General features: G+C 69.5%; 100 protein-coding genes (2 of these 100 running past the window's edge). 64 read left to right on the top strand and 36 right to left on the bottom strand.

The window, feature by feature from the left end; translation table 11 throughout:
- The 17 genes from AB6807_RS16360 to AB6807_RS16280 form a co-directional block, all read left to right on the top strand.
- Positions 1-3,248, top strand: the 3' portion of a protein-coding gene (locus AB6807_RS16360; protein ID WP_371085394.1) for a molybdopterin cofactor-binding domain-containing protein. 550 nt of this gene lie to the left of the window's left edge; only the last 3,248 of its 3,798 coding nucleotides appear in the window; its start codon lies beyond the left edge, outside the window; its stop codon occupies positions 3,246-3,248.
- A 104-nt stretch (positions 3,249-3,352) separates the two neighbouring features.
- Entirely contained in the window at positions 3,353-4,543 is a 1,191-nt protein-coding gene (locus tag AB6807_RS16355; protein ID WP_116911592.1) for a fumarylacetoacetate hydrolase family protein, read from the top strand.
- 174 nt (positions 4,544-4,717) lie between these two features.
- Positions 4,718-5,794 (top strand): type VI secretion system protein TssA, encoded by a 1,077-nt coding sequence (gene tssA / locus AB6807_RS16350; protein WP_371085436.1) that lies wholly within the window; start codon positions 4,718-4,720, stop codon positions 5,792-5,794.
- Between the two features lie 81 nt (positions 5,795-5,875).
- Positions 5,876-6,445, top strand: a complete 570-nt coding sequence (tssB, locus tag AB6807_RS16345) for a type VI secretion system contractile sheath small subunit (RefSeq protein WP_116911590.1) — start codon at positions 5,876-5,878, stop codon at positions 6,443-6,445.
- A 26-nt stretch (positions 6,446-6,471) separates the two neighbouring features.
- Entirely contained in the window at positions 6,472-7,980 is a 1,509-nt protein-coding gene (gene tssC / locus AB6807_RS16340; RefSeq protein ID WP_116911589.1) for a type VI secretion system contractile sheath large subunit, read from the top strand.
- 49 nt (positions 7,981-8,029) lie between these two features.
- On the top strand, positions 8,030-8,512 hold the full coding sequence (locus AB6807_RS16335) for a type VI secretion system tube protein Hcp (RefSeq protein ID WP_116911588.1): 483 nt from the start codon (positions 8,030-8,032) through the stop codon (positions 8,510-8,512).
- A 149-nt stretch (positions 8,513-8,661) separates the two neighbouring features.
- Positions 8,662-9,546 (top strand): type VI secretion system accessory protein TagJ, encoded by an 885-nt coding sequence (locus AB6807_RS16330; protein ID WP_371085393.1) that lies wholly within the window; start codon positions 8,662-8,664, stop codon positions 9,544-9,546.
- Positions 9,543-10,082, top strand: a complete 540-nt coding sequence (gene tssE, locus AB6807_RS16325) for a type VI secretion system baseplate subunit TssE (RefSeq protein ID WP_371085392.1) — start codon at positions 9,543-9,545, stop codon at positions 10,080-10,082. Before AB6807_RS16330 ends, tssE begins: the two co-directional genes overlap by 4 nt.
- A 76-nt stretch (positions 10,083-10,158) precedes the next feature.
- Positions 10,159-12,048, top strand: a complete 1,890-nt coding sequence (gene tssF / locus AB6807_RS16320; RefSeq protein ID WP_371085391.1) for a type VI secretion system baseplate subunit TssF — start codon at positions 10,159-10,161, stop codon at positions 12,046-12,048.
- A gap of 125 nt (positions 12,049-12,173) precedes the next feature.
- Complete coding sequence (gene tssG / locus AB6807_RS16315) at positions 12,174-13,226, top strand: type VI secretion system baseplate subunit TssG (RefSeq protein ID WP_286516272.1); 1,053 nt, start codon at positions 12,174-12,176, stop codon at positions 13,224-13,226.
- Positions 13,223-15,955 carry a type VI secretion system ATPase TssH gene (tssH, locus tag AB6807_RS16310; RefSeq protein WP_371085390.1) on the top strand — a complete coding sequence of 911 codons (2,733 nt, stop codon included), beginning with the start codon at positions 13,223-13,225 and terminating at the stop codon, positions 15,953-15,955. Before tssG ends, tssH begins: the two co-directional genes overlap by 4 nt.
- Positions 15,956-15,999: 44 nt before the next feature.
- The gene (locus tag AB6807_RS16305; protein WP_371085389.1) at positions 16,000-18,378 is read left to right on the top strand and encodes a type VI secretion system Vgr family protein; all 2,379 of its coding nucleotides are present in this window, start codon (positions 16,000-16,002) and stop codon (positions 18,376-18,378) included.
- A 50-nt stretch (positions 18,379-18,428) separates the two neighbouring features.
- Entirely contained in the window at positions 18,429-18,812 is a 384-nt protein-coding gene (locus AB6807_RS16300) for a hypothetical protein (protein WP_132748921.1), read from the top strand.
- 7 nt (positions 18,813-18,819) lie between these two features.
- Positions 18,820-21,423 (top strand): DUF2169 domain-containing protein, encoded by a 2,604-nt coding sequence (locus AB6807_RS16295; protein ID WP_371085388.1) that lies wholly within the window; start codon positions 18,820-18,822, stop codon positions 21,421-21,423.
- Complete coding sequence (locus AB6807_RS16290) at positions 21,420-22,478, top strand: pentapeptide repeat-containing protein (protein WP_371085387.1); 1,059 nt, start codon at positions 21,420-21,422, stop codon at positions 22,476-22,478. Before AB6807_RS16295 ends, AB6807_RS16290 begins: the two co-directional genes overlap by 4 nt.
- A gap of 40 nt (positions 22,479-22,518) precedes the next feature.
- Positions 22,519-23,208: a DUF3540 domain-containing protein gene (locus AB6807_RS16285; protein WP_371085386.1), complete on the top strand. Its 690-nt coding sequence runs from the start codon at positions 22,519-22,521 to the stop codon at positions 23,206-23,208.
- Positions 23,209-23,279: 71 nt separating this feature from the next.
- On the top strand, positions 23,280-23,672 hold the full coding sequence (locus AB6807_RS16280; protein ID WP_116911580.1) for a DUF4150 domain-containing protein: 393 nt from the start codon (positions 23,280-23,282) through the stop codon (positions 23,670-23,672).
- Between the two features lie 3 nt (positions 23,673-23,675).
- On the opposite strand, the gene AB6807_RS16275 is transcribed toward AB6807_RS16280, so the two are convergent.
- The 3 genes from AB6807_RS16275 to AB6807_RS16265 all read right to left on the bottom strand — a co-directional run bounded on the left by AB6807_RS16275 (position 23,676) and on the right by AB6807_RS16265 (position 27,246).
- Positions 23,676-24,545 carry a PP2C family serine/threonine-protein phosphatase gene (locus tag AB6807_RS16275; protein ID WP_371085385.1) on the bottom strand — a complete coding sequence of 290 codons (870 nt, stop codon included), beginning with the start codon at positions 24,543-24,545 and terminating at the stop codon, positions 23,676-23,678.
- Positions 24,538-26,703: a type VI secretion system-associated FHA domain protein TagH gene (tagH, locus tag AB6807_RS16270; protein WP_371085384.1), complete on the bottom strand. Its 2,166-nt coding sequence runs from the start codon at positions 26,701-26,703 to the stop codon at positions 24,538-24,540. The genes AB6807_RS16275 and tagH overlap by 8 nt, the downstream gene beginning before the upstream one ends.
- Before the next feature lie 132 nt (positions 26,704-26,835).
- Positions 26,836-27,246, bottom strand: a complete 411-nt coding sequence (locus AB6807_RS16265) for a TssQ family T6SS-associated lipoprotein (protein WP_116911578.1) — start codon at positions 27,244-27,246, stop codon at positions 26,836-26,838.
- Between the two features lie 130 nt (positions 27,247-27,376).
- Here AB6807_RS16265 and tssJ point away from each other — a divergent pair, with 130 nt between their 5' ends.
- The 7 genes from tssJ (at position 27,377) to AB6807_RS16230 (ending at position 40,543) form a co-directional block, all read left to right on the top strand.
- Complete coding sequence (gene tssJ / locus AB6807_RS16260) at positions 27,377-27,895, top strand: type VI secretion system lipoprotein TssJ (protein WP_371085383.1); 519 nt, start codon at positions 27,377-27,379, stop codon at positions 27,893-27,895.
- A 183-nt stretch (positions 27,896-28,078) separates the two neighbouring features.
- Entirely contained in the window at positions 28,079-29,458 is a 1,380-nt protein-coding gene (tssK, locus tag AB6807_RS16255) for a type VI secretion system baseplate subunit TssK (protein ID WP_116911576.1), read from the top strand.
- Between the two features lie 8 nt (positions 29,459-29,466).
- Positions 29,467-30,894, top strand: a complete 1,428-nt coding sequence (locus AB6807_RS16250) for a DotU family type VI secretion system protein (RefSeq protein WP_371085382.1) — start codon at positions 29,467-29,469, stop codon at positions 30,892-30,894.
- A complete protein-coding gene (gene tssM / locus AB6807_RS16245) occupies positions 30,894-34,586 on the top strand; it encodes a type VI secretion system membrane subunit TssM (RefSeq protein ID WP_371085381.1) in 3,693 nt (1,230 codons plus the stop codon). The genes AB6807_RS16250 and tssM overlap by 1 nt, the downstream gene beginning before the upstream one ends.
- 154 nt (positions 34,587-34,740) lie before the next feature.
- Positions 34,741-35,454 carry a type VI secretion system-associated protein TagF gene (gene tagF / locus AB6807_RS16240; protein WP_371085380.1) on the top strand — a complete coding sequence of 238 codons (714 nt, stop codon included), beginning with the start codon at positions 34,741-34,743 and terminating at the stop codon, positions 35,452-35,454.
- A gap of 49 nt (positions 35,455-35,503) precedes the next feature.
- The gene (locus AB6807_RS16235) at positions 35,504-37,618 is read left to right on the top strand and encodes a serine/threonine protein kinase (protein WP_371085379.1); all 2,115 of its coding nucleotides are present in this window, start codon (positions 35,504-35,506) and stop codon (positions 37,616-37,618) included.
- Between the two features lie 330 nt (positions 37,619-37,948).
- On the top strand, positions 37,949-40,543 hold the full coding sequence (locus AB6807_RS16230; RefSeq protein ID WP_371085378.1) for a hypothetical protein: 2,595 nt from the start codon (positions 37,949-37,951) through the stop codon (positions 40,541-40,543).
- A gap of 31 nt (positions 40,544-40,574) precedes the next feature.
- Here the strand turns inward: AB6807_RS16230 and AB6807_RS16225 are convergent, their stop codons facing one another.
- Positions 40,575-42,131: a YifB family Mg chelatase-like AAA ATPase gene (locus AB6807_RS16225; protein ID WP_371085377.1), complete on the bottom strand. Its 1,557-nt coding sequence runs from the start codon at positions 42,129-42,131 to the stop codon at positions 40,575-40,577.
- A 216-nt stretch (positions 42,132-42,347) separates the two neighbouring features.
- Here AB6807_RS16225 and AB6807_RS16220 point away from each other — a divergent pair, with 216 nt between their 5' ends.
- From AB6807_RS16220 to AB6807_RS16180, 9 genes are all read left to right on the top strand, one after another.
- Positions 42,348-43,220 carry a TorF family putative porin gene (locus AB6807_RS16220; RefSeq protein ID WP_093127954.1) on the top strand — a complete coding sequence of 291 codons (873 nt, stop codon included), beginning with the start codon at positions 42,348-42,350 and terminating at the stop codon, positions 43,218-43,220.
- A gap of 67 nt (positions 43,221-43,287) precedes the next feature.
- Positions 43,288-43,626 carry a P-II family nitrogen regulator gene (glnK, locus tag AB6807_RS16215; RefSeq protein ID WP_007833403.1) on the top strand — a complete coding sequence of 113 codons (339 nt, stop codon included), beginning with the start codon at positions 43,288-43,290 and terminating at the stop codon, positions 43,624-43,626.
- Between the two features lie 29 nt (positions 43,627-43,655).
- Positions 43,656-45,089 (top strand): ammonium transporter, encoded by a 1,434-nt coding sequence (locus AB6807_RS16210; RefSeq protein ID WP_371085376.1) that lies wholly within the window; start codon positions 43,656-43,658, stop codon positions 45,087-45,089.
- Between the two features lie 205 nt (positions 45,090-45,294).
- On the top strand, positions 45,295-46,227 hold the full coding sequence (locus tag AB6807_RS16205) for an SMP-30/gluconolactonase/LRE family protein (RefSeq protein WP_371085375.1): 933 nt from the start codon (positions 45,295-45,297) through the stop codon (positions 46,225-46,227).
- Between the two features lie 64 nt (positions 46,228-46,291).
- A complete protein-coding gene (locus AB6807_RS16200) occupies positions 46,292-47,176 on the top strand; it encodes a LysR substrate-binding domain-containing protein (protein ID WP_371085374.1) in 885 nt (294 codons plus the stop codon).
- A 171-nt stretch (positions 47,177-47,347) separates the two neighbouring features.
- Positions 47,348-48,859, top strand: coding sequence for an FAD-linked oxidase C-terminal domain-containing protein (locus AB6807_RS16195; protein ID WP_371085373.1), 1,512 nt, complete (start codon positions 47,348-47,350; stop codon positions 48,857-48,859).
- A gap of 12 nt (positions 48,860-48,871) precedes the next feature.
- Complete coding sequence (gene glcE / locus AB6807_RS16190; protein WP_371085372.1) at positions 48,872-50,005, top strand: glycolate oxidase subunit GlcE; 1,134 nt, start codon at positions 48,872-48,874, stop codon at positions 50,003-50,005.
- A 40-nt stretch (positions 50,006-50,045) separates the two neighbouring features.
- The gene (gene glcF / locus AB6807_RS16185) at positions 50,046-51,275 is read left to right on the top strand and encodes a glycolate oxidase subunit GlcF (protein WP_371085371.1); all 1,230 of its coding nucleotides are present in this window, start codon (positions 50,046-50,048) and stop codon (positions 51,273-51,275) included.
- A gap of 133 nt (positions 51,276-51,408) precedes the next feature.
- Positions 51,409-51,846, top strand: coding sequence for a carboxypeptidase regulatory-like domain-containing protein (locus AB6807_RS16180; RefSeq protein WP_371085370.1), 438 nt, complete (start codon positions 51,409-51,411; stop codon positions 51,844-51,846).
- Between the two features lie 42 nt (positions 51,847-51,888).
- Here AB6807_RS16180 and AB6807_RS16175 read toward each other — a convergent pair whose 3' ends face one another.
- The 3 genes from AB6807_RS16175 to lplT all read right to left on the bottom strand — a co-directional run bounded on the left by AB6807_RS16175 (position 51,889) and on the right by lplT (position 54,715).
- Entirely contained in the window at positions 51,889-52,380 is a 492-nt protein-coding gene (locus AB6807_RS16175) for a glutathione peroxidase (protein WP_116911562.1), read from the bottom strand.
- Between the two features lie 10 nt (positions 52,381-52,390).
- Positions 52,391-53,308 carry a DMT family transporter gene (locus AB6807_RS16170; RefSeq protein ID WP_371085369.1) on the bottom strand — a complete coding sequence of 306 codons (918 nt, stop codon included), beginning with the start codon at positions 53,306-53,308 and terminating at the stop codon, positions 52,391-52,393.
- A 102-nt stretch (positions 53,309-53,410) separates the two neighbouring features.
- A complete protein-coding gene (gene lplT / locus AB6807_RS16165; protein ID WP_116911560.1) occupies positions 53,411-54,715 on the bottom strand; it encodes a lysophospholipid transporter LplT in 1,305 nt (434 codons plus the stop codon).
- A gap of 178 nt (positions 54,716-54,893) precedes the next feature.
- Between lplT and alr the strand changes: the two genes are divergently transcribed.
- Together alr and AB6807_RS16155 are read left to right on the top strand one after the other, a co-directional pair.
- On the top strand, positions 54,894-55,994 hold the full coding sequence (alr, locus tag AB6807_RS16160) for an alanine racemase (protein ID WP_116911559.1): 1,101 nt from the start codon (positions 54,894-54,896) through the stop codon (positions 55,992-55,994).
- A 67-nt stretch (positions 55,995-56,061) separates the two neighbouring features.
- Positions 56,062-56,835 (top strand): hypothetical protein, encoded by a 774-nt coding sequence (locus AB6807_RS16155; protein ID WP_371085368.1) that lies wholly within the window; start codon positions 56,062-56,064, stop codon positions 56,833-56,835.
- Between the two features lie 21 nt (positions 56,836-56,856).
- Here the strand turns inward: AB6807_RS16155 and AB6807_RS16150 are convergent, their stop codons facing one another.
- Positions 56,857-57,783, bottom strand: coding sequence for a LysR family transcriptional regulator (locus tag AB6807_RS16150; protein WP_371085367.1), 927 nt, complete (start codon positions 57,781-57,783; stop codon positions 56,857-56,859).
- 138 nt (positions 57,784-57,921) lie between these two features.
- Here AB6807_RS16150 and AB6807_RS16145 point away from each other — a divergent pair, with 138 nt between their 5' ends.
- From AB6807_RS16145 to AB6807_RS16135, 3 genes are read left to right on the top strand one after another with little or no spacing between them, the layout of a single operon-like run.
- On the top strand, positions 57,922-58,941 hold the full coding sequence (locus AB6807_RS16145; protein ID WP_371085366.1) for a DMT family transporter: 1,020 nt from the start codon (positions 57,922-57,924) through the stop codon (positions 58,939-58,941).
- 10 nt (positions 58,942-58,951) lie between these two features.
- Positions 58,952-60,088, top strand: a complete 1,137-nt coding sequence (locus AB6807_RS16140) for a serine hydrolase domain-containing protein (protein ID WP_371085365.1) — start codon at positions 58,952-58,954, stop codon at positions 60,086-60,088.
- Between the two features lie 33 nt (positions 60,089-60,121).
- Positions 60,122-60,436 (top strand): hypothetical protein, encoded by a 315-nt coding sequence (locus tag AB6807_RS16135; protein WP_371085364.1) that lies wholly within the window; start codon positions 60,122-60,124, stop codon positions 60,434-60,436.
- Here the strand turns inward: AB6807_RS16135 and AB6807_RS16130 are convergent.
- Genes AB6807_RS16130 through hpaR form a run of 15 tightly spaced genes read right to left on the bottom strand, consistent with a single transcriptional unit; the run spans position 60,378 to position 73,046 of the window.
- Complete coding sequence (locus AB6807_RS16130) at positions 60,378-61,367, bottom strand: 2-dehydropantoate 2-reductase (RefSeq protein ID WP_116911553.1); 990 nt, start codon at positions 61,365-61,367, stop codon at positions 60,378-60,380. The two genes, AB6807_RS16135 and AB6807_RS16130, sit on opposite strands and share 59 nt — an antisense overlap.
- 21 nt (positions 61,368-61,388) lie before the next feature.
- The gene (locus tag AB6807_RS16125; RefSeq protein ID WP_371085363.1) at positions 61,389-62,189 is read right to left on the bottom strand and encodes a class II aldolase/adducin family protein; all 801 of its coding nucleotides are present in this window, start codon (positions 62,187-62,189) and stop codon (positions 61,389-61,391) included.
- Between the two features lie 18 nt (positions 62,190-62,207).
- Positions 62,208-63,200: a Bug family tripartite tricarboxylate transporter substrate binding protein gene (locus AB6807_RS16120; protein ID WP_371085362.1), complete on the bottom strand. Its 993-nt coding sequence runs from the start codon at positions 63,198-63,200 to the stop codon at positions 62,208-62,210.
- Positions 63,201-63,236: 36 nt separating this feature from the next.
- Entirely contained in the window at positions 63,237-64,970 is a 1,734-nt protein-coding gene (gene ilvD / locus AB6807_RS16115; protein WP_371085361.1) for a dihydroxy-acid dehydratase, read from the bottom strand.
- A gap of 45 nt (positions 64,971-65,015) precedes the next feature.
- On the bottom strand, positions 65,016-65,489 hold the full coding sequence (locus AB6807_RS16110) for a nuclear transport factor 2 family protein (protein ID WP_371085360.1): 474 nt from the start codon (positions 65,487-65,489) through the stop codon (positions 65,016-65,018).
- A gap of 21 nt (positions 65,490-65,510) precedes the next feature.
- A complete protein-coding gene (gene hpaI / locus AB6807_RS16105; protein ID WP_116911548.1) occupies positions 65,511-66,332 on the bottom strand; it encodes a 4-hydroxy-2-oxoheptanedioate aldolase in 822 nt (273 codons plus the stop codon).
- 10 nt (positions 66,333-66,342) lie between these two features.
- Positions 66,343-67,146, bottom strand: a complete 804-nt coding sequence (gene hpaH / locus AB6807_RS16100; RefSeq protein ID WP_371085359.1) for a 2-oxo-hept-4-ene-1,7-dioate hydratase — start codon at positions 67,144-67,146, stop codon at positions 66,343-66,345.
- A gap of 12 nt (positions 67,147-67,158) precedes the next feature.
- The gene (locus tag AB6807_RS16095) at positions 67,159-67,566 is read right to left on the bottom strand and encodes a 5-carboxymethyl-2-hydroxymuconate Delta-isomerase (protein ID WP_371085358.1); all 408 of its coding nucleotides are present in this window, start codon (positions 67,564-67,566) and stop codon (positions 67,159-67,161) included.
- A gap of 16 nt (positions 67,567-67,582) precedes the next feature.
- Positions 67,583-68,410, bottom strand: a complete 828-nt coding sequence (locus tag AB6807_RS16090) for an extradiol ring-cleavage dioxygenase (protein WP_371085357.1) — start codon at positions 68,408-68,410, stop codon at positions 67,583-67,585.
- A complete protein-coding gene (locus AB6807_RS16085; protein ID WP_371085356.1) occupies positions 68,407-68,742 on the bottom strand; it encodes an aromatic ring-opening dioxygenase subunit LigA in 336 nt (111 codons plus the stop codon). Before AB6807_RS16085 ends, AB6807_RS16090 begins: the two co-directional genes overlap by 4 nt.
- Positions 68,743-68,745: 3 nt before the next feature.
- On the bottom strand, positions 68,746-69,714 hold the full coding sequence (locus AB6807_RS16080) for a tripartite tricarboxylate transporter substrate binding protein (protein WP_371085435.1): 969 nt from the start codon (positions 69,712-69,714) through the stop codon (positions 68,746-68,748).
- A 2-nt stretch (positions 69,715-69,716) separates the two neighbouring features.
- Positions 69,717-71,180 (bottom strand): 5-carboxymethyl-2-hydroxymuconate semialdehyde dehydrogenase, encoded by a 1,464-nt coding sequence (hpaE, locus tag AB6807_RS16075; protein WP_116911542.1) that lies wholly within the window; start codon positions 71,178-71,180, stop codon positions 69,717-69,719.
- On the bottom strand, positions 71,177-71,959 hold the full coding sequence (locus AB6807_RS16070) for a fumarylacetoacetate hydrolase family protein (RefSeq protein ID WP_371085355.1): 783 nt from the start codon (positions 71,957-71,959) through the stop codon (positions 71,177-71,179). Before AB6807_RS16070 ends, hpaE begins: the two co-directional genes overlap by 4 nt.
- Complete coding sequence (locus AB6807_RS16065; RefSeq protein WP_371085354.1) at positions 71,956-72,615, bottom strand: fumarylacetoacetate hydrolase family protein; 660 nt, start codon at positions 72,613-72,615, stop codon at positions 71,956-71,958. The genes AB6807_RS16070 and AB6807_RS16065 overlap by 4 nt, the downstream gene beginning before the upstream one ends.
- Positions 72,612-73,046, bottom strand: a complete 435-nt coding sequence (gene hpaR, locus AB6807_RS16060; protein ID WP_371085353.1) for a homoprotocatechuate degradation operon regulator HpaR — start codon at positions 73,044-73,046, stop codon at positions 72,612-72,614. The genes AB6807_RS16065 and hpaR overlap by 4 nt, the downstream gene beginning before the upstream one ends.
- A gap of 122 nt (positions 73,047-73,168) precedes the next feature.
- Between hpaR and radA the strand changes: the two genes are divergently transcribed.
- The gene (gene radA, locus AB6807_RS16055) at positions 73,169-74,566 is read left to right on the top strand and encodes a DNA repair protein RadA (protein WP_116911538.1); all 1,398 of its coding nucleotides are present in this window, start codon (positions 73,169-73,171) and stop codon (positions 74,564-74,566) included.
- A 72-nt stretch (positions 74,567-74,638) separates the two neighbouring features.
- Here the strand turns inward: radA and AB6807_RS16050 are convergent, their stop codons facing one another.
- Positions 74,639-75,094, bottom strand: coding sequence for a hypothetical protein (locus AB6807_RS16050; RefSeq protein ID WP_116911537.1), 456 nt, complete (start codon positions 75,092-75,094; stop codon positions 74,639-74,641).
- A gap of 147 nt (positions 75,095-75,241) precedes the next feature.
- On the opposite strand from AB6807_RS16050, the gene AB6807_RS16045 reads away from it, so the two are divergent.
- The gene (locus tag AB6807_RS16045; protein ID WP_371085352.1) at positions 75,242-75,688 is read left to right on the top strand and encodes a glycerate kinase; all 447 of its coding nucleotides are present in this window, start codon (positions 75,242-75,244) and stop codon (positions 75,686-75,688) included.
- A 44-nt stretch (positions 75,689-75,732) separates the two neighbouring features.
- Here AB6807_RS16045 and AB6807_RS16040 read toward each other — a convergent pair whose 3' ends face one another.
- Positions 75,733-76,677, bottom strand: a complete 945-nt coding sequence (locus AB6807_RS16040) for a LysR family transcriptional regulator (protein ID WP_371085351.1) — start codon at positions 76,675-76,677, stop codon at positions 75,733-75,735.
- Positions 76,678-76,880: 203 nt separating this feature from the next.
- On the opposite strand from AB6807_RS16040, the gene AB6807_RS16035 reads away from it, so the two are divergent.
- Positions 76,881-78,218, top strand: coding sequence for an MFS transporter (locus tag AB6807_RS16035; protein WP_371085350.1), 1,338 nt, complete (start codon positions 76,881-76,883; stop codon positions 78,216-78,218).
- Between the two features lie 58 nt (positions 78,219-78,276).
- Positions 78,277-79,488 (top strand): M20 aminoacylase family protein, encoded by a 1,212-nt coding sequence (locus AB6807_RS16030; protein ID WP_371085349.1) that lies wholly within the window; start codon positions 78,277-78,279, stop codon positions 79,486-79,488.
- Between the two features lie 33 nt (positions 79,489-79,521).
- Here AB6807_RS16030 and AB6807_RS16025 read toward each other — a convergent pair whose 3' ends face one another.
- On the bottom strand, positions 79,522-80,523 hold the full coding sequence (locus AB6807_RS16025) for a recombination-associated protein RdgC (protein WP_116911532.1): 1,002 nt from the start codon (positions 80,521-80,523) through the stop codon (positions 79,522-79,524).
- A gap of 140 nt (positions 80,524-80,663) precedes the next feature.
- Between AB6807_RS16025 and AB6807_RS16020 the strand changes: the two genes are divergently transcribed.
- Together AB6807_RS16020 and AB6807_RS16015 are read left to right on the top strand one after the other, a co-directional pair.
- Entirely contained in the window at positions 80,664-81,614 is a 951-nt protein-coding gene (locus AB6807_RS16020) for a branched-chain amino acid transaminase (RefSeq protein WP_371085348.1), read from the top strand.
- Between the two features lie 5 nt (positions 81,615-81,619).
- Positions 81,620-81,829: a zinc-finger domain-containing protein gene (locus AB6807_RS16015; RefSeq protein ID WP_093127844.1), complete on the top strand. Its 210-nt coding sequence runs from the start codon at positions 81,620-81,622 to the stop codon at positions 81,827-81,829.
- 117 nt (positions 81,830-81,946) lie between these two features.
- On the opposite strand, the gene AB6807_RS16010 is transcribed toward AB6807_RS16015, so the two are convergent.
- From AB6807_RS16010 to AB6807_RS15980, 7 genes are all read right to left on the bottom strand, one after another.
- Positions 81,947-83,194 (bottom strand): O-antigen ligase family protein, encoded by a 1,248-nt coding sequence (locus AB6807_RS16010; protein ID WP_371085347.1) that lies wholly within the window; start codon positions 83,192-83,194, stop codon positions 81,947-81,949.
- Positions 83,195-83,335: 141 nt separating this feature from the next.
- Positions 83,336-84,538 (bottom strand): ATP-binding protein, encoded by a 1,203-nt coding sequence (locus tag AB6807_RS16005; RefSeq protein ID WP_371085346.1) that lies wholly within the window; start codon positions 84,536-84,538, stop codon positions 83,336-83,338.
- Between the two features lie 111 nt (positions 84,539-84,649).
- On the bottom strand, positions 84,650-85,372 hold the full coding sequence (locus tag AB6807_RS16000; protein WP_116911528.1) for a response regulator transcription factor: 723 nt from the start codon (positions 85,370-85,372) through the stop codon (positions 84,650-84,652).
- Positions 85,373-85,425: 53 nt separating this feature from the next.
- Entirely contained in the window at positions 85,426-87,087 is a 1,662-nt protein-coding gene (locus AB6807_RS15995) for an NAD(P)/FAD-dependent oxidoreductase (protein WP_371085345.1), read from the bottom strand.
- A 3-nt stretch (positions 87,088-87,090) separates the two neighbouring features.
- Entirely contained in the window at positions 87,091-87,975 is an 885-nt protein-coding gene (locus AB6807_RS15990) for a beta-ketoacyl synthase chain length factor (protein WP_371085344.1), read from the bottom strand.
- Positions 87,976-87,980: 5 nt separating this feature from the next.
- Complete coding sequence (locus AB6807_RS15985; protein ID WP_207786761.1) at positions 87,981-89,183, bottom strand: beta-ketoacyl-[acyl-carrier-protein] synthase family protein; 1,203 nt, start codon at positions 89,181-89,183, stop codon at positions 87,981-87,983.
- A gap of 159 nt (positions 89,184-89,342) precedes the next feature.
- Positions 89,343-90,806 carry an MFS transporter gene (locus tag AB6807_RS15980; protein ID WP_371085343.1) on the bottom strand — a complete coding sequence of 488 codons (1,464 nt, stop codon included), beginning with the start codon at positions 90,804-90,806 and terminating at the stop codon, positions 89,343-89,345.
- A gap of 60 nt (positions 90,807-90,866) precedes the next feature.
- Here AB6807_RS15980 and AB6807_RS15975 point away from each other — a divergent pair, with 60 nt between their 5' ends.
- The 16 genes from AB6807_RS15975 (at position 90,867) to AB6807_RS15900 (ending at position 107,696) form a co-directional block, all read left to right on the top strand.
- The gene (locus tag AB6807_RS15975; RefSeq protein ID WP_371085342.1) at positions 90,867-91,733 is read left to right on the top strand and encodes a M48 family metallopeptidase; all 867 of its coding nucleotides are present in this window, start codon (positions 90,867-90,869) and stop codon (positions 91,731-91,733) included.
- A 1,190-nt stretch (positions 91,734-92,923) separates the two neighbouring features.
- A complete protein-coding gene (gene atzF / locus AB6807_RS15970; protein WP_371085341.1) occupies positions 92,924-94,735 on the top strand; it encodes an allophanate hydrolase in 1,812 nt (603 codons plus the stop codon).
- A gap of 20 nt (positions 94,736-94,755) precedes the next feature.
- Positions 94,756-95,760, top strand: a complete 1,005-nt coding sequence (locus tag AB6807_RS15965) for an ABC transporter substrate-binding protein (protein ID WP_371085340.1) — start codon at positions 94,756-94,758, stop codon at positions 95,758-95,760.
- A 5-nt stretch (positions 95,761-95,765) separates the two neighbouring features.
- A complete protein-coding gene (locus tag AB6807_RS15960; protein ID WP_116911522.1) occupies positions 95,766-96,593 on the top strand; it encodes an ABC transporter permease in 828 nt (275 codons plus the stop codon).
- Positions 96,590-97,423 carry an ABC transporter ATP-binding protein gene (locus AB6807_RS15955; RefSeq protein WP_371085339.1) on the top strand — a complete coding sequence of 278 codons (834 nt, stop codon included), beginning with the start codon at positions 96,590-96,592 and terminating at the stop codon, positions 97,421-97,423. Before AB6807_RS15960 ends, AB6807_RS15955 begins: the two co-directional genes overlap by 4 nt.
- A 35-nt stretch (positions 97,424-97,458) precedes the next feature.
- Positions 97,459-97,665, top strand: a complete 207-nt coding sequence (locus tag AB6807_RS15950; RefSeq protein ID WP_371085338.1) for an AtzG-like protein — start codon at positions 97,459-97,461, stop codon at positions 97,663-97,665.
- Entirely contained in the window at positions 97,662-99,119 is a 1,458-nt protein-coding gene (locus AB6807_RS15945) for an AtzE family amidohydrolase (protein WP_371085337.1), read from the top strand. Before AB6807_RS15950 ends, AB6807_RS15945 begins: the two co-directional genes overlap by 4 nt.
- Positions 99,116-99,499 (top strand): oxalurate catabolism protein HpxZ, encoded by a 384-nt coding sequence (gene hpxZ, locus AB6807_RS15940; RefSeq protein ID WP_116911518.1) that lies wholly within the window; start codon positions 99,116-99,118, stop codon positions 99,497-99,499. The genes AB6807_RS15945 and hpxZ overlap by 4 nt, the downstream gene beginning before the upstream one ends.
- A 94-nt stretch (positions 99,500-99,593) precedes the next feature.
- Positions 99,594-100,712, top strand: coding sequence for a BMP family ABC transporter substrate-binding protein (locus tag AB6807_RS15935; protein WP_371085336.1), 1,119 nt, complete (start codon positions 99,594-99,596; stop codon positions 100,710-100,712).
- 18 nt (positions 100,713-100,730) lie between these two features.
- On the top strand, positions 100,731-101,831 hold the full coding sequence (locus AB6807_RS15930; RefSeq protein ID WP_371085335.1) for an ABC transporter permease: 1,101 nt from the start codon (positions 100,731-100,733) through the stop codon (positions 101,829-101,831).
- A 61-nt stretch (positions 101,832-101,892) separates the two neighbouring features.
- Positions 101,893-102,816, top strand: coding sequence for an ABC transporter permease (locus tag AB6807_RS15925; protein ID WP_116911515.1), 924 nt, complete (start codon positions 101,893-101,895; stop codon positions 102,814-102,816).
- A gap of 5 nt (positions 102,817-102,821) precedes the next feature.
- The gene (locus AB6807_RS15920) at positions 102,822-103,814 is read left to right on the top strand and encodes a formamidase (RefSeq protein WP_371085334.1); all 993 of its coding nucleotides are present in this window, start codon (positions 102,822-102,824) and stop codon (positions 103,812-103,814) included.
- A 7-nt stretch (positions 103,815-103,821) separates the two neighbouring features.
- Positions 103,822-104,532 (top strand): cysteine hydrolase family protein, encoded by a 711-nt coding sequence (locus AB6807_RS15915; protein WP_116911513.1) that lies wholly within the window; start codon positions 103,822-103,824, stop codon positions 104,530-104,532.
- Between the two features lie 55 nt (positions 104,533-104,587).
- Complete coding sequence (locus AB6807_RS15910; RefSeq protein ID WP_371085333.1) at positions 104,588-106,195, top strand: ABC transporter ATP-binding protein; 1,608 nt, start codon at positions 104,588-104,590, stop codon at positions 106,193-106,195.
- A gap of 29 nt (positions 106,196-106,224) precedes the next feature.
- Positions 106,225-106,896, top strand: coding sequence for a cysteine hydrolase family protein (locus tag AB6807_RS15905; protein WP_371085332.1), 672 nt, complete (start codon positions 106,225-106,227; stop codon positions 106,894-106,896).
- A gap of 71 nt (positions 106,897-106,967) precedes the next feature.
- Positions 106,968-107,696 carry a GntR family transcriptional regulator gene (locus AB6807_RS15900; RefSeq protein WP_371085434.1) on the top strand — a complete coding sequence of 243 codons (729 nt, stop codon included), beginning with the start codon at positions 106,968-106,970 and terminating at the stop codon, positions 107,694-107,696.
- A gap of 227 nt (positions 107,697-107,923) precedes the next feature.
- Here the strand turns inward: AB6807_RS15900 and AB6807_RS15895 are convergent, their stop codons facing one another.
- Complete coding sequence (locus AB6807_RS15895) at positions 107,924-108,898, bottom strand: Bug family tripartite tricarboxylate transporter substrate binding protein (RefSeq protein ID WP_371085331.1); 975 nt, start codon at positions 108,896-108,898, stop codon at positions 107,924-107,926.
- A gap of 45 nt (positions 108,899-108,943) precedes the next feature.
- On the bottom strand, positions 108,944-110,218 hold the full coding sequence (locus AB6807_RS15890; protein WP_371085330.1) for a flavin-dependent oxidoreductase: 1,275 nt from the start codon (positions 110,216-110,218) through the stop codon (positions 108,944-108,946).
- Between the two features lie 108 nt (positions 110,219-110,326).
- Here AB6807_RS15890 and AB6807_RS15885 point away from each other — a divergent pair, with 108 nt between their 5' ends.
- Positions 110,327-111,253 (top strand): LysR family transcriptional regulator, encoded by a 927-nt coding sequence (locus AB6807_RS15885; RefSeq protein WP_371085329.1) that lies wholly within the window; start codon positions 110,327-110,329, stop codon positions 111,251-111,253.
- Positions 111,254-111,269: 16 nt separating this feature from the next.
- Here AB6807_RS15885 and AB6807_RS15880 read toward each other — a convergent pair whose 3' ends face one another.
- A complete protein-coding gene (locus tag AB6807_RS15880) occupies positions 111,270-112,160 on the bottom strand; it encodes a LysR family transcriptional regulator (protein ID WP_116911506.1) in 891 nt (296 codons plus the stop codon).
- Between the two features lie 138 nt (positions 112,161-112,298).
- Here AB6807_RS15880 and AB6807_RS15875 point away from each other — a divergent pair, with 138 nt between their 5' ends.
- The 3 genes in view from AB6807_RS15875 to AB6807_RS15865 are tightly spaced (at most 14 nt apart) and all read left to right on the top strand, a layout consistent with a single transcriptional unit that may run on beyond the window.
- The gene (locus AB6807_RS15875) at positions 112,299-113,129 is read left to right on the top strand and encodes a cysteine hydrolase family protein (protein WP_371085328.1); all 831 of its coding nucleotides are present in this window, start codon (positions 112,299-112,301) and stop codon (positions 113,127-113,129) included.
- A 10-nt stretch (positions 113,130-113,139) separates the two neighbouring features.
- Entirely contained in the window at positions 113,140-114,219 is a 1,080-nt protein-coding gene (locus tag AB6807_RS15870; protein WP_371085327.1) for an ABC transporter substrate-binding protein, read from the top strand.
- A gap of 14 nt (positions 114,220-114,233) precedes the next feature.
- Positions 114,234-114,780 carry the 5' portion of an SDR family NAD(P)-dependent oxidoreductase gene (locus AB6807_RS15865; protein WP_116911503.1) on the top strand. It continues 245 nt past the right edge of the window, so only the first 547 of its 792 coding nucleotides appear in the window; the start codon lies at positions 114,234-114,236; the stop codon falls past the right edge of the window.

Raw genomic sequence — 114,780 nt, 5'->3', positions numbered from 1 at the left:
CGCAGCCCAAGGACCCGAGCGACTACCGCGTGGTCGGCACACGCCAGGCGCGCGTCGACATTCCGGCCAAGCTCGCGGGCGAACTCGTCTTCGTGCACGACATGCGCGTGCCCGGCATGCTGCACGGCCGCGTGGTGCGCCCGCCGTACGCGGGCGCGGACCACGGCGAGTTCATCGGCAACACGCTGGAGTCGGTCGACGAGTCGTCCATCGCGCACATTCCCGGCATCCGCGCCGTGGTGGTCGTGCGCGATTTCGTCGGCATCGTCGCCGAGCGCGAGGAGCACGCCGAGCAGGCGCTGCGCGAGCTGCGCGTCACGTGGAAGCCCTGGCCCGGCATGCCCGACCTGAGCGACGTGGCACAGGCCCTGCGCGACAACCCGTCGACGCAGCGCCTGCTGGTCGACGAAGGCGATGTAGCCGGCGCCATCGCAGGTGCCGCGCAACCGATGCGGCGCACCTATGTGTGGCCGTACCAGATGCACGCGTCCATCGGGCCCTCGTGCGCGCTGGCCGAGTGGCTGCCTGACGACGGCAGCGGCAACGCGGCGCCCTCGGGTGGCATCGTCCTGCGTTGCTGGGCCGGCTCGCAGAACCCGCACGTGCTGCGCGTCGACCTGGCCAGGCTCATGGGCGTGGAAGACGTGCAGGTCGACGTGGTCCGCATGGAGGCCGCGGGCTGCTATGGCCGCAACGGCGCCGACGACGTGGCCGCCGATGCCGCGCTGCTCGCGCGCGCGGTCGGCGCGCCGGTGCGCGTGCAGCTCACGCGCGAGCAGGAGCACGCGTGGGAGCCCAAGGGCGCGGCGCAGCTCATGGAAATCGACGGCGGCCTCACCGCCGACGGCCGCGTGGCGGCCTACGACTTCGAGACCTCGTACCCGTCCAACGGCGCGCCCACGCTGGCGCTGCTGCTCACGCGCACCATCGAGCCGGTGGCGCAGGCCTACGAGATGGGCGACCGCACCGCGCGCCCGCCCTACGGCTACGACAACCTGCGCGTGAAGGTGAACGACATGGCGCCGATCGTGCGCGCCTCGTGGCTGCGCGGCGTGTCGGCGCTGCCGAGCTCGTTCGCGCACGAGTCGTACATCGACGAGCTGGCCACCGCCGCGGGCGTGGACCCGGTGCAGTTCCGCCTGCGCTACCTGCAGGACCCGCGCGCCATCGAGCTGGTGCAGGCAACCGCGCAGAAGGCCGGCTGGCGCATGCGCACGGGCCCGCAGGAAAACGCGAACGGCGGGCTCGGCGAGGGCGGCGACATCCTCTTCGGCCAGGGCTTCGCGTACGCGCGCTACATCCACAGCAAGTGGCCGGGCTTCGGCGCGGCGTGGGCCGCGTGGGTGGCCGACGTGGAGGTCAACCGCAAGACCGGCGAGGTGCATGTGCGCCGCGTGGTGGTGGGGCACGACGCGGGGCTGATGATCAACCCCGCCGGGGTCGAGCACCAGGTCCACGGCAACGTGATCCAGACCACGAGCCGGGCGCTGAAGGAGCGGGTGGAGTTCGCGCCGCAACGGAAGCAGCAGCAGCAGGCGGAAGGCGGCGCACAGCTGCCGGGCATATTGCCCTCGGGCGTGGTCGCGAGCCGCGAGTGGGGCAGCTACCCGATCATCAACTTCCGCGAAGTGCCGGTGATCGAGGTCATGCACATGCCGCGGCCCGGCGAGCCTTCGCTGGGGGCGGGGGAATCGTCTTCGGTGCCGGGAACCGCGGCCATCGCGAATGCGATCTTCGATGCGACGGGCGTGCGGTTCAGGTCGCCGCCGTTCACGCCGGAGACGGTGCTGGCCGAGTTGAACCGGGAGTTTCTTCCTCCGCCTGCGGGAACGGGCGGGGGCGGGGGTGGGGGCGAGCGGCGCCTGGAGGGCGACGCCGTCGTGCCGCCATCCCAGCCTTCCCCCAGGGGGGAAAGGAGCAACGCGGTCTGGCCCACGCGCAAGGGGCTGTGGGCCACGGGCGCGGCGCTGGTCGTCGGCGGCATCGGCGTCATCGCCGGCCTGCTCGGCTGGCGCTCGGCGATCGCGCCGGTGTCGCTCACCGCGCCGGTGTACAGCCAGGCCACCATCGAGCGCGGCCGCGTGCTCGCCGCGGCGGGCGACTGCGCCGTGTGCCACACCGCGCCCGGCGGCACGGCCAACGCCGGTGGCCGCGCCATGGACACGCCCTTCGGCACGCTCTACACCACCAACCTCACGCCCGATGCGGACACCGGCCTGGGCCGCTGGTCGTTCAGCGCCTTCCAGCGCGCGATGCGCGAAGGCGTCTCGCGCGACGGCCACTACCTGTACCCGGCCTTTCCCTACACTGCCTTCGCCAGGACCAGCGACGACGACCTGCAGGCGCTCTACGCGTACTTCATGTCGATGCCCGCGGTGCGCGCGGAAACGCCGGCCTCGCAGCTCAAGTTCCCGTTCAGCATCCGCCCGCTGATGGCCGGCTGGAACGCGCTCTTCCACGACCCCACGCCGATGCAGCCCGTGGCCACGCAAAGCGCGGAGTGGAACCGCGGCGCCTACCTGGTCAACGGCCTGGGCCATTGCGGCGCCTGCCACACGCCGCGCAACGCGCTGGGCGCGGAGCAGGGCGGCAGCGCCTTCCTGTCGGGCGCCATGGTCGACGGCTGGGAGGCGCCCGCGCTCACGCAGCTGTCGAAGTCGGCCGTGCCGTGGGACGCCGACGAGCTGTACCGCTACCTGCGCAACGGCCACACGCAACGCCACGGCATCGCCGGCGGCCCCATGGCCGAGGTGGTGCGCGAGCTGGCCCAGGTGCCCGACGAAGACGTGCGCGCCATGGCCACCTACCTCGGCTCGTTCAACCCCGCACCGGCCGAAGACCCGAAGGCTGTCGCGCAGCTGGCGCAAAAGGCGCGGCAGGTGGTGGACAACGCCGCGCGCACGCAGGGCCGGCTGCTCGGCCCCGCGCAACGCATGTTCGACAGCGCCTGCGCGTCGTGTCACCACGACGGCAACGGCCCCACGCTCTTGGGCGTGAACACGCCGCTGGCGCTCAACAGCAACCTCACCAGCGCGAAGCCCGACAACCTGCTGCGCACCATCCTCGACGGCGTGCGCGAACCCGCGGCGCGCGACATCGGCTTCATGCCCGCGTTCCGCGAAGCGCTCGACGACCGGCAGATCGCCGAGCTGGCCGGCTACATGCGCGCGCGTTTCGCGCCGCAGGAGCAGGCGTGGAAGAACCTGCAGTCCGAGGTCGCGCGCGTGCGGGCCGCGCCGGGCCACTGAAAGCCAGGAGCGGCTTCACAGGGCGACCGAGGCCCTGGCCTGGGCAGTCCGCCGGATGCGCCGCTACGATGCCACGTAGCGCACCCATCCACGGAGACAAACCCATGCCATTGAACCTCTCGACTTCTTCCAGCCTGCCCCGCGACGCCGAGCGCGCCACCCTCGTCGGGCGCCTGTGGCAACCCGGCGTGGGCCCCGTGCTGGTGGCCGTGCACGAAGGCGGCCTGCACGACCTGTCGAAGCTCGCGCCCACCATGAGCGACCTGCTGGAAGCCGACGAAGCGCCTGCACAAGCCGTTCGCCGCGCATTGAAGGACGCGCCGCGCATCGCCTCGCTCGACGAAGCCATCGCCAACAGCGACCAGGGCGAAGGCGGCACGCACGACACGAACAAGCCGTGGCTGCTCGCGCCCTGCGACCTGCAGGCCATCAAGGCCAGCGGCGTGACCTTCGTCGCGAGCCTGCTGGAGCGGGTCATCGAGGAACAGGCCCGCGGCGACGCGTCGAGGGCCGAGGCCACGCGCGCGGCCATCGGCGGCGTGCTGGGCGACAACCTCGCGGACATCGTGCCCGGCTCGCCCGAGGCCATGAAGGTGAAGGAGGTGCTGATCGCGCAGGGCGTGTGGTCGCAGTACCTCGAGGTCGGCATCGGCCCCGACGCCGAGATCTTCACCAAGGCCCCGGTGCTCGCGGCCGTGGGCACGGGTGCCGACGTGGGCATCCACGAAGGCTCGGTGTGGAACAACCCCGAGCCCGAGGTGGTGCTGGCCGTCAACAGCCGCGGAGAAACGCGGGGCGCCGCGCTGGGCAACGACGTCAACCTGCGCGACTTCGAAGGCCGCAGCGCGCTGCTGCTGGGCAAGGCGAAAGACAACAACGCCTCGTGCGCCATCGGCCCGTTCATTCGTTTGTTCGATGCGCACTTCGGCATCGACGACGTGCGCCGCATCACCGTGGCACTGGAGGTGACGGGCCCCGAGGGCTTCACGCTCGAGGGCTCCAGCTCGCTGTCGAAGATCAGCCGCGACCCGCTCGACCTCGTCGCGCAGACCATCGGCAAGCACCACGCGTACCCCGACGGCTTCATGTTGTTTCTGGGAACGATGTTCGCACCGACACAAGACCGTCACGGTCCTGGGCAAGGATTCACCCATGTCGTGGGAGACCGCGTGCGCATCGCCGCACCCGAGCTCGGCGCGCTGGTCAACCGCGTGGTGCATGCGGACCAGGCGCCGCGTTGGACTTTCGGGGTGGGCGCGCTGATGCGCAACTTGGGTGGACGCGGGCTGCTGTAAACGTTCCGTAGACGTTCCGTCGAGCGACCACAAGGAGTTGTACTCCTTTGTGATTCATGGCTCGTGCGTTGCATCCGTTGCTGTTGACCGCCTTGCGCGTTCCCCTCAAGATAACTGTTGTTGACGAATGGTTAACTAAGGGAGAAGAGGTTGTCGCAAAGCGATATCGAACTGATGCAGTCGGCTGTGGAAGGCGCGCGCCCGTGCGGCGAAGACCTCGAATACGACCCTGATTTTCTTGCCCTGCACCAGGCGACGACGGGCAAGCGCGAGCAACAGTTCGGCTCGACCATCATTCCCGCCGAACCCCCCGACTGGGCGCGCGTGGAGCGCCTTGCCAAGCAACTCTGCAGCCGCACGCGCGACCTGCGCGTGCTGGTTCCCCTCACCCTCGCATGGACCGAAAGCCGCGGCTTGCCAGGCTATGTGGGGGGCCTTCAGCTGGTGGACACGGTGTTGCGCACGTTCTGGAACGACGTGCATCCGCGCGTGGTCGAAGACGGCTTCGAAGACCCGCTGCCGCGCATGAACGCGCTGGCCGCGCTGGCCGAGGCCGAAGGCCTGGGCCGCAGCGTGCGCGACGCCAAGCTGCTCGACGACGCAGGCACGTCGATGAGCCTGCGCCAGGTCGAGGCGCTGCTCGATTCGAGCAAGACCGACCACCAGATCGACTACCCCGGCGGCATCGGCCGCCTGCGCGACGCGGCGCGCCGCGAGCACGACAGGTCGGCCGCGCCCGTGGTGGCCCTGCGTGCCGCGCTCGACCTGCTGCAGCGCATTCGCGAGACCTGCGAACGCGCGCTCGGCCAGAGCTGGGCGCCTGACTTCTCGCGCCTCGAACGCTCGCTGCGCACGGTGGTGCAACTGCTGCCCGAGCAGGCCAGCGCCGACATGACGAAAGTCATGGAAGGCCACTCTGGAGCCGATCCCCAAGGCATTGAACTTTCGACTGCACCTGCTGCGAACACCGCCGCGAGCCATGCAAATGGCGGCATCGGCCTACGCGCGCCACGAATTAAAGATATTGAAATATCCAATCGTGATGATGTGCAAGTGTTGTTGGAAAAAGCTTGCCTGTACCTGGAGCGCGCGGAGCCCAGTCATCCCGCGCCCATGTTGATACGCCGAGCGCAACGGCTTCTGGAGCTGAACTTCTTCCAGATCATCGAAGAGCTCGTGCCCGAGGGATTGCAAAAGATCGAAAGCCTTGCAGGGCGCCCGCTGAGCGGCGGCGCCGGCAGTGCGGATTAGCCGCGGCGCATTGGTACCCACCAGCGCGCCGGGGAGCGGGGCGCGAACCCCCTGTGCATTTCAGATTCAAGAGGAAGCTTTATGGCAGACAACCGTGTCAGGAACAGTGGTCAGAAGTTCATTGCGCGCAACCGTGCGCCGCGCGTGCAGATCGAGTACGACGTGGAGATCTACGGCAGCGAACGCAAGATCCAGCTGCCCTTCGTGATGGGCGTCATCGCCGACCTCGCGGGCAAGCAGGTGGACCCGATGCCCGACCTGGCGGAGCGCGAGTTCATGCCGGTGGACATCGACAACTTCGACGACCGCATGAAGTCCATCAAGCCGCGCGTGGCCTTCCAGGTGCCCAACACGCTCACGGGCGACGGGCAGATGAACGTCGACATCACCTTCGACAGCATGGACGACTTCTCGCCCGCGCGCATCGCGCGCCAGGTGGACGCGCTGCAGCAGCTGCTCGAGGCACGCACCGAGCTGTCGAACCTGCTGTCGTACATGGACGGCAAGAACGGCGCCGAACAACTCATCGCGCAGGCGCTGCAGAACCCGGCGCTGCTGAAGTCGCTGGCCTCCGCGCCGAACCCGGCGGTGGCCAAGGCGGTGGAAGCCGCGAACGAGAAGTCGGGCACCCCCGGCACTTCTCCCGAGTAAGCGCGAGCAGCAAGGACACAGCCACCATGAGCACCGCATCCCAGAAGACCGCCGCGCAGGCGCAGGCCACCACCGAGGCGCTTGCGCCCAACGAGTTCTCCGACCTGCTGCAGCGCGAGTTCAAGCCCAAGACCGACCAGGCCCGCGAGGCGGTGGAAAACGCCGTCAAGACGCTGGCCGTGCAGGCGCTGGAAAACACCGTCACCATCTCCAACGACGCCTACCGCTCGGTGCAGGCCATCATCACGGAGATCGACCGCAAGCTCTCCGAGCAGATTAACCAGATCTTGCACCACGAAGACTTCCAGCAGCTCGAAGGCGCATGGCGCGGGCTGCACTACCTGGTGAACAACACCGAGACCGACGAGCAGCTCAAGATCCGCGTGATGTGCGCGTCCAAGCGCGAAGTGGCGCGCTCGCTCAAGCGCCACAAGGGCATCGGCTGGGACCAGAGCCCACTGTTCAAGAAGGTCTACGAGGCCGAGTACGGGCAGTTCGGCGGCGAGCCGTTCGGCGCGCTGATCGGCGACTTCCACTTCGACCACAGCCCGCCCGACGTCGAGATGCTCGGTGAGATGGCCAAGATCGCCGCGGCCGCGCACTGCCCCTTCATCGCGGGCGCGTCGCCCACGGTGATGCAGATGGAGTCGTGGCAGGAGCTGTCGAACCCGCGCGACCTGACCAAGATCTTCCAGAACACCGAGCACACCGCCTGGCGCTCGCTGCGCGACTCGGAAGACGCGCGCTACATCGGCCTGGCCATGCCGCGCTTCCTGGCGCGCCTGCCCTACGGTGCGCGCACCAACCCGGTGGACGAGTTCGAGTTCGAGGAAGAAACCGACTCGGCCGCGCACAACCGCTACACCTGGGCCAACTCGGCCTACGCCATGGGCGTGAACATCAACCGCTCGTTCAAGCAGTACGGCTGGTGCACGTCCATCCGCGGCGTGGAGTCGGGCGGCGCGGTGGAAAACCTGCCCACCCACACCTTCCCCACCGACGACGGCGGCGTGGACATGAAGTGCCCCACCGAGATCGCCATCAGCGACCGGCGCGAGGCCGAGTTGGCCAAGAACGGCTTCATGCCGCTGGTGCACCGCAAGAACTCCGACTTCGCGGCCTTCATCGGCGCGCAGTCGCTGCAGCTGCCGGCGGAGTACTACGACGCCGACGCCACCGCCAACGCCAACCTGGCCGCGCGCCTGCCGTACCTGTTTGCCTGCTGCCGTTTCGCGCACTACCTGAAGTGCATCGTGCGCGACAAGATCGGCTCGTTCCGCGAGCGCGAGGACATGGAGCGCTGGCTGAACGACTGGATCATGAACTACGTCGACGGCAGCCCCGGCACCTCGTCGCAGGACACCAAGGCCATGAAGCCGCTCGCCGCGGCCGAGGTGCAGGTCGAGGCCATCGAGGACAACCCGGGCTACTACGCCGCGAAGTTTTTTCTCCGGCCGCACTACCAGCTCGAAGGGCTGACCGTGTCGTTGCGGCTGGTTTCGAAGCTGCCGTCCAACAAGAAGGACAGCAGCTAGTTCAAACGGCGACCCGGGCACGGGCGCACACAACTCTGGGGGTTAACTTATGGCAGTAGACATGTTCATGCGCGTCGAGGGCGCGAACGGCGAATCCAAGGACTCGAACCACAAGGACTGGACGGATATCAAGTCGTTTGCATGGGGAGCGACGCAGCCTGGAAACATGGTCAGCGGCGGTGGCGGCGGCGTGGGCAAGGCCAGCTTCAACGACCTGCAGGTGCTCGCGCGCATCGACAAGGCCGCGCCCGCGGTGCTGAAGAACTGCGCCAGCGGCAAGCACCTGGCCAAGGTCGAGGTGTCGGTGTGCAAGGCCGGCGGCGCGCAGATCGAATACACGCGCGTCACGCTCGAAGAGGTGCTGGTCACCTCGGTGCAGTACACCGCCGAGCAAGGCTCCGACGCCGTGTTCGTGCAGTACGCCTTCCAGGCCGCCAAGGTGAAGCAGCAGTACTGGGAACAGACCGACAAGGGCGGCAAGGGCGCCGAGACGGTGCTGGGCTGGAACCTGAAGGAAAACAAGGAGGCCTGATCGGCTTTTTGTTTCCTGGCTCGCGTGCGCGACCGGTCTTCCCGGCCGGTCGCGCCGGTTTCCCCGACGGCCTGCAGCCACTGCACGGTCGTCCTTCGCACAGTGGCCCGCAGCGGCGCCATGTGCCAGTCAGTCAGCGAGGTTGCTTCATGGGAGATGGGTTTGCAGTGCTGGGCGAACGTTCCGTGGCCGAGCACACCGAATGGGTGCAGCGGCAGATCCGCGCCAAACCCCAGGACGCCAGCCTGCGCCTTGCGTTGTGCCACTTTCTCGCGCTGCGCGGCGAGTGGCAACGCGCCGAAGACCAGCTCAGGCAGGCCACCCGGCTGGACCCGACCTTCACCCCCGCGAGCGTGACCTGCTCGATGGCGCTCGCGGCCGAACGCCATCGCACCGAATTCTGGAACGGCACGCGCGCGCCGGCCGTGCTGGGCGGCAACGCCGAATGGGTCGAGCAGCTGATCGCCGCCGCGGCGCTGCCGCCCGAGCGTGCCGACGAAGCCGCCGCCCTGCGCGACAGCGCGCGGCAGGCCGCACCCGGGTTGCAGGGCACGCTGACCGGCGTGGACCGCAGCGATTCACGCGCTGCACACTCGGCAAAGGCACTCGACGGCGAACCGGTGGCGCGCACCGGGTTCTCGTGGCTGTGCGACGGCGACGTGCGCATCGGCCCCGTGCTGGAGCTGCTCACGCCCTCGGGCTACGCATGGCTGCCGTTGACCGAGGTGCGACGCATCAAGTTCTCGCGTCCGCAGCACCTGGTCGACCTGCTGTGGGCGCCCGCCGAGATCGAGCGGCACGACGGCCCTGCGCTCAACGGCCTGGTGCCCGCGCGCTACCCCGGCGCGCTCGACGGGCTGGACGACGGCACCATGCTGGGCCGCCGCACCGACTGGCTGCCGCTGCCCGGCGACGAGCAGTACGCCGGCGTGGGCCAGCGCACGCTGATCAGCGAGGCCGGCGACCATTCGCTGCTCGACGTGCGGCTGATCGAGTTCAACCGCGATATCGACCGCGAGGGCGCCATTCCATGAGCGCCATGCTCGACGCCGACGGCGAGCTGCAGGAAAGCGTGGCGCGCGACCGCCTGCAACCGGTGCTGCTCGACCGCCTGACCGACACCACGCCGCAGACCCGCCAGGAGCGCGCGGGCGCCTTCCTGATGAGCGGCAAGCTGCTGCGCGACTCGGTGCTGCGCGACCTGCAGTGGCTGCTGAACACCACCAACTTCGGCGCCGGTCACGACATCAACGCCATGCCGCGCGCGCGCCGCTCGGTGGTGAACTACGGCGTGCGCGGCTGGGCCGGCGGGCGCATGTCGGAGGTCGACTTCGCCGACGTCGAAGCTGCCATTCGCGCCGCCATCATCGACTTCGAGCCGCGCATCATGAAAGACAGCATCGACGTGCGCTGCGTGACCGACGCCAACGACCTGGAGCACCACAACCTGCTCGCGCTGGAGATCCGCGGCACGCTGTGGTCGGTGCCGTACCCGATCGAGTTCATCCTGCGTTCGGAACTGGACCTGGAAAGCGGGCGCATGGTGCTGCGGCCGACAGGGGGGCTCTGATGCGCGTGATGCCGTCCCCGCATGACTCCTTCTCTCGCAAGCGGGAGAGGGAACAACACGGAGCGCGGCCGCACTGATGGACGCCAAGCTCCTCGACTACTACAACCGCGAGCTCACCTACATGCACGAGCTCGGGGCCGAGTTCGCGCAGCGCTACCCCAAGATCGCGGGCCGCCTGGGCATGCGCGGCATCGAGGTGAGCGACCCCTATGTCGAGCGGCTGCTCGAGGGCTTCAGCTTTCTCACCGCGCGCATCCAGCTCAAGATGGACGCGGAGTTTCCGCGCTTCTCGCAGCGCCTGCTCGAGGTGGTGTACCCCAACTTCCTCGCGCCGCTGCCGGCCATGGCGGTGGTGCAGATCGACGGCAACCTCAACGAAGGCTCGCTGAAGGCCGGCTACGAGCTGCCGCGCCACACCATCCTGCGCGGGCGAATGATCAAGGGCGAGCAGACGGCCTGCGAGTTCCGCACGGGCCATGCCGTCACGCTGTGGCCCATTCGCATCGCGGAGGCCGGCATCGGCCCGGTGCCGGCCGAGATCGCGCATGCGATGCCGATGGTCGCGCGGCAGGCGAAGAGCGCCATCACCATCAAGCTCGAAGCGGTGGGCGGCGCGCGCTTCGCCGACATGCCGCTGGACCGGCTGGAGTTCTTTCTCTCGGGCGCCGAGCTGCATGCGCTGCGCGTGCTGGAGCTTGCGACGCACCACGGCATCGGCGTGGTGTGCCGCAGCGGGCCGGGTGGCGCAGGCGGCGCAGGCGCTGCATCGCGCATCGTGCCGCTTGGCGATGACGCCATCAAGCACGAAGGCTTCGACCCCGAGCAGGCGCTGCTGCCCTACGACGCGCGCTCGTTCCAGGGCTACCGGCTGCTGCACGAGTACTTCGCGTTTCCCGAACGCTACCTGTTCTTCAGCGTGAACAAGTTGCGCGCGGCGGTGCAGGCCATGCCGGGCAACACGATGGAAATCGTGATCCTGCTCGACCGCGCCGACGCCGACCTCGAGCGACTGGTCGACGCCAAGCACTTCTCGCTGTTCTGCACGCCCATCATCAACCTGGTGCCGCGCCGCAGCGACCGCATTCCGGTGGGGCCGGGCCAGCACGAGCACCACGCCGTCATCGACCGCACGCGCCCGCGCGACTTCGAGATCTTCACGGTGGAGCGCGTCACCGGCCACATGGCCAACGGCTCGGAAGAGCGGGAGTTCAGGCCCTTTCTCGGCTCCTTCGCGGCGGACGACGGCGACTTCGGCGCCTACTTCTCGCTGCGCCGCGAGCCGCGCCTGGTGTCCGACCGCGCACGCGCGCAGGGCACGCGCACCAGCTACACCGGCAGCGAGGTGTACGTGTCGCTGGTCGACCAGCACGACGCGCCGTTTCCGCACAGCCTGCGCCACATCACGCTGGACGCGCTGTGCACCAACCGCGACCTGCCGCTGCTGCTGCCCACGGGGCTGGAGTCGGACTTCACGCTGCGCGTGTCGGCGCCGGTGCGCGCCATCCGCATCCTGCGCGGGCCGTCGCGTCCGTACCCGGCGCTGGCCGAAGGCGCGCTCACCTGGCGCCTCATCAGTCACCTGGGCCTGAACTACCTGAGCCTGACCGACGTCGACGCGGCGCAGGGCGCCTCGGCCTTGCGCGAGATGCTCGACCTGTACGGCAACCTGGCCGACCCGGCGGTGCGCCGGCAGATTTCGGGCGTGCGCTCGATGGCGCTCGCGCCCGTGTTCCGCCGCCTGCCCGAGCCGGGCCCCATCGTGTTCGGCCGCGGCGTGGAGATTGCGCTGAAGATCGACGAGGTCGCCTTCTCGGGCGCGAGCCCGTACCTGTTCGGCGCCGTGCTGGAGCAGTTCTTCAGCCGCCACGTGTCGCTCAATTCGTTCACCGAGTTCGCGCTGTCCAGCCTGCAGCGCGGCGAAATCGCGCGCTGGACGCCGCGCGTGGGACGCCGCCCCGCCGTATGAACGAGACCGGCATCAAGGAAACCAACGAAGCCACCGAGGCGACCAAGGCGGCCGACGCCGTGGCGTTGGGCGCGGACGCGTACGGCATCGCACACGCCCTGCAGGCCACCCCCGTGCCTCGCGGCATGCCCGAGCTGGACCCCGAACTGTGGGCGCGCCTGGTCGAGCAGCCCTTCGAGCACGACCTGTTCATGCTGCTGCGCCGCCTCGACGCGCAGGGCGGCCACCCGCTGCTGGGCCGCGCGCCGCGCCCGGTCGACGAGCCGCTGCGGCTGGGCCAGGAGCCGTCGATGGCCTTCGCGCCGTCGAACGTGTCGGGTGTCGACGTGGACGGCGACGGCCCGCCGCGCATCTCCATCTACGGCTTCGGCCTGTTCGGCCCCAACGGCCCGCTGCCGCTGCACCTCACCGAGTACGCGCGCGAGCGCAAGCGCCACCACGGCGACGACACGCTGAGCGCCTTTGCCGACCTGTTCCACCACCGGCTCATCCTGCTGTTCTACCGGGCCTGGGCCGACGCGCAGTCGGTCAACAGCCTGGACCGCCCCGACGGCCACCGCTTCGTCGACTACGTGGCCAGCCTCATGAACATGGGGCAGCCCGGCCTGCAGGAACGCGACCGCATCGCCGACCATGCGCGCACCTTCATGGCGGGGCACCTGGTGCGCCAGACGCGCAACCCCGAAGGGCTCATCCAGATCCTCAAGCTCTACTTCGACGTGCCCGTGCGCGTGGAGGAGTTCGTGAGCGACTGGGTGATGCTCGAGGAGCGCGAGCTGAGCCGCCTGGGCCTGTTCGGGCGCAACCACCAGCTCGGTGGCGGCGCCACGATCGGGCTCGCGGTGCGCGACGCGCAAAGCAAGTTCCGCCTGGAACTGGGGCCGCTGTCGCAGCACGAGTTCCGCGAGTTCCTGCCCGGCAGCAAGCGCCTGCAGCAGGTGGTCGACTGGGTGCGCCAGTACGTGGGCATCGAGTTCGCCTGGGAGCTGCGCCTGGTGCTGAAGAAAGAGGATGCGCAGGGCTCCCGGCTCGGCGGCAGCCAGCGCCTGGGCTGGGGCAGCTGGCTCGGCACGCGGCTGGCCGACACCGACGCCGGCGACATGGTGTTCCAGCCTGAAGCATTGTTTTCCCGCAACGCACCGGCCGCATCCGCGGGCGGGCCTGTTCATTCCTTATGACCGACATTCGCCGCGTCTCGCTCTTTTCCAAGCTCAACCCGATGCTCTACAAGGCATTGGAGACCGCCACCGCCTTCGCCAAGCTGCGCGGCAATGCCTATGTGGAGCTGGTGCACTGGCTGCACCAGATCCTGCAGCTGCAGGACAGCGACCTGCGCCGCATCGTCCGGCGCGCGGGCCTGAACCTGGACGCCGTCGAGCAGGACCTGGTGCGCGCGCTCGACCGGCTGCCGCACGGCGCCACGTCGATCAGCGACATCTCCGAGCACGTCGACAACGCGGTGGAGCGCGCCTGGGTCTATGCCAGCCTGCGCTTCGAGGCCACGTCCATCCGCGGCGCCTACCTGCTCGCCGGCATCGTGAAGACGCCTGGCCTGCGCCAGGTGCTCTCGGGCATCTCGCGCGAGTTCGACAAGCTGGTGCCCGACGTGCTGGTGGCGCAGCTCGCGGCGTGGACCGAGGGCTCGCCCGAAGACGACTTCGACGCCGTGCAGGGCGAGGCCGGCAGCGCCCCCGAGCCGGCCCACCAGGGCGGCGCGCCCGCGGCCGGCGGCTCCGCGCTGGCCAAGTACGCGAGCGACCTCACGGCCAAGGCGCGCGCGGGCGAGCTCGACCCGGTGTATGGCCGCGACGACGAGATCCGCCAGATCATCGACATCCTCATGCGCAGGCGGCAGAACAACCCGCTGCTCACCGGCGAGGCCGGCGTGGGCAAGACGGCGGTGGTCGAGGGGCTGGCCTCGCGGCTGGCCTCGGGCGACGTGCCGCCGTCGCTGAAGGACGTGTCGCTGTGGGTGCTCGACCCCACGCTGCTGCAGGCCGGCGCGGGCGTGAAGGGCGAGTTCGAGCAGCGCCTGCGCCAGGTCATCGACGAGGTGGAGAAGAGCCCCAAGCCCATCGTGCTGTTCGTCGACGAGGTGCACACGCTGGTGGGCGCGGGCGGCACGGCCGGCACGGGCGATGCGGCCAACCTGCTGAAGCCCGCGCTGGCCCGCGGTCGGCTGCGCACCATCGGCGCGACCACGTGGTCGGAGTACAAGAAATACATCGAGAAAGACCCGGCGCTCACGCGGCGCTTCCAGACCATCCAGGTGCACGAGCCCACCGAACCCAAGGCGGTGGTCATGCTGCGCGGCATTTCGGCCGAGCTGGAAAAGCACCACGGCGTGCTCATCCTCGATGCCGCGCTGGAAGCGGCCGTGAGCCTGTCGCACCGCTACATTCCCGCGCGCCAGCTGCCCGACAAGGCCGTGAGCCTGCTCGACACCGCCTGCGCCCGCGTGGCGCTGAGCCAGCATGCGCTGCCCGCGGCCATCGAAGACCTGCAGCGCCGCATCGAGGTGCTGGGCATCGAGTCGGGCATCGCGGGGCGCGAGGCGGCCATTGGCGTGGGGGCGCACCAGCGCGTGGCGGACATCGCGGCCCAGGTGGCCGCGGCGCAGGCCGAGCTCGACCTGCTGGAGACGCGGCGCGTGCAAGAAAGCGCGCTGGTCGAACGCATCGTGGCGCTGCGCAAGCAGCTGTCGCCGGCGGCGGTGCCGGTGCAGGCCGAGGCGGGCGCATCGCAGGAAGACGATGCGCCACGCACCGAAGCTCAAGCAGCACCTCAGCTCGAACCTGCACGCACCCCTGACGACATCCGCGCAGAACTCAACGATGCGCAAGACAAGCTGGTGCAGCTGCAGGGCGAGTCGCCGCTCATCCTCGCGGCCGTCGACGCGCAGGCCATCGCCACCGTGGTGGCCGACTGGACCGGCATTCCCATCGGCCGCATGGTGCGCGACGACGCGCAGTCGGTGCTCAAGCTCGGCGAGATCCTGTCGGCGCGCGTGGTCGCGCAGCCCGACGCGCTGGAGACCATTTCGCGGCGCATTCGCACCGCGCGCGCGCGGCTGGACAACCCCAACAAACCCGTCGGCGTGTTCCTGCTGTGCGGCCCCTCGGGCGTGGGCAAGACCGAGACCGCGCTGGCCCTGTCGGAGGCGCTGTACGGCGGCGAGCAGAACCTGGTCACCATCAACATGAGCGAGTTCCAGGAGTCGCACACCGTTTCCACCTTGAAGGGCGCGCCGCCCGGCTACGTGGGCTACGGGGAGGGTGGCGTGCTCACCGAGGCCGTGCGCCGCCGGCCCTACAGCGTGGTGCTGCTCGACGAGATCGAGAAGGCCCACACCGATGTGCACGAGATCTTCTTCCAGGTGTTCGACAAGGGCTGGATGGAAGACGGCGAGGGCCGCCATATCGACTTTCGCAACACCGTGATCATCATGACCTCCAACGTCGGCACCGACCTGGTCATGCAGCTGTGCGAAGACCCGAGCCTGCGACCCGACCCCGAGCCGCTGGCCGCCGCGCTGCGCGAGCCGCTGCTGAAGGTGTTCGCGCCCGCGCTGCTGGGCCGGCTGGTGGTGGTGCCCTACTACCCGCTGCATGCCGAGGCGCTGCACCGCATCATCCGGCTGCAGCTGGACCGCGTGGCGGTGCGGCTGCAGGCCAACCACGGCATTGCATTGGCTTACAACGACAGCGCGGTGGAACTGGTCGCGCGGCGCTGCACGGCCATAGAGTCGGGTGGACGGATGATCGATGCGATCCTCACGCACACCATCCTTCCGCGACTGAGCGAGGAAGTCATCGGCGCCACGGTCAGTGCGCGCAAGCTCGCCGCCGTGCAACTGGGCGCGGCCGGCGACGACTTCCACTACGAATTTTCCGAAGCGCCGCACTGAACGGTTTCAGCACGCGCCATCGAAAAAAATACAGGGAGCAAACCATGGACCGCGTCGTCAAGGCCTATACCCCGCTGGGAGAAGAGCAGCTGCTGTTCCGTTCGATGAACGGCACAGAAGGGCTCTCGCAGCTGTTCGAGTTCGAGGTCGACCTGCTGAGCCCGAACGTGTCGATCGACATGAAGTCGGTGCTGGGCAAGTCGCTCACGCTCGAGGTGCAGACGGCCGGCGCGCCGCGCTTTCTCGACGGGCAGATCGTGCGCTTCACGCTCATCGGAAAGGAAGACAGCACCTCGCGCTACGTGGTGTACCGCGCCACCGTGCGGCCATGGCTGTGGTACCTCACGCGCACCAGCGACTGCAAGATCTTCCAGAACAAGTCGGTCGTCGAAATCCTGGAGCAGGTGTTCGGCGACTACCCCTTCGTGTTCGAGAAGAAGCTGTGCGGCAGCTACCGCCAGTGGGAGTACTGCGTGCAGTACCAGGAGACCGACTTCGCGTTCGTGAGCCGGCTCATGGAGCACGAGGGCATCTACTACTACTTCCGCCACGACAAGGGCCAGCACACGCTGGTGCTGGCCGACGACATGTCGGCGCACGACGAGCTGCCCGGCTACGCCACCATCAGCTACCTGGCCACCGACCGCGACCTGGACCCCTGGCAGGAGGCCATCGACCAGTGGCAGGTGAGCGAGGAGATACGCCCCGGCTCCTACGTGGTGGACGACTACGACTTCAAGAACGCCGAGGGCGACCTGCTGAGCATGCGCAGCCAGCCGCGCGGCAGCGAGCACGACACCTACGAGATGTACGAATGGCTCGGCGGCTTCAGCGAGGTGGAGCAGGGCGAGCACTACTCGCGCATCCGGCTCGAAGAGGCGCAGTCGCAGGCCGAGCGCGACCTGGGCCACTGCAACGTGCGCGGCATGGCGCCGGGCCATCGCTTCACCATGCAGAACTGCCCGCGGCAGGACGACAACCGCGAGTACCTGGTGGTGTCGGTGGCCTATGCGCTGCGCGAAGGCGGCTATGCGAGCGGCGTGGCCGAGGGCTCGTACAGCTTCGACTTCGTGGTGCAGCCGACCTCCTACGCGTTCCGCCCCGCGCGCGTGACGCCCATGACGCGCACCAACGGCCCGCAGACCGCCACCGTGGTGGGCAAGGCCGGGCAGGAATACTGGGTCGACAGGTACGGCCGCGTGAAGGTGCAGTTCCGCTGGGACCGCTACGGCCGCAAGGACGAGAACAGCTCCTGCTGGGTGCGCGTTTCCAGCGCCTGGGCCGGCTCGAACTACGGCGCCGTGAACCATCCGCGCAAGGGCGAGGAGGTGGTGGTCGACTTCATCGGCGGGCACCCCGACCGGCCGATCATCATCGGGCGCGTGTACAACTCCAGCCACATGCCGCCGCGCGACCTGCCCGCGCAGGTGACGGTGAGCGGCTTCGTCAGCCGCACGCAGGACGGCACGCCGGCCAACGCCAACGAGTTCATCCTGGACGACGCGCCCGGCGAGGAGCTGGTGCGCATCCACGCCGAGAAGGACTTCGAGATCGACGTGGAGGCCGACGAGCGCGACACCATCGCCGTGAACCGCACCACCACCATCGGCGGCAACGAGACGCTCACCATCGACAAGGCCCGCACCACCACAGTGAAGGCCGGGCTGGACCATGCGATGTACCAGACCGGCTCCACGCTGGAGGTGTCGGGCGGGCTCACCGACCACTACTTCAAGGACGGCATCCACATCACCACCCACAAGGGCGCCGTGGAGACGGTGGAAACCGGCACCTCCGACGTGACGGTGAAGGCCGGCCTGCGCCACGAGGTGTTCGACGTGGGCCTGAAGGTGGACGTGACAGGCGGCATGACCGAGACGGTGAAGGGCCCTTCCAAAATCGAGGCGGTCGATGCCTTGCGCAGCGAGCGCTACAACGCCAGCTGGGAGCGCAAGGTGACCGGCACCGGCACCGACGAGATCACCTCCTCGCTCCAGGAGACCATCGGCGGCACGCACACCTCGAACGTGACGGGCGCGTACACCGGCACCGCGGAGTCGGTGTCCATCACCTCGACCTCGGGCGACATCAAGATCACCGCGGCCGGCAACGTGATCGCCGAGGGCGAGCACGTGAAGCACATCAACCGCGCCTCCAAGTGGGACCTGGCGCCCTACCGGCTCACCGCCACGGGCGCCAACGTCGCCTTCAACGGCGTGGCCACCACCACCGCGGGGCTGGCGAACGCCAACAACGTCATCAACCTGGCGTCCAACGGGCTGAAGGGCGAGCTCTTCGGCGTGGGCTACGCGTATGGCGCCTTCACCAGCACGCAGACCGGCGCGCAGGTGGCCAACAAGGGCCTGAGCATCAAGACGGGTGGGTTGAAGACCTACATCCAGTTCCTGATGCTGTTCCTGTGAATGCAGTGGCGCACCGCACTTCGAAACAAGGCAAGAGGAGATTCGAGCAGATGGCAGATTACTTGTGGGTCCTGATACCGCTGGCGTGCCTGGTGTTGATCGTTCTGGGCGCCATCGGCGTGCGCAAGCTGCAGGGATTCACGACCGGGCAGATCGTCGAGCGCGCGGCCCCCGCGCAGGTGCTGGCCGAGGGCGTGCCCGCGGTGGCCACCGTGCTGGCCACGGCCGACACCGAGATGCGCGTGGACCTGGTCTACGTGCTCACGCGGCTCACGCTGCGGGTGGAGGCGGCCGGCCCCGTGCCCTCGTTCATCGCCGAGACGGTGGTGCCGATCTCGCCCGTCAAGCTCGCGGAGTTTTCCGAGGGGCGGCTGGTGCGCGTCAAGGTCGACCTGGCCACGCGCCAGATCGCCATCGATCAGCCGCTGAAGTAGCCGCCGCGTGAAGACCGTCAAGCCGTTTCGCCTGAGCCTGCTGACGAGGCCCTACCGCTGGCAGCAGCGCGACACGCTGGGCGTGTCGGTGCTGGCCATGGTGTCGCTGGGCGCCGACCCGCGCCTCATGCCCGAGCAGGAGCTGTGGCAGACCGTCAGCGAAGAGCTGGACCCCGGCAGCGCGCTCGACCTGGGCGTGCCCAAGCGCGTGCCCGAGGTGCTGGCCAGCGGCTTTTGCTACACCGCGCACCAGCAGGACAAGACCATGGGCGCGGTGGAGATGCAGGTGGCAGGCCTGCAGAAATCGCTGGCCGTGTTCGGCGACCGCTACTGGCTCGACGGCCGCGCCACCGCTGCGCAGCCCTTCGAGCAGATGCGCGTCGACTGGCGCCATGCCTACGGCGGCCCGGCCGTGGCCGAGAACCCGCTGGGCATCGGCAGCGTCTTGGAGTTGGTGAACGGCGTGCAGGCGCAGCGCCTGCCGAACGTGGAGTGGCCGGGCGCGCAGGTGCGCTCGCCGAACGACGCGGTGCGCCCCGCGGGCTTTGCCGGCCTGCTGCCCGACTGGCCGCAGCGCATGGCGCTGGTGGGCACCGATTTCGGCAAGGAGTGGCTGGAGCACGACGCCCCCGGCTTCGCGCGCGACATGGACTGGCAGTTCTTCAACGCCGCGCCCGCCGACCAGCGCTGGCCCGACCTGCACGAGCTGCCGCCGGGCGCGCCCTACGCCTTTCGCAACATGCACCCGCACCATGCGGTGCTGCAGGGCCGCCTGCCCGAGTGGAAGGCGCGCTGCTTCGCCAGCTTCCAACCCGACGGCTCCGACCTGCGGGAGGCGCCGCTGCGGCTCACCACCGCGTGGTTCTTTCCGCACCTGGAGCGCGCGGTGCTGGTGTGGCACGGCGGCTTTGAGATCGCGCAGGACGACGCGGCCGACGTGCACCACGTGATGCCCGCGCTGGAGCTGCCCGACGCGCCGCGGCCGCTGTCGCACTACCAGGCCGTGCTGGCGCGGCGGCTCGACCCGGCCATGGCCGTGCACGTGCTGCGCGACAGCGACCTCGTGCCCAAGGCCGTGCTCGGCGAATGGGAGGCCGCGCAGATGGCCGACCCGCTGGCCCGCCCGACCGCGCGCAACATGCGCGCCGGGCAGCAGCGCGAGTACGAGGCGCGCCACGCCGAACTCACCGCCGCGGGGCTGGACCCCGCGCTCTACCTGCCGCAGCCGCCGTCGTACGAGCCGCTGCCGGGGCTGGACGACATGGTGGGCTACGTCGAGCGCGCGGGCGAGCAGATCGAGGCCTCGGTGCATGCGCGCAAGGCGCTGGAGGCCGAGAACGCCGAGCGCATGGCGCAGGCCGACTTCAATGCCGACATTCCCGGCGAGCCGGTGCGCCAGCGCTTCGACCCCGACGCGCTGGTGCGCGAGATCGAGCGCGCGGAGGTGTTCGAGCGCGAAACCCAGGGCGAGGGGAGCGCGGACGGCGCCACCCCGATGTTCTCGGCCGACGACAAGGCCCGCATGATCGATCGCGCGCGCCAGGGCTACCTGCACGCGGCGCACCTGTCGGCGCCCGCGGCGCCGGCTTCGACGTTCAGGAGCGCGAAGCTGCGCCGCCGGCTCGGCGCCGCGCCCGCCGGGCAGCGCAGCTTTGCAGGCATGAACCTCATCGGCGCCGACCTGCACGGCATGGACCTGCGCGGCGCCAACTTCGCGGGTGCGATGCTCGAGGACGCGAACCTCGACGGCGCGCAGCTCGACGACTGCGACTTCTCCAACGCCGTGCTGGCGCGTGCCACGCTGGTGCGTACGTCGCTGGCACGCGCGAACTTCGACGGCGCCAACCTGGGCGGCGCGCGCTGCGAGGCCAGCGTGTTCACCGGCGCGACCTTCAGGGACACCCTGTGCGACAAGGCCAGCTTCCAGGCCTGCCTGCTGGACGAGGCCGTGTTCGAGCGCACCCGCTGGCACGAGAGCAGCCTCGACCGGTGCGACCTGCGCCGCTCGCGCTGGCTGCAGGTCGCCATCCTGAAGCTCACGCTGGCCGGCATCGCCTTCGACGAGGCCAGCTTCTCGCACATGGCCTGGATCGAGTGCCGCTTCGAGGGCGTGTCGTTCGCGCGCGCCAGCTTCACGCAGTGCGGCTTCTCTTCCACGGATGCGAGCCACGGCGTCGATTTTTCGGACGCCACGCTCAACGCATGCAGCTTCTCGGGCGCCAGCACGCTGGCGCATGCGCGCTTCGTGGGGGCCTCGCTGAAGCAGTGCGGGCTGCGCGGCACGGTGCTGTCGCAGGCCGACTTCGGCGGCGCGCGGCTGGAGGGCTGCGACTTCTCGTCCTGCGACCTGCGCGCCGCCAGGCTGGAGCGCATGGCCGCCGGCGAAAGCCTGTTCGTGCGCGCCGACTTCACCGGCGCCTCGCTGCGCGGTGCCAACCTGATCGACGCGAACCTGTCGAAAGCGACGCTGGCCAGCGCCGACCTGCGCGGCGCCAACCTGTTTCGCGCCGACGTGTCGCAAGCGCTCATCGACACCTCGACCCTGCTCGACGGCGCCTACGTGCAGCAAGCCAAGACCGTGCCCAGGCGCCGCGTGGAGGACGCCGCGTGACGCCGCAGGCCCTGCAGGCATTGCAGGACAAGGTGCGCCACGGCGCGCCCCTGGTCGGGCTGAGCTGCGCCGGCTGGGACCTGGGCGGGCTGGACCTGTCGGGCGCGGTGATGGAGCGCGTGGACTTCAGCGGCGCGCGGCTGGCCGGTGCCCAGCTGGAAGACAGCACCTTCTCGCACTGCGTGTTCGCGCAGTGCGACCTGTCGCAGGCCACGCTGGACGAGGCGCGCTTCTTTCGCTGCGACCTGCGCGATGCCTTGGCCGACGGCGCGAGCGCGCGCGGCACGGCCTTCGTCGAAAGCCGGCTGTCGGGCCTGAGCCTGGCCGACGCGCAGCTCGACACCACGCAGTTCTTTCGCTGCGACCTGGAGAACGCGCGGCTGTGCACGCCCGCGCTGGCGCGCGCCACCTTCGCCGAGTCGATGCTGGCCGGCACCGATTTCTCGCAGGCGCAGCTGAGCTTCGTGACCTTCCACCGCATCGACCTGCGAAGCGCGCGCTTCACCGGCGCGCGCTGCGCGAACTCGATGTTCGTCGAGTGCGACCTGACGGGCCAGCAGCTGGCCGGCCAGCACCTGTCGCAGTGTCAGTTCACCGACAGCCGGCTCGACGGCGCCGACCTGTCGAGGGCCACGCTGTTGCAGAGCAACTTCAAGGGCGCGTCGCTGCACCAGGCCAACCTTGCCGGCGCCGATGCGCGCCAGGCGATGTTCCCGGAGGCCGACCTGCAGGGCGCCCACTGCCAGGCCGCGCGCTTCGACCAGTCGATCTGGGCCGGGGCGCTGCTTGCCGGCGTGGACTTCAGCGACGCGCAGCTGCCGATGAGCGTGTTCCAGCGTGCGCGCTGCGAGGGCGCGGACTTTCGCCGTGCGCAGTTGCAGGACGCCGATTTTTCGTACGCCGCGCTCACCGGCGCCGACCTGCGCGGCGCGCACTTCCTGCGCACGCGCTTTCATCGCGCGCTGCAGGACAACGCGCGCCTGTCGGGGCGCGAGGGAATCATCGAGAACGACCCCGAATTGCACAAGGCCCAGGCCTGGTCCGACACGCATTGAGCGGCTGCACGGGCCACCATCAGAAGACAGGAGAAATGCCATGAACGTCATTCCATTGCGCACCGCACCGGTCACCGAGACCGAGACCGCGGCGGGACCAGTCGCGGCCCCGGTCCACCTGCTGGGCACGCTGGCCGCGCGCCTGCCCGACGGTCAGTTCGCCGTGGACGACGAAGCCGGCGTGCGCTGGACCTGCCGCCGCGCCGCCAGCTGCCTGCTGCGCCCCGAGGTGGGCGACACCGTGATGCTGTCGGGCCCCGACCGCGCGCGGGTGTACCTGATCGCGGTCGTCGAGCAGGCGGATGCGTCGACCAGCCGCGTGGAGGCGCCGGGCCATCTCACCCTGGCCGCCGGCAACGGCGCGGTGGCCATCGAGAGCGCGCAGGACCTGCACCTGCGCAGCGCCGGCACGCTGCGCATGCAGGGCGCGCAATGGGCGCTGAAGGCGGCGCAGGGCGATTGCCAGGTCGAGCGCATGCGCTACACCGGCCAGGCGGTCGATGCCACCGTGGGCCGCATGCGGCTGCTGGGCAAGATGTTCGAGACCCTGGCCGATCGCGTGGTGCTGATGGCGCGCAGCACCTTCCGCCTGGTGGACGAGACCGAGCAGGTGCGTGCCGGCCACCTCGACTGCGAGGCCACCGACACGGTGCGCATCCACGGCCACCACACGGTGGTGACCGGCAAGGCGCTGGTGAAGGTGGATGCGGCGCAGATCCACATGGGCTGAACACCGGCACGCCGCAGCCCCGCAACCCGCCGCCCTGCACTCCCGCGACACGCACAGCAAAGGACCCGACCATGTTCGCCAACTGCCAGCTGATGGGAATGGACCTGGCCTTCCCCGACCTCTGCAAGACGCCGCCGGCGGCGATGATGCCGCTGCCCTATCCCAACATCGCCCTCGGCCCGATGGCGATACCGAACGCCTGGAACATCCTGTTCATGGGCATGCCGGCGCACAACATCGCGACCACCACGCCGATCACGCTGGGCGACATACCGGGCGCGGGCGGCGGCATTCTGTCGCAGACCTTCATGAGCCAGTCGCGCCACGTGACGGGCGCATTCACCGTGCTGCTGAAGGGCACGCCGGCCACGCGCATGACCAGCCTGAGCGTGCAGAACCGCTGCAACGCGCTGGGCATGCGCATCGTGCCGAGCCAGTTCAAGGTGCTGATGCTCGCGGCCTGAGGGCTAGGCGCTTCGGCGCGCTTCCTGCGCCGCCGCTCCCGCCAGCGTCACCTGCTGCGGAAACCCCACCCACACCGCCAGCGCCGAGAAGTTGTCGCGCGACTCGTCGGCCTTGGCCTCGGCCGCGCGGCGCAGCAGCGCGAGCCACTCTTCCGCGCTGTCGGCCAGTTGCAGCGAGCGCTCCATCACCTGCTGCGAAATGAGCTGCCAGAGCCCGTCGGTGCACAGCAGGAAGGCGTCGCCGTCGGCCAGGCGCTGCGGCGACGCGAGCGTGGCTTCGGCCGTGGCGCGCGCGCCCAGCGCGCGGTACAGCAGGTTGGTCTTCACCAGGCGTTCGCCGCCGTGGTTCTGGCTCGCGGCGGCATCGCCCGAGCGCTCCGACAGGCTGTGGTCTTCGGTGCGCTGCATGAGCGCGCCGCGGCGAAACCAGTAGAGCCTGCTGTCGCCCACGTGGGCCCAACAGGCCTGGTTGGTGGCGCGGTCGACGAACAGCGAGACGAAGGTGGCGCTCATGCGGCTCTGCTCGGCCAGCTCGCGCTGCTTGGCCAGGATGGCGTCGTTGGCCGCCTTGACGCAGCGCTGCAGGTTGTCGGCCGCCAGCGAGGGCGCCGCCACGAAGGTGTCGAGCGCGGTGTCCACCGCGATGCGCGAGGCCAGCTCGCCGCCCGCGTTGCCGCCCACGCCGTCGCTCACCACGAAGCAGGCGTTGCGCTCGTCCAGGTGGTAGCCGATGGCGTCCTGGTTGCCGCTGCGCTCGCCCACGCAGGAGAACTGCGAGGTCGACAGCGGCACCGCGAACGAGCGCGCGGTGTCGGCCGCCGTGCCCGCCGCGGCGCTGTTCAGGGCCAGGTGGTTCGACGCGTTCTCAGCCACGGCGGGCCTCCTTCAGCCGTTCCATCTCCTTGTCGTAGGCCTGCTGGAAGGCCCGCCCGAAGACGGCCTGGAAGTCGTCTTCCACGGCCGCGGTGGTCTCGGTGTGCAGCGCCTGCAGCCGGCGCCACAGGCGCGCCTCGCGCCCGCCGGGCAGCAGCTTCTCGCCCAGGCCGCCGTCGTGCGGCGTGTCGCGCGCCAGCACCGCGGGGTCGAAGCTCTTGAGCAGCGTGAGCAGCGCGGCGCGCATGCCGGCCACCATGCCGAGCTGGTGCGACTGCAGGTCGCCGAGCGCGTCGTGCACCGCGGCCTCGGGCGGCAGGAAGCCGGGCATGCGCGCGCCGAACATCTGCATCAGCACCGCGCGGCCGTTGGGCAGGATCTTGAACGGGTTGTTCTCCTCGTCCACGATCATGGTGATCTCCGCGCGCACCTCGCGCTTGAGCATGGCGCGCGAGGACAGCAGCTCGATGGTGCCGTCGGTGAAGGCCCGCATGATGCGGCCCAGCCGCTGCATGGCCTCGAGGTCCATCGGCTGCTGGCCCGCCAGCTCGGGCACGCCCGCGCCTTCGAGGAAGGCCTTGAACAGGGCTTCGGAGGAGGACGATGCAGGCGGTGGGGCTGCTGCAGCCGGTGTCGTTGCCGGTGGTGCTTCGACGGGTGCTGCAGCGGGTAGAGCAGCGGGTACAGCAGCGGGTGCAGCGATCTGGGCCACGTCAGGCGGCGCGATGACCACGGGAGGCTGCACGACCGGAGCCGCCGCCACGGGAGCAGGGGCAGGGGGCGGTGGTGCCGGAGTAGGAGGCGGCGGAGGCGGTGGCGGCGGTGGCGGCGGAGGTGCTTCCACCTTCACCGGCTCCACCACGGGAGCGGGAGCATGCGGGGGCTCTTGCGAGGGTGCGGGCGAAGGCACAGGCGCCGCCACCGGCATCGGTGGGCGGAACTGCGCCGACATCTCGCGCGCATGGTTCGAATGGCTGTAGCCCTGCGCCACCGGCTTGGGGTCGTGCAGCAGGTCGAGCGCGGGATGCGCCTCGCCCGGCAGCAGCGTGTCGTGGTGCGCGAGCGCGGTGGGGCGCGGGTCGGCCAGCGGCGAGTGCGCGCTGTCGTCGGCCGCGAAGAAGGAGAGCGGATCGACACCGCGCTTCAGCGCGATGTTCGACATGTCGTCGGCCGCGTGCGGGTTCAGTTCCGCGAGCGGATCGGCCGGATTCCTGCGCGCCTGCGACGGCAGCTCGAAGGGCTCGTGCGCCATCGGGTCGGGCATGGGCGCGGGCGTGCTGTCGACGCGCCGCGGTGCGTTCGCGAGGATGGCGTCCCAGTCGGCCGCGGAAGGCATCTGCGACGCGGCGGCGCTGCTGCTTTGCCGCGGCGGCGCGGCGGCGGGTGTTGGCGCTGGCGCTTGCACCGGTGCCTGCGCGGGCGCGGCAAGGGAAGCAAGAGAAGCAAGGGCGGGCACGAACGCGGCGGGAGGCGTGGCCGGAAATGTCGGCGGATGTGCAGGTGCATGCACAGCCGGCGAGGGCGCCGCCGCATGCACAGGCATGGGCTGTGCAACCGGCGCAGCCACCGCATCAGGTGCCTGCCGCATCGGTGGCACTGCAGCCGCGGGTTGCGCATCGCCGATGGGCAGCGCGCCTTCGCCGAACAGGTCGGCGAACACATCGTTGCCGGACGACGCGGGCAGCAGGTCGCCGATGGGGCTCGAAGGCAAAGGCGCCGCGAGGGGGGCCGCAACGGGTGCTGCGAACGCCGGCTGCGAAGGCGCCACAGGCGGTTGAATTGAAGGCTGCAACGCAGGAGGGGCAGGCGCCACCATCACCGTCGGCTGCGCAGCCGCCGCATGCTGCGCGCTCGCAGCCTCCAGCACATAGCTGCCTATCGTCACGCGGTCGCCATCGGCCACGCGCGATTCCTGTTCGTGCGCCAGCGTGCGCCCGTTCACGCCGATGGGCAGCACCGCGCTCATGTTGCGCAGCACGGCGGCGCCGTCCTCGTCGAAGCGCACTGTCGCCTGCAGGCGCGAGATCTGGCGCTGCGCGTCGGGCAGCACGAGGTGGTTGTCGGGGCTTCGGCCGATGGTGCCCCCCGGTGCCGCGAGCCATGCCGAGGGCCCCGCGGTCACCGGGCTGCCGGCATGTTCGATCACTGTCCAACGCATGGCATCTCCCTGTTCGTCTTGCATCGCCTGTCGCCGGTGGCGCAGCAGTTGCGCGCCGGCCGCGATGTGCTTTCCCTGGCTCTCCTGCTCGACGCTGGCGCAACGCTTGTGCCGCGCCTGCCTGGCGCCTGCTCAGCGCTTCATTCGCTTCGCGGCCTCGAACGCCGGACCCCACACCGGATGCTTGCGCTCCGCCACGTTGAGGTCGAAGGTGGGAAACGCATCGAGGATCTTGCGGAACTGCGTGCGGCACTCGGGAATCTGGTTGGCCACGCAGTAGCTGAAGGCTTCGAGCTTCATCGCGTCGAGCCGCGTGTTGGCGTCGGCGCCGTCGAACACCGACACGCCGCCGCTCTTCAATGTGCTGATGGCCTTGGCGTAATCGCCTTCGTCATACGCCTGCTGTGCGCGCTCGAGCGTGGTGCGTGCAACTTGCTGGCTCAGGCGTTCGGGTTGGGGTGCGGGATCGGGGGGCGGTGCCGGGGTGGTGCAACCCGCGACCATCGAAAGAGTGAACGCCAGAGCTGGCAGACATGACTTCAATCTTTTCTCCTACCTGCTGAATGCAATGTTCGAGATAGTGTGCCGCTGAGTTGCGACAAGCACGCGATGCGCCATCGTAAATGCGCATGCTTTCGATAATATAGGTCGCGACCATACCGGGGAGATCTCAATGCATCGAAGAACCTTGCTACAAGGCGCACTTGCAACGACACCTTTGTTTGCAGGCCTTGTCGGGGGATGCGCATCGACGGCCAAGTCGATGCCCACGCCCTACGCAGTGACCATCAGGATCGACGAGGGCGTGAACCCCGACGGCCGCGGGCAGGCCGCTCCCATCCTCGTCAAAGTCTTCGAACTGAAATCTTCCGGTAACTTCGAGACGGCAGACTACTTCGCACTGCAGGACCGCGACCGCGAGGCCCTCATGACGGAGCTCGTCAACGCGGACCAGGCCATCATGCGCAGCGGCGAAGAGCGCGTGTTCAAGCGCGAGGCCGCGCTCGACTCGCGCGCCATCGGCATCATCGCGGGCTATCGCAAGCTTGAGGCCGCGCGCTGGCGCCTCGTGCTGCCGCTGAAGGAGCCCAAGCAAACCAATCTCTACAAGGTGTGGCAGTTCTCGCCGAGCGAGCAGGCCGTGCAGGTGGCCATCCGCAAGACGGGCATCGAGCTGATACCAAGTCGTTAACTTTGCCAACGCCAGAGCACCTGAGTACGAACAAAGTGCGAAAGAAGGCGAGTGCCGGTGAATGAAAAGCCAGGCCAAAAGAAAGACGCGCCGTGTAGCATCGGACGCATAAAAAAGCAGATCGATCGGGAGGTCGTTCATCAACGCATCTCCCGTTTCCGTTGAGCAGATTCAGGAGGTTCTTTGGTGACAGTCCGCAATCCGGGCGCCGCAAGAAATGGCGCTCATCCGCAGGCGTTGGCAAATCGCGTGGTGTGGTCCGAAGGCATGTACCTGCGGCCGCAGCACTTCCAGCAACTGGAGCGCTACGTCGAGCAGTACGTCACCCGGCGCACCGCCGGACTGCAAGGCGCCTACTGGGGCTGGCTGCACCTGGAGATCGACCGCGACGCCTACGCGCTGGGGCGCGTGTCGCTGCTCGGCGGCGCGGGCGTGCTGCCCGACGGCACGCCGTTCTCGTTCAACGCCGAAGACGCGCCGCTTCCCTACGAAGTGCCCCCGGACCTCACCGACGAACTCATCGTGCTCGCGCTGCCGCTGCGCAGGCCCGGCAGCGAAGAAGTCATCTTCGCGGAAGAAGAAGGCTCGGCCGCGCGCTTCGGCGTGATCGAGCGCGAGGTGAACGACGGCAACGCCGTGGCGCTGGGCCCGGCCACGCTGCAGCTCGCGGCGCCGCGCCTGCGGCTGGCGCGCGCGTCGTCGCTCACGGCCGAGTGGCAGGCCATTGGCGCGGTGCGCGTGATCGAGCGGCGCACCGACCACAAGCTGGTGGTCGACGCCAACTACATACCGCCGGTGCTCGACGCCTCGGCCCACGCCATGCTGCGCAGCATGGTCGCGGAGCTGCACGGCCTGCTCACGCAGCGCTCCGAGGCGCTGGCCTCGCGGCTGTCGCAACCGGGGCGCGGCGGCGTGAGCGAGGTGTCCGACTTTCTGCTGCTGGAGCTGGTCAATCGCTACCTCGCCACCACTTGGCATGCGCAGCAGGCGGTGCAGGTGCACCCCGAGGCGCTGTTCGTCGACTGGCTCAAGCTGGCCTGCCACCTGGCCACGCACACCTCGCCCACGCGGCGCCCGGTGGTGTGGCCGGTGTACGACCACGACAACCTCAACGAAAGCATTCGCCCGCTGATGGAAGAGCTGCGGCGTTCGCTCTCGGCGGTGCTGGAGCAGAGCGCCATCGCCATCGAGCTCGAAGAGCGCAGCCATGGCGTGCGCGTGGGCCGCATGCCCGACCCGGTGCTGGTGCGCAACGCGGGCTTCGTGCTCGCGGTGCATGCAGACTTGCCGGCCGAGGCCATCCAGCAGCGCTTCCCCACGCAGGTGAAGATCGGCTCGGTCGAGCGCATTCGCGACCTGGTGCAGTTGCAGCTGCCCGGCGTGGTGGTGCGGCCGCTGCCGGTGGCGCCGCGGCAGATTCCGTACAACGCGGGCTATCACTACTTCGAACTCGACAAGAGCGGCGACATGTGGCGCCAGCTCGAAAAGTCGGGCGGTGTCGCGATGCACCTGGCCGGTGACTTTCCGGGTCTGGCCATGGAGTTCTGGGCGATCCGTCCGTGAGGGAGCCTATGAACAACGACATGGCCGTGGGGCCGGGCGGGTTCGTGCCGCCGAACCCGGGCGGCGGCGCCATGGGCAGCAGCACGGGCAACAACATGGGTGGCGGCCTGGGGAACGACCTGGGGAACGGCACAGGCGACGGCACTTCGCCGCGCGGCCTCGGCGCTCAGCCCGAGTCCTTCACCGCCTGGCACGACGCGCGCCGCCCGCATGCGGGCGACACCGCCATCGCCGGCAACAACCCGCTGGTGGCCGCGGCCAACCCGCTGCTCGACCTGATTCCGCAGATCCGCGCCACCGGCCACCACCCCGCGCCCGCGCAGCTGCGCGAGCACCTGGTGGACGAGGTGCGCCGCTTCGAGACGCGCGCGCAGCAAGCGGGCATCGCGCCCGAGGTGATCATCGGCGCGCGCTACTGCCTGTGCACGGCGGTCGACGAGGCGGCGGCGCTCACGCCCTGGGGCGGCAGCATCTGGTCGTCGCAGAGCCTGCTGGTCATGTTCCACAACGAGACCTGGGGCGGCGAGAAGTTCTTCCAGCTGCTGTCCCGCCTGGTGCAGAACCCGCAGCAGCACCTGCACCTGATCGAGCTCATCTACTTCTGCCTGGCCATGGGCTTCGAGGGGCGCTTTCGCGTCATCGACAACGGCCGCACGCAGCTCGAGACGCTCAAGCAGCGGCTGCTGCAGATCATTCGGCAGACGCGCGGCGAAATCGCGGTGCCGCTGTCTCCCCATTGGCAGGACGCCAGCGCGCCGGTGCGCCGCACGCGCAACTGGCTGCCGGTGTGGGCCGTGGGCGCGGTGGCGGCGGTGCTGCTGGTGCTGGCCTTCGCGCTGCTCACCTTCAACCTGGCGGGCACCTCCGACGGTGCCTTCGCGGCGGTCAACGCCGTGCGGCTGCCGCAGGCCGCGCGCGCGGTGGTCATGCCCGCGCCGCAGCCGCGGCTGCAGCGCTTTCTGGAGCCCGAGATTCGCGACGGCCTGCTCACGGTGCGCGACGAGGCCGACCGCAGCGTGGTGGTGCTGCGCGGCGACGGCTTGTTCGCCTCGGGCTCCGACCGCGTGCTCGACCGCTACGCGCCGGTGCTGGCGCGCGTGGCCGATGCGCTCAACGCGGTGGAAGGCAACGTGCTGGTCAGCGGCTTCAGCGACGACCAGCCGATTCGCAGCGTGCGCTTTCCCTCCAACTGGCAACTCTCGCAGGCCCGCGCCGACGCGGTGAAGAAGATGATCTCGCAGCGCATCGCACGGCCCGAACGCCTGCGCGCCGAAGGCCGCGGCGACGCCGACCCGCTGGCGCCCAACGACTCGGCGGCCAACCGCGCGCGCAACCGGCGCGTGGAAGTGACGCTGCTGGTGGCGCCTGTCGGCGGCACCGGTGGCGTGCCGGCCCCCGCTGCCTTGCCTGTGCAACCCGCCGGAGGTGCCCGCTGATGCTGCGCGCCATCTTCCGCTTCCTCATCAGCCGCGACCTGTGGGTGTTCCTGGGCCTGGTGGCGGTGGCCTTCCTGATCTGGGTCATTGGCCCGGCCATTGCCGTGGGCCGCTATCGCCCGCTCGAAGACGAGATCGTGCGCATCGTGGTCATCGTGCTGATGTTCGCGATCTGGCTTGCGCGGGTGGTCTACCGCAAGTGGCGCGAGCGCCGCCTGAACGCGCAGCTGCTCAACCAGCTGCGCACACCGTCGAAGAAGGAAAAAGAGGCCAGGCCCGAGGACGCGCCCGAGATCAAGGAGCTGCAAAGCGGCTTCACCGACGCCACGGCCATCCTGAAGAACATGCGCTTCGGCGAAGGCGCCGACGGCCAGGGCAAGGGGCAGGGCCGCTTCTCGCTGTTCGACCGGCAGTACCTGTACCAGCTGCCCTGGTACATCTTCATCGGCGCGCCGGGCTCGGGCAAGACCACCGCGCTGGTGAACTCCGACCTCGACTTTCCGCTGGCCGACCAGCTTGGGAAGGCCGCGGTGCGCGGCATCGGCGGCACGCGCAACTGCGACTGGTGGTTCACCAACGAGGCGGTGCTGATCGACACCGCGGGCCGCTACACAACGCACGAGAGCAACCGCGAGACCGACGAGGGCGAGTGGAAGGGTTTCATCGAGCTGCTGAAGAAGTTTCGCCCGCGCCAGCCGATCAACGGCGCCATCCTCACCATCAGCATTGCCGACCTGCCGCTGGCCGACGACGCGCAGCGCGCGCGCCACGCCATGGCGCTGCGCAAGCGGCTGCTGGAGCTGCGCAACGATCTGGGCATCGACTTTCCGGTGTACGTGCTGGTCACCAAGACCGACCTGCTGGCCGGCTTCAACGAGTACTTTGGCTCGCTGGGCCGCGCCGAGCGGCAGCAGGTGTGGGGCTTCACCTTTCCGATCCAGGGCAACCCGGCGAACAAGGCCGGAAAAACGAGCAAGGCGAACAAGGCAAGCAATGGCGCGGCCCCGCTGGGCAGCGGCGACCTGCGCGAGCGCTTCCACCAGGAATACAAGCTGCTGCACCAGCGCCTGGACGAGCGCCTGCCCGAGCTGCTGGCGGCCGAGTCCGACCCGATGCGCCGCGCGCAGGCCTACCTGCTGCCGCAGCAGTTCGCGAGCTTCGAGGACATCCTGGGCACCTTCCTGGCCGACGTGTTCAACCCCTCGAAGTTCGAGGCCGCGTCGATGCTGCGCGGCGTGTACTTCACCAGCGGCACGCAAGAGGGCACGGCCTTCGACCGCGTCATGGGCGCCATCAAGCGCTACCTGCAGGTCAACGCGCCGCCGGCGCCGCCGCCGGGCCCGGGCAAGAGCTACTTCCTGAAAGAGCTGCTGCAGCAGGTGATCTTCCGCGACGCGGGCGTGGCCGGCACCAACCTGCGCTGGTACCGGCGCAAGCGGGCCATCGACATTGCCGGCTACAGCGTGATCGGCGTGCTGCTGGTGCTGCTGCTGGGCGCCTGCGTGAACAGCTGGCGCAACAACAAGGACTACGTGGCCGAGGTCGACGGCAATGCCAAGGCCTTCAACAAGGCCGCGGCGCGCGGCGAGCTGCCCACGGTGGTCGACTCCAGCGGCGACATCGCGAGCTCGCTGCTCATTCTCGACAGGCTGCGCGACCTGCCCAGGTCGAACCAGTTCGACATCGGCGATCCGCCCGTGTCGTACCGCTTCGGCCTGTACCAGGGCGAGAAGCTGCAGGCCGCCACCGACGGCGTGTACCAGCGCGCGCTGGAAACGGTGCTGCTGCCGCAGGCGGCGCAGCGCATCGAGCAGTCGCTGCGCGACGCCTCGAAGACCGACGCCGAATACAGCTACGAGGCGCTCAAGGCCTACCTGATGCTGTTCGACGCCGAGCGCTACGACGCCGACTTCCTGCAGGCCTGGCTGCTGAGCGACGTCGACCGCAAGATCGGGGCGTCGCTCACGCGCGAGCAGCGCACCAACCTCGAGTCGCACCTGAAAGCGCTGTTCGCGGGGCGGGTGCTGACGTCGCCCTTCGCCAAGGACGAGCGGCTGGTGATGCAGACGCGCGAGCGCCTGGCGGGCGTGCCGCTGGCGCAGCGTTCGTATGCGCGGCTGCGGCGCATTCTTCTGCAGACCAGCGCGCCCAATGCCTTCTCCATCGCGGAAGCGGGCGGGGCCGAGTCGGCGCTGGTGATCCGGCGGGCCAGCGGCAAGCCGCTGACCGACGGCATCTCCACGCTGTTCACCTACCGCGGCTACTGGGACATCTTCGACAAGCGCATCGCCGAGACCACGCTGTCGCTGGAGCAGGAAGACCGCTGGGTGCTGCAGATTCGCGCGCCCGGCATCGCCGACATCACCTCGCGCGAGCTGCTGCTGCGCGAAGTGCGCAGGCTGTACCTCACCGACTACATCAGGGTGTGGGACGAGTACCTGGTGGACATCCGGCTGGCCGACAGCCGCTCGCTGCTGCAGAGCATCCAGATGACGCGCGTGCTGTCGACGGCGGAGTCGCCCATGTCGCGCATCATCCGCGGCGCCGCGCGCGAGACCGACCTGCTGCGCAACCACGACGAGGCCGCGCGCAGCCTGCTCGACCAGGCGCAGAACCGGGTGCAGACCACGCGCGAGCGCATCGAGCAGCTCATCGGCCAGCCCGATGGCAGCCAGCGGCGCAACACGCAGCTCGACCGGCCCGAGTCGCTGGTGGACAACCACTTCGAGCCGCTGCGCCGCATGGTCACCGCGCCCAAGCAGGGCGGGCAGGCCCCCATCGACGCGACGGCCGCGCTCATCAACGAGCTCTACACCTTTCTTACCGCCACCGACAGCGCGCTGCGCAGCGGCAACATCCCGCCGTCGAGCGACGCGGTCACGAAGGTGCAGGCGGAGGCGGGGCGCTTGCCGGTGCCCTTCCAGGGCATGCTGAACGACCTGTCGGCCACGGCGTCTTCGAAGGCGGCGGCGGTGACGCGGCAGAACATCGGGCAGAGCGCGGCGGCGAGCATCGGCTCGTTCTGCAACCAGGCGATCGCGGGGCGCTATCCGTTCTCGCGCGGCTCCAGCCGCGACGTGGCCTCGGGCGACTTCGCGCAGCTGTTCGCGCCGGGCGGGATGATGGACGACTTCTTCCAGAAGAACCTCATCACGCAGGTCGACACCTCTGTGAACCCGTGGGCCTTCAAGCGCGGGGTGGACGGCAGCGCCTCGGGTCGCTCGGGCTACCTCGATTCGTTCCAGAAGGCGCAGGCGATCCGCGACGTGTTCTTCTCGGGCATGGCGGGCGGGCGCACGCCGTCGTTCACGCTCGACATCCGCCCCGAGGACATGGACGCCGCGCTCACGCAGTTCACGCTCGACATCGACGGCCAGACGGTGCGCTACGCGCACGGCCCGCAGGCGCCCGCCACGGTGAAGTGGCCGGGCCCGCGCAACAGCAACCAGGTGCGCCTGCAGGTGACCACGGCCAACGGCACGCCGGCCGGCGGCATCGTCACCGAAGGACCGTGGGCGCTGCACCGCCTGTTCGACAAGGCCTCGATCTCGGCGGGCAAGTCGCCGGAGTCGTTCAACGCGACCTTCGATTTGCAGGGCAAGAAGGTGGTGCTGGCGGTGACGGCGAACAGCGTCTACAACCCGCTGCGGCTGCCGCAGATGACGAGCTTTTCGTGCCCGGGGAAGTCGTAGGCATGAACATCACCTCGCGTATGGCGAATCGTTTTTCTCCCTCCCCCGCTGGGGGAGGGCAGGGGTGGGGGCAGGCGGCGTGTCCATCGAGCGCCCTGCCTGCCCCCATTCCGACCTTCCCCCAGAGGGGGAAGGAGCAACGCGGGGGCCTTGCATGAACAGCGGCATTCCACCGCACGCCTGGGTTCCCGTCGACGAGCAGGTCGGCTGGTACGGCAAGCTGCCCGGCGCGGGCGATTTTCTCTACCGCCGCATGCCGCGCGAGCTGCAGGCCTGGTGGGACCGGTGGATGCAGAACGGCCTGGGCAGCTTCAAGCGCTGGCCCGACGCCATGACGCGGCACTACGCGGTGGCGCCGGTTTGGAACTTCGCGATTCCCGGTACGCAGGGCGTGGACGCCGTGCAGTTCGGCTGCATCGCGCCCAGCTGCGACCGCGTGGGCCGCTACTACCCGGTGTGCGTCACGCTGCAGGTGGCCGCGCGCAACTACCGGCCGTCGGTGCTGGAGGGCTCGGCCGCCTGGTACTGGCAATGCGGCAACGCGCTGCTGCAGGCCATTCGCCACGGCGTGGCGCCCGACCAGTTCGACGCCCAGGTGCTGGCGGCGAGCCGCGCGGGCTTTCACACGGCCAGCGGCGGCTCGGACGACATCCTGTCCATCCTCGGGCCTACAGCCGCTGGCGAGAGCGCCCAGCAGCGCCTGGGCTGGCCCGAGCTTCCACTGTGTTTCGACCCCTTCGGCAGCACCAGCTACTGGTGGACCAACCAGGCCGACGGGTCGCCGTTGCGCACCGCCGCCCATGGCGGGGGACTCAACACACCGCTGTTTTCGAAATTGTTTTCGCAGGGGCATGTGCCATGGGCATGACACGTCGAACGAGCCACGAGAGCCACGGCCCCGCAGGAGGAGAAAGCGCATGACGACCCCACACGGCACCGGTACGGGCACGGCCCTGGACAGCCCGCCGGCCCATCCACGAAGCACGCACGACCCGCAAGACACGCACGACTCGCAGGAGAGGCCGCACCCGCTCGGCGTGGGCCACCGGCTCGACGAGTTCGAGCTGCTCGAGGTAATCGGCGAGGGCGGCTTCGGCATCGTCTACCGCGCGTACGACCACTCGCTGCAGCGCGAGGTGGCCATCAAGGAATACATGCCTTCGATGCTCGCGCGCCGCGTGGGCGACAACAGCGTGCACGTGCGCTCCGAGCGGCTCACCGCCACCTTCGAGGCCGGCCTGCGCAGCTTCATCAACGAGGCGCGCACGCTCGCGCAGTTCAGCCACCCGGCGCTGGTGCGGGTGCATCGCTTCTGGGAGTCGAACTCCACCGCCTACATGGCGATCCAGCTCTACAAGGGCCGCACCTTGCGCCGCCTGGCCGAGGCCGAGCCGGGCAAGGTCACCGAGACCTGGCTGCTGGGCATGCTCGGGCCGCTGCTGGGCGCGCTGGAAACGCTGCACCGCAGCCAGTGCTTCCACCGCGACATCGCGCCGGACAACATCTTCATCCAGCAGGACGACCTGCCGGTGCTGCTCGACTTCGGCGCCGCGCGCAAGTCGATTGCCGACCTGGTCGACGAGGTGGCGGTGATGGTGAAGTCGGGCTACTCGCCCATCGAGCAGTACGCCGACGACAACACGCTGCTGCAGGGCCCGTGGACCGACCTGTACGCGCTGGGCGCCGTGCTGTACCGCGCCGTGACCGGCAACCCGCCGCCCTCGGCCGTGGTGCGCAGCGTGCAGGACGCCTTCGTGCCGCTGTCGTCACTGGGCCGCACCGACCTGAGCCCGGCCTTCTGCGCGGCCGTGGACCACACGCTGGCCGTGCACAGCAAGGACCGCACGCAGACCGTGGCCGCCTTCGCCGCCGAGCTGGGGCTGACCCGGCTGGGCGACATCTACGTGAACGGCATGGCCGCGCCGACGGTGATCATCGCGGCGGCGCCGGTGCCGTCGGCACCGCCGCCGCCGGAGCTTGCGCCGCAACAGTTCGCGCCCGCTTCCGCGCCGGTGCCGCTGGAGCCGACGGGCGCGCCCAGCTTCGCGACGCCGCCCGCGGCGGCGATGGGTGGCGCTGCGGAGCCCAAGGTGGCGAAGGCATCGGCCAAGGGGAAGGCGGCGTCCGCCTCGCCGCGCCATGCCGGTGACGCGCGTCCCGTCGCCAGGAAGAAGTCGTCGGGCCTGTCGTGGCTGCTGGTCGGCGGCCTGGTGGTCGCGCTGGTGGCCGTGGGCAGCTGGATCGGCCTGCGCCTGACCGCGACCAAGCAGGAGACATCGACCGCGATGGTGCCGGTGCCGCCGCCCGGCGCGCCGATGTCGAACACTGCATCGCCGCCAGCGGCCATGCCGGCGGGCAACACGGCGCCTGCCGCGTCGGGGGCGCCTTCGGCCACCGATGGGGTGCCGGCACCTGTCGCTGGAAGCACGGCGGGCAGCACCGCGACGGTGGCGGGCGCGACGCCGTCCGCAACGCCTGCTACCCCTGCTGCAACGCCCGCAACCCCCGCAGCGCCTTCCACCGGCCCGCTGACCCCGCTCGACAACGTGCCCGTCACGCCACCGCCGACCACCATCCCGCCCGATGCCGCGCTGGCCACCGCCGAGGCCGAGGACTGGAACCTGGCGCAGGCCGAGAACACGCGCGAGGGCTACGAGGCCTACCTGCGCCGCTACCGCCGCGGCCTGCATGCGCGCGAGGCACGCAACGCCATCGCCGAGATCAACCGCGTCTCGCCGCCGACCGTGGTGGCCGACGGCACCGCCGTGCCGCCCGGCACGCCGGCGGCCGGGGCAGCTGCCGGCGCTGCGGCGGCGCCGGGCATGGGGCGCGTGAGCTTCAACATCCGCCCGTGGGGCCAGGTGTTCGTCGACGGCGCGGACCGCGGCGTGAGCCCGCCGCTGAAGTCGCTGCCGCTGCGCCCGGGCATCTACAACATCGAAGTGCGCAACGGCGACCTGGAAGTGTTCCGCCAGCGCGTGACGGTGCAGGACAGCAAGTCGGCGCCGGTGGTGAGCCACGAGTTCAAGTAGGCAGCCACGACGGCCCGTGGCCCGTCACAGCGCCTGGACGAAGCCCTCATAGGCCTAAAGCGCTAGGCCTCCGCATCCAGCGTTTGCGGGATGGCGCCGCGCGGCCCCCGGGGAGAACAATGCCTCTCCCCGAAGGAGCCCCGCGACGAGCACGCCATGAGCGCACCGGCCGAACCTCCCGACACGCTTCGAAAGCCTGAACAGCCTGAACCGACTGCTGCATCTGCGCCGTCTCCGGCGCCTGTGCCGGCTCAGTCGCCTGCGCCAGCTCAATCGCCTCCGTCCGGCACGCCACGCGCCGAACGCGTCGCCATCGTCGCCATCCACGGCGTGGCGGACCAGAAGCTCGGCGACACGGCCCGCGCGATCGCCTCGCTGATGGTGAACGCCGGCGCCCCGAAAGCGCGCTACAGCCGCGGCGACTGCGACAGCTACATCGTGGCGGTGCCGCCGCTGCTGTCGATGGTCGAGAGTGGCTCGAATGCACAGGGACAAGGCGCGGAACGCAAGCGCGTGGCGCCGCGCGATCCGCCGCCGAACGCCACAGGTGCCGCAACGGCGCCCGCGCCGTCTCTCGGCAAGGCGCTGCGCCAGTCGGTGCGCTCGGACTTCCTGCGCGACAACTGGAGCACCGCGCAGGTGGCTCGCGCGGTGCCTGACGGGGGAACGCCAGCCGCGCCAGCGGCAAAAGGTGCGACAGTCGCACCAGGCTTGACCAGCGCCACCACCACCAAGGCCGGCACCGCCGCCCCCGGCAAGCTGCTGTCCGCCCCCGCGCGCCTCATGTCCGCCGACCCCGGCATCGCCTTCAGCGACTACCTGCTGTTCAAGTGGCAGGGCGCCGGCCACGAGGCCTACGAGGCCACGCGCATCCGCATGGTCCGGCACGAGGCCGTGCCTAGCGGCCAGGGCAGGCAGGCCGTGACCAGCGGCCAGGGCGGGCAGGGCGGGCAGGGCGTCACCACCCAGCACGTGGACGTGCACGAGATGTACTGGGCCGACCTGTCGCGGCTCTCGGGCGTGCTGCCGCGCATCGTCACCGAGCTGTTCACCATGGTGTTCCGCCTGTCGCAGCTGGGGCGCGACGCGGTCGACCGCGCGAGCCTGTACGCCGAGCGGCACAAGAGCACGCGCGCCTTCGCGTGGAGCGCGCTGGCCAAGCTGCAGATGGCGCTCGACTGGGCGTTTTCCGGCGTGCTGGCCAACCTGTTCCTGCAACTGCTGCTGGCGGGGCTGGTGGTGGCCGGGCTGGGCCTGGCCGCGCCGCACGCGCGGGCGCTGCACATCGTGCTGGCGCTGCTGCTGCCGGCGCTGGCCGCGTGGGGCTGCTGTTACCTGCACGTGGCGCGCCCCGCCGGGCGCGGCGCGGCGGTGGTGCTGGCCGTGGTGGCGGCCGTGCTGCTGTGCCTGGTGCCGGCGCCGTGGGCGCACTGGCTCATCGGCCTGAGCTGGCTGGCGCTGCTGGGCGTGGTCTTCAACTACGCCCTGCGCGTGGCCGACACGCGCTTTCCGGCCATGCGCGCGGCGGGGCTGGTGTTCCTGTGCGCGATGGCGGCCACGCTGCTGGTGCACGTGGGCATGGCGTCCATCGCCGGGAACGGCGCGGGGGAACTGGCCGACTGGGTGCGCGCCGGCCTGCGCACGGTGGAGTACCTGCTGCTGGGCATCGTCATCTGGTGGCTGCTGGCGGGCGGGCTGCTGATTGCCTGGGCCTTCGTCGGCCAGTGGGCGGCGCGCGACGGCCAGCCCGCGCGCGCCAGCGTGGCCACCGGGCGGCTGGGCCTGTTCGTGTCGATTGCGTCCTTCGTCGCGATGGCCATGGCCATCTGGGCGCTGCTGACCACCTTCGTGGAGTTCGGCGCGGCGCGTGTCGACTACGACCCGCTGGTCTTCAAGAGCGGGCTGATGTGCTTCGTGGACGGCGCCAGCTTTCTGCACCTGCGCTACCAGCGCAGCACCGAGACCTTCGCGCTGGCCGCGGGCCTCACGCTGGCGCTGGCGGCGTACCTCGTGGTGGTGCTGGTGCCCAGCGTGCTCGCCGAGGTGAAGAAGACCGTGGGCACCTCGCTCACGCTGGGCCGCTGGCTCACCGGCGGCTACCGGCGGCTCGACGGCTTCGTGACCGGGCTGACCATGGCCAGCGTGCTCATGGCCTGCGGCGTGGGCGTGCTGCTGGCGCTGGCGCGCCTGGGCGTCGCGCCCGACGGCTGGGTGGGCGCGGCGGCGCGCGAGGTGGGCGAGCTGTCGGCGCTGGTGCTCAAGCCGCTGGTGCTCAGCGCGGCCACCGCCGCCGCGGCGCTGTCGGCCTTCGGCGGCGTGCTGTCGCGCTACGTGCCGTGGCTGCGCCTGCCGCTGGACGTGGCACTGGACGTGGACAACCACTTTCGCGAGTTCCCGCGCCATGCCATTCCGCGCGCGCGCATCTTCTCGCGCTACGTGGCGCTGCTGGAGAGCATCGCCGCGCAGGGCTACGACCGCGTGGTGATCGTGGCGCACAGCCAAGGCACGGTGATCTCGGCGGAGCTGCTGCGCTACCTGCAGCACCGCGCCCGCTGGCTGGCGCGCACCAGCCCGGACGACCGCGTGGTCCGGCTGTGGTCGCAGCTGGAAGGCAAGGTCGACCTGTTCACCGCGGGCTGCCCGCTGCGCCAGCTCTATATGGCGCGCTTTCCGCGCCTGTACGAATGGGTGGCGACGGCGCAAGTGGGCGACGTGGGCGTGGTGCGCTGGGTGAACGCCTACGCCACCGGCGACTACGTGGGGCGCTGGCTGTGGACCGAACCGCCGCTGTACGCGCCGTCGCCCGCCACCACGGCGATGACGACCGCTGAACACGACGTGTGCCTGGGCACCGGCGCGCACACGCACTACTTCGACCAGGAGCAGCTGCTGGTGGCGCGGTGGATCGATTCGCTGGTGCGGTGACGGGAGCGCGGGGCGAACGCGTTCCGGGCCTTCACGCCGGCCCGCGGCTCAACGCCCGCCGGTACTGCACCGCCTCGGCCACATGCGCCGGCTGCACCGTGTCGGCCCCGGCCAGGTCGGCGATCGTGCGCGCCACCTTCAGCGCCCGGTGCGTGCTGCGCGCCGACCAGCCCAGCTTGTTCGCGGCGTTGAACATGAACTTGCGCGCGGTGTCGTCCAGCGCGGCGTGCTTGTCGATGGCGCCGCCCTGCAGCGCCTGGTTGGCGTGGCCCTGGCGCCGCGTCGCGCGCTCGCGCGCCACGACCACGCGCGCGCGGATGCTGTCGGTCGACTCGCCCGGCGGCGCGTCGAGCAGCAGCTGCGCGGACACGGCCGGCACCTCGATGTGCAGGTCGATGCGGTCCAGCAGGGGGCCGCTGAGCTTTCCCTGGTAGCGGGAAATCTGCGCGGGCGTGCAGCGGCAGCTCTTCAGGCTGGAACCCAGGTAGCCGCAGGGGCAGGGGTTCATCGCGGCCACCAGTTGGAAGCGCGCCGGAAATTCCGCGCTGTGCGCGGCACGCGAAATGGTGATGGTGCCGGTCTCGAGCGGCTCGCGCAGCGCCTCGAGGGCGGAGCGGGCGAACTCGGGGAACTCGTCGAGAAACAGCACGCCGTGGTGCGCCCTGGAGATTTCCCCGGGCCGCGGCGGCGAGCCGCCGCCCACCAGCGCCACCGCGCTGGAGGTGTGGTGCGGCGCGGAGGTCGGCCGGCACATCCAGCGCTCGGTGCCGAAGCGCCCGCCCAGGCTGGCCACGGCCGCGCTCTGCAGCGCCTCGTCGATGCTCATGGCCGGCAGCAGGCCGGCGAAGCGCTGCGCGAGCATCGACTTGCCCGAGCCGGGCTCGCCCATCATCAGCAGGCTGTGGCCGCCGGCCGCGGCGATCTCGAGTGCCCGCTTGGCGCCCGCGTGGCCCTTGACGTCGCACAGGTCGGCGTAGCGCGGCGCCGTGCCGCCCGGGGCGGGCTGTATGCGCGCCCAGCCGTCGTCGGAGCCGGGTGTCGGGTCAGGCAGTTGCGCCGCCGCATCGGCGTCGGCCACGAACTGCCGCACCACGTCCAGCAGGTGCCGGGCGCCGTACACCTCGCCGCCGGGCACCAGCGCGGCCTCCTGTGCACTGTCCATGGGCAGCACCAAACGGGTGGCCACGCCGCGCGTGTGCAACGCCAGCGCCATGGCCAATGCACCGCGAACGGGCCTCAGCTCGCCCGACAGCGAGAGCTCGCCGGCAAATTCATGGCCCGCCAGCCGCGCGTTGTCGATCTGCCCGCTGGCCGCGAGGATGCCCATGGCCAGCGGCAGGTCGAAGCGGCCGGAGTCCTTCGGAAGGTCTGCCGGAGCCAGGTTGACGGTGATGCGCTTGTTGTTCGGAAACTCCAGCCCCGCGTTCTGGATGGCCGAGCGCACGCGCTCGCGCGCCTCCTTGACCTCGGTTTCTGCCAGCCCGACCAGCGTGAAGCTGGGCAAGCCGTTGGCCAGATGCACCTCGACCGTGACACTGGCCGCTTCCAGCCCCAGCAAGGCGCGGCTTTGCACCAAAGACAGACTCATTGTTCTTGATCTCCCCAATGTGGTGCGTCCAGGACATGGACGCCCGCCGTGGTGCAGCGCGGTGCGCACTGCAACCACTCGAAACAGGGGTTGTAACGATTTGGCGCTCACCGACAGCGGTGGGACGCGCTTTGGGGACAGCGATTTGTGCAGTTTGGCACGCTCCCTGCTATGAGCCTTGCAGGTCCAACTAAACACTTTGCGAGGAGTTTCCCGATGACGCACCGTACCGCCGCCAAGGCGCTGATCGTTCTTGCCACCGCGCTGACCGCCTCCGGCGCCGCCCTGGCCCAGGCAACGACCGACGCCGCCGCGGCCGCTCCCGCCCCGGCACCCAACCTCACGGGCAACATCTCGCTGACCACGAACTACAAGTTCCGTGGCCAGGACCAGGACATGCTGGGCAAGAACGACTACGCCAAGACCAAAGGCTTCAAGCCCGCCATCCAGGGCGGCCTGGACTACGCCTTCGGCGACAGCGGCTTCTACGTGGGCAGCTGGAACTCCAGCGTCAACTGGCTCAAGGGCAACAGCATCGAAATGGACCTGTACGGTGGCTACAAGTTCAAGGCCGGCCCGCTGGACATGGACGTCGGTGCGCTCACCTACATCTACCCGGGCAACTCCTCGGGCAACACCACCGAGCTGTACGTCGCGGGCACCTACGCCAACGAAACGCTCGGCTCGTTCACCGCCAAGTACTCGCACACCGTGTCCAAGGACTACTTCGGCTACGCCGGCAACAAGGCCGGCTCGGGCCTGAAGGGCACCAACACCGGCTACCTGAACCTGGCGTACAGCAAGGAAATCGTGCCCAAGGTCACGCTGAAGGCCGCCGTGGGCTACACCAACATGTCCAGCGACATCCGCAGCCTGGGCTACAAGAGCTACGTCGACTACAACGTCGGCGCGTCCTACGACTTCGGCAACGGCCTGTCGCTGACCGGCTCGGTGCAAGGCGCCAACAAGAAGAGCTCGTACCTCGCCGTGAGCAACCCGGGCGTGGACTACGGCTTCGGCACCTTCGGCCAGACGACGTACTCGCCGAACAAAGCCCGCTTCATCCTCACGCTGACGAAGACGCTGTAAGGCACAGAACAACGAGGTGCGGCCCACGCTGCCGCACCGTTTCATTTCCATCCGAAGGAGAAAACTCATGAAGCTGGTCACAGCCATCATCAAACCGTTCAAGCTCGACGAGGTGCGCGAAGCACTGTCGGCCATCGGCGTGCAGGGGATCACCGTCACCGAGGTCAAGGGGTTCGGTCGCCAGAAGGGCCACACCGAGCTGTACCGCGGCGCCGAGTACGTGGTCGACTTCCTGCCCAAGGTCAAGATCGAAGCGGCCGTCTCCGACGACCTCGTCGACCGCGTGATCGAAGCCGTCGAGGGTGCCGCACGCACCGGCAAGATTGGCGACGGCAAGATCTTTGTCTACAACCTCGAACAAGTGGTGCGCATCCGCACCGGCGAAACAGGCCGCGAAGCCCTCTGATCGAGTCCAGGCCCGAAAGAACAACGATTATGAAAAAACTGCTTGTCTCTCTTGCGTTCGGTTTGAGTGTGCTGGCTGCCGGCACCACCGCCCTTGCACAAACGCCCGCGGCCACGGCTGAAGCGCCTGCCGCTTCGGCACCCGCTGCTGCCGCACCCGCGGCACCGGCCGCGCCCGCCGCAGCCGACGCGGCCCCCGCCGCTGCCGCTGCAGCAGCACCGGCCGCCGCGCCGGCACCGAAGATCGACTCCGGCGACACCGCCTGGATGCTGACCTCCACGCTGCTCGTGATCCTGATGACCATCCCCGGCCTGGCGCTGTTCTACGGTGGCCTCGGCCGCTCGAAGAACATGCTGTCGGTGCTGATGCAGGTCTTCGTGATCTTCTCGCTGATCAGCATCCTGTGGGCCATCTACGGCTACAGCCTGGCCTTCTCGGGTGACGGCAACTTCTTCGGGGGATTCGACAAGATCTTCATGAAGGGCATCACGCAGGAAACCTTCGGCGCGCTGACCACGATTCCCGAATACGTGTTCGTCGCCTTCCAGGGCACCTTCGCGGCCATCACCGTGGCGCTGATCGTCGGCGCGTTCGCGGAGCGCGCCAAGTTCTCGGCCGTGCTGCTGTTCTCGGTGCTGTGGTTCACCTTCAGCTACGTGCCCATCGCCCACATCGTGTGGGGCGGCGGCCTGCTGGGCAAGGACGGCGCGCTGGACTTCGCCGGCGGCACCGTGGTGCACATCAACGCCGGTGTGGCCGGCCTGGTCGGTGCCTACATGGTCGGCAAGCGCGTGGGCTACGGCAAGGAAGCGTTCACGCCTCACTCGCTGACGCTCACCATGGTCGGTGCCTCGCTGCTGTGGGTGGGCTGGTTCGGCTTCAACGCCGGCTCGGCCGGTGCTGCCAACGCCGTCGCCGGCCTGGCCTTCATCAACACGGTGCTCGCCACCGCTGCCGCCGCGCTGTCGTGGATCCTGGGTGAAAGCCTGCACAAGGGCAAGGCCTCGATGCTGGGCGCCGCGTCCGGTGCCGTTGCCGGCCTGGTGGCTGTCACGCCTGCCGCCGGTTTCGTCGGCCCGATGGGTTCGATCGTGCTGGGCCTGCTGGCCGGCCTGGTCTGCCTGTGGGGCGTGGGCGGCCTGAAGCGCATGCTCGGCGCCGACGACGCGTTCGACGTGTTCGGCGTGCACGGCGTGGGCGGCATCCTGGGTGCCATCCTGACCGGTGTGTTCGCGGCCAAGGGCCTCGGCGGCACCGGCGGCGCAACGCCCGACACCTTCGCCATGGGCGCACAGGTGTGGATCCAGATCAAGAGCGTGGCGCTCACGATCGTGTGGTCCGGCGTGGTGGCCTTCATCTCCTACAAGATCGCCGACCTGACCATCGGCCTGCGTGTGTCGGAAGAGGAAGAGCGCGAAGGCCTGGACATCTCGTCGCACGGCGAAACCGCCTACAACCGCTGACCTGCCTTGCGGGGCCGCCTTCGGGCAGCCTCGCAACGCAACGACACCCTCAACAGACTTTCACAAGAACAATTCTTCGTAACGAGTTTTTCAAGCGAGGTCTCCTTTGGATGTTCAGCCCGCGAGCGCTTCGGCGCCAGCGGGCTTTTTTTTGCCTGCCGCTTTCCCCACGGCGCGGCATGCCCGGGGGCACAATCGCCCCACCATGTGGACCACCCTCGAAGACAGCCTCTGCGAGCTCGGCGAATCGCCGTTCTGGCACCCCGAAGAACACGCGCTCTACTGGCTCGACATTCCGGGCCGCGCCGTGCTGCGCACACGCGGCGACATCGGTTCGCCGAATGCCACGGTCGAGCGATGGCCCTTGCCCACCGAGCCCGGCTGCATGGCCCCGGCGCGCAGCGGCGGCCTGGTGATCGCCTTGCGCGACGGCTTCTATCGCGCGCGCGAATGGGGCGGCGAACTGGTGGCGATGGCGCGCGTGGAGCACGACGTGCGCACCATGCGCTTCAACGACGGCAAGTGCGACCCGCTGGGCCGCTTCTGGGGCGGCTCGCTCAACGAGGCCAAGGACCGGCCCAACGCCGCGCTCTATTGCTTCGACGCGCGCCCCGACACGGGCGTGTCGCCCACCATCACGCAGATGGCCAACGAGTCCACCACCGCCAACGGCCTGGCCTTTTCCCCCGACGCCGGCACCCTGTACTGGGCCGACACCGCCGCGCACGTGGTCTGCGCGTGGGACTGGGACGCCGAAGCCAACGCGCTTTCGCGCGCGCGCGTGTTCCACCAGTTCGATGCCAAGCGCGAGGGCTGGACGGTCGACGCGCCGCTGGGCTACCAGGGCCGCCCCGACGGCGCCACGGTCGATTCGCAAGGCCACTACTGGGTGGCGATGTTCGAAGGGGCGCAGCTGCTGCGCTTCGCGCCTTCGGGGGACATCGTGGCGTCGGTGCCGTTGCCGGTTCAATGCCCGACGATGCCGTGCTTTGGTGGCGACGACCTGAAGACCTTGTTCGTGACCAGCGCGCGCAAGGGGCGTCCCGCCGACGAGGTCGAGCAGCGGCCGGCTTCCGGCGCCGTGATCTCGATGCGTGTCGACACGCCCGGGCTGCCGGTGAGCTTCTTCGAGGATTGAGGTTGCCGAGCGTGCGTTGTTCAGGGCGCGACAGCGCCAATCAGCCATCCCCGAACTGAGAGCGATGGCCCTCCAGCACATCCCCCCGATCCAGTGCCTGCTGACCTTCGAGGCCGTCGCAAGGCTGCGTCATGCGGGCCGCGCGGCCGACGAGCTGTGCGTCACGCCCAGCGCGGTGAGCCACCGCATCCGGCAACTCGAATCGCATGTCGGCTTCAAGCTGTTCGGCCGCAGCGACTTCAGCCTCACGGCCGATGGCGCGGCCTACCTCGCCAACGTGCGCACGGGGCTTGCGGCATTGCAGGCCACGCCGCTGGGCAGCAACGCCGCGCAGCGCGCCACGCGCTTGCGCATCGCCGTCACGCCGACCTTCAGCCGGCAGTTCCTCATGCCGCGGCTGGAACTGTTTCGCAACATCTATCCCGACATCGAGCTGGTGCTGCAGGTGTCGATTCCGCTGCTCGACGTCACTGCCGAGCAGGCAGACCTCGAGGTGCGCTACGGCCCCGGCGGCTATGCCGACTGCGAGCACCGGCTCATCCTCGAGGAGCAGGTGGTGCCGGCCTGCAGCCCGAGCTTCTTGAACGAGTTCGGGCCGTTCACCGGGTTTCGCACCGCCGCCGAAATTGCCAGCGCGCGGCTCATCCGCAGCCCGCTGGAACCCTGGGGTACCTGGTTCGCGAGCTGCGGCCTCGACCAGCCCGAACCGCACATCGGCTCGCAGTTCAACGACCTGGGGCTGGTGTACGACGCGGCGGCCAGTGGCTTCGGCGTGGCGCTGGTGCGGCAGAAGATGGGCGCGGCGTGGTTCGAATCAGGGCGGCTGGTGGCGCTGTCCGACCAGGCCGTGCCATCGCCGCACCGGCACTACATCTGCTGGCAGCCGGGCACGCTGGAGCGCTGGGAGTGCGCGGCCTTTGCCGATTGGCTGGAACAGAGCCTGCGCTGACAAGGAAGCGGCGGTAGCAGCGGCGGCAGCAGGAGCGCCGAGAGCACCGAGAGCTTCGCGCCAGGGGGCCCGGCGAAGTTTGCTCAAGCCCATCGCAAAAATCCCTCAACCCGCACACGGCGCGATGTGCGTAGAGTGCGGGATCCCGAGAGACAAGAAAGAGGCCCGCCCATGAACGCGCCGCTCACCCCCACGCAACCCACGCAGCAAGAATCCCTGCAGAAAACGCAGCGCCAGGCCCAGGTGGTCGGCGCGCTGCAGGCCCACCTGCCGGCCCATGCCCTCATCTGGCACGCCGAGGACACCACGCCCTACGAGTGCGACGGCCTCACCGCCTACCGTGCCCGCCCGCTGGTGGTGGCCCTGCCCGAAACCGAGGCGCAGGTGGCCGCCGTGCTGCGCACCTGCCACCAACTCGGCGTGCCCGTGGTGGCGCGCGGCGCGGGCACCGGGCTTTCGGGCGGCGCCATGCCGCACACGCTGGGCGTGACGCTGTCGCTCGCCAAGTTCAACCGCATCCTGAAGATCGACCCGGTGAGCCGCACGGCCGTCGTGCAGTGCGGCGTGCGCAACCTCGCCATCAGCGAGGCGGCCGCGCCCTTCAACCTCTACTACGCCCCCGACCCGTCGAGCCAGATCGCCTGCACCATCGGCGGCAACGTGGCCGAGAACTCGGGCGGCGTGCACTGCCTGAAGTACGGCCTGACGCTGCACAACGTGCTGCGCGTGCGCGGCTTCACCGCCGAGGGCGAGGCGGTGGAGTTCGGCGGCGACGCGCTCGACGCGCCGGGGCTCGACCTGCTCGCGCTGGTCGTCGGCAGCGAAGGCATGCTGGCCGTGACCACCGAGGTCACCGTCAAGCTGGTGCCCAAGCCGCAGCTGGCGCGCTGCATCATGGCCAGCTTCGACGACGTGCGAAAGGCCGGCGACGCGGTGGCCGCGGTGATTGCGGCCGGCATCATTCCCGCGGGGCTGGAGATGATGGACAAGCCCATGACCGCCGCCGTGGAAGACTTCGTGCGCGCGGGCTACGACCTGGACGCCGCGGCCATCCTGCTGTGCGAATCCGACGGCACGCCCGAAGAGGTCGAGGAAGAAATCGGCCGCATGACCGCCGTGCTGCGCGGCTGCGGCGCCACCGCCATCGCGGTGAGCAACAGCGAAGACGAGCGCATGAAGTTCTGGAGCGGGCGCAAGAACGCGTTTCCCGCCTCGGGCCGCATCAGCCCCGACTACATGTGCCTGGACTCCACCATTCCGCGCAAGCGCCTGGCCGACATTCTCCTGGCCATCCAGGAGATGGAGAAGAAGTACAACCTGCGCTGCTGCAACGTGTTCCACGCGGGCGACGGCAACCTGCACCCGCTGGTGCTGTTCGACGCCAACGACCCCGACGAACTGCACCGCTGCGAGCTGTTCGGCGCCGACATCCTGGAGACCAGCGTGGCCATGGGCGGCACCGTGTCGGGCGAGCATGGCGTGGGCGTCGAAAAGCTCAACAGCACGTGCGTGCAGTTCACCGCGAGCGAGAACGAGCAGATGTTCGGCGTGAAGCGCGCCTTCGACCCCGAGGGCATGCTCAACCCCGGCAAGGTGATTCCCACGCTGCAGCGCTGCGCCGAGTACGGCAAGCAGGTGGTGCGCGGGGGCAGGCTGCCGCACCCCGAGCTGCCGAGGTTCTGAGCGATGAGCCCCATGGACACCGAACTCCACGCCGTGGTCGAGCGCGTGCGCGCCGCGGCCGCCGACGCCACGCCGCTGTGCATTCGCGGCGGCGGCACCAAGGACTTCTACGGCGAGGCGCCGCACGGCGAACTGCTCGACATGCGCGCGCTCGGCGGCATCACGAGCTACGAGCCCAGCGAGCTGGTCGTGACCGTGCGCGCCGGCACGCCGCTGGCCGAACTCGAGGCGGTGCTGGCCGAGAAGGGCCAGTGCCTGCCTTTCGAGCCGCCGCGCTTCGGTGACGGTGGCACCGTCGGCGGCATGGTCGCCGCCGGCCTCAGCGGCCCCGCGCGCGCCAGCGTGGGCGCGGTGCGCGACTACGTGCTGGGCGCCACGCTGGTCAACGGCCGCGCCGAAGTGCTGAGCTTCGGCGGCCAGGTGATGAAGAACGTCGCGGGCTACGACGTGTCGCGCGTGCTCGCGGGTTCGCTGGGCACGCTGGGCGTGATCGCCGAGGTCAGCCTCAAGGTGCTGCCCGTGCCGCCCGCCGAGGCCACGCTGGAATTTGCCTGCGGCCAGGCCGACGCGCTGCGCCTGCTCAACGAATGGGGCGGCCGGCCGCTGCCGCTGAACGCGAGTTGCTGGGTCGAACATGAAGGCGTGGGCGTGCTGTACCTGCGCCTGCGCGGCGCGGTCGCGGCGGTGGAGGCGGCGTGCGCGCACCTCGGCGGCGAGCGCAAGGACAACGCGCGCGCCGCGGCCGACTGGCAATCGCTGCGCGACCAGCAACTGCCGTGGTTCGCCACGGGCGAAGGCACCAATGCGCTGTGGCGCCTGTCGGTGCCGCAGACCGCGCCGGTGGTGGCGCTCGACGGCGCGGCGCCGCTGATCGAATGGCACGGCGGCCAGCGCTGGTACAAGGCGGCGCCTGAACAGGCGGCGCGCATCCGCGAGATCGCGCGTGAGGCGGGCGGCCATGCCACGCTGTTCCGCTGGGCCGGCACGAACCCACCCGGTGCGAATACATCCGGCGCGAACATGGCCGGCAAGGTGCAGCGCTTCGATGCGTTGAGCGCGCCCGTGGAGCGCATCCACCGCGCGCTGATGCGCGAGTTCGATCCGCACGGCCTCTTCAACCGGGGCCGCCTGCTCGCCCCCGCCTGAAACAAGCACAAGCGCCACCAGCACCCCCAGAAGAACCGACATGCAAACCGAGCTCGCCCCCGAATTCCAAGGCACCGACGAAGGCCGCGAGGCCGAAGCCATTTTGCGCAAGTGCGTGCACTGCGGCTTCTGCACCGCCACCTGCCCCACGTACCAGCTGCTCGGCGACGAGCTCGACGGGCCGCGCGGGCGCATCTACCTCATCAAGCAGGTGCTCGAAGGCAATCAGCCCACGCGCAGCACCCAGCTGCACCTGGACCGCTGCCTCACCTGCCGCAACTGCGAAAGCACCTGCCCGAGCGGCGTGCAGTACGGCAACCTGGTGGACATCGGCCGCAAGATCGTCGACCAGAAGGTGCCGCGCCCCGCGATGGAATCGGCGCAGCGCTGGCTGCTGAAAGAAGGTTTGCCGTCGCCGCTCTTCGGCCCCGCCATGAAGCTGGGCCAGGCCGTGCGCGGCCTGCTGCCCGAGGCGCTGAAGGCCAAGGTGCCCGCGAAGCAGGAGGCCGGCGCATGGCCCACCGCCACGCATGCGCGCAAGGTACTGATGCTCGCGGGCTGCGTGCAGCCGTCGATGATGCCCAACATCAACAGCGCCACCGCGCGCGTGCTCGACGCCGCCGGCATCCAGGCGGTGCTCGCGCCCGAGGCCGGTTGCTGCGGCGCGGTGAAGTTCCACCTGAACGACCAGGAAGGCGGCAAGGCGCAGATGCGCGCGAACATCGATGCGTGGTGGCCCTGGGTCGAGCGCGACGAGGTCGAGGCCATCGTCATGAACGCATCCGGCTGCGGCGTGACGGTGCGCGAGTACGGCCACCTGCTGCAGCACGACGCGGCCTACGCGCTGAAGGCGGCGCGCATCAGCGAACTCACGCGCGACCTGAGCGAGCTGCTGCCCGACCTGGTGCCCGCGCTGAAGGCGCGCGTGAAAGCGCCCGCCGGCGTGGTCGCCTACCACCCGCCGTGCACCCTGCAGCACGGCCAGAAGCTGCGCGGCGGCGTCGAGACACACCTGCGCGCGCTGGGCTTCGACGTGCGCGTGGCGCTGAACGAATCGCACCTGTGCTGCGGCTCGGCCGGCACCTACTCGGTGCTGCAGCCGGAGCTGGCGTATCCGCTGCGCGACCGCAAGCTGGGGCACCTGAAGCAGCTGCAGCCGACCACCATCGCGTCGGCCAACATCGGCTGCATCACGCACCTGCAAAGCGGCAGCGGCGACACGCCGGTGCGGCACTGGGTGGAGTTGCTGGACGCGGCGATGAAGCGCTGAGGGGCTGATCCCGCGCCTGATTCCAGGCCCCGTTCGGGGCCTGGGCGCACAGCGGGGGAGGGTTCGGTCCGACTCGCGCGAAGGCACTTGGCGGCGCATCATGGCTGCACCGTATCTGCAAGGAGCCTGTGCCATGTCCCGTGTTCTCGCCTCTCTCGTTTCTCCCGCGCTGCGGCGCACGCTGCTGGCTGGCGCATGTGCCGCCGGCGCGGTGGCCGCGCAGGCGCAAGGCGCCATGCCGCCCTGGCAGGGCGCGGGCGCCGCGCGCTACGTGTGCGGCGGCATCGGCTCCGACGAATCGGGCGCCATGCGCGCGGCCATGAAGGAACATCCGCTGTCGCTGCTGTTCGCCCGCGCCGACGGCGCCTACCTGGCGAATGTCGACGTGACCATCAAGGGCGGCGACGCCAACAACGCCGCCGCGCTGGCGTTCCGCGCGAACGGGCCGGTGTGCCTGGTCGACCTGCCGGCCGGCAAGTACGTGATCGATGCGGCCATGCCCGGCGGCGCGGCCAAGAGCCAGACCGTGACGGTCGGCAGCGGCTCGAAGACGGCGGACTTCAGGTTCTAAAAAAGCCGCTGCAATGCCGCAGCAGATTCCGCAGCGGCTTTTTCAGGCCGCAGCGGCCAGCGCGGCTTCGACGTCGCGCGTCAGCGAGGCCGGCGTGTCCAGCGGCGCATAGCGCTTGAGCACCGCGCCGTCGCGCCCGACCAGGAACTTGGTGAAGTTCCACTTGATGGCCGTGCTGCCCAGCAGGCCCGGCTTTTCCTTGGTGAGCCACCGGTACAGCGGCGCGGCGTTGCCGCCGTTGACGTCGATCTTTTCCATCATCGGAAAGCTCACGCCGTAGTTCTTGGTGCAGAAGGCGCCGATTTCCTCGTTGCTGCCCGGGTCCTGCGCGCCGAACTGGTTCGACGGAAAGCCCAGCACCGTGAGGCCCTGGTCGGCGTACTTCTCGTGCAGCGCCTCCAGCCCGGCGAACTGCGGCGTGAAGCCGCACTTGCTGGCGGTGTTCACGATCAGCAGCACGCGGCCCTTGAAGGCGGAAAGCTGCACGGGCTTGCCGTCGATCTGGTTGGCCTCGAAGTCGTAGACGCTGGTCATGGAAGTGTCCTCAGTGGGCTGCGGTGGCGTTGGACGCGCTGGAGCCGCGATCATCGCCCTGCACGGGCGTTCGCGCAAACCCGGCGCAGGCCGACCACACGGCGCCGGCCACGATCAGCGCGCCGCCCACGAGGATGCGCGCGTCCATGGTGGCCGCGCCCAGCGCCACCGACGACACGGCGGCGAACAGCACCTCCGACAGCATGATCACCGAGGCCGCGCCCGACGTGAGCCGCGCCGCGCCGTACTGCAGGCACACGTTGGCCACGATGAAGCCGCTGCCCAGCACCGCGGCCCAGCCGAGCCAGCCGGGCGTGGCCAGCAGCGGCGAGGCGATGCCGCCCACGCCGGTGCCGACCAGCGCCGTGGCGCCGCCCACCACCGCGCAGCCGCAGAACATGGCCAGCGCGCGCGATTCGCCCGGGGCCTGGCGCAGATGGCGCAGCGTGATGTTGGTCAGCGCAAAGCTGAAGCCCGCCGCCACGCCCAGCCAGTCGGGCAGGCTCGAGGGCACGGGCCAGTCGGTGCCGGGCGCCTTCAGCACCACCACCACGCCCGCCAGCGCCAGCGCCACCCGGGCCAGCGCGCCGCCGGTGGGGCGCTCGCCCAGCAGCAGCCAGGCCAGCAGCACGTTCCACAGCGGCATCAGGTAGAACAACAGCACCACGCGCACCACGTCGCCCTGGGTCGCGGCCCAGTTGAAGCCCACGTTGGTGAAGCCCGCCGCCAGGCCCAGGGCCACCAGCATCGGGAACGCCGCAAAGCTTTTCCAGGCGTGCCGGCGCACCAGGCCCATCACGGCCGCGATGGCCAGGTAGATCAGGCAGGTGGTCCACAGCGGGTGCAGGCCGTGGCCCGCGAGCTGGCGGAACGGGAACCACGACAGGCCCCAGACGAAGGCGTTGAAGACGAGGGCGAGCGCGGGCATGGGGCGTTGAAACAGGAGGCAAGGGCGGACGCGGGTGGCGGAACGCCGGGGCGCGCCGGCCCCATTACTCACAAGATCGCGTGGTCACGCGGTCGCGCGGCGTCAGTGGTGCTTGTCGCTGCGGGCGATGGCCAGCAGGTGTTCCACTTCTTCGGGGTACTTCTTCAGGTTGTTCTCGTGCCAGCGCTTGATGAGCCACATGCAGCCCGCCACCACCAGGCCGAAGGCGCTGATGGCGCCGTAGGCCGACAGGCCCAGGCCCGTGCACACGCTGTAGAAGCCGCCCAGCAGAAGAATGCAGGCCTGCTCGTTGAAGTTCTGCACGGCGATGGAGCGGCCCGCGCCCATCAGGTTGTGGCCGCGGTGCTGCAGCAGCGCGTTCATCGGCACCACCAGGAAGCCGCCCAGGCCGCCCAGGATGATCAGGAACGGCACCGCCAGCCACACGTTGCCGATGAAGTTCATGCAGATCACCATCAGCCCCATCGCGATGCCCATGGGGATCACGCGGGTGGCCATGTCCAGGCGCATGCGCATCGACGCGACGATGGCGCCCACGGCCGTGCCGATGGTCACCACGCCGGTGAGCGCCGAGGCCTGGGTGGTGTTGTAGCCCAGCGCCAGCGAGGCCCAGGCCAGCACGATGTATTTCAGGTTGCCGCCCGCGCCCCAGAACAGCGTGGTGGTGGCCAGCGAGATCTGGCCCAGGCGGTCACGCCACAGGCGCGAGTTGCAGTGCCAGAAGTCGGGCAGCAGCGCCACGATGTTGCGCGCCAGGCCGTGCTCGGGGTTGGAGCGCAGCGGGCGCATTTCCACGCCGGTGTGCGGAATGCGGGTGTTGAACCAGGCCGCCAGCGCGTACACGAAGATCAGCACCGTGATGGCCGCCTCGGCCGGCGAATTGATGCCGGTGTCGATCAGCGGGAAGTCGAATGCCAGCAGCTTGCTCGACACCGCATGCCCCACCAGCGTGCCGCCGAGCACGATGCCCAGCAGGATGGAGGCGATGGTCAGGCCCTCGATCCAGCCGTTGGCCTTCACAAGTTGCGAGGCCGGCAGCAGCTCGGTGAGGATGCCGTACTTGGCCGGCGAATACGCCGCCGCGCCCAGCCCCACGATGGAATAAGACAGCAGCGGGTGCGAGCCGAACAGCATCATCAGGCAGCCGATCACCTTGATGGCGTTGCTGATGAACATGACCTTGCCCTTGGGCAAGGCGTCGGCGAAGGCGCCCACCAGCGGGGCCAGCACCACATAGAAGACCGCGAAGATCGGCACCAGCGCCGCGCGCTGCCATTCGGGCGCGCCCGAACTTCGCATGAGGTCGACGGCAACAACGAAAAGCGCTTGGTCGGCCAGTGACGAAAAGAACTGGGCCGACATGATCGTGTAGAAACCGCGCTTCATCGATGGGCTGGCTGGCCAGAGGGTCTGCTGGCGGTAGTGAAAAAGTGTCGCGTCGTGGGCGAATGGGCGGTTATAGCATGGGGGTGCGACGTCAAATTAGGCAGCCCCACGGTGTTCGACCCCATTCCCGAAGATGCTAAAACGTGGTTTGCATTTTCTCCAAGCCTGCAGAGTCCCCATGCCGCGCCCCATTCTTGCCACCGTCCATACCGCCGCCCTGCGTCACAACCTCGAGCGCGTGCGCCGCTCGGCCCTCGACGCCCGGGTCTGGGCGGTGGTGAAGGCCAACGCCTATGGCCATGGCATCGAGCGGGTCTATGAGGGCCTGCGCGGCGCCGACGGCTTCGCGCTGCTCGACCTGGCCGAGGCCGAGCGCGTGCGCGCCCTGGGCTGGCGCGGCCCGGTGCTGCTGCTCGAAGGCGTGTTCGACGCGCGCGACCTGGAGCTGTGCTCGCGCCTGGACCTGTGGCACAGCGTGCACTGCGACGAGCAGATCGACATGCTCGCCGCCCACAAGACGCTCAAGCCGCAGCGCGTGTTCCTGAAGATGAACTCCGGCATGAACCGCCTGGGCTTCACGCCCGAGCGCTTCGGCTCGGCCTGGACGCGGCTGAACGCGCTGACCCAGGTCGACGAGATCTCGCTCATGACCCATTTCAGCGACGCCGACGGCGCGCGCGGCATCGCCCACCAGCTCGAGGCCTTCGAGCGCGCCACGCGCGACCTGCCGGGCGAACGCTCCATCGCCAACAGCGCCGCCACCCTGCGCCACGCCGAGCAGACCCGAGGCGACTGGGTGCGCCCGGGCATCGTGCTGTACGGCAGCGCCCCCGACTACCCCGAGCACGACGCCGCGCACTGGCAGCTGCAGCCGACGCAAACCCTGTCGACCCAGCTCATCTCGGTGCAGACGCTGAAGGCGGGCGACACCATCGGCTACGGCTCCAACTTCACGGCCGAGGGCCCGCTCACCATCGGCGTGGCCGCGGTGGGCTACGCCGACGGCTACCCGCGCCACTGCACCACCGGCACGCCGGTGCTGGTGAACGGCGTGCGCACCCGCATGGTCGGGCGCGTGAGCATGGACATGATCACCGTCGACCTCACCGGCGTGCCGGACGCCAGGTTCGGCAGCGAGGTCACGCTGTGGGGCAAGTCCGCCAGCACCGGCGCCGTGCTGCCCATCGACGAGGTCGCCCGCGCGGCAGGCACCGTCGGCTACGAGCTCATGTGCGCCGTGGCGCAGCGCGTGCCGTTCGCGCCCGCTGAAAGCGAATGACCGGGCGAATGGCCCCGCGAATTACCGTGCGAATGACCGGGCGACCGGCCGTTCGAACCACAGGCGAATGAAGGTCCTGTCCAACTGGCGCTCCGTGCGCCTTTGGGAAACGCAGCTCGAGCGCGACCTGCACCGCAACCACAGCCTGCGCACGCACGGCATCCTCATCGGCAGCTTCACGCTGCTGCTGATGTGGTGCGTGTCGGCGCTGCAGATGCACCTGCTGCACGTCGATTCGCTGGCCGTGCGCTACCTGCTCACGCTGGGCGTGGGCTACCTCGGCTACCTGCTGGTGCTGCGCTGGTGGGCGAACCGGCTGGTGCAGGGGCGCGAGCTGGAAATCGACGTCGACGTGCCCGACATGGATTTCGGCGGTGGGCGCGGTGGCGGACGCGGCGGTGGCTCGCACAGCCATGCGAGCGTCGGTGAAAGCGGCGGCGGTGGAAGCAGCGGTGAAGGCAGCGGCCTCTCCGACGTGGCCAGCGGTGCGCTCGACGTGGCCGCCGGCGCCGACGAGGGCGCCGTCATCGTGGTGCCGGTGGTCGCCATCTTCCTGATCTGCACGGCCGTGGTGCTGGGTGCGGGCTCGCTGGTGCTGCTGTACTTCAGCTGGGACGCGCTGCTGGCCGTGGCCATCGAGGTCGCTTTCTCGTACGTGTCGGCGCGCGCCGCGGTGCGCGTGGCGCGCGAGGGCTGGCTCATGGCCGCCGTGCGGCTCACCTGGAAGCCGCTGCTGGGCGCGGTGGTCTGCGCGGTGGCGCTGGGCGCGCTGCTCGACCACTTCATGCCGCAGGTCAACTCGCTGCCCGAGGCGGTGCGCGTGTTGATGAAGAAGCACTGAGCAGGCACCGCCGACGCGGCCTCACCGGTCGCCTGTCGCCGCGAGCAGGTGATCGACCAGCACCCGGCACTTGGGTGTCGCGAAGCGATTGGGCGGGTACAGGATGTAGGCATGCCCGTGGTAGTTGCCCTGGAACTCCCAGTCGGCCAGCACGCGCACCACCTGGCCCGCGTCCAGCGCCTCGCGCGCCATGAACGCCGGCACGCAGGCCACGCCCAGGCCGGCCAGCGCGCCTTCGAGCCGCACCTCGCTGTGGTTGCAGATGTAGCGCCCGCGCACCACGACTTCGACCTCGGCCTGGGTTTCTTGATCGTTCTTTCGAAAGCGCCAGTGGTTGTCGCGCTCGTGCTCGCCCAGCGACAGGCAGCTGTGCGCCAGCAGGTCGTCCGGCTGCGCGATGGCCGGGTGCCGCGCCAGGTAGGCCGGCGTGGCGCACAGGATGTGTTCCACCGCCATCAGCCGCCGCGCCACCAGCCCTTCGGGCGGCTCGGTGGTGAGCCGCACCACCAGGTCGACGCCCTCGCGGATCGGGTCGACGTCGCGGTCGGCCACGACCAGTTGCACGTCCACCTCCGGGTAGCGCCGCAGGAACTCGAGCAGGTGCGGGTGCAGCACGCGCCGCGCGAAGGCCTTCGGCGCGCTGATGCGCACCAGCCCCGCGGGCTTGCTCGCGAACTGCGGGCCGATGTCCATCGCGCCCTGCGCCGCCTGCACCAGCTCGCGGCAGCGGGCGAAGGCTTCGGCGCCGGGCTCGGTCAGGCGCAGCTGGCGCGTGGTGCGCTGCAGAAGCTGCACGCCTATTTCCTTTTCGAGCCGCTTCACCTGCCGGCTCGCGGCCGAGGGCGTCATGCCCAGCAGCTCGGCCGCCGCCGAGAAGCTGCCCAGCTCGGCCACCCGCAAGAAGGTCACCATCTCCGGCAGCACCTTGAGAAATGAATTCGTTCCCACCACGCAATGGTCCTGTTCCGGCCGACGGCTACCCGGCCTGTGCGATGCCCCGAACAATCCAGCCCTTGTTTGATGTTCGTGAAGCGGGGGCACAGTATGGCGTCGAGGCGATGGTTCGGCATCGGGGCCGGTATCGGCATGGCCGAACTCATGCTGCTGCTGGTGGCCGCGGTGTGGGGCGGCAGCTATGCGGTGGCCAAGCAGGCGACGACGCAGCTGCCGGTGCTGGAGTTCATCGCGCTGCGCTTCGGGCTGACCTTCGTGGTGCTGCTGCCGGCGATGCGGCCGCTGTTCACCGCGGCGTGGCGCCAGGGGCTGGCGGTGGGCGGGCTGCTGGGCGCCAACCTGCTGGCCATCTTCGTGTGCGAGACCTTCGGCGTGTCGCTCACCTCGGCCAGCAACGCGGCCTTTCTCATCAGCCTGTGCGTGGCGTTCACGCCCTTCGTCGAATGGTGGCTGCTGGGCCAGCGGCCGGCGCGGCGCGTGTTCTGGGCGGCGGGCCTGTCGGCGCTGGGCGCGGGGATGTTGTCGGCGACATCGGCTGCATCGACCGCATCGACCGCATCGATCGCTTCACCCGCCGCCATGTCCGTGAACTGGGGCGACGCCTTGATGGTGGTCGCCGCCGTCCTGCGCGCGGTGATGGTCTGCATGACGCGGCGGCTGGCCGGCCGCCACACGCTGCCGGCGCTGACGCTCACGGCGGTGCAGGCGGGCGCGATGGCGCTGGGCGCGGCGGCGCTGTCGCTGCTGGCCGCGCCGGCCCACGGCGCCTGGCAGATGCCGCCCGCCACGGCTTCTTTCTGGTGGGGCATGGCCTACCTGGTGCTGCTGTGCACCGTGTTCGCCTTCTTCGCGCAGAACCACGCGGCTTCGCGCGCGAGCCCGAGCCGCGTGTCGCTGCTGATGGGCAGCGAGCCGGTGTTCGGCGCGCTGATCGCGGTGTACGGCTTCGGCGAACACATCGGGCCGTGGGGTTGGGCCGGCGGCCTGCTGATCGCGGGGGCGGCGTGGTGGGTGACCTTGCCGCCGCGCGAACGGGCGCCAGGTGAACCCTTGCCGAGGGACGTGCCGGCCCCTGCGGCCCCTGCGGCCCCTGCGGCCCCTGCGGCCCCTGCGCCCACCTCCCGCATGGACCCTCCGCCCCGGGCTCCCTAGACTCGGGGGCATGGACCTTTCGACCGAAGCAACCTCCGCCGCGCCAGACCGCGCGACCCTCGCCAACTGGCGCACCCGGCCGCACAGCACCTGGGCCTTCCAGCACGTGCGCGAACTCATGCCGGTGGCGGACATCGCCAACGACCCGGCTGGCGCCGCGCCTTTCCCCACCGACATCGCCGCGCTGGACCTCGCCGAGTTCCAGCAGCTCACCCGCACCGACGCCCTGGTCGTGATGCACAAGGGCCGCGTGGTGCACGAGTTCTACGACGCGGGCATGGCGGCGCACACGCCGCACATCCTCATGTCGGCCACCAAGTCGGTGGTGGGCCTGGTGGCCGGCGCGCTGCACGGCGCGGGGCTGCTCGATGTGGAGGCGCCGGTGTCGGCCGTCGTTCCCGAGCTCGCGCGCACCGCCTTCGAGGGCGCCACGGTGCGCCAACTGCTCGACATGCGCACCGGCGTCGTGCTCGACGCGCAGGCCGCCGAGGCCTACCGCGCCGCCACCGGCTGGGAGCCGCCCGCCCCCGGCGAGCCGCCTTCGGACCTGCGCAGTTTCTTCGAGACCACCACGGCCACGCACGCGCCGCACGGCGGCCCGTTCAAGTACACGTCGGCCAACACCGACCTGCTCGGGCTGGTCATGGAGCGCGCGGCCGGCCAGCCCTTCGCCACCATCGCCAGCGAGCGCCTGTGGGTGCCCATGGGCGCGGAAGACGCGGCTTGCATCACCGTCGACGCCAAGGGCGCGGCCCGCTGCACCGGCGGCCTGTGCGCCACGGCGCGCGACCTGGCGCGCGTGGGCTGGCTGGTGCTGCAGCAGGGGCGCGCCGCCGACGGCCGCGCCGTGGTGCCCGCCGCCTGGATCGACGACACGTGGCAAGGCGGTGACGCCGCGGCCTGGAACCAGGGCGAGTTCGCCGCTGGCTTCGCGGGCATGAAGATGCGCTACCGCAGCGGCTGGTACGTGGTCGACGATGCGCCGGGCATGCTGTTCGCCATGGGCATCCACGGGCAGCATCTGTTCGTCGACCCGCGCAGCGAGCTGGTCATTGCCAAGCTGTCGTCGCAGAACCAGCCCATCGATGCCATCGCGACCGCGCGCACGCTGCGGGCCGTGGCCGCCATCCGGCGCGCGCTGGCCTGAAACGAACCCAGGACCGAAACCCTGAAAAGCCTCATGGACATCAAGGATCCCGCGCTTCTCTCCCCGATCCTGGCCCGGCACGGCAGCCCGCAGGGTACTTCACTCGACTGCTTCGGCACGCCCGAGGACCCGGAAGACTTCATGTACTTCACGGTGCTCGAAGACCGCCTGCACATCGACATCCAGCGCGTGCTGGTCGAGGTCGGCAGCTTCTACTTTCGCTTCACGCTGCAGCAGGTGGGTGCGCAGGTGGTGGTGACGCGCACGCTGAGCAATGCTCCCCGGGCAATCAGTACAACCCGAGCTGCCGCGTGCGCAGCCGCGCCAGCCCCAGCAGCGCATCGGTGAACGGCGTGGCCACGCCGGTGAGCTCGCCCAGCTCGCGCACCACCGTCACCAGCGCGTCGAGTTCCACCGAGCGACCGGCCTCCACGTCCTGCAGCATCGAGGTCTTGAACGCCCCCAGCTTCTTCGTGATGGCATGGCGGTCTTCGGGGCTCTGGGTGATCTCGATGCCGATGCGCCGGCCGATTTCCTTGGCCTCCAGCATCACCGCCGAGATGAAGCCGCGCACGTAGTCGTCGCCCATGATCAGGTCGGTGGTGCAGCCGGTGAGCGCGCTGATGGGGTTCACCGTCATGTTGCCCCACAGCTTGAACCACACGTCCTTCTGGATCTGCGGCGACAGCGTGGTGTCGATGCCGGTGCTTTTCAGCAGCTCGACCAGCTTCTGCACGCGCGGCGTGGCCTCGCCCGAAGGCTCGCCCACGATCAGCCCGTTGCCGAAGTGGTGGCGCACCACGCCCGGCCCGTCGAGCGAGCAGCTCGCGTGCACCACGCAGCCGATCACGTTGCGCGACGGAATGGCCTTGGCGATGGCGCCCTCGGGGTCCACCGCGGCCAGGCGGTGGCCGGTGATCTCGCCGCCGAAGCCACCCTCCAGGAACCACCACGGCACGCCGTTCATGGCCACCAGCACGAGGGTGTCGGCACCGATGAGCGGGCCGATGCGCTCGGCGACGCCGGCCAGCGCGGGCGCCTTCACGGCGATGACCACCAGGTCCTGCACGCCGAGCTCGGCCGGGTCGGCCACCGCGTGCACGGGCACGCGCGTGCGCACGTCGCCACCCGTGCCGCCGCGCACCAGCGAGAGGCCGTCGCGCTGCAGCGCTTCAAGCGTGGCGCCGCGCGCCACCACGTTGAGCCGTTGGCCTGCCTGCGCCAGGCCGACACCGATCCAGCCGCCGATGGCGCCGGCACCGTAGATGCAAATCTTCATGGGGTTCAGGGGTCCAGGGGTTCAGTTGCGGTAGGAGGGGTCGATGCGGTCGACCTGGCGCACGAGCGCGTTGAACACGTCCTGCCCCGCGCCGTGTTCGGGGCTGAACTGCAGCGCGTCGCGCGTGCAGCGCTGCGCGATGTCTTCGCTCACCGGAATGGCGGCGCCCATCGAGAAGGTGGCCATCTGGATCTCGCAGGCGCGCTGCAGCGTCCAGAGAATGGCGAAGGTCTGCGGCAGCGTCTGGCCCCAGGCCAGCAGGCCGTGGTTGCGCAGGATGACGGCGTTGCGCTCGCCGATGCTCTTCAGCAGCCGCGGGCCCTCGTCGGCGTGGATGGTGATGCCCTCGAAGTCGTGGTACGCCACCATGCCGTGCAGCTGCGCGGTATAGAAATTGGTCTGCTGCAGGCCGCCCTGCAGGCAGGCCACGGCCACGCCGGCCGTGGTGTGGGTGTGCATCACGCAGTGCGCGCCGGGCAGGCCGTCGTGGATGGCCGCGTGCACCACGAAGCCGGCCGGGTTCACCGGCCAGGTCGAGCCGTCGAGCACCTTGCCCTGCAGGTCGATCTTCACCAGGTTGCTGGCCGTCACCTCGCTGTAGTGCAGGCCGAAGGGGTTGATGAGGAACTGCTTCTCGCCACCGGTCACGCTGTCGGGCAGCCGCACCGTGATGTGGTTGTAGATCATCTCGACCCAGCCCAGCATCGCGAACACGCGGTAGCAGGCCGCGAGCTCCTCGCGCGCGGTGCGCTCGTCGGGGTGGATCGAGGGATGGACCAGCGCCGATGTGGACGACGGCGCGGGCGTGGCGAGTGTGTTCATGGCAGTTCCTTCATGTGTTTAGCCTTCCGCGGTGAAGCCGACCTCTTTCACGATCGGCGCCCACTTGGCGGTGTCTTTCTTCAGCAGCGCGGCCAGCTCGGCGGGCGTGGAAGACATCGCTTCCAGCCCGAACGTGCCGAGGCCGTCGATCACGTCCTTTTGCGCCAGCGCGTTCTTCATGGCGGTGTTCAGCCGGGTCACCAGCTCCGGCGAGGCCTTGGCCGGCAGGAAGAAGGCAAACCACTCGCTGTGCGCCATGTCCTGGATGCCCTGCTCGCCGAAGGTGGGCACATCGGGCGCGAAGCGGCTGCGCTTGGCACCCGACACGCCCAGGATGCGCACCTTGCCCGACTGCAGGTGCTGCGTGATGTCGCCGATGGGCCCCGACACCGCCGAGATGTTGCTGCCCAGCAGGTCGAGCATGGCCGGCTGCGTGCCGCGGTAGGCCGCGTGCTTGAGCTCCACGCCGCCCTTCTTGCCCAGCAGCGCACCGATGAAGTGCGGCGTGGAGCCGGCGGCCGGCGAGCCGAAGTTGGCGCCGTCCGGGTTCGCTTTGGCCCAGGCCAGGAACTCGGGCACGCTCTTCACGCTGGCCGGCACGGCCGGGCCCACGGCAAAGCCGAAGTCGAAGATGCAGGCCAGGCTCACGGGCGTGATGTCGACCATCGGGTCGTACGGCAGCTTCTTGTAGATGTGCGGGTAGATCGTGAGGATGGAGGTCGGCGTCTGCAGGATGGTGCTGCCGTCGGCCGGGCGGCCCTTCACGTAGCTCACGGCAATCTGGCCGCCCGCGCCGGTGCGGTTCTCGACCACCGCCGTCCTGGCGTACTCGGGGCTCAGCTTCAGCGCCAGGCGCCGGCAGGTGGTGTCCGACGTGCCGCCGGCCGCGAAGCCGGTGACGATGGTGGCGGTTTCAAGCGTCGTCGCTTGCGCGAAGACGTTCTGGCCAAGGCTGGCCATCAAGGCCGATGCGCTGGTGGTCTGCAGGATCTGGCGACGGGTGAAAGTCATGATGGGTCTCGCTCCGGGACGTTGTTGTGAAAAAACTCACGACTCGTCGCGCAGCCAGGTGACCGCGCCCGAGTGGGTCACGGCGCCCTGATGGGCAGGGCGCACGGTGAGCGCGTATTTTTCCAACAAACCCCCGCGCGGCGCCCCCGCGTTTACCTCACGTCCGGCCAGGCGCGACGTGATTTCCTGCGCGGTCAGCTCCACCGAGATGCTGCGCGCCTCGGCCCGCGCGTCGATGGCGATCATGTCGCCGTCGCGCAGCGCCGCAATCGGGCCGCCGTCGGCCGCCTCGGGCCCGGCGTAGCCGATGCACAGGCCGCGCGTGGCGCCCGAGAAGCGGCCGTCGGTCAGCAGCGCCACTTTGTCGCCCATGCCCTGGCCGTAGAGCAGGGCGGTAATGCCCAGCATCTCGCGCATGCCGGGGCTGCCCTTGGGGCCTTCGTTGCGGATCACGATCACGTCGCCGGGTTCGTAGCGGCGGTTCTGCACGGCGGCCTGCGCCTGTTCTTCCGAGTCGAAGACGCGCGCCGGGCCGCGGAACACCAGGCCCTTCAGTCCCGCCGTCTTCAGCAGCGCGCCGTCGGGGCACAGGTTGCCCTTGAGCACCGCCAGCCCGCCGTCGCGCGTGATCGGGTTGCCCGCCTCGCGCACCACGCGGCCGTCGGGCGCCAGCGCGCCGGCCAGCTCCTCGGCCATGGTGCGGCCGGTGAAGGTGAGCGCGTCGCCGTGCAGGAAGCCCTGCTCCAGCAGCGTGCGCAGGATGACGCCCGCGCCGCCGATGTAGAACACGTCGCGCGCCAGGTACTGGCCGCCCGGGCGCAGGTCGGCGATGAGCGGCGTGCGCGCGAACACCTCGGCCACGTCGTCCAGGTGAAATTGAATGCCCGCCTCGTGCGCGATGGCCGGCAGGTGCAGCGCGGCGTTGGTGGAGCCGCCCGTGGCCGACACCACCGCGCAGGCGTTCTCCAGCGCCTTGCGCGTGACGATGTCGCGCGGCAGCGGGCTGTCGCCCATCACCGCCTTCATCAGCGTCTTCGCGGCGCGGCGCATCAGCGGCGCGCGTTCGCTGAACACCGCCGGCACCATGCTCGAGCCGATGGGCGCCAGGCCCAGTGCCTCCGACACCATGCCCATGGTGTTGGCCGTGAACTGCCCCGCGCAGGCGCCGGCCGTGGGCAGGCAGGCGCGGCTCATGGCGTCGAGCTCGTCGGGGGTGGCCGTGCCGGCCAGCACCTTGCCGATGGTCTCGTAGGTATCGACCACGTTCAGGTCGCGGCCGTCGGGGCCGGGCATCTGGCCCGGCAAGGCCGAGCCGCCGTGCACGAACACGCTGGGCACGTTGCAGCGCACCATGCCCATCATCAGCCCCGGCAGGTTCTTGTCGCACGCGCCGATGGCGAAGATGCCGTCCCACTGGTGGCCGCGCGTCGATGCCTCCACGCTGTCGGCGATAAGCTCGCGCGAGATCAGCGAGAAGCGCATGCCCGAATGCGCCATGGTGAGCCCGTCGCTGATCGACACCACCGGGCACTCGTGCGGCGTGCCGCCGCCCGCGTAGATGCCGGTCTTGGCGTGCTGCGCCTGCTCGCGCAGGTTGAGGTTGCACGGGCTCATTTCGCCGCCGGTGTGGAACACGCCGATGTGCGGGCGCGCGATGTCCTCGTCGTCCTGGCCCAGCGCGTGCAGGAAGCTGCGCGTGGTCGCGCGGATGGTGCCCTCGCGGATGGTGGCGGAGCGAAAGCGCTTGGTGGGGTCGGTGGGCGTGGTCATTCGGCTGGCTGTGCGTGGATGGCTGCTGGCTTTGTCTGCGGAGGGTCAGAACATCGTGTTGGCGTTCGCGGCCGTCTCGGGCACCGGCTGCACCACGTCCCAGTGCTCGACGATCTTGCCGTTCTCCAGCTTGAAGATGTCCACGATGGCGCTGCCGCGCGTGCCCGGCTCGCGCACCGCGTTCACATGCAGGATCACGTAGTCGCCGTCGACGAAGCTGCGCTTGATGTCGCTGTGCGACTTGGGAAACTTCTCGCGCAGGAAGCCGATGAACTTGCGAAAGCCCTCGGGGCCGTCGGCCGCCGTGGGGTTGTGCTGCACGTAGCGGTTGCCCACGTACTGCAGGGCCGCGTCGGCGTCCTTCTGGTTCAGGCCCTTCTCGTAGAAGGCGAGCACGGCCTGGCGGTTGGCTTCCTGCTGGGCGGTGGCGCCTTGCGGCTTGCCGGCGCCCATGGGGGCGCAGGCGGCGAGGAAGAGGGTGGCTGCGGCGGCGAGGGCCGCGAGGGTCGTGCGTTGCATGAGGGGCTCCGGTGTGGAAATTCAGTAGCCGCTGGGCGACGCTGCGCCTGGCGCGCCTTTGTACTTCGCCAGCAGCTGCTTCGCCGCCGCCGCCAGCACGATCGTGTCCACCCCCACCGCCACGAACAGCGCGCCCGCCGCGAGCCACTTGCGCGCCTGCTCCTCGGTGGTCGACAGGATGCCCGGCGCCTTGCCGGCCTTCAGGATGCGCGCGACCGCGTCGGCGATCACAGCCTGCACCTCGGGGTGGTTGGGCTGGCCCACGAAGCCCATCGACGCCGACAGGTCGGCCGGGCCGATGAACACGCCGTCCACGCCCGGCGTGGCCGCGATGGCGTCGATGTTCTTCATCGCCTCCACCGTCTCGGCCTGCACCAGCAGGCAGGTCTGCGCGTTGGCCTCGTGCAGGTAGTTGGGGTAGGCCTGCCAGCGCGAGGCACGCGCCAGCGCGCTGCCCATGCCGCGGATGCCCTCGGGCGGGTAGCGCATGCCCTGCACCAGCCGCGCGGCCTGCTCGGCCGTGTCGACCATGGGCACCAGGATGGTCTGCGCGCCGATGTCCAGGTACTGCTTGATGAGCGTGGTGTCGCCCACCGGAATGCGCACCACCGGCTGCGAGCGCTCGGCCTCGGGCTGCGCCGACCATGCGCTGGAAATGGCCTGCAGCTGCGCGAGCACCGAGCGCACGTCGTTGGGCGCGTGCTCGCCGTCGACCAGCAGCCAGTCGTAGCCCGTGCCCGCCAGGATCTCGGCCGCGTAGCCGTCGGCCAGGCCGACCCACAGGCCGATCTGGGGCTTGCCCGCCTGCAGGGCCTGCTTGAAGGTGTTGAGGGGTGTGTGCATGGGTTTCTTTTCAGACAAAGCGAAAGGCGATGGCGCCGAGCGGGCCGTAGTCGGCATGGAAGGTGTCGCCCGGCACGGCGGTGGTGGGCCGCGTGAACGAGCCGCCCAGCACCACCTCGCCGGCCTCCAGGCATTCGTCCCACGGCGCGAGCTTGTTCGCGAGCCAGGCCACGCCGGTGGCGGGGTGGTTGAGCACGGCCGCGGCCACGCCCGATTCCTCGATCACGCCGTTCTTGTAGAGCAGCGCGCTCACCCAGCGCAGGTCGACCGCGTCGGGCTTCACCGGGCGCCCGCCCATCACGATGCCGGCGTTGGCCGCGTTGTCGGCAATGGTGTCGAACACCTTGCGCGGGGCCTTGGTGTGGCGGTCGAACTGCTCGATGCGCGCGTCGATGATCTCGATGGCCGGCACCACGTAGTCGGTGGCGGCCAGCACGTCGAAGATGGTCACGTTCGGCCCCTGCAGCTTCTTGCCGAGCACGAAGGCCAGCTCCACCTCGACGCGCGGCGCGATGAAGCGCTGGAACGGAATGTCGCCGCCCTGCACGAAGAACATGTCGTCCAGCAGCGTGCCGTAGTCGGGTTCGTCGATCTGGCTGGACTGCTGCATGGCGCGCGAGGTCAGGCCGATCTTGTGGCCCTTCACGATGCGCCCCTCGGCGATCTTGTGTTTCACCCATTCGCGCGAGATGGCGTAGCCGTCTTCGATGGTCATCTCGGGGAAGCGCTTGGAGAAGTGCTCGACCTGCACGCGCGACTTCTCGCTTTCGTGCAGCTCTGCGGCCAGCTTGGCAATGGTGTCGGAAGAGAGCATGGGGGCCTTCGCTCAGGTCTTGTTGAACAGGGGGTGCAGGTTGCTGTGCTTGCCGTCGTACACCTGCCCGGGGCTTTCGTCGATCTGCAGCGTGATGCCGATGTGGCGCTGGTCGAAGAGGGGCGCGAAGTGCGCGCGCACCGTGCTCAGCAGGTCGTCGCCGGCCTTCTTCTTCACCGCCTCGGAGCGGCCCGCAGCCATGCGCAGGTTGAGGTACACGAAGGCGTAGTCGGCCTGGCCGTCGGCCACCGCGTAGTGCGCGGCGGGGTAGGCCAGCACGCGCGTGCCGCCGATGGGGAACACCGGCTTGTCGGCCTCGTCGCGCTGCGCGAGCATGGTGTCGGCCAGCGTGCGGCACAGGGCCGACACGTCGGTCTCGGCCTCGATGTTCGGCGTGTAGAGGATCACCAGGTGCGGCATGGGCGGTTCCCGTGGGTCATTCGATGGACATCGTCGCCGCGGTGCAGGTCACCGCGAAGATCGGAATGGCCTTCATGTGAAAGATCTCGCCCTTGCCGCGCGCGGCCGCGGCCACGCTCAGGAAGGTGCGTATCTCGAAGCCGCCCTGGCCCGCTTCGCGGTAGGTGGCCTCGTCGTTGTAGTCGGCCTGCGACAGCAGCGCCTCGCGGTCGTTGGCGCACCAGCGGCGCATGAACTCGGCGTCCCACTCGGCGTTGACCTTGCCCGAGTCGGGCGTGGCCGGCCAGTGCGAGATGCCGCCCGTGCCCACCAGCGCGATGCGCTCGGGCGCCTTGTCGCAGGCACGGCGCAGCGCCTCGCCGAAGGCCCACGCGCGGTGCAGCGGCGTGAGCGGCGGGCCCTGGCAGTTGATGTTCACGGGAATGACCTTGGTGTCGAACGCCGGCGTCAAAAAGTTCAGCGGCACCATGATGCCGTGGTCGAACTTCCACTCTTCCGCGTAGGCCACGTCCACCGTCTGCATCACCTCGCGGATCAGCCGCTGCGCGAGCGCGGCGTCGCCGGGAATGGTGTGCTTGCCGATGCCCAGCCAATTCGGGTCTTCGATCGGGCCCTCGTAGCTGTCGGCCATGCCGATGGCGTAGGCCGGCATGTTGTTCATGAAGAAGTTCGCGAAGTGCTCGGCCGCGATGACGATCACCGCGTCGGGCTTGGTCGCGCGCATGGCCTCGCCGAAGCGATGGAACTGCGCGTGGAACTCGTCCTTGACTTCCGGGTCGGCCAGATGGGCGCGGCCCGTGATGCCGGGGGCGTGGCTGCACACGCCTGCGAATACCAGACTCATACGCCTGCCACTTTCTCGTCGGTTCCGGTTGTCATTGCGTAGATGCCGGCGCGCACCGGGCCGTACTTGCGCACGCCTTCACGCATGGCTTCGAGGTAGTCGGCCCATGCAATGCCGAGCAGCGGCGCGAAGTGCATCAGCAGCTGGCCGTTGCAGCCGAGCACGTAGAGCTTGCCGACGTTGCCAGTGCTGATGGCTTCGCGCTCTTCGTCGTTGAGATCGTAGGCACCCAGCAAGGCCGCGCGCGCGTCGCCGCCTTCAGCGTAGCGGCGCTGCACCTCCGGCTCGCGGTTGAGCGCGAACAGAAACTTCTGCATCGCATAGAGGCTCATGCGTCAGCCCTCCACCTGGATGTTGGCCTTGCGGATCACGTCGCCGTACTTTGCGATCTCGCTCTGGATGAAGTCCGCGAAGCGCTCCGGCGTGCCCGACAGCGACGCGATGCCGCCCTTGTGGAAGGCCTCGGTCACCACGGGCCCCGCGAGCGCGCGGTTCACCTCGGCGTTCACGCGTTGCACGATGGCATCGGGCGTGCCGGCGGGCGCCAGCAGGCCGTTCCACGAATTGGACTCTATGGGCACGCCCTGTTCCGCCAACGTGGGTATGGCGCTCGCGTACTGCGAGCGCTGCGCGGTCGCCATGCCGAGCGCGACGAGCTTGCCGCTTTCGACGTGGCTGCGGAACTCGGGCCAGTTGCCGAACATCATCGTCACCTGCCCGCCTAGCAGGTCGGTGAGCGCCGGGCCCTGGCCCTTGTAGGGCACGTGCACGATGTCCAGCCCCATCTGCAGCTTCAGCATCTCGCCCGAGAGGTGCGCCGAGGTGCCGTTGCCGAAGGAGGCGAAGCTCAGCGTGCCGGGCCTGGCCTTGGCCTGGTCGCGCAGGTCGGCCAGCGTCTTCAGGCCGCTGCGGGGGTGCGTGGCCAGCACGTGCTCGGACATGCCCATGAGCGCGACCGGGCGCAGGTCCTTGCGGGTGTCGTAGGGCAGCTTGCGAATGAGCGTCTGGTTGGCCGCGAAGCTGTTGGCCACGCAGACGAAGGTGTAGCCGTCGGGCGCGGCCTTGGCCGCGGCGTCCACGCCGATCACCGTGCCCGCGCCGGGCTTGTTGTCGACGATCACGCTCTGGCCCAGCGCCTTCGACAGCTCCACGCCCACGAGGCGCGCGACGTAGTCGGTGGTGCCGCCGGGCGTGAAGGGCACGATCACGCGGATCGGCTTGCTCGGCCAAGTGCCCTGCGCACGCGCGAGCACAGGCGATGCCACGACTGCGGCTGCGCCTCGCAGCAGCGCGCGTCGTTGCATGCTCACGCCACGCCCCAGTGCGGAATATGGTGCGAGCCCATCGACACCGCGATGTTCTTCGGCTCGCAGAACACTTCGTAGCTCCAGGTGCCGCCTTCGCGGCCCGTGCCCGAGGCCTTGGTGCCGCCGAAGGGCTGGCGCAGGTCGCGCACGTTCTGGCTGTTGACGAAGCACATGCCTGCCTCCACGGCGGCGGCCACGCGGTGCGCCTTGCCGATGTTCTCGGTCCACACATAGCTGCTCAGGCCGTACTGGATGTCGTTGGCCAGGCGGATGGCGTCGGCCTCGTCCTTGAACGGAATCAGGCAGGCCACGGGGCCGAAGATCTCGTCCTGCGCGATCTTCATGCGGTTGTCGACGTCGGCGAACACGGTGGGCACCACGTAGTTGCCCTTCTTCACGCGATCGGGCAGGTTGGCCGGGCCTTCGAGGCCGCCGCACAGCAAAGTGGCGCCTTCCTTCGGGCCCAGCTCGATGTAGCTGCGCACCTTGGCCAGGTGGGCCTGCGAGATCATCGGGCCGACGATGGTCTTCTCGTCCAGCGGGTCGCCCACGGTGATGCGCCTGGCGCGCTCCGCGAACTTCGCGGCGAAGTCCGCGTAGATCGACTGCTGCACCAGGATGCGCGAGCCCGCGGTGCAGCGCTCGCCGTTGTTGCTGAAGATCATGAACACGGCCGCATCCAGCGCGCGGTCGAGGTCGGCGTCGTCGAAGATCACGAAGGGGCTCTTGCCGCCCAGCTCCATGCTGAACTTCTTCAGGCCCGCGCTCTTCACGATGCGGTTGCCGGTGGCGGTGGAGCCGGTGAACGAAATGGCGCGCACGTCGGGGTGGCCCACCAGCGGCTCGCCGGCTTCCTTGCCGTAGCCGTGCACCAGGTTCAGCACGCCGGGCGGAATGCCGGCTTCGAGCGCCAACTCGCCCAGGCGCGCGGCCGAGAGCGGCGACAGCTCGCTCATCTTCAGCACCGCCGTGTTGCCGAAGGCCAGGCAGGGCGCGACCTTCCAGGTGGCCGTCATGAAGGGCACGTTCCAGGGGCTGATGAGCGCGCACACGCCCACCGGGTGGAACAGCGTGTAGTTCAGGTGCGTGGGCGTGGGGTAGGTGTGGCCGTCCACGCGGGTGCACATCTCGGCGAAGTAGTAGAAGTTGTCGGCCGCGCGCGGCACCAGCTGCTTGCCCGTTTGCGCGATGACCTGGCCGCAGTCGTTGGTTTCGGTCTGCGCGATCTCGGGCACGTTCGCGGCAATCAGGTCGCCGAGCTTGCGAATGAGCTTGGCGCGCTCGGGCGCGGGCATGCCGGCCCACTTGGGAAAGGCTTCCTTCGCGGCGGCCACGGCCGCGTTCACCTCGGCCTCGCCGCCGGAGGCGACCTCGGCCAGCACCTCTTGCGTGGCGGGGTTGACTGTCTCGAAGTACGCGGTGCCGGCAACGCTCTTGCCGTTGATCAGGTGATCGACTCTCATGCTTGTCCTTGGATGGTCTCGATGGTGTTCATGAGCGCGCCGATGCGCTCGATCTCGGTGACGACGACGTCGCCCGGCTGGCAATCGACCACGCCGTCGGGCGTGCCGGTGAGGATCAGGTCGCCCGGCGACAGCGTCATGAAGCGGCTGAAGTATTCGATGAGGAAGGGCGCGTCGAAGATCATGTCGCGCGTGTTGCCCTGCTGCGTGACCTGGCCGTTGACGGTGGTGCGCAGCGCGAGCGACATCGGGTCGGGCACATCGGCCGCGTCCACGAACCACGGGCCCAGCGGCGTGCAGGTGTCGCGGTTCTTCACGCGCAGGTTGGGGCGGTACCAGTTCTCCAGGTAGTCGCGAATGGCGTAGTCGTTGGCCACCGTGTAGCCGCCGATGAAGTCGTACGCGTCGTCGCGCTTCACGTGCTTCGCTGTCTTGCCGACGACGATGGCGAGCTCGCATTCGTAGTGCATGAACTTCACGCCGCCCGGGCGGTGCGTGCGCTGGCGGTGGCCGATGAGCGCGCTCTGGCCCTTGACGAACACCAAGGGTTCTTCGGGTGCCTTGAACTCGAGCTCCTTCGCGTGGTCGGCGTAGTTCAGGCCCAGCGCGAGGATGGTGCGCGGGCGCGGCGTGGGCGCGAGCGGCGGCAGCCAGGTGAGCTGGTGCTGCGGCACGACGCGGCCGTCGTCCAGGCGCACGGCCGCGTCGGGCTGGCCGTCGAACTCGTGCGCGGTGCCGGTGTGTTCGCGGCCCTCGAAGATGACGCGTGCGTGCTTCATGCGGTTTCCTTCACCGGCGTATTGACCAGGGTGTCGACCAGCGTGTTGGTGAGGGTCTCGAAGCCCGGCGCAGAGATGTCGATGCGGTCGCCCGCGCGGGCCAGCGGCCGGCCGGGGCCGCAGCCCAGCATGAGCACGTCGCCGTGCGCCAGCGTCATGAACTCGCCCACGTCGGCCAGCAATTGCCGCGCGGGGCGCACGAGCTGCGAGAAGTCGAGCGACTGCTTCAGCTCGCCGTTGACGCGCACCTCGACGCGGAACGCCGCGGGGTCGGCCACCTCCTGCGCGTCGCGCAGTGCCGCGCCGATGCCCAGGAAGCCGTCGACGCACTTGAACTTCACCGGCGGGCGGAAAAAGCTCGCATGCGGAATCGACAGGTCGTTCAGCAGCACGAAGCCTTCGACGTCGCCCTCGGCGCCGATCACCATGCCGATGCTCGCGCCGATTTCCACCTCGGGCACGGCCGCGGGCACCGCGATGGCGCTGCCGTGCGGGCTCCAGGTGTTGGCCGTCTTCACGTAGAGCACGGGGGCCTGGGGCGGTGCCTTGTAGGGCGGCTGCGTCATCTGCGGCGCGAGCGCCTGCACCTCGGCGTCGAAGTTGAGCAGCGTGCCGTACACGGTGCCGCTCGGAAGGTAGTGGGCCATGCCGTTCATGAGGGTTGCTCCAGTGCGATGAGTTCGTCGAGCAGCCCGTACAGCTGCGTGAGCTTGACCTTGCCCATCGACTGTTCCATCCAGTCGTAGTGCGCCTCGATGCTGCTGCCCAGCCGCTTCACCAGCTTCATGCCGTGCGGCGTGGCCTCGACCACGGTGCGGCGCTGGTCGGCGGGGTCGCGCGCGCGGGTGATGAGGTTGTCGCGCTCCATGCGCGCGAGCACGCCGGTGAGGCTGGGCCCGAGAATGAAGGCCTCGCGCGCCACCCGGCCGGTGTCGACCGCGCCGTGCTCGCCCAGCACGCGCAGCACGCGCCATTGCTGGTCGGACAGCGCGTGCTCGCGCAGGCTGGGCCGGGTGTGGGCCATCACGGCTTCGCGGGCCTGCAGCAGCAGGCGCGGCAAATTGCGGTGCGTGAACGTGGTGCTCAAGGGCTTGTCTCTTTTCGCCGGGCTGTCGAGGATTGCCCGAATTACTTAACATGTTAAATGATTGGCGCTTTCTTTCCAAGACGCCGCGTATCAGGGTTTGTGCGGACACCTAAACTCGTCGCATGGCCAAGGACAAAACACTTTTCGTCTGCAGTGAATGCGGCGGCACCAGCCCCAAGTGGCTGGGCAAATGCCCGAGTTGCGGTGCATGGAACACCCTCGTCGAACAGGCGGCCGGCGCAGGCGCGGGCGGCGGCCCGGCCAACAACCGCTTCGGCACGCAGTTCGCGTCGCTGGCGGGCGCGTCGGAGCTCACGACGCTGTCCGACATCGAGGCGACCGATGTCGCGCGCACGCCCACCGGGCTCGACGAACTCGACCGCGTGCTGGGCGGCGGCATCGTCTCGGGCGGGGTGACGCTCATCGGCGGCGACCCCGGCATCGGCAAGTCGACGCTGCTGCTGCAGGCGGTCGATGCGCTGCAGCGCGCGGGGCAGAACGCGCTCTATGTCACGGGCGAGGAAAGCGGCTCGCAGGTGGCGCTGCGCTCCAAGCGGCTCGGGCTCGACCACTCGCAGGTGCAGGTGCTGGCCGAGATCCAGCTCGAGAAGATCATCGCCACGCTCGACGCCACGCGCCCGGCGATCGCGGTGATCGACTCGATCCAGACGGTGTACTCCGACCAGCTCACCTCCGCCCCCGGTTCGGTGGCACAGGTGCGCGAATGCGCGGCCCACCTCACGCGCTTCGCCAAGACCAGCGGCACGGCCGTGGTGCTGGTGGGCCACGTGACGAAAGAGGGCGCGCTCGCGGGTCCGCGCGTGCTCGAGCACATGGTGGACACGGTGCTGTACTTCGAAGGCGAAACGCATTCGACCTTTCGGCTGGTGCGCGCCATCAAGAACCGCTTCGGCGCGGTCAACGAGATCGGCGTGTTCGCCATGACCGAGCGCGGCCTGAAGGGCGTGACCAACCCGAGCGCCATCTTCCTGAGCCAGCATTCCGAGCCGGTGCCCGGCAGCGTGGTGCTGGTCACGCTGGAGGGCACGCGGCCGATGCTGGTGGAAATCCAGGCGCTGGTCGACAACGGCGGGCCCAGCCCGCGCCGCCTGTCGGTGGGCCTGGACCGCGACCGACTCGCGATGCTGCTGGCCGTGCTGCACCGCCATGCGGGCGTGGCCTGCATGGACCAGGACGTGTTCGTCAACGCGGTGGGCGGCGTGCGCATCAGCGAGCCCGCGGCCGACCTGGCCGTGATGCTGGCCATTACCTCGAGCCTGCGCGGCAAGCCGCTGCCCAAGGGCTTCATCGCGTTCGGCGAGGTGGGCCTGGCCGGCGAGGTGCGTCCGGCGCCGCGCGGGCAGGAGCGCCTGCGCGAGGCCGCCAAGCTGGGCTTCAGCGTGGCGGTGGTTCCCAAGGCCAACGCGCCCAAGAAGGGCGCGAAGGAAATCGAAGGGCTGACGATCCATGCCGTCGACCGCATCGAGGAAGCGATGGACGTGGTCCGCCGCCTCGATTGACCTGATGCGTGGCTGGCGGGGGCGGAAAAAAACGACCCGGCGCACCGTGGCGCGCCGGGCCTACCCTCCCTCCTACCCCCCGATGTGCATCGTGAACGCCGGTCCGCTGTTGAGCACGCATTGCCCGCTGCCCAACGTGGCCGAGTTCATCGTGTACTGGCAACTCAGGTTGCCGCCGCGGCTGCCGGTGGCATTCGCCACGCCGGTGCCCCGCGAGCCTGCGACCCGGGTTGCCTCTCCCTGAAACTGTTCGCCGCCGATCTGTGCGTTGAAGTGGCCGCGGCCGTTCATGTCGTTGGTCACCGTGCCGGCGACGGCGCCGTAGCGCGCGGCCTCCGGGTTCGACGGGTACAGCCGCGCATTGAAGGTCTGCGCCACCGGACCCGGCGCGACGGCATAAGACTGCGAGGAGGGCACCGCGGGAGCGGGTTGCCCGAGCGGTACCACGTAGCAGCCGCTGAGCGCGGTGCCCGCGAGCGCGGCGACGAGGGTGAGACGAACGAATGTGACGGAACGCGGAATGGTCATACGCTTCTGGGTGGCCCGGGCTGATGCCCGTGAAGCAAATGTGCCCGCCGGCGCTACCGGGGGCCTCGCATTTCGCCCCGAGTACCGTCTTGCGCGCCCGGAGGTAGTAGGGGCTGCTACTTCGGCCGTTTGCTGCGGGCGGCGACAATGCGCGCCATGAATTTCAAGAAATTTCTGGTGCCCGTGGGCGCCATCCTTCTCCTGGGGCTGGCCTGGCGCAGCGGCGGCTGGGGCGGCGTTGCCCTGGCTGCCGGCGCCATCGTGATGTTCTTGCTGCTGCACTTCAACCGCGCCATGCAGGTGCTCAAGCGCGCCGCCGACCGGCCCGTGGGCTACGTGGGCAGCGCCGTGATGCTCAACGCCAAGCTCAAGCCCGGCGCCACGCTGATGCACGTGATCGCCATGACCCACGCCCTGGGCGAACTGCGCTCGCCCAAGGACGAACAGCCCGAGCTGTACCGCTGGACCGACGGCGGCGGCTCCTATGTCGACGCCGTGTTCAACGGCGGCAAGCTGCAGAGCTGGGCCATGACGCGGCCGGACACGGACGGCGGCACCACGGCCGACGACCACACGCAGACCCCCGCGGCCTGATCGAACCCCGAGCGCTTTCCCCCGAGCGCTTTACCCCGGGCGCTTCACCCCCCGCGCGCCTTGCGCCCGGGCTGGCGCCACGGAGGGTTCGCCTTCGCCTGGTGCCGCGCCTCCTTGGCGAATTCCGCGCACGCATGCGTCATCAGGTCGGCCGACCGGTAGACCAGGAACACGTCGAAGTCGGGCAGCGCGTCGGTGATCGGCAACTTCTCCAGCAGGCCGGGCTGCAGCCGCAGCGGCCCCGCGCCGTGGAACACGAAGTCCGACCACATGCTGATCATGTCGGTCTGCGTGGCCAGCTGCAGGCCCAGCAGGTTCGACGCGCTCTGCACCATGCGCCGCGGCATCTCGAGCCCGTGCATCTGCATCGTGCTGACCAGCGGGCTGCCCGCGTCGTCGATCGGGTCGAGCACCAGCCAGTCGGCGTCCAGCAGCGGCTGCAGCTTGCGCACCCGCCGCAGCGGATGGCCCGCGCGCACCGACAGGTGCATGGCCACCGAGAACAACGGCTCCCACTGAAAGGCGTTGGTGCCCGGCCCGTTGCAGGTGGAAATCAGCCCCAGGTCGAGCCGCCCCTCGCGCAGCCCCTCGAAGATCTGTTGCGGCCGCAGCTCGAAGCAGCGCATCGCCACATTGGGAAAGCGCTGCCTGAACGACGCCATCGCATCGGGCAGCGGCCCGCTCGACGCCACGGCGGTGAAGCCGATGTTCAGCTGCGCCTCGTCGTGCCCGCGAATCGCCTCGATGTCTTCCAGCGCATGCCGCAGTTCCTGCTCGACCAGGCTCGCGCGCTTGACCAGCGCCACGCCGTAGGCCGTCAGGCTCACGCCGCGCGTGGAGCGCGACATGAGCGTCACACCCAGTTCGCGCTCCAGTTCCGAGATGGTCTTGGACAGCGCGGGCTGCGTGGTGTGCAGGCTGCGCGAGGCCTCGTGGATGCTGCCGTGCTGGGCCACGGCCAGCAGGACGCGCAACTGTTGCAGCTTCATCGTGGTGCCGCGTTCTCGAAAAAGGGGCGCGAAAACGCCGTCTTGGTGGTTCTCCCGATGGTGCCGAAGGGCTCTTTCTGTCGGGGATTCCGTTTGGTTATCGGCATGAAAATTTGTGATTCTTCGCTGCTGCGCTTTGCCTGAATACTCCGCCGCAAAGGGCCCTGCCGGGCACCTGCGCAACCTGTTCGTGGAGACATTAGATGAGCGAAGCCACCTTGCCTGCAAGCCCGATCGGGGGTTCTGCGTCCAGCGCCGCCGGCGCATCCAACGCCACCAGTGCCGCCCGGGCGAAGGCACCGCAGAGCCAGTTCCGCCTGATCGCGGCCTGCTCGCTGGGCAACGCGCTGGAGATGTACGACTTCACCGTCTACAGCTTCTTCGCGCTGCTGATCGGCAAGCTGTTCTTTCCCTCCGACAGCGCCTACGGCTCGCTGCTGCTGGCGGTGGCCACCTTCGGCATCGGCTTCGTGATGCGCCCGCTGGGCGGCGTGATCATCGGCAACTACGCCGACCGCAAGGGCCGCAAGGCCGCCATGACGCTGACCATCGGCCTCATGGTGCTGGGCACGCTGTGCATCGCGTTCGCGCCGACCTATGCGTCGGCCGGCGTGTTCGGCTCGCTGATGATCGTGGCCGGCCGGTTGCTGCAGGGCTTTTCGCTCGGCGGCGAAGTGGGCGCGGCCACCTCCATGCTGATGGAGGCCGGCGGCGTGAAGGGCCGCGGCTTTCGCGTGAGCTGGCAGCTCGCGAGCCAGGGCGTGTCGGCGCTGCTGGGCGCGCTCACGGGCGCCGCGCTGTACGCCGCGTTGCCGCAGGCCTCGCTGGAGAGCTGGGGCTGGCGCCTGCCGTTCCTGCTCGGCCTGCTGATCGCGCCGGTGGGCCTCTACATTCGCGCCAACCTCGACGAGACGCACGTTGCCGAGCGCCACGAGTCCAGCCCCGTGGGGCGCCTGCTGCGCGCGCACGGCGGCACGGTGCTCAAGGGCATCCTGGCCACCACCGCGGGCACGGCCACGATGTACCTGGTGGTGTTCTTCATGCCCACCTACATGATCCGCGTGCTGCACATGCCGCCGTCGCTGTCGTTGCTGTCGGGCTGCGTCACGGGCATCACGCTGTTTGTGGTGTCGCTGGTGGCGGGGCGCCTGGCCGACCGGCTGCCCAATCGCAAGCCGCTGGTGATCGGCTCGCTGCTGTTCAGCGTGGTCGCGGTGGTGCCGGTGTTCTGGCTCATCAGCCACTACCCGAGCGTGCCGCTGGTGCTGGCGCTGTCGGCGCTGCTGACGGCCAGCGTCAACATCGGCACCACGCCCATGTTCCTGATGCTGCTCGAGATGCTGCCGGCCGGCGTGCGCGCCAGCGGCATCTCGGTGATCTACAGCGTGGGCGTGACCATCTTCGGCGGCTCGTCGCAGTTCATCGTGACCTGGCTGCTGGCAAAGACCGACAACCCGCTGTCGCCGGCCTTCTACATGATGGTCTGCGGCGTGCTGAGCCTGGTCGCGCTGCTGAGCCTGCGCGAGCGCAAGACGGCCTGATGCGCGAACGCCGCCCCCTGGCCCGCCTTTTTCACCTTCATCGCAACGGATTTCTTTCATGACCCGCGAACTCAGCCCCCAGACCACCAAGCTACTGTCGCGCCTGCTGCCCCAGGCCGACGTTGACACGCAGGCCTTCGTCGACATTCGCCGGCAGATCCACGCCAACCCCGAGCTCGGCTTCGAGGTGAGCGCCACCAGCGAGCTGGTCGCGAACCTGCTGCGCAGCTGGGGCTACGCGGTGCACACCGGCATCGGCAAGACCGGCATCGTCGCGCAGCTGAAGCTGGGCAAGGGCACGCGCAGCCTGGGCATTCGCGCCGACATGGACGCGCTGCCCATCACCGAGGCCACCGGCCTGCCGTACGCGAGCCGCAACGCGGGCCGCATGCATGCCTGCGGGCACGACGGGCACACCGCCATCCTGCTGGCGGCCGCGAAGGCACTGGCGAAGGCGCGCAACTTCGACGGCACGCTGAACCTGATCTTCCAGCCCGACGAAGAGAACCTGTGCGGCGCGCGCGCGATGATCGCCGACGGCCTGTTCGAGCGCTTTCCCTGCGACGCGGTGTACGCGCTGCACAACGCGCCCGGCGTGCCGGTGGGCACGATGCTGGCCATCGAGGGGCCGGTGACGCTGTCGTCCGACGTGGCCGACGTCACCATCAAGGGCGTGGGCGGGCATGGCGCCATGCCGCACCGCGCGCGCGACCCGGTCGCCGCGGCCGCGGCCATCGTCACCGCGCTGCAGACCGTGGTGGCACGCAACGTGGCGCCCGACGACACGGCGGTGGTGTCGGTGGGCTTCATTCGCGGCGGGGCCACGCACAACGTGATTCCGCAGTCGGTGTCGCTGGGCCTGAACGTGCGCGCGGCGCGGCCCGAGACGCGCGCGCTGGTGGAGCAGCGCATCCGCGAGATCGTCGACTTCACCGCGCAGGCGCACGGCGTGCAGGCCGAGATCGACTACCGCCAGCTGGTGCCGCCGGTGGTCAACACCGCGGCCGAGACGCAACTGGCCGCGCAGGTGTGCGCCGAGCTGGTGGGCGAGGAGAACGTCGTCACGCAGGCGCCCAAGGGCTTCGCGGGCAGCGAAGACTTCGCCTGGATGCTCGACGCGTTGCCGGGCTGCTATTTGCTGCTGGGCAACGGGGAGGGCGAGTTCGGGGGCTGCATGGTGCACAACCCGGGCTACGACTTCAACGACCAGGTGCTGCCGCTGGGCGCCGCGTGCTGGGTGCGGCTGGCGCAGACCTACCTGGTCGCCTGAGCGTTCATCGAAGGCGCGTCAGAACAATGCGCTTCAGAACGGCGCGTCTTCTTCCTCTTCGGGCGCATCGGCCGGCGTCGTGGTCGTCGGTGCCTTCGCAGCAGGCTTGACCGTGTCGTCGGGCGGGGCCGCGGAGAACGCCGCTTCGCCGCCCAGCGCGTCGAGCAGCGCCGGCACCAGCTGGCCGAGCTCGCCGGTCGCGATGGCCACGTCGGCGTCGAAGTTGTCTTCCTTCTTGCCACCGGAGGCGCCGTCGCCCGTGCCTTCGAGGAAGGTGATCTTGCGGATCAGCATGCCCTGCGTGAGCTCGAAGGACACGCGGTCGTCCCAGGTGAGCGCCAGGCGCGTGGGGCGCTTGCCGTCGGTGATGTGCTGCTTCACCTCGTCGATGTCCAGCGCGTGCTTGGCGTAGCGCACCACGGCCTTGGAGTCGTCGGAGGCCTTGAGCTCGCACTCGCGGTCGATGCTGAAGCCGGCCGGCGGCTCCTGCGTGAGCAGCCAGTTGGCCATGGCGGCGGCCGGCTCGATCTGCGTGTTGACCAGCGCCACGGCAAAGCCGTCGAGCGACTTCACCAGGCTGGTGACCACCTCGTCGGCGCGCGTGGCGTTGCCGCTGTTGATCACCAGGCGGTTCTCGGCCTTGTCGATCCACACCGTCACGCGCGCGCTGCGGGTGAAGGCCATGGGCAGCAGCTCCAGCGTGATGTCTTCCTTCAGGTCCTTCTTTTCCTTCTTGCCGGGCTTGCGGCCGGTGGTGGCCTCGATGCTGGCGCAGCGCTCGTCGAGCTTGCGTCGCACCACCGAGCCGGGGACCTGCTTGCTTTCGATCATGTACTCGACCAGCCACTGGCCGTCGATGGATTCGACCAACGGGCCGTTGGCTTCGCCGCGGGGCTCGACCCAGCCGGCGGACTTTTCCTGCGAGGGGCCGCACGGCACGAAGCGCTGCTTGGCGAGCCCTTCTTCCGCCTCGGCCAGTGTTTGGGACCAGGCAGGTTCGATGCGATAGACGATGACGTTCTTGAATACGGACACGGAAACCCTTTTTCCACTGGTTTGGACAACCAACCATTGTCGGGCACCCTGCAGGAGCACGGCCGCGGGCTGCGCCTTAAAATCGAAAGCTTTTGCGACTGCCCCCGGTCGCACCCCACCGCTCCCAAAGGAATCAGGAAATGAGCTCGATCCCCCCCTCGCTGGACGACCGTGACGGCAAGATCTGGATGGACGGCGAACTCGTGGACTGGCGCGACGCCAAGATCCACGTGCTGAGCCACACGCTGCACTACGGTTGCGGCGCCTTCGAGGGCGTGCGCGCCTACAAGACGCCCGAGGGCACGGCCATCTTCCGCCTGGCCGAGCACACCGAGCGCCTGTTCAACAGCGCCAAGATCCTGCGCATGAAGATCCCGTTCACGCAAGAGCAGCTGAACGAAGCGCAGAAGCAGGTCGTTCGCGAGAACAAGCTCGAAAGCTGCTACCTGCGCCCGCTGATCTGGATCGGCTCCGAGAAGCTCGGCGTGAGCCCCAAGGGCAACAAGATCCACGCCATGGTCGCGGCCTGGTCGTGGGGCGCCTACCTCGGCGAAGAGGGCCTGAAGCGCGGCATCCGCGTGAAGACCTCCAGCTACACGCGCCACCACGTCAACATCACGATGACGCAGGCCAAGTCGGTGAGCAACTACACCAACTCGATCCTGGCCAACATGGAAGCGCTGGACGACGGCTACGACGAGGCGCTGCTGCTCGACGCGAGCGGCTTCGTGTCCGAGGGCGCGGGCGAGAACATCTTCGTGGTCAAGGGCGGCGTGGTGTACACGCCCGACCTGTCGGCCGGCGCGCTCAACGGCATTACGCGCAACACCATCCTGCACATCTGCAAGGACCTGGGCCTGGAGCTGGTGCAAAAGCGCATCACGCGCGACGAGGTCTACATTTCCGACGAGGCCTTCTTCACCGGCACCGCCGCCGAAGTGACGCCCATCCGCGAGCTCGACCGCATCGAGATCGGCAACCGCGGCGACGGCGGCTCGCGCGGCCCCATCACCGAGAAAATCCAGTCTGCCTTCTTCGACATCGTGAACGGCAAGAACCCCAAGTACGCCCACTGGCTCACGAAAGTCTGAATCCCATGTCCACCAATGCAGTCGTCGAACTCCTGGCCAAGGAGCTCAATCATCAAGGTGGCGTGTTCTGCCCCAGCCCCAAGGCCGACATGAAGCTCTGGAACAACCACCCGAAGGTGTACCTCGACGTGGCGCGCACCGGCGAAGCCAAGTGCCCGTACTGCGGCACGGTGTACCGCCTGAAGGCGGGTGAAACGGTGTCGTCGCGGCACTGAAAGCGCGACAGCGTTCCTGAGCCCTTCGAGGCTCGGGGCGCGAGGGCAAAGACGGCGCCGCGCAATGCGGCGCCTTCAGTCCGTCAGACCCTCTGCCCTACCAGCCCCGCCGGCCCATCAACCTGGTTGGGTCAACGATTCCACGCGGCGCGACGGCAGCAGGCCACGCCACGGATTCGGGTCGTTCTTCTCCTGCGCGAGCCGCAGGTAGATCATGGCGATCCACAGCAGCGCCAGCCCGATCTGCGCGTCGCGCAGCGCCGAGTTCACGCTCGACGCGATCAGCGCGATCAGCGTGGCCGCCAGCGCGTAGCGGCCCGCGATGTCGCGGCGCTTCCACGCCTGCCACACCGCCGTGACCATGATGAGCAGCAAGCTCAGCAGGGCCGGCAGCCCGCCCTGCGAGCCGACCCACAGGAAGTCGTTGTGCGGCATGTTCGAGTCCGCGAACAGCGCCGGGCCGCGCTTGTGCCACTGCTCGGTCCAGCCGCCGATGCCCCAGCCGGTGAGCGGGCGGTCGGCGATCATGCGGCCGGTGTCGCGGTACATGTAGTAGCGAATGATCCAGCTGCCGTGGAACACGGCGCCGTTCTGCGCGTCTTCGATTTCCTGCACGCCGGTCTCCACCTTGTGCTGCAGCTGCGGCAGCTGGTAGAGCCCCGCGCCCAGCACCACGGTGCCCAGCACCAGCGCGCCCACCAGCATCTTCAGGTGGCTGCGCCACTGGTGGATGCACACCACCGGCACCACCAGCAGCAGCGCAAGCACCGAGGTGCGCGAGGTCAGCGGCAGCGCCACCACCAGGCCCAGCCCGAGCATCAGCACGAAGGCCGGAATGGCGCGCAGCGGCCGGTGCGCGGCGATTTGCGCAATGCCCCACACGGCGGCCGTGGAGGCCACCACGCTGAACAGCAGCGCGTTGCTGATCGACTTGTTGCCCACCTCCATGACCACCGCGCGCAGCGGCGACCACAGCGGAAAGCCGATGGCGTAGTACGCCACCACCAGCAGCACGCCCAGCGCCGCGGCCAGCAGGAAGCCGCGCAGCGCCCACAGCGCTTCCTCGCGCGTGAGCGCCATCGCCATCAATATCGTGAGGCCGATGCGGATGCCGTGGAACAGGTTGGACGGGGTCTCGGGGTAGTGCCGCCCGAAGGCCAGCACCAGCAGCGTCCAGGCCAGGTAGGCCATCACAGGCCACCACAGCGGGTTGGCGCGCAGCCGCGCGAGGCGCTCGCGCCCGTCGCCGGCCACCACCAGGGTGAGCAGCAGCAAGATGGCTGAAAGGTAGGTGACGCCGACCGGCATGAACACCACCAGCCCCCAGAACATGGCCGCGGGCCGAACGATGTGCGATCTCTGCATAGGGGCGGAATTCTAGGTGCGCCCCGCGGCGCCAACCTGACCGAGGCCCCGCGTGCGGCAGGGCGTTGGCCCCGGGCGGTCCAGCGGCCTTCGGTGGCCTTGGGTGCCCCTCAGTGCCGGCTCAGTGCCGGTCAGTGCCGCTCAGTGCCCGCGCGCCGCCACCGGCAGGCGAATGACGAAGCTCGCGCCGCCGCCCGGCCGGTCTTCGCAGCGCACCGTGCCGCCGTGCCGCTCGGCGATCGACTTCACCAGCGCCAGCCCCAGGCCCACGCCGCCGTTGCGCTCGCTGGCGCCGGGCAGCCGGTAGAACGGCTCGAAGATGCGTTCGCGCAGCCCCGGCGGCACGCCCGGGCCGCAGTCGTTCACGCGCACCGTGGCAAAGCCGTTGGCGCTGCCCAGCTCCACCGCGATTTCGCCGGCGCCGTAGCGGCGGGCGTTTTCCAGCAGGTTGCGGATGGCGCGGCGCAGCAGGCGCGACACGCCCGGCACGGTGAGGGTGGCGTTGTCGGTGCCTTCGGCCAGGTCGAGCTCGGCGTTCACCTGCGAGCATTCCTCTGCGGCCAGGCCGGTGAGGTCGACCGCCTCGATGGTGCCCATGTCGGCCTCGCTGGCGTCCAGCCGGCTGGCCAGCAGGATCTCGTCGATGAGCTGGTCGAGCTCGCCGATGTTGCGCGAGATTTCCTCGCGCGCCGACTGGCTCGGGCGTTCGCCCATCAGCTCCAGGCCCATGCGGATGCGGGTGAGCGGCGAACGCAGCTCGTGCGAGGCGTTGGCCAGCAGCGACTTGTGCGAGCGCACCAGCTGTTCGATGCGTTGCGCCGACGCGTTGAATCGTTTCGAGAGATCTGCCACTTCGTCCTGCCCTTCTTCGGTCACGCGCACCGAGAGATCGCCTTCGCCCCAGCGCTGCACGCCGCGCTGCAGCGACTCCAGCCGCTGCGTGATGCGCCGCACGATCGGGTACACGCCCAGCGCCACCGCCACGCCCACCAGCGCGATCATCCAGCCCAGCCCGAAGGGCGTGCGCCACGGCGCGAAGCCGCCCGAGCCCGTGGGCCGTTCACGCGGCGCCACGCGCAGCGTGACCGACTTGCCGTCGCTCAGCGTCACGTCGAACTCCAGCCCCTGGCCGGGCACGCGCAGCGCGGTGCCCGCGCCGATCTGCTTGTCTTGCGCGTCCAGCACCACCACGTTGCGCGGCACCGGTGCCAGCCGCTCGCGCTCGGCTTCGGCCGCCTCGCGCACGATCCAGTTGGCCATCAGCGTGAGGATGACCACGCCGCCCACCACCGCGAGCCAGATGCGCACGTACAGGTGGCGTGAATAGAAGCTGCGCAGCATCATGAAAAGAGGCGGCCGCCGCCGGGCCGCCCCAAGGCGAGCCGCGCCTTGCCCTCGGGGGCGGGCGAACTGCACAGCGCGAAGCGAGTGAAAAGCCGGTGGGCTGACATTTTCTTAGTCTTGCTGCTTGGCGAAGACGTAGCCCACGCCGCGCACCGTGAGGATGCGCTTGGGGTTCTTCGCGTCGACCTCGATGGCCGCGCGGATGCGGCCCATGTGCACGTCGATGGAGCGGTCGAAGGCCTCGAGCTCGCGCCCGCGCACGGCCTCCATGATCTGGTCGCGCGTGAGCACGCGGCCCGCGCGCTCGGCCATGGCCACCAGCAGGTCGAACTGGTAGGAAGTGAGGTCGGCCAGCGCGCCGGCCACCGACACGGTGCGCGCGTTGCGGTCGATTTCCAGCGTGCCGAAGCGCATCACGGTGGAGGCCTCGGTCTCGGTGGCGTTCTCGCTGCGCCGGCGCAGCACGGCGCGAATGCGCGCCAGCAGCTCGCGCGGCTCGAAGGGCTTGGGCAGGTAGTCGTCCGCGCCGATCTCCAGGCCGATGATGCGGTCCATCGGGTCGCCCTTGGCCGTCAGCATCAGCACCGACACCTTGGACATCGGGCCCGGCAGCGCGCGGATGCGGCGGCACACTTCGAGCCCGTCGGTGTCGGGCAGCATCAGGTCGAGGATCACGAGGTCGGGCGCGTGCTGCTGCAGCTGCTCGAGGCCGTTCGCGCCGTCGGCGGCGTGGTTGAAGGCGAAGCCCGACTGCGTCAGGTATTCGCCCACCATCTGCGCCAGGCGGACGTCGTCTTCGATCATCAGGAGTTGGGGGGTGCTCATGCGCTTCATGGTCGTCCACAGGGAGCAAGCAGGCTTGAACGCTCCGTAAAGTTGGGTAAACCTCAGGGGGCCGTGTCAACCGGAGCTGCTGCGAAAAGCATAGCGCCCTGTCCAACGGCCGCCGGGGGGAGGTCGAGATTTTCCGCGAGCAATGCGCTCAGTTGCGTGGCGTCCACGTCGGCATCCGCCAACCGCGCGCGCTCGAGTATTTCGCCGGCCAGCTGCCGCAGCTGCACGGTCGAGGCGCGGATGCGCGCGCGAAACGCGGCGTCGTCCAGCGTGTCCTTCAGGCTGCGGTTGAGCTCGGCAAACCACGGCATCGCGGCCTGGTCGAGCATCACCGCCGGGTTGGCGCGCGCGCTGGCGGCCGACCAGTTGCGCAGCAGCGTCTGCACCGCGAGGTTCAGCCGCTGGCAGTGCTGCAGCTCGCCCTTCAGGCCGCCCAGCGCGTGCAGGTCGGTCAGGCGCTGCTGGAAGAAGATCTGCGACAGCACGCCCCAGTAGTAGGCGTAGTCCCAGATCACCTTCACCGGCAGCACCTCGGGGTCGCCGAAGAGCGGGTACTGGTCCTGGTAGAGGGCCAGCGTGCTTTCGTAGAACGAGTGGTAGAGCTGGTCGTACAGCTGCGCGCGCGAGTCGATCGGGCGGCCCGCGCGGTCCTGCGCGATCAGGTCGGTGATGTAGGTGTTGCCGATGGCGATGAAGTCGCTGCCCGGCGAATAGAAGGGGTCGAGGAACAGCCCCGCCTCGCCCGTCATGGCCCAGCGCTGGCGCCCCGAGAACACCTGCTTGCAGCCGTGCGAGAAGTGCTTGAGGAACGCGAAGTCCTGCAGCAGGTGGCGCTTGCCGTCCAGCGCCTCGTACAGGCGCGGCTGGTAGGTGGCGAACCACGCCATGGCCTTGTCGAAGGTGTCGATGGTGTCCAGCGGATGCAGCTTCGGGTCGGCCACGATGCCCACCGAATGCGAGCCCGAGGCCAGCGGAATCAGCCACGCCCAGTAGCCCGCGCCCACCAGGTGGTTGGTCGACAGCCAGCGCGCCTGCGGGTTGCAGCGCTCGCGCCACTCGGTGCTGTCGCTCCAGTCGTCGATGGCGATGCGCTCGCCAATGCGGAACCACACCGCGTTCACGTCGTGCGCGTTCGGCTCGGCCAGGCCCAGCTTGCGCTTGAGCATGCCGGCGCGCCCGCAGGCGTCGATGAGCCAGCGCGCCTGGGTGCGGTGGGTCTGGTCGCCGCGCGTCCACTCGATGTGGTGCGGCGTGGCGCCGCCTTCGGTGTTCTCGCTCAGGTCGATGCGGCGCACCAGCGCGCTGTCGATGAAGCGCACGCCCTGGCGCGTGGCCTCTTCGGCCAGGAAGTTCTCGAAGATGCCGCGGTCGATCTGGTAGCTGGGCACCGACAGGTAGCGGCTCGCGCCGATTTCGGTGACGTTCTCGACGTCGCTGCGGCCTTCGCTGAAGAAGAAGCGAAAGCCGAACTTGCGCAGCTGCTTCTCGTCCATGTGGGCCTTCAGGCCCAGCACGGTGTCGAAGTAGTGCGCGCCGATTTCCACCGACGACTCGCCCACCTTGTGCGCCGCGTGCGGCACCGGGTGCGCGCGGCGCTCCAGCACCAGTACGCGCAGGTCGCCGAAGCGCTGGCGCAGCTGCAGCGCCAGCGTGAGGCCGGCCAGCCCGCCGCCCATGATCACTGCGTCGAAGGAGTCAAGCGCAGTGTCGTTCATGGGTCAGCTCCTGGAAGTCGGTTGGATGGGTTGAATGGGTTGGATCTGCAGTCGAAGGGACAGCGTGGGCGACAGCGGCAGCTCGACGCTCCCGTGCGCCTCGCCGGCGTCACCCGCGTCGAGGTGCGCCAGCGACTCGTAGAGCCCCAGCGCGTCGGCCATCGGGTTGATGCCGGCCAGCGACCTGGCGGCCTCCGAGCGGGGCGGCGTGGGGGCGGTGGCTGCTTGCGCGCCGCTGGCCAGCGACCACTGCAGCGCCGCCACGGTGCGCTCGGTGGGCGCGGGCGCCAGCACCAGCGCCACCGCGAGCAGGCCGCGGCTGTCGGTGACGGACGTGAGCGCGCCGACCGTGGGCGTGTCGTAGCCCACCAGCAGCACCGCTTCCTGGTCGGCCGCGCACTGCACGGCCGCTTCGAGCAGGCCGGCGGCAAAGCTGTGTTCGTAGGCCGAGATGGCGTTGCTGGCGGCCATGCAGCCCGTGCCGATGGTCCAGTAGCCCACGGCCGCGTTGTGCACCGAGTTGTGGAACTTGGTGGGCGACAGCACCTTGGGGTCGGTCGCGAGCGTGCCGCACATGTAGTCGTTGATCGACAGGTCGCCGTGCGCCGAGGTGAACACGCAGGGCACGTCGGCCGCGTTGCGGCCCGAGGCGGCCATGGCGGCGGCGGCCACTTCGAGCGCCAGCGCCACGGTGTCGGGCGCGCGGCGGCGCTCGGCCGGGGCGAGCACCTGCGGCGCGGGGCGCTTGGCGGGCGGATCGCTCAACGTGCCTTCGCCGCGGAAGGCGGCGCGCGCGGCCTCCCAGCCCGGCAGCGTGGGGGTCCAGAAGGCCGGGCCTTCGATGTACAGCGTCGGGGGCACGGTGGCGTGGGTGGAAGCTTGGTTCATGTCGCTCATGCTGCCTTGCCGAACACGAGCGAGCAGTTGTTGCCGCCGAAGCCGAAGGAGTTGGACAGCGCATAGCGCACGTCGGCGTGCACCGGCGCGAGCTTGATCTGCGGGCCGAAGCCTTCGTCCAGCGTGCGGGTGTTGACCGTGCCCGGCATCAGGCCGCGCTCGATGGCCAGCAGGCTGATGACCGCCTCGACGATGCCCGCGGCGCCCAGCGTGTGGCCCATGAAGCCCTTGGTCGAGCTGGCGTGCGTGCGCGCGGGAAAGCGGCGCGCCACCAGCGCGCCCTCGACCTCGTCGTTCTTCTGGCTCGAGGTGCCGTGCATGTTGATGTAGTCGATGGCCTCTGGCGCGAGGCCGGCGCGCGCCAGTGCCTCGTCGAGCGCGCGCTCGGCGCCCAGGCCCTCGGGGTGGGGCGTGGACATGTGGTGCGCGTCGCTGGCTTCGCCGTAGCCCAGCAGCCGCAGCGGCGAGGCGTCGGCGCCCGCCTGCACGCGCTCGACCAGCGCGAAGCCCGCCGCCTCGCCCAGGCTGATGCCGTTGCGGTTGGCGTCGAAGGGGCGGCAGGGCTCGGTCGACACCAGTTCGAGCGAGTTGAAGCCGAACAGCACGCTGCCGCACAGCGTGTCGGCCCCGCCGACCACGGCCGCGTCGGCCAGGCCCAGGCGAATCAGCCGCTCGGCCGAGGCGAACACCTTGGCGCTGGACGAGCAGGCGGTAGAGATGGTTTCGCTCGGCCCGCTGATGCCCAGCAGCTCCTGCGTGAACATGGCCAGCGAATGCGGCGTGTGCACCGCGGCGCGGCGCTGGTCGAGCGGGAAGTTGCCTTCGGCGTCGAGCTGCGTGTAGGCCAGCTCGGTCTCGCCGATGCTGGCGGTCGAGGTGCCCAGGATGAGCGCGATGCGCGAGGCGCCGTACTTCTCGCGCGCTGCGGCCACCGCCTCGATGAAGCCGTCGGCCTGCAGGCCCATGTAGGCCAGCCGGTTGTTGCGGCAGTCCCAGCGCGCGAGCGCCTCGGGCAGCCGCACGTCTTCGACGCCGTCGACGCGGCCGATCCAGGTCGGCAGCGGCGCGTCGCCGAAGTCGTTGGCACGCAGGCCGCTGCGCGACTGCGCGAGCGCGTCGGCCAGCGCTTCCTTGCCGACACCGACGGCCGACGTCGCCGTGAAGGCGGTGATTTGGAGGGGGGAGATTCGAGGCGGCACGGTCTTTTTTGGGTGAGTTTGCTGGCGACGGAATGGCGCGAGAAAAGAAACAAAAAGCAGCAAAACTGAATGTATACGCGAAACAGCGTACCAGTTGCGGGCGCCGCGCCGCGTCGGTCGTGTCCTATAAGGCGCGGCGTCTTCAGGCCGCCGCGGGCTTCAGGCGCGCTCCGCGCTGTCTGCCGTCTGTCCGGCGGGTGCGCCTGCCGGGCTATGGGCACTCTGCGGGCGTGCCGTGGTCGTGAGCCGCGACGCCAGCGCCACCAGCACCAGCACCGGCACGCCCAGCAGCGCCGTGGCCGTGAAGAAGGTGCTGTAGCCGTAGGCATCGACGAACACGCCCGAGTAGCCGGCGATGAACTTCGGCAGCAGCAGCATCAGCGAGCTGAACAGCGCGTACTGCGTGGCCGAGTAGCTGATGTTCGTCAGGCTCGACAGGTAGGCGATGAAGGCGGCCGAGGCGATGCCGCCGGCCAGGTTGTCGGCCGAGACCACGGCGATGAGCGCCGTCAGGTCGTGCCCGCGCGAGGCCAGCCAGGCGAACAGCAGGTTGCTGGCCGCGCTCAGCACCGCGCCCAGCATCAGCACGCGCATCACGCCCAGGCGCATCGACAGCACGCCGCCCACGAAGGCGCCCGCCAGCGTCATGACCACGCCGTAGATCTTGCTGACCGTGGCCACTTCGTCCTTGGTGAAGCCCATGTCCACGTAGAAGGGGTTGGCCATGATGCCCATCACCACGTCGCTGATGCGGTAGATGGCAATCAGCGAAAGAATCAGCACCGCCTGCCACTTGTAGCGGCGGATGAAGTCGGCAAAGGGTTCGATGAGCGCGCCTTGCAGCCATTCGGCCGCGTTCTTCGCCTGCGGCAGCACGCGCCGCACGGGTTCGGGCGACAGCAGCACGGTGAGCACGCCGACCGCCATGGACGCCGCCATCACCAGGTAGGCCGTCTTCCAGGCGCCGTTCTGGTAGGCGGCCGCGCCGGTGACTGCGGCGGAGGCGGCGGCAGGCGCCACCTCGGCCCAGGCCGCGACCCACAGCACCCCCGCGCCGGCCCAGATCATGGCGAGCCGGTAGCCCGTCTGGTACGCGGCGGCGAGCGCGGCCTGCTTGCGCGTTTCGGCCGATTCGATGCGAAAGGCGTCCAGCGCGATGTCCTGCGTGGCCGAGCCGAAGGCCACCAGCAGCGCGCACCAGATCAGCGGCGTGAGCCCCAGGCGCGGGTCGTTCATGGCCATGCCGACCAGCCCCGCGATCACCATGCCCTGCGCCAGCAGCAGCCAGCCGCGCCGGCGCCCCAGCAGCGTGGTCAGCGGTGGCAGCGGCAGGCGGTCGACCAGCGGCGCCCAGACCCACTTGAAGCCGTAGGCCAGCCCGACCCAGCTCAGGTAGCCGATGGTGGCCCGGTCGATGCCGGCCTCGCGCAGGCGAAAGCTCAGCGTGCCCAGCACCAGCAGCAGCGGCAGCCCGGCGGAGAAGCCCAGCGCCAGCATGCGCAGCGTGGCGGGTTCCAGGTAGACCTTCAGCGCGTCGCGCCAGGGCGGGGAGGGCTGGGATGGCGTTGGAGGGGGCGTGGGGGTTTCTGCGGGCGTGGCGGACATGAGCCCCGGATTGTCCATGAGTGCCCGGGGTCATCACCGGGCGCTTTTGTCTTCATTTGTTCCTATGATCCGGCCCCTATGTGCCTACGATGCGACCGCCCTGAATTTGCCTCCGCCACCCGGCTCTCTGCGGCCTCGCCCTGGAACCCCCGGCGGGCCTTCCTGCTGGCGGCCGCGGGCGCGGCGCTGGCGGGCCCGGCGCTGGCGCAGGTCAACGTCGGCAATGCCTCGGTGGCGCGCAACCTGGTGCCCGCCGACAAGATCGAGGCGGCCGGCGTGCAGCACTACGGCCAGTTGCTGGAGCAGGCGCGGGCCAAGGGCGCGCTGGCGGGCGAGAACAACCCGCAGCTGCAGCGCCTGCGCGCCATCGCCGGGCGGCTCATTCCGTTCGCCACGCCCTGGAACTCGCGGGCGCGCGACTGGAAGTGGGAGGTCAACCTGATCGGCAGCAAGCAGATCAACGCCTTCTGCATGCCGGGCGGCAAGATCGCCTTCTTCACCGGCATCCTCGAGCAGCTGAAGCTGAGCGACGACGAGGTCGCGATGGTGATGGGCCACGAAATGGCCCACGCGCTGCGCGAACACGCCCGCGCCCGCATGGCCAAGAGCGCGGGCACCGGCGCGGCGCTCTCCATCGGTGCGCAGCTGCTCGGCCTGGGGCAGGTGGGCGACATGGCGGCGCGCGCGGGCACGCAGCTGATCACGCTCAAGTTCAGCCGCAGCGACGAGACCGAGGCCGACCTGGTGGGGCTGGAGCTCGCGGCGCGGGCGGGCTACGACCCGAAGGCTTCGGTGTCGCTGTGGAAGAAGATGGCCGCGGCGTCGAAGAACCAGGGCGGGCTGAACTTTCTCTCGACGCACCCGACGGGGCCGGACCGGATCGAGAAGCTGGAGGCGAACCTGCCGAAGGTGGAGAGGCTTTACAGGGATGCGAAGAAGAGCTGAGCGGTTTGGCGCTTCTTCGGGGAGTCTCGGGTCTTGCTCCCTCTCCCCTTGGGGAGAGGGCGGGGGTGAGGGTGGCGGCGCTCATATAAGAGCCGCGCTTCATCGACCGCAGCCTGCCCCCATCCCAGCCTTCCCCCAGAGGGGGAAGGAGCAAAACCAAATTCCGCGCAGTCTGGCGTTCTGTCTTTCTCCCTCCCCCTCTGGGGGAGGGCAGGGGTGGGGGCTCGACGGCCTTTGAACAAGCGCGGCGCCTGACCGAAGGCCTGCCCTCACCCCAACCCTCTCCCCGAGGGGAGAGGGAGTAAGTCCCAAGTCCTGCCGCGATGCATGCTGATGAGCGCGTGCGGTCTTACTCCCTCTCCCCTTGGGGAGAGGGCGGGGGGTGAGGGTGGCGGCGCTCATATAAGAGCCGCGCTTTATCGACCGCAGCCTGCCCCCATCCCAGCCTTCCCCCAGAGGGGGAAGGAGCAAAACCGAATCCCGCGCAGTCTGGCTTTCTGTCTTTCTCCCTCCCCCTCTGGGGGAGGGCAGGGGTGGGGGCTCGACGGCCTTTGAATAAGCGCGACGCCTGATCGAAGGCCTGCCCTCACCCCAACCCTCTCCCCGAGGGGAGAGGGAGTAAATCCCAAGTCTTGCCGCGATGCATGCTGATGAGCGCGTGCGGTTTTGCTCCCTCTCCCCTTGTGGAGAGGGCGGGGGTGAGGGTGGCGGCCTTCATACAAAAGCCACGCTTCATCGACCGCAGCCTGCCCCCATCCCAGCCTTCCCCCGGAAGGGGAAGGAGCAAAACCGAATCCCGCGCAGTCCGTCTTTCTCCCTCCCCCTTTGGGGGAGGGCAGGGGTGGGGGCTCGACGGCCTTCGAATAAGCGCGGCGTCTGATCGGAGGCCTGCCCTCACCCCAACCCTCTCCCCGAGGGGAGAGGGAGTAAATCCCAAGTCCTGCCGCGCTGCATGCTGATGAGCGCATACGGTTTTGCTCCCTCTCCCCTTGGGGAGAGGGCGGGGGTGAGGGCGGCGGCGCTCATATAGATAAATAACGGCCGCGCTTCATCGCCCGCAGCCGCCCCCATCCCAGCCTTCCCCCGGAAGGGGAAGGGGCAAATCCCCCACCCCAATCCCCAGTCTCAACCGTCTTCCCGCTGGCACGCCGCTTGCATCTCAACTTGTACACATGTTTGGATGCCTAACGATGGTGCATGAAGAAAACGGATCGCCCGCCGCCGCCTGGATCGCGAAATTCGCATCCCCCGTCGTGCACGCCCGGGCCAGCGACAGCCTCGCCTTCGCCCTGCCGCTCGCCGGCCTGCGTTTCGCGGTCAAGGACAACATCGACGTGGCCGGCGTGCCCACCTCTGCCGCTTGCCCGGCCTTCGAGCGCCACCCGGCAGCCCACGCGGCCGTGGTGCAGCGCCTGCTCGAAGCCGGTGCATCGCTGGCGGGCAAGACCAACCTCGACCAGTTCGCCTGCGGCCTGAACGGCACGCGCTCGCCCTACGGCGAAGTGCCCAACGCCTTCGACGCGCGCTACGTCTCGGGCGGCTCAAGCTCCGGCTCGGCCTACCTGGTGGCCGCCGGCGAGGTCGACTTCGCCCTCGGCACCGACACCGCCGGCTCGGGCCGCGTGCCCGCCGGGCTCAACAACATCGTCGGGCTGAAGCCCTCGCGCGGGCTGCTCAGCGCCTTCGGCGTGGTGCCCGCGGCGCAGAGCGCGGACTGCGTCTCCATCTTCGCCACCACCGTCGCCACCGCCGTCGACGTGCTGCTGGCCGCCGCCGGCCCCGACGCGCGCGATCCCTACTCACGTGACTTCTCGCGTGACCTCTCGCGTGACTCCTCGTGCGGGCCCGCCCTGCGCCGCCAGCCGCTGCCCGCGCACTTCAACTTCGGCGTGCCCGACACGCTCAGCTTCTTCGGCGACACCGCCGCCGAGCAGGCCTTCAACGACGCCACCGCGCGGCTGCTGGCCATGGGCGGCTCCCCCGTCACCATCTCATACGCGCCGCTCGCCGAGGCCGCCGCGCTGCTGTACGAAAGCGCGCTGGTCGCCGAGCGCTACGCGGCGGTGCGCACGTTTTTCGACGCGCACGCCGACGAGGTGATCGAGCCCGTGCGCGGCATCCTCGCCCAGGGCCGCGGCTACAGCGCCGCCGACGTGTTCGACGCGCAGACGCAACTGCGCGCCATCGCGCAGAAGGTCGAGCCCATGTGGCGCGGCATCGACGTGCTGGTGGTGCCCACCGCGCCCACGCACTACACGCGCGAGCAGATGCGCGCCGACCCGGTGGCGCTCAACCGCAACCTGGGCGCGTACACCAACTTCGTCAACCTGCTCGACTACGCCGCGCTGTCGGTGCCCAGCAGCCTGCGTGCGGACGGCCTGCCGTTCGGCATCACGCTGATCGGGCCCCGCGGCAGCGACCTGGCCCTGGCCGACCTGGGCCAGCGCTTTCATCACGCCACCGGGCTCACGCAGGGCGCCATGGGCACGCCACTGCCCGCGCCGCGGGCCATTGCGGGGCTCGCCGCCGCGGGGGCCGACATGCTGCCCATCGCCGTGGTCGGCGCCCACCTGTCGGGCATGCCGCTGAACGGCCAGCTCACCGAGCGCGGCGCCACGCTGCTGCGCGCCACCACCACGTCGCCCGCCTACCGCCTGCACGCGCTGCCCGGCACCGTGCCGCCCAAGCCCGGCCTGCAGCGCGTGGCGGAGGGGGCGGGCGAGGGCGACGGAAAAGCCGGCGCCGCCATCGCGCTCGAGGTCTGGGCCGTGCCCCTGGCGCAGGTCGGCAGCTTTCTCGCGCTGATCCCGCCGCCCCTGGGCCTGGGCAGCGTCGAGCTGGCCGACGGCACGTGGGTGAAGGGCTTCATCTGCGAAGGCCACGCGCTGGCCGGCGCGCAGGACGTGACGTCGCACGGCGGCTGGCGTGCCTACGTCGCGAGCCGCACCCCGTCTTCTTCATCGCCTTCGCCTTCTTCGCCCTCTTCATCTTCTTCACTTTGACTTTCATCCAGGAGTCCCCGATGAGCAACCCGAACCCACCCACCGCATCGCGCCACCGACGCCAGCTGCTGCAGGCCGGCGCCGCGGGCCTGGCCGTGCTGGCCGCGCCGGCCATCGTGCGCGCGCAGGGCACGCCCAGGCTGCGCATCGGCTTCTGGCCCGTGGCCGCGGGCCTGCCGTTCTTCGCGGCCGTGGACAAGGGCTACTTCAAGGAAGCCGGCCTCGACGTCGAGCCGCTGAAATTCGCCGGCGCCCAGCAGGTGATGGAAGGCATGCTCGCGGGCCGTTGCGACGGCAGCGCCAACGGCACCGGCTCGGCCAACCTCGCCATCGGCGAGATCGCGCAGCCCGGGCTCTTCAAGATCTTCTGCACCAACCCGAGCAACGCCAAGTACGTGCTCGACGAGTTCATCGTCGCCAAGGACAGCCCCCTCAAGACCATGGCCGAGCTGGCCGGCAAGAAGGTGGCCTCGGGCCCGGGCATCCAGAACGTCACGCTGTGCAAGACCATGCTGGAGCGCGCCGGCGCCAAGGGCGCGACCGTCAGCGAGCTGCCCATCGGCCAGCACGTGGCCGCGCTGGTGGCGGGGCAGGTCGACGCCTGCTACACGCTGGAGCCCACCGGCACGGTGGGCCGCATGAACGGCACCACTCGCGTCATCGAGGCGGGCGTGGTCGCCAGGTACATCCTGGGCGACCCGATGGCGCCGTGGCACGGCGGCGCGGCCAGCCTCACGAGCGAGTTCATCAAGAAGAACCCCGAGGTCGCCACGAAGTACATCGCCGCCTACGCGCGCGGCGTGGCGCTGGTGCGCAACCAGCCCGACGAGGCGCGCCAGTTCATGAAGGGCTACACCGCCATCGAAGGCAAGCTCACGGCCGAGGTGCCGCTGGCGTCGTACATGCTCTACAACGAGTTCAAGCCGAGCGACGTCGCGTACTTCCAGAAGTTCTACGACCTGTTCACCGAGAAAGGCATCTTCGAGAAGAAGGTGCCGGTGGACGGCCTGCTCTACAAGGCCTGAAGACCATGGCCGACGCAAGCACGACCACGGCCGCGCCGTGGACCCCACCGGCCGGTGCAGCCGCCGCCGCACCCAAGCCGCCGCTGCGCGACCGCCTGCTGCCCTTCATCGGCCCCGTGGTGCTGTTCATCGCGTGGGACCTGGTGGTGCGCCTGGGCTTCATCAAGCCCATCCTGCTGCCCACGCCGGCCGACACCATCGCCGCGCTCCTCACGGGGCTGGCGGGCGGGCCGCTGCTCACCGACTTCGTCATGACCGTGTGGCGCACGCTGCAGGCCTTTCTCATCGCGGCGGTGGTCGGCGTGCCGCTGGGCGTGCTGCTCGGCAGCAACGAGCGCGCCTACCGCAGCGTGGAGTTCCTCATCGACTTCTTTCGCTCCACGCCGTCGTCCGCGCTCATTCCGCTGTTCTTGCTGATCTTCGGCGTGAGCGACGTCAACAAGGTGGCCATCGCGGCCTTCGGCGCGCTGCTCATCGTGGTGTTCAACAGCGCCTACGGCGTGATGAACGCGCGCAAGCAACGCGTGATGGCCGCGCGCGTCATGGGCGCCTCGCGCTGGCAGGTCTTCAAGGACGTGCTCATATGGGAGAGCCTGCAGCCCAGCTTCGTGGGCCTGCGCTCGGCGGTGTCGATGGCGCTGGTGATCGTCATCGTGGCCGAGATGTTCATCGGCTCCGACACCGGCCTGGGCCACCGCATCATCGATGCGCAGCAGGTGCTCAACGTGAAGAGCATGTACGCGGCCATCCTCGCGGCGGGTGCGCTGGGCTACGCACTGAACATCCTCTTTCTCATCGCCGAGCGCCGCATCGTGCACTGGAGCGGAAGATGAAAGTGACACCCGACATCGTGTTGAACGGCCCGGTGTACGCCGACGTTCCCAAGCCCGTGTTCAGGCCCGGCCCGGCCGGCACGCACATCACCATCCGCGGGCTCACCAAGTACTTCGCGGGCTGGCCGCTGTACGAGAACTTCGACCTCGACATTCCCAAGCAGGCCATCGTCTCGGTGTTCGGGCCCAACGGCTGCGGCAAGTCCACGCTCATCAACATGATCGCGGGGCTCGTTCCCATCGACGCGGGCGAGATCCTGTTCGACGGCAAGCAGCGCAAGGACACCAAGATCGGCTACGTGTTCCAGAACTACCGCGAGGCGATGTTCCCGTGGATGCGCACCATCGACAACATCGCCTACCCGCTGAAGCTCGAAGGCCGCAGCAAGGCCGAGGTCGACCGGCGCATGCAGGAGCTGGTGGCGTCCTTCGACGTCAAGTTCGACCTGAAGCGCTTTCCGTACGAGCTCTCCGGCGGCCAGCAGCAAACCGCGTCGATCATGCGCGCGCTGGCGCCCAACCCCGAGGTGCTGTTTCTCGACGAGCCCTTCTCCGCGCTGGACTTCGAGATGACGCTGTTCATCCGCGAGAAGCTGCAGGAGGTGTTCATGCAGACCGGCACCACCATGCTGCTGGTGTCGCACGACCTCGAAGAGGCGGTGTACCTGGCCGACGAGGTGCTGCTGCTGACCAAGCGGCCCACCAGGGTGGCCGAGATCTTGCGTTATGCCGATGCCCGCCCGCGCACCGTGGAAACGCTGAGCACCGAGAGCTTCGTGGCCATGAAGAAGCTCAGCCTCGACATCTTCCAGCGCGAAGTCCGTCGATAGGGCATCGACAGCAGGTCGAAAGAAGGAGCCGCTCCATGACACCCACGCAGATCGAAAGCTACGTCGACGCCGCCGCCGCGGCGCTCGCGCTGCCCCTCTCGCCCGCGCACCGCCCCGGCGTGCTGCGCTACTTCGCGCTCGCGGCCGACTTCGCCGCGGTGGTCGAGTCGGTGCCGCTGGCCATGTCGGTCGAACCGGCGGTGCATTTCTCGCCGGTCGCGCCGCAGGAGAAAGAGGCATGAGCGCCGCGGAGCTGCTGGCGCGCGATGCCACCGCCATGGCCGAGTCGGTGCGCACCGGCGCCGCCAGCGCCACCGCGCTGGTGCAGGCCAGCCTCGACCGCGTGGACGCCACCGACGGCCGGGTCAACGCCTTCACTTCGGTGCTGGCCGAGCGCGCGCTGCGCCGCGCGGCGCAGGTCGATGCCTCGCTCGCTTCGGCGCAGGGCGCGCGCACGCGGGAACTGCCGCTGCTGGGCGTGCCCTTCGCGGTGAAGAACCTGTTCGACATTGCCGGCCTGCCCACGCTCGCGGGCTCGAAGATCGAGCGCCAGACGGCGCCCGCGCGCGCCGACGCCGCCTTGGTGCGCCGGCTGGAGCGCGCCGGCGCCGTGCTGGTGGGCGCGCTGAACATGGACGAGTACGCCTACGGCTTCACCACCGAGAACAGCCACGAAGGCCCCACGCGCAACCCGCACGACCTCACGCGCATCGCGGGCGGCTCGTCGGGCGGCTCGGGCGCGGCGGTGGCCGCGGGGCAGGTGCCGCTCACGCTGGGCTCGGACACCAACGGCTCCATCCGCGTGCCGGCCTCGCTGTGCGGCGTGTTCGGGCTGAAGCCCACCTTCGGGCGGCTGCCGCGCACGGGCAGCTTCCCGTTCGTGTCGAGCCTGGACCACCTCGGCCCCTTCGCCCGCTCGACCCGCGACCTGGCGCTGGTGTACGACGCGATGCAGGGGCCCGAAGACACCGCCTACCCGCACGACCCCGGCTGCGCGCAGCGTGCGGCCGAGCCGGTGTCGCCGGTGCTGGCGCACGGCACGCGCGGGCTGCGCATCGGCGTGCTGGGCGGCTATTTTCATGAGCGTGCGAGCGCCGAGGCGCTGGCTGCGGTGGAGCTGGTGGTCGACGCACTGGGCGCGGGCGTGGCCCAGGCCAGCGTCGAGCTGCCGCTGGTGGAGGCCGGGCGCGCCGCGGCCTTCCTCATCACCAACGCCGAAGGCGCCGCGCTGCACCTGGACGACCTGCGCCGCCGCGCGCACGACTTCGAGCCGCTGTCGCGCGACCGCTTCCTGGCCGGCGCGCTGCTGCCCGCGGCCTGGGTGTCGCGCGCGCAGCGCGTGCGCCGGGTGTACGCCGAAGCGGTGGCGCGCCTGTTCGGCCGCTGCGACATCCTGCTGGCGCCGGCCACGCCCAGCGCGGCCACGCCCATCGGCGCCGAGACCTTCGAGGTCAACGGCCACACGCTGCCGGTGCGGCCGAACATGGGCCTGCTGACGCAGCCCTTCTCGTGCATCGGCCTGCCGGTGTGCGCGGTGCCGGTGTGGGGCGCGCACGCCAGCATGCCGATCGGTGTGCAGGTCATTGCCGCTCCCTGGCGCGAAGACCTGGTGCTGCGCGTGGCCGCGGCGCTCGAAGCGGCCGGCGTGGCGCACGCGCCCGTTGCCGCGCTCACCCTGGAGAAGACCCCCGCATGAACGCCACCGACATCAACCTGCCCGACGTGCTGGCCGAGGTGCAGGCCGCCTTCGCCCGCTACGAAGACGCGCTGGTCCACAACAAGGTCGAGGTGCTCGACGAGCTGTTCTGGAACAGCCCGACCACGCTGCGCTACGGCGCCACCGAGAACCTCTACGGCTACGACGAGATCCGCGCCTTTCGCGCATCGCGCCCCTCGCAGGGGCTGGCGCGCGAGCTGCTCATCACCGTCGTCACCACCTACGGGCGCGACTTTGCCACCGCCAACTGCGAGTTCCGCCGCGAAGGCGCCGCGCGCACCGGCCGCCAGAGCCAGACCTGGATGCGCACGCCCGAGGGCTGGCGCGTGGTCTCGGCGCACGTCAGCCTGCTGGGCTGAGGCACGCGCCGCGCGGCACCTGCTTTACCTCTTTGCCTCTCTGCCACTTTCTTCCTTCCAGTCCTTCAACTTGTATCGAGCAACGGAGTACGTCATGACCAGCCAATTCAATCGCCGCGATTCCCTCAAGACCCTGGCCGCGCTGGGCGCCGCCGGCTCGCTAGGCAGCTGGAGCGCGCTCGCGGGCGCGCAGGCCAAGCCGTTGACCGTGGGCGTGATCTACGTCGGCGCGCGCGACGACTACGGCTACAACCAGGCGCACGCGCAGGCCGCCGCCGAAGTGAAGAAGATGCCCGGCATCAAGGTGGTGGAAGAAGAGAACGTGCCCGAGACCGCCGCCGTGCAGAAGACCATGGCCGGCATGATTTCGCAGGACGGCGCCAAGCTGCTGTTTCCCACGTCGTTCGGCTACTTCGACCCGCACATCCTCGCGGTGGCGCCCAAGAACCCCGACGTGCGCTTCTCGCACTGCGGCGGCCTGTGGACCGAAGGCAAGCACCCGAAGAACGTGGGCAGCTTCTTCGGCTACATCGACGAGTGCCAGTTCCTGAACGGCGTGATCGCCGCGCACATGACCAAGAGCAACAAGATCGCCTTCGTTGCGGCCAAGCCCATTCCGCAGGTGCTGCGCAACATCAACGCCTTCACGCTGGGTGCGCGCTCGGTCAAGCCGAACATTACCTGCAGCGTGATCTTCACCGGCGACTGGTCGATGGCCGTGAAGGAGGCCGAGGCCACCAACAGCCTGGCCGACCAGGGCTGCGACGTGTTCACCATGCACGTGGACGGCCCCAAGGTGGTGGTCGAGACGGCGGCCAAGCGCGGCAAGATGGTCTGCGGCTACCACGCGAGCCAGGCCAAGCTGGCGCCCAACGCGTACCTGACCGGGGCCGAGTGGAACTGGCTCACGGCCTACAAGACCATCATCGACGCGGCCCAGGCCGGCAAGCCGCACCCCAACTTCCTGCGCGGCGGCCTGAAGGAGGGCTACGTGAAGATGTCGGCCTACGGCCCCATGGTGCCGGACGCCGCGAAGAAGCAGGCCGACGACATCAAGGCCAGGATGATCGCGGGCAGCTTCGACATCTTCAAGGACGGCATCAAGGACAACAAGGGCGCGGTGGTGGTGCCCGCGGGCAAGGTGCTGAAGCAGAACGATTTGGAGCTCGAAAAGATGAACTACCTCGTCGAAGGCGTCGTCGGCTCTGTTTGAACCCAGCGCAACGCCGTCATGCGCCACGCACTCAAGGAATTCGCCCTGCCGGTGTTCGCCATCGCGGCGGCGCTGCTGTTGTTCGGCCTGGTGGTGGCCTTCGCCGGGGTCGACCCGGTGGAGGTGTGGACCACGCTGTTCAAGGGCGCGTTCGGCGACTGGTTCTCCTGGCAGAACACGCTGCAGCGCGCTGCGCCGCTGATGCTCACCGCGCTGTGCGTGGCGCTGCCCGCGCGCGCCGGGCTGATCATCATCGGCGGCGAAGGCGCGCTGGTGCTCGGCGGGCTCGCGTGCGCGGCGCTCGCGCATGCGGTGCCGCTGCCGGGCAACGTCGTTGGCACGGTCATCGTCTGCATCGCGGGCGCCGTGGTGGGCGGGCTGTGGATCGTGCTCGCGGGCTGGCTGCGGCAGTTTCGCGGCATCAACGAGACCATCAGCAGCCTGCTGCTGGCCTACATCGCCATCGGCATCTTCAAGCACCTGGTCGAGGGGCCGCTGCGCGACCCGGCCAGCCTGAACAAGCCCTCGACCTACGCGCTGAACGACGGGCTGCTCATCGGCGGCATCGGCGGCTCCGACATCCACTGGGGCCTGGCCATCGGCGTGGTGGCGTGCCTGGGGCTCGGCTGGTGGCTGCGCGCCACGGCCTCGGGCTTCTCGGTGCGCGTGGTGGGCGGCAACCCGCGCACCGCGCAGCTGGTGGGGCTGCCGGCCACGCGGCTCATCCTGTCGGCCTGCGGGCTGGGCGGTGCCTGCGCGGGGCTGGCGGGCGCGGTGGAGGTGGCGGCGGTGCACACCAACGCCAACGCCTCGCTGATCGCGGGCTACGGCTACGCGGGCATCCTGGTGTCGTTCATCGCGCGGCACAACCCGGTGGCCATCGTGCCGGTGGCCATCCTGTTCGGCGGCTTCGGCGCAGCGGGCAGCCTGCTGCAGCGGCGGCTCGGCCTGCCCGACGCGTCGGTGCTGGTGCTGCAGGGCATCGCCTTCGTGCTGATCCTGGCGAGCGAGGGCCTGCGCACGGTCAACTGGAAGAAGTTCGGGGACCGGATGTTGCCCGAGGCGAAGACCTACGACACCCACTACGACACGAACTACGACAGGAGTGCTGTCGTATGACCGCCGCGCCGGGCCGCCCCAAGCAAGGTCGCACCGCAGTGCGAAGCACGGAGGTATTCCAATGACCGCCGACCAGTGGATCGCGCTGGTCGCCGGCATCGTCGGCGGCGCATTGCGCGTGGGCGCGCCCTTTCTCTTCGTGAGCCTGGGCGAATGCCTCACCGAGAAATCGGGCCGCATCAACCTCGGCCTCGAAGGCGTGCTGGTGCTGTCGGCCATGGCGGCTTTCGGCGGCGCCTACCTCACCGATTCGGCCTGGCTGGGCGTGCTGATCGGCGCGGTGGCCGGTTCGCTGCTCGCGCTGTTGCATGGCCTGCTGTGTTCGCTCGACCGGGTGAACGACGTGGCCACCGGCATCGCGCTGATGCTGCTGGGCACGGGGCTGGCGTTCTACCTCGGCAAGCCGCTCATCCAGCCGCAAGCACCGCAGATCCCCGCCATTCCGCTGGGCTTCTGGAGCGACAACACGGTGGTGCGTTCGGCGCTGCAGCTCAACGCGCTGGTGCCCATCGGCGTCGCGCTCGCGGTGCTGTTGTGGTGGGGCTTCGCGCGCACGCGTGCCGGCCTGCTGGTGCGCATGGCGGGCGACTCGGCGCAGGCCACGCGCGCGCTCGGCTATTCGGTGTCGGGCCTGCGCATCGCGGCGACCACGGCGGGCGGCTTCATCGCGGGGCTGGGTGGTGCGTCGCTCACGCTGTTCTATCCGGGCAGCTGGAACGAGGGCATCTCCAGCGGCCAGGGCCTGATCGCCGTGGCGCTGGTGATCTTCGCGCGCTGGAGCCCGCTGCGCTGCGTGGGCGCGGCGCTGCTGTTCGGCGGCGCGGGCGCCATCGGGCCGGCGCTGCAGTCCATCGGCATCGGCTGGGGCTACCACCTGTTCAACACCGTGCCCTACGTGCTCACGCTGGTGATCCTGGTGTTCACCTGCAAGCCCGGCAGCGCGGCCGTCGGCAGCCCCGGCGAACTTTCATCGACAAGGAGCTGAACGACATGAGCGGTTTCGGAGGCCTCAACAAATCGGCGCACGGCGTGGTGGTCGGGCTGGTGCAATTGCAACTGCCCGACGTGAAGACGCCGGCCGACCTGGCCGCGCAGACGCGCCGCGTGTGCGAGCTGGTCGGCAAGGCGCGGCGCAACCAGGGCCACATGGACCTCGTGGTGTTCCCCGAGTACGCGCTGCACGGCCTCTCGATGGACACCAACCCCGAGATCATGTGCACGCTCGACGGCCCCGAGGTGGCGGCCTTCAAGCAGGCGTGCATCGAGCACCGCATCTGGGGCTGCTTCTCGATCATGGAGGCCAACCCCGGCGGCAACCCCTACAACAGCGGGTTGATCATCGACGACCAGGGCGACATCAGGCTCTACTACCGCAAGCTGCATCCGTGGGTGCCGGTGGAGCCCTGGGAGCCGGGCAACCTGGGCATTCCGGTGTGCGACGGCCCCAACGGCAGCAAGCTGGCGCTCATCATCTGCCACGACGGCATGTTCCCCGAGATGGCGCGCGAGGCCGCGTACAAGGGCGCCGACATCATCCTGCGCACGGCGGGCTACACCGCGCCCATTCGCCACGCCTGGAAGATCACCAACCAGGCCAACGCCTTCTGCAACCTGGCCTACACCGCGAGCGTGTGCCTGTGCGGCAGCGACGGCACCTTCGACTCGATGGGCGAAGGCATGTTCTGCAGCTTCGACGGCACGGTGATGGTCGAGGGCGGCGGGCGTGTCGACGAGATCATCACCGCCGAGCTGCGGCCCGACCTGGTGCGCGAGGCGCGCACGGGCTGGGGCGTGGAGAACAACATCTACCAGCTCTACCACCGCGGCTACGTGGCGGTGAAGGGCGGTGCGCAGGACTGCCCCTACACCTACATGCACGACATGGCCGCCGGCACCTACAAGCTGCCGTGGAGCGCCGACGTGAAGGTGACCGACGGCACCAGCTGCGGCTTCGCGCCGCCCGAACGCAACTACGCGGGATGAACGCGCAATGACCACACCCGTCGCAAACACCACTGAGCGTCACGTCGCCGCCGAGCCCTACGCCTGGCCGTACAACGGCGCGCTGCGGCCCGACAACACGGCGCTGATCGTGATCGACATGCAGACCGACTTCTGCGGCAAGGGCGGCTATGTGGACGTGATGGGCTACGACCTGTCGCTGGTGCAGGCGCCCATCGAGCCGATCGCGCGCACGCTGGCGGCGTTGCGTCCGCTGGGCTTTCACATCATCCACACGCGCGAGGGCCATCGCCCGGACCTGGCCGACCTGCCCGCGAACAAGCGCTGGCGTTCACGGCAGATCGGCGCGAACGGCGTGGGCATCGGCGACGACGGGCCGTGCGGGCGCATCCTGGTGCGCGGGGAGCCGGGGTGGAACATCATTCCCGAGCTGGCGCCGTGGCCGGGCGAGGTGGTGATCGACAAGCCGGGCAAGGGCTCGTTCTATGCCACCGACCTGGAACTGATCCTTCGCACGCGCGGCATCGAGAACCTGATCCTCGCGGGCATCACCACGGACGTGTGCGTGCACACGACGATGCGCGACGCGAACGACCGAGGCTTCGAGTGTTTGCTGTTGTCGGACTGCACGGCCGCGACGGACCACGGCAACCATCTTGCCGCGCTGAAGATGATCACGATGCAGGGTGGCGTGTTCGGGGCGCATGCGGGTTCTGCTGCGCTGTTGGCGGTGCTATGAGGTGCCGCGAGCCTTCAGGGAAGTCGTTGATCCGCGGTTCAAAGGAACACATGACATGAGCGCCACATCACCCCGGGCCATCGGCGGCCTCCCCGCGGCAAGCGGCGCGCTCGCGCTGGACACCTACAAGCTCACCAAGCGCTTCGGCGCGTTCACCGCGATGGACAGCGTGACCATGCGCGTCGAGCCCGGCACGGTGCATGCGCTGCTGGGGGAGAACGGGGCGGGCAAGAGCACGCTGGTCAAGTGCGTGGCGGGCTTTCAGCGCGCGGAAGAAGGCAGCATCCTGATCGACGGACGCGAGCAGGACATTGCCAACCCCATCGTGGCGCGCGCGCTCGGCATCGGCATGGTCTACCAGCACTTCACGCTGGCACCGGGCATGACGGTGGCGGAGAACCTGCTGCTCGCCGGCGGCAAGACACCGGCATTGATCGACTGGAAGACGAAGCGCGCGGAGTTGCGCGCCTTTCTCGCGACCACGCCGTTCAGCCTCGACCTCGATGTGCGGCCGTCGGAGCTGGCGGCGGGCGAGAAGCAGAAGCTGGAACTGCTGAAGCAGCTGTACCTGAAGCCGCGCCTGCTCATCCTCGACGAGCCGACCTCGGTGCTCACCCCGCAGGAAGCCGACGAGGTGCTGGGCCATGTGCGCGAGTTCGCGCGCAGCGGCATGTGCACCGTGCTCATCATCACGCACAAGTTTCGCGAAGTGATGGCCTATGCCGACAGCGTGACGGTGCTGCGGCGCGGCAAGGCGGTGCACCACTGCCGCGTGGCCGACACCAGCCCCGCGCAACTGGCGCAGGCCATGATGGGCGGCGAGCAGGCGGCGGCATCGTCGGCGCCGTTCACCCGCAAGCCCGTGGCGGCCAGTGCGCCCATCGGGCTGAAGGTCGAGGGACTGAAGGCGCAGGGCGACCGCGGCACGCTGGCGCTGCATGACCTGAGCCTGTCGGTGCGCGCCGGGGAAATCCTCGGCGTGGCGGGTGTGTCGGGCAACGGGCAGCGCGAACTGGTCGAGGCGCTGGTCGGCCAGCGCCCGCGCCTTGCCGGCAAGGTCACGGTGATGGGTCAGCCCTACAACGCGCACCGCGCGGAGAACCGCGAACTCAAGGTGCGCAGCCTGCCCGAGGAGCCGCTGCGCAATGCCTGCGTGGGCGACCTGAGCGTGGCGGAGAACATGGCGCTGCGCGATTTCGACCGGCCGCCGCTCTCGCGCGGCGGCGTGCTGAGCTTTCCGTACTGGCGCAGCCGCGCGCGCGAATGGATCGCGGAGTACGGCGTGAAGACGCAGGGCGAAGGCGCGCCCATCCGCAGCCTGTCGGGTGGCAACGTGCAGCGCGCGGTGCTGGCGCGCGAACTGGCGGGGGACATCAATGTGCTGATTGCCGCGAACCCGGTGTTCGGGCTGGACTTTGCGGCCGTGGCGGAAATCCACTCGCGCATCGTGCAGGTGCGCGAGAAGGGCGGGGCGGTGCTGCTGATCAGCGAAGACCTCGACGAACTGCTCGAGCTGGCCGACCGCATCGTGGTGATGAGCGACGGGCAGGTCGTGTTCGAAACACCCGCGGCGGGCGCCGAGCGGCACGTGATCGGCGCGCACATGGGGGGCGGGCATCACGAGAGCCACGAGCATCACGAGCCCTTGAAGGCCGCCGCGTGAATCCAGTTTCCGAACCTGTGGGCCTCCTCATGCGCATCGACACCGCCATTCCCTTTCCCTACGAGTTCGACGTCGCGAAGACCGCGCTCGTGCTCATCGACATGCAGCGCGACTTCATCGAGCCCGGCGGCTTCGGCGAAACGCTGGGCAACGATGTGTCGCTGCTGGAGGCCATCGTGCCCGCGACGCAGCGCGCGTTGCGGGCGTGGCGCGAGGCCGGTGGCCTCGTGGTGCATACGCGCGAGGCGCACCGGGCCGACCTGTCGGACTGCCCGCCGGCCAAGCGCAACCGCGGCAACCCCACGCTGCGCATCGGCGACGAGGGGCCGATGGGCCGCATCCTGGTGATGGGCGAGCCGGGCAACCAGATCATCGATGCGCTCGCGCCCGCCGAAGGAGAGCTCGTGATCGACAAGCCGGGCAAGGGCGCCTTCTACGCGACCGGCCTGCATGAGCTGCTGCAGCAGCGCGGCATCACGCACCTGCTGTTCGGCGGCGTCACCACCGAGGTGTGCGTGCAGACCAGCATGCGCGAGGCCAACGACCGCGGCTACGACAGCCTGCTGCTCGAGGACTGCACCGAGAGCTACTTTCCGGCCTTCAAGGCCGCCACGCTCGACATGGTGCGCGCGCAGGGCGGCATCGTCGGGTGGACCGCGCCGAGCACGGCGTTGCTGGCCGCCCTGGAACCCGGCGCCTGACGCCGACGCCAGCGACTAACATTCCCCCCGTGTCTACCGTTCGCCCCCGCCCTGAAACCGCCGATTCCACCTTGCGTTCCAGCGTTCCTTCCGACGTTCCCGCGGTCGAGGTGGCCGTCTTTCGCACGCGGGCCGACGAGGTGTACGCGCAGCTCAAGCGCGACGTGGCCGAGTTCATCCTCGTGCCCGGCGACCGCTTCACCGAGAACGAGATCAGCGACCGGCTCGGCGTGTCGCGCACGCCGGTGCGCCAGGCGCTGTTCAGGCTGCAGCAGGAGGGTTTCGTCGAGGTGCTGTTTCGCAGCGGCTGGCGCGTACTGCCCTTCGACTTCGAGCAGTTCGAGCAGCTGTACGACCTGCGCATGGTGCTGGAGACCACGGCCGTGCACCGCCTGTGCGAGACGGACCGCCACATCGACCGCGCGCTGCTCGACACGCTGGCCGACATCTGGCTGGTGCCCGCCGCGCAGCGCAGCAGCGACATGGCGCAGGTGGCGCAGTGGGACGAGGGCTTTCACTGCGCGCTGGTGGCGGCGGCGGGCAATGCCGAGATGGCGCGCGTGCACGGCGACGTGACCGACCGCATCCGCATCATCCGCCGGCTCGACTTCACCAAGCAGCCGCGCATCGACGCGACGTATGAAGAGCACGCGAAGATATTGAAGGCGGTGCGCGCGAACCGCGGGGACCAGGCGGCGATGCTGCTGAGGGCGCACATCGAGACGAGCCAGGCGGAGGTGAGGAAGATCACGCTGCACCAGGTGCACCTGGCGCGGCACGCGGGGAAGACGCCGCGCTGAGGGGGGTGTTGCTCCTTCCCCTTCCGGGGGAAGGCTGGGATGGGGGCTCTCGGCGTTCGAGAAGGCGCAGCCTTTTCGATGGCCGCTGGCCCTCACCCTAGCCCTCTCCCGCAAGCGGGAGAGGGGACAACGCGGGGCGTTGGCCTTTGCAAGCGTTGCAGCCTGTTCAAACTCCGCTTGCCCCCACCCCAGCCCTCCCCCAGCGAGGGAGGGAGCAAAACCGAAACTCAATCCGCCGTGATATTCCCGCGCTTCACCACGCCAGCCCAGCGGTCCGCGTCCTTCTTCATCAGCGCACCGAACTCCCCCGGCGTCGAGCTCGCCGGCACCATGCCCTGCGACTCGAACGACTTCGCCACTTCCGGCTGCTTCAGCACCTTCGCGATCTCGGTGTTGAGCTTGGCGACCACGTCCGCCGGCGTGCCCTTCGGCGCGAGCACGCCGTACCACATGTCCACGTTGTCGGAGGTCACGCCGGCCTCGGCCAGCGTGGGCACGTCGGGCAGTTGCGCCAGGCGCTTGCCGCTGCCGGTCGCAATGGCCTTCAGCTTGCCGACCTGGATGTGCTGCAGCGCCACGTGCACCGGCAGGAACATGTAGTCGATGCGCCCGCCCAGCAGGTCGGTCACCGCGCCGGCCGTGCCCTTGTAGGGCACGTGCAGCATCTCGGTGCCGGTGCCCTGCATCAGCAGCGCCATCGACAGGTGGTGCGGCGTGCCCACGCCCGGCGTGGCGTAGGTCAGCTTGCCGGGCGCGGCCTTGGCGGCGCTCACCATCTGCTGCACCGAGGTGGCCTTCTGCACGTTCGGGTTGGTCACCAGCAGCAAGGTGCCCCACGAGGTGAGCGACACGGGCGCGAAGTCGGCCACCGGGTCGTAGCTCAGCGACTTGTACAGGCTGCGGTTCATCACCAGCGTGTTGACCTGCACCATCAGCGTGTAGCCGTCGGGCTTGGCGCGCGCCACGCGCTCGCTGCCGATGTTGCCGCTCGCGCCGGCGATGTTCTCCACCACCACCGGCTGGCCCAGCAGCGCGGGCAGGCGCGCGGACAACTGCCGCGCCACCAGGTCGATGCCGGTGCCGGGCGTGTAGGGCACCACGAGCGTGATGGGCTGGTCGGGCCAGGCGTGGGCGGCGGTGGCCAGGCCGAAGGTGGCGAGGCCTGCGAGCAGGGCGGTGAAGGTCTTGGTCAGCGAGCGCATGGTGTCGTGTCTCCGTAGTTCTTGTGGGGCGGGTTCAAGGGAATTTCAAAGGAACGAGGGCCGAGCCTTCAGCGCCACCGGGTCGTAGCCGGCCACGCGCTTGTAGTTGTCCGAGATGGCCTGCAGCTCGGCGGTGGGCACCACGTCTTCGATCTTCTCGAAGCGCTGGCCGCCCGAGCGCTCGAACACCTCGCGCAGGATGGCGTCGGGCGGGTTGCTGCGGTTGGTCAGCACCACCTCGGTGGTGGCCTTGACGCGCACGCTGTCGTACGCCTCGAGCGCGGCCGGGCCCACGCCCATGTCCTTCAGCGCGCCCGCCAGAAAGCGCGCGTCGATGATCGCCTGCCCCGCGCCGTTGGAGCCGCGCGGCACCATCGGGTGCGCGGCGTCGCCCAGCAGCGTGAGGCGTCCGTGCGTCCAGCGCGGCAGCGGGTCCTGGTCGACCATCGGGTACTCCAGGATGGTGTCCGACGCGCGAATCAGCGCCGGCACGTCGAGCCAGTCGAAGTGCCAGTCGGCAAAGGCCGGCAGGAAGTCTTCGAGCCGCCCCGCGCGGCTCCAGTCGCGCAACGCGGGCTGCGGTGCATGGATCTCCGCGACCCAGTTCACCAGCTGGTTGCCTTCGTCGTCGATGTCGTCGCGAATGGGGTAGATCACCATCTTGCCGACCGCGAGCCAGCCCGCGCGCACCATGCTGCCGCCCGAGAGAAAGGGCTTCCAGCGCGTGGTGCCGCGCCACATGTTGATGCCCGAGTAGCGCGGCGCGCCCTCGTTCGGGTACAGCTGCTTGCGCAGCGCCGAGTGGATGCCGTCGCAGCCGACCACCACCGCGCCGCGCACCGGGGGCACGTGGGCTATGTCGGCGGTGTGGGCGGCGTGGGCGGTGTCTGCAAAGTGCACCGTCACGCCGTCGGCATCCTGCGTGGCGCCGGTGCAGCGGCGGTTGCACACCACGCTGTCGGGGCCCAGGCGCTTCAGCGTCTCTTCGTACAGCACGGTCTGCAGGTCGCCGCGGTGGATGGAAAACTGCGGCCAGTCGTAGCCCGCGTGCTGGCCGGCGGCCTCGCGGAAGATGAGCTGCCCGTGCTCGGTGAAGAACACCGCCTCCTGCGTGCGCACGCCGACCTTGTCGAGCGCCGGCAGCAGGCCCAGCTCGGTGAGCTCGCGCACCGCGTGCGGCAGCAGGTTGATGCCCACGCCCAGCGGCTTCAGCTCGGGCACGGCCTCGTACACGCGGCAGGGAATGCCGGCCTGGTGCAGGCTCAGCGCCAGGGTCAGGCCGCCGATGCCGGCGCCCAGGATGATGACTTCGTTGCTCATGGTGATTCGCGCTTGGCGCTCCGTTCGGTGCTTGTCTCGGGCCGCATTAGGAACGCAGATCAACCATTTGGGAAATTTAGATGTGATATGGATTTATCATGAATCCTTATGAACTTGTCCACCCGCCAGATGCGCGCCTTTCTGCAGGTGGCGCGCATCGGCAACTTCACCCGCGCGGCCGAGCAGGCGCACATCACGCAGGCCGGCCTGAGCATCCTGGTGCGCGAAATGGAAAAACAGCTGGGCTGCCGCCTGTTCGACCGCACCACGCGCGTGGTGAGCCTCACGCCCGAGGGCCGGCGGCTGCTGCCGGTGGTGGAGCGGCTGCTGACCGACCTGGACGACGTGACGGCCGAGCTCGGCGCGGCAGGCGACGCGTCGCGCCGCACGCTGCGCATCGCGGCCACGCCGCTGGTGTCCTCGCACCTGCTGCCGCAGGTGTTCACCACCTTTCGCGCCGCGCACCCGCAGGTCAGCCTGCGCCTGTTCGACGCCGACCTGCGCGACGTGGAGGCCATGGTGACCGCCGGTGACGCCGACCTGGGGCTGGGCTTTTTCTTCAAGGGCGCGGCGGGGCTGGAGCGCACGCCGGTCGGGCGCTTCCAGCTGATGCGGGTGGCGCCGATGGAAGCAGACGGCGAGGGCAGCGAGGGTGCCGAGGCAACTTCCCCCATGGGCACCGTGCCGTGGTCGGCCCTGCGTGCCGCCGAGCTGGTCGGCCTGCCGCCGGGCAACCCGATCCAGAAAGTGATCGACCAGCACCTGGCCGACATCGGCCGCGCCGACGCGCAGCGCACCGCGTTCAACTTCTTCGGCACGCTGATCTCGATGGTGGAGGCCGGCTTCGGCACCGCCGTGATGCCGACCTTCGCACTCGCGGCCTGCAGGCGACACCGCGTGCGCACCGACGTGCTGGTCAAGCCCAAGGTGGGCATGGACTTCTACCGCGTCACCAAGCGCGGCGCGCACGAGACGGAGGCCATGCAGGCCTTCGTGGCGACGCTGGCGAAGGCGCTGCCGGCGCTCTCGCGCTAGCCCGCGCTCACCGGTTTCAACCCTCCGCCAGCCGCTTGCGCAAGAACTCCGCGAAGGCGTAGGCAATCACCGGCAGCTGCCGCCCGCGCAGGCTGGCCAGCACCAGTTCGCCGCGCGGAAAGCCGCGGTCTTCGATGTCGCGGGCCACGATGTCGTGGTCTTCGGCCACCGCGCCGATGGCCATCTGGAACGAGATGGAACGCGCGTCGTACAGGCAGCCGCGCAGGAACTCGAAGCTGTTGCTCTCCACCTGGGCGCGGATGCGGGTGGAGCTGCGCGCCAGGAAGCGCTCCAGCAACTGGCGCCCGCCGGTGTCGCGGTTGGGCAGCACCACGGGGTAGTCGGCGCAGTCGCTCATGCGCAGCGTTTTCGACTTCGCCAGCGGGTGCCGCCTGTGCATGATGGCCATGAGCTTCTGCTCGACCGCGCACACGCGCTCGATGTCGGACTCCGGCGCCAGGTTGAACACCAGCGCCAGGTCGGTCTCGAAGCTGCGCAGCGCATCCGCCGCCTGCACGTGGTCGCCGATGCGCGCGTCGAAGCCCACCAGCGGGTGCGCGGCGCCGAAGTCGCGGATGGCCTCGGGCAGGAAGCGCGGCGCCAGCGCCTGGCTCGCCACCAGCCGCACGGCGCCGCGGCGCAAGCCCTGCAGGTCCTCGATTTCGGAGCGCACCCGCTCCAGCTCCGATGAGCGCCCGCGGATGTAGCGCACGAACAGCTCGCCCGCCGCGGTGAGCCGCATGCCGCGCGGCAGGCGCTCGAACAGGGGCGTGCCCAGTTCGTCTTCCAGGTCCTGGATGCGGCGGTTGACGGCGGAGGGCGCCACGTGCAGCCGCTCGGCCGCCTGGCGGATCGAGCCGGCCCGGGCGACCTCGTCGGCGTAGCGCAGGAAACGAAGGTGGTTCATGCGGCAGCCGTTGCACGAAGCGCGCCAGAAAACACTTCATGACCGTGCCCCGACCGTTGCCGCAACGGCAACGCACAGCACGCGAATCGGTACGGATCAAGCGCACCTTTTGGCACGCCCGCTGCATGCCTTCGCTGCATGACACGCCGACCCGCACCTTCACGCACCAATGCAGCGCAAGCGCCCGCGCGCTTCGGCCCGGCGCCCCACAACGCCTGGACACTGGAAGGCGGCCGGGTGAGCCTGGTGCGCGCACCCAGGCAGCCGCGCCCGGTGCCCATGGACGCCGAGCCGCAACCCATCGCGTTCGACCTGGCGCGCAGCGCGCTGGTGGTGGTCGACATGCAGAACGACTTCTGCCACCCCGAGGGCTGGTTCGCGCAGAAGGGCATCGGCACCCGCGCGGCGCGCAAGCCCATCGCCACCATTGCGCGGCTGCTGCCGGCATGGCGCGCGGCGGGCGGCGCGGTGGTGTGGCTCAACTGGGGCATTCGCGCGGACCGCCTCAACCTGTCGCCCGCGGTGCAGTTCAAGGGCAAGCGCAGCGCCGACGGCGTCGGCTACGCGGAGCATTCGCCCATCGACCACGGCCCGTCGCTGGTGCAGGGCAGCTGGGGCGCGCAGGTGATCGACGAGCTGGCCGTCGAGCCCGGCGACATCACCGTGCACAAGCACCGTCTGAGCGGCTTCTGGGACAACGAGCTCGACAGCGTGCTGCGCCAGCAGGGCCTGGGCACGCTGCTGTTCGCGGGCATCAACACCGACCGCTGCGTGTTCTCGACGCTGCAGGACGCGAACTTTCTCGGCTACGACTGCGTGCTGCTGAAGGACGCGTGCGGCACCTCGTCGCCGGCCTACGTCACGCGCGGCATTCATTTCATGGTGCAGCAGCTGCACGGCTTCGTCGCGACGGCGGAGTCGCTGATTGGTTCGCTCGCCTCGCTTTCCCCGTCCCTCCCCAAACGCTAGGAGTCTTCGCATGCCGCTTTCTCTTTTCCCTCGCCCGCGCCGGTTTCTCGGGTTTCGCGCGTTTCACGTGTTTCGCACGCTCGCCGCCGCCGGCCTCGCCCTGGCCGCCGCCTGCGCCACGGCGCAGGTGCCCGTCAAGCTGGTGCTCAACTGGAAGTACGAAGGCCCGCAGGCCTGGTTCTTCGTGGCCCAGGACAAGGGCTACTTCAAGGCCGAGGGCCTCGATGTCGAGATCGACCAGGGCGAGGGCTCCGCCGCCTCCATTCCCAAGGTGGCGGCCGGCGCCTACCAGGCCGGCTTCGGCGACCTGAACGCGCTGATCGACCTGGCCTCCAAGCGCCCGGCCGATGCACCGGTGGCGGTCTACATGCTCTACAACACGCCGCCCTTCACGCTGGTGGTGAAGCAGGACAGCCCCATCAGGTCGCCCAGGGACCTCGAGGGCAAGACCGTCGGCGGCCCCGCCAACGACGGCGCGCTCAAGCTGTTCCCTGCCTTCGCGAAGATCGCGAAGGTCGATGCGTCGAAGGTCAACATCACCAACATGGCGCCCAACCTGCGCGAGCAGATGCTCACGCGCGGGCAGATCGACGCGGCCTTCGGCTACGTCACCACCGTGAGCTTCAGTGCCAAGGCGATGGGCCTCGACCCGGCGAAAGACCTGCGCTTCATTCGCTACGGCGACCACGGCATGGACCTGTATTCGAACGCGGTGTTCTTCTCGCGCGCCTTCGTCAAGGACAACCCGAAGGCGGTGCAAGGCTTCGTGAAGGCGCTGAACCGCGCGGTAAAGGAGGTCATTGCCGACCCCGACATGGGCATCGACCACGTCATGAAGCGCGAGCCGCTGCTCAAGCGCGAGGTCGAGAAGGAAAAGCTTTTCGCAACCCTGCGCAACGACATGAGCCACCCCGAGGTGGCCCGCATCGGCCTGGGCGACGTGGACGACGCGCGGCTGAAGAAAGGCATCGACATCGTGGTCGATGCCAACCAGCTGCCGCGCACGCCGACCCCGGCCGAGGTGTTCGACCGCGGCTTCCTGCCCGCGCGCGCCGACCGCCCCTCCAGGACATTGAACGCATTGAACTGAAAGAGAGAAACGACATGGACCTGCAACTCAAGGACAAGGTGGCGCTCATCACCGGCCCGGCCAAGGGCATGGGGCGCGCCGTGACGCTGGCCTTCGCGCGCGAAGGCGCGAAGCTGGTGCTGGCCGGGCGCGACACCGGCGCCATCGAACCCGTGGCCGCCGAGGCGCGCGCGCTCGGCGTGCAAGCCGTGGTGGTGCCCTGCGACCTGACCGTGGGCGCGCAGACCGAGGCCCTGGCCGCGCACGCGCTGGAGGCCTTCGGCCGCATCGACGTGCTGGTCAACGTGGCCGGCGGCTCGGGCCCCATCGGAAAGACCGGCTGGGAAACCACGAGCGCCGAGTTCGACGAGATCGTGCAGCTCAACATGACCGGCTGCTTCAATACCATGCGTGCCGTGCTGCCTTCGATGATCGAACGGCGCAGCGGCAAGGTGGTGAACGTGGGCGGCACCTTCGGCATGCGCGGGCGCGCCGGCCGCATGGCGTACTCGGCTTCCAAGTGGGGCCTGCGCGGCATCACCAAGAGCTTCGCGCTGGAGGCCGGGCCCTACGGCATCAACG

The sequence above is a fragment of the Variovorax sp. RCC_210 genome (genome assembly GCF_041355175.1).
Taxonomy (GTDB): domain Bacteria; phylum Pseudomonadota; class Gammaproteobacteria; order Burkholderiales; family Burkholderiaceae_C; genus Variovorax.
The sequence above is the reverse complement of the archived record's forward strand: the minus strand, read 5'-3'. Positions and strand labels throughout refer to the sequence as shown.

Bases quoted from the DNA above. Each gene is read 5' to 3' on its own strand.
- AB6807_RS16355 (WP_116911592.1), top strand. From the start codon at position 3,353: ATGCCATTGAACCTCTCGACTTCTTCCAGCCTGCCCCGCGACGCCGAG.
- tssA (WP_371085436.1), top strand. From the start codon at position 4,718: ATGCAGTCGGCTGTGGAAGGCGCGCGCCCGTGCGGCGAAGACCTCGAA.
- tssB (WP_116911590.1), top strand. From the start codon at position 5,876: ATGGCAGACAACCGTGTCAGGAACAGTGGTCAGAAGTTCATTGCGCGC.
- tssC (WP_116911589.1), top strand. From the start codon at position 6,472: ATGAGCACCGCATCCCAGAAGACCGCCGCGCAGGCGCAGGCCACCACC.
- AB6807_RS16335 (WP_116911588.1), top strand. From the start codon at position 8,030: ATGGCAGTAGACATGTTCATGCGCGTCGAGGGCGCGAACGGCGAATCC.
- AB6807_RS16330 (WP_371085393.1), top strand. From the start codon at position 8,662: ATGGGAGATGGGTTTGCAGTGCTGGGCGAACGTTCCGTGGCCGAGCAC.
- tssE (WP_371085392.1), top strand. From the start codon at position 9,543: ATGAGCGCCATGCTCGACGCCGACGGCGAGCTGCAGGAAAGCGTGGCG.
- tssF (WP_371085391.1), top strand. From the start codon at position 10,159: ATGGACGCCAAGCTCCTCGACTACTACAACCGCGAGCTCACCTACATG.
- tssG (WP_286516272.1), top strand. From the start codon at position 12,174: ATGCCCGAGCTGGACCCCGAACTGTGGGCGCGCCTGGTCGAGCAGCCC.
- tssH (WP_371085390.1), top strand. From the start codon at position 13,223: ATGACCGACATTCGCCGCGTCTCGCTCTTTTCCAAGCTCAACCCGATG.
- AB6807_RS16305 (WP_371085389.1), top strand. From the start codon at position 16,000: ATGGACCGCGTCGTCAAGGCCTATACCCCGCTGGGAGAAGAGCAGCTG.
- AB6807_RS16300 (WP_132748921.1), top strand. From the start codon at position 18,429: ATGGCAGATTACTTGTGGGTCCTGATACCGCTGGCGTGCCTGGTGTTG.
- AB6807_RS16285 (WP_371085386.1), top strand. From the start codon at position 22,519: ATGAACGTCATTCCATTGCGCACCGCACCGGTCACCGAGACCGAGACC.
- AB6807_RS16280 (WP_116911580.1), top strand. From the start codon at position 23,280: ATGTTCGCCAACTGCCAGCTGATGGGAATGGACCTGGCCTTCCCCGAC.
- tagH (WP_371085384.1), bottom strand. From the start codon at position 26,703: ATGCGTTGGACAGTGATCGAACATGCCGGCAGCCCGGTGACCGCGGGG.
- tssJ (WP_371085383.1), top strand. From the start codon at position 27,377: ATGCATCGAAGAACCTTGCTACAAGGCGCACTTGCAACGACACCTTTG.
- AB6807_RS16250 (WP_371085382.1), top strand. From the start codon at position 29,467: ATGAACAACGACATGGCCGTGGGGCCGGGCGGGTTCGTGCCGCCGAAC.
- tssM (WP_371085381.1), top strand. From the start codon at position 30,894: ATGCTGCGCGCCATCTTCCGCTTCCTCATCAGCCGCGACCTGTGGGTG.
- tagF (WP_371085380.1), top strand. From the start codon at position 34,741: ATGAACAGCGGCATTCCACCGCACGCCTGGGTTCCCGTCGACGAGCAG.
- AB6807_RS16235 (WP_371085379.1), top strand. From the start codon at position 35,504: ATGACGACCCCACACGGCACCGGTACGGGCACGGCCCTGGACAGCCCG.
- AB6807_RS16225 (WP_371085377.1), bottom strand. From the start codon at position 42,131: ATGAGTCTGTCTTTGGTGCAAAGCCGCGCCTTGCTGGGGCTGGAAGCG.
- AB6807_RS16220 (WP_093127954.1), top strand. From the start codon at position 42,348: ATGACGCACCGTACCGCCGCCAAGGCGCTGATCGTTCTTGCCACCGCG.
- glnK (WP_007833403.1), top strand. From the start codon at position 43,288: ATGAAGCTGGTCACAGCCATCATCAAACCGTTCAAGCTCGACGAGGTG.
- AB6807_RS16210 (WP_371085376.1), top strand. From the start codon at position 43,656: ATGAAAAAACTGCTTGTCTCTCTTGCGTTCGGTTTGAGTGTGCTGGCT.
- AB6807_RS16205 (WP_371085375.1), top strand. From the start codon at position 45,295: ATGTGGACCACCCTCGAAGACAGCCTCTGCGAGCTCGGCGAATCGCCG.
- AB6807_RS16200 (WP_371085374.1), top strand. From the start codon at position 46,292: ATGGCCCTCCAGCACATCCCCCCGATCCAGTGCCTGCTGACCTTCGAG.
- AB6807_RS16195 (WP_371085373.1), top strand. From the start codon at position 47,348: ATGAACGCGCCGCTCACCCCCACGCAACCCACGCAGCAAGAATCCCTG.
- glcE (WP_371085372.1), top strand. From the start codon at position 48,872: ATGGACACCGAACTCCACGCCGTGGTCGAGCGCGTGCGCGCCGCGGCC.
- glcF (WP_371085371.1), top strand. From the start codon at position 50,046: ATGCAAACCGAGCTCGCCCCCGAATTCCAAGGCACCGACGAAGGCCGC.
- AB6807_RS16180 (WP_371085370.1), top strand. From the start codon at position 51,409: ATGTCCCGTGTTCTCGCCTCTCTCGTTTCTCCCGCGCTGCGGCGCACG.
- AB6807_RS16175 (WP_116911562.1), bottom strand. From the start codon at position 52,380: ATGACCAGCGTCTACGACTTCGAGGCCAACCAGATCGACGGCAAGCCC.
- AB6807_RS16170 (WP_371085369.1), bottom strand. From the start codon at position 53,308: ATGCCCGCGCTCGCCCTCGTCTTCAACGCCTTCGTCTGGGGCCTGTCG.
- lplT (WP_116911560.1), bottom strand. From the start codon at position 54,715: ATGAAGCGCGGTTTCTACACGATCATGTCGGCCCAGTTCTTTTCGTCA.
- alr (WP_116911559.1), top strand. From the start codon at position 54,894: ATGCCGCGCCCCATTCTTGCCACCGTCCATACCGCCGCCCTGCGTCAC.
- AB6807_RS16155 (WP_371085368.1), top strand. From the start codon at position 56,062: ATGAAGGTCCTGTCCAACTGGCGCTCCGTGCGCCTTTGGGAAACGCAG.
- AB6807_RS16145 (WP_371085366.1), top strand. From the start codon at position 57,922: ATGGCCGAACTCATGCTGCTGCTGGTGGCCGCGGTGTGGGGCGGCAGC.
- AB6807_RS16140 (WP_371085365.1), top strand. From the start codon at position 58,952: ATGGACCTTTCGACCGAAGCAACCTCCGCCGCGCCAGACCGCGCGACC.
- AB6807_RS16135 (WP_371085364.1), top strand. From the start codon at position 60,122: ATGGACATCAAGGATCCCGCGCTTCTCTCCCCGATCCTGGCCCGGCAC.
- AB6807_RS16130 (WP_116911553.1), bottom strand. From the start codon at position 61,367: ATGAAGATTTGCATCTACGGTGCCGGCGCCATCGGCGGCTGGATCGGT.
- AB6807_RS16125 (WP_371085363.1), bottom strand. From the start codon at position 62,189: ATGAACACACTCGCCACGCCCGCGCCGTCGTCCACATCGGCGCTGGTC.
- AB6807_RS16120 (WP_371085362.1), bottom strand. From the start codon at position 63,200: ATGACTTTCACCCGTCGCCAGATCCTGCAGACCACCAGCGCATCGGCC.
- ilvD (WP_371085361.1), bottom strand. From the start codon at position 64,970: ATGACCACGCCCACCGACCCCACCAAGCGCTTTCGCTCCGCCACCATC.
- AB6807_RS16110 (WP_371085360.1), bottom strand. From the start codon at position 65,489: ATGCAACGCACGACCCTCGCGGCCCTCGCCGCCGCAGCCACCCTCTTC.
- hpaI (WP_116911548.1), bottom strand. From the start codon at position 66,332: ATGCACACACCCCTCAACACCTTCAAGCAGGCCCTGCAGGCGGGCAAG.
- hpaH (WP_371085359.1), bottom strand. From the start codon at position 67,146: ATGCTCTCTTCCGACACCATTGCCAAGCTGGCCGCAGAGCTGCACGAA.
- AB6807_RS16095 (WP_371085358.1), bottom strand. From the start codon at position 67,566: ATGCCGCACCTGGTGATCCTCTACACGCCGAACATCGAGGCCGAGACC.
- AB6807_RS16090 (WP_371085357.1), bottom strand. From the start codon at position 68,410: ATGAGTCTGGTATTCGCAGGCGTGTGCAGCCACGCCCCCGGCATCACG.
- AB6807_RS16085 (WP_371085356.1), bottom strand. From the start codon at position 68,742: ATGAGCCTCTATGCGATGCAGAAGTTTCTGTTCGCGCTCAACCGCGAG.
- AB6807_RS16080 (WP_371085435.1), bottom strand. From the start codon at position 69,714: ATGCAACGACGCGCGCTGCTGCGAGGCGCAGCCGCAGTCGTGGCATCG.
- hpaE (WP_116911542.1), bottom strand. From the start codon at position 71,180: ATGAGAGTCGATCACCTGATCAACGGCAAGAGCGTTGCCGGCACCGCG.
- AB6807_RS16070 (WP_371085355.1), bottom strand. From the start codon at position 71,959: ATGAAGCACGCACGCGTCATCTTCGAGGGCCGCGAACACACCGGCACC.
- AB6807_RS16065 (WP_371085354.1), bottom strand. From the start codon at position 72,615: ATGAACGGCATGGCCCACTACCTTCCGAGCGGCACCGTGTACGGCACG.
- radA (WP_116911538.1), top strand. From the start codon at position 73,169: ATGGCCAAGGACAAAACACTTTTCGTCTGCAGTGAATGCGGCGGCACC.
- AB6807_RS16050 (WP_116911537.1), bottom strand. From the start codon at position 75,094: ATGACCATTCCGCGTTCCGTCACATTCGTTCGTCTCACCCTCGTCGCC.
- AB6807_RS16045 (WP_371085352.1), top strand. From the start codon at position 75,242: ATGCGCGCCATGAATTTCAAGAAATTTCTGGTGCCCGTGGGCGCCATC.
- AB6807_RS16040 (WP_371085351.1), bottom strand. From the start codon at position 76,677: ATGAAGCTGCAACAGTTGCGCGTCCTGCTGGCCGTGGCCCAGCACGGC.
- AB6807_RS16035 (WP_371085350.1), top strand. From the start codon at position 76,881: ATGAGCGAAGCCACCTTGCCTGCAAGCCCGATCGGGGGTTCTGCGTCC.
- AB6807_RS16030 (WP_371085349.1), top strand. From the start codon at position 78,277: ATGACCCGCGAACTCAGCCCCCAGACCACCAAGCTACTGTCGCGCCTG.
- AB6807_RS16020 (WP_371085348.1), top strand. From the start codon at position 80,664: ATGAGCTCGATCCCCCCCTCGCTGGACGACCGTGACGGCAAGATCTGG.
- AB6807_RS16015 (WP_093127844.1), top strand. From the start codon at position 81,620: ATGTCCACCAATGCAGTCGTCGAACTCCTGGCCAAGGAGCTCAATCAT.
- AB6807_RS16010 (WP_371085347.1), bottom strand. From the start codon at position 83,194: ATGCAGAGATCGCACATCGTTCGGCCCGCGGCCATGTTCTGGGGGCTG.
- AB6807_RS16005 (WP_371085346.1), bottom strand. From the start codon at position 84,538: ATGATGCTGCGCAGCTTCTATTCACGCCACCTGTACGTGCGCATCTGG.
- AB6807_RS16000 (WP_116911528.1), bottom strand. From the start codon at position 85,372: ATGAAGCGCATGAGCACCCCCCAACTCCTGATGATCGAAGACGACGTC.
- AB6807_RS15995 (WP_371085345.1), bottom strand. From the start codon at position 87,087: ATGAACGACACTGCGCTTGACTCCTTCGACGCAGTGATCATGGGCGGC.
- AB6807_RS15990 (WP_371085344.1), bottom strand. From the start codon at position 87,975: ATGAACCAAGCTTCCACCCACGCCACCGTGCCCCCGACGCTGTACATC.
- AB6807_RS15980 (WP_371085343.1), bottom strand. From the start codon at position 90,806: ATGGACAATCCGGGGCTCATGTCCGCCACGCCCGCAGAAACCCCCACG.
- AB6807_RS15975 (WP_371085342.1), top strand. From the start codon at position 90,867: ATGTGCCTACGATGCGACCGCCCTGAATTTGCCTCCGCCACCCGGCTC.
- atzF (WP_371085341.1), top strand. From the start codon at position 92,924: ATGGTGCATGAAGAAAACGGATCGCCCGCCGCCGCCTGGATCGCGAAA.
- AB6807_RS15965 (WP_371085340.1), top strand. From the start codon at position 94,756: ATGAGCAACCCGAACCCACCCACCGCATCGCGCCACCGACGCCAGCTG.
- AB6807_RS15960 (WP_116911522.1), top strand. From the start codon at position 95,766: ATGGCCGACGCAAGCACGACCACGGCCGCGCCGTGGACCCCACCGGCC.
- AB6807_RS15955 (WP_371085339.1), top strand. From the start codon at position 96,590: ATGAAAGTGACACCCGACATCGTGTTGAACGGCCCGGTGTACGCCGAC.
- AB6807_RS15950 (WP_371085338.1), top strand. From the start codon at position 97,459: ATGACACCCACGCAGATCGAAAGCTACGTCGACGCCGCCGCCGCGGCG.
- AB6807_RS15945 (WP_371085337.1), top strand. From the start codon at position 97,662: ATGAGCGCCGCGGAGCTGCTGGCGCGCGATGCCACCGCCATGGCCGAG.
- hpxZ (WP_116911518.1), top strand. From the start codon at position 99,116: ATGAACGCCACCGACATCAACCTGCCCGACGTGCTGGCCGAGGTGCAG.
- AB6807_RS15935 (WP_371085336.1), top strand. From the start codon at position 99,594: ATGACCAGCCAATTCAATCGCCGCGATTCCCTCAAGACCCTGGCCGCG.
- AB6807_RS15930 (WP_371085335.1), top strand. From the start codon at position 100,731: ATGCGCCACGCACTCAAGGAATTCGCCCTGCCGGTGTTCGCCATCGCG.
- AB6807_RS15925 (WP_116911515.1), top strand. From the start codon at position 101,893: ATGACCGCCGACCAGTGGATCGCGCTGGTCGCCGGCATCGTCGGCGGC.
- AB6807_RS15920 (WP_371085334.1), top strand. From the start codon at position 102,822: ATGAGCGGTTTCGGAGGCCTCAACAAATCGGCGCACGGCGTGGTGGTC.
- AB6807_RS15915 (WP_116911513.1), top strand. From the start codon at position 103,822: ATGACCACACCCGTCGCAAACACCACTGAGCGTCACGTCGCCGCCGAG.
- AB6807_RS15910 (WP_371085333.1), top strand. From the start codon at position 104,588: ATGAGCGCCACATCACCCCGGGCCATCGGCGGCCTCCCCGCGGCAAGC.
- AB6807_RS15905 (WP_371085332.1), top strand. From the start codon at position 106,225: ATGCGCATCGACACCGCCATTCCCTTTCCCTACGAGTTCGACGTCGCG.
- AB6807_RS15895 (WP_371085331.1), bottom strand. From the start codon at position 108,898: ATGCGCTCGCTGACCAAGACCTTCACCGCCCTGCTCGCAGGCCTCGCC.
- AB6807_RS15890 (WP_371085330.1), bottom strand. From the start codon at position 110,218: ATGAGCAACGAAGTCATCATCCTGGGCGCCGGCATCGGCGGCCTGACC.
- AB6807_RS15885 (WP_371085329.1), top strand. From the start codon at position 110,327: ATGAACTTGTCCACCCGCCAGATGCGCGCCTTTCTGCAGGTGGCGCGC.
- AB6807_RS15880 (WP_116911506.1), bottom strand. From the start codon at position 112,160: ATGAACCACCTTCGTTTCCTGCGCTACGCCGACGAGGTCGCCCGGGCC.
- AB6807_RS15875 (WP_371085328.1), top strand. From the start codon at position 112,299: ATGACACGCCGACCCGCACCTTCACGCACCAATGCAGCGCAAGCGCCC.
- AB6807_RS15870 (WP_371085327.1), top strand. From the start codon at position 113,140: ATGCCGCTTTCTCTTTTCCCTCGCCCGCGCCGGTTTCTCGGGTTTCGC.